This is a genomic window from Xanthomonas sp. NCPPB 2864 (assembly GCF_056675615.1).
Map to the genome: position 1 here is coordinate 514,891 of NZ_JBWWVS010000001.1, position 114,029 is coordinate 628,919.

At 67.0% G+C, this 114,029-nt stretch carries 96 protein-coding genes, 1 other RNA gene and 2 pseudogenes (2 of these 99 only partly in view); 53 read left to right on the plus strand and 46 right to left on the minus strand.

Going from position 1 to position 114,029, the window contains the following annotated elements; genetic code table 11:
• Both AC1KVE_RS02115 and AC1KVE_RS02120 read left to right on the plus strand, forming a co-directional pair.
• Nucleotides 1-459: the end of an MFS transporter gene (locus AC1KVE_RS02115; protein ID WP_102251656.1), read on the plus strand. It extends 753 nt beyond the left edge of the window; the window shows 459 of its 1,212 coding nt (coding positions 754-1,212); its start codon lies off the left edge, out of view; its stop codon occupies nt 457-459.
• 153 nt (nt 460-612) lie between these two features.
• On the plus strand, nt 613-1,644 hold the full coding sequence (locus tag AC1KVE_RS02120) for an aldo/keto reductase (RefSeq protein WP_046343518.1): 1,032 nt from the start codon (nt 613-615) through the stop codon (nt 1,642-1,644).
• A 330-nt stretch (nt 1,645-1,974) separates the two neighbouring features.
• Here AC1KVE_RS02120 and AC1KVE_RS02125 read toward each other — a convergent pair whose 3' ends face one another.
• The 4 genes from AC1KVE_RS02125 to AC1KVE_RS02140 form a co-directional block, all read right to left on the minus strand.
• Entirely contained in the window at nt 1,975-4,350 is a 2,376-nt protein-coding gene (locus tag AC1KVE_RS02125; protein WP_481091974.1) for a TonB-dependent receptor, read from the minus strand.
• 411 nt (nt 4,351-4,761) lie between these two features.
• A complete protein-coding gene (locus AC1KVE_RS02130; RefSeq protein WP_481091973.1) occupies nt 4,762-5,985 on the minus strand; it encodes an MFS transporter in 1,224 nt (407 codons plus the stop codon).
• The gene (locus tag AC1KVE_RS02135) at nt 5,982-6,410 is read right to left on the minus strand and encodes a MarR family winged helix-turn-helix transcriptional regulator (RefSeq protein ID WP_104553997.1); all 429 of its coding nucleotides are present in this window, start codon (nt 6,408-6,410) and stop codon (nt 5,982-5,984) included. Before AC1KVE_RS02135 ends, AC1KVE_RS02130 begins: the two co-directional genes overlap by 4 nt.
• A gap of 416 nt (nt 6,411-6,826) precedes the next feature.
• Complete coding sequence (locus AC1KVE_RS02140; RefSeq protein WP_481091972.1) at nt 6,827-8,893, minus strand: TonB-dependent receptor; 2,067 nt, start codon at nt 8,891-8,893, stop codon at nt 6,827-6,829.
• 163 nt (nt 8,894-9,056) lie between these two features.
• Between AC1KVE_RS02140 and AC1KVE_RS02145 the strand changes: the two genes are divergently transcribed.
• Together AC1KVE_RS02145 and AC1KVE_RS02150 are read left to right on the plus strand one after the other, a co-directional pair.
• The gene (locus AC1KVE_RS02145) at nt 9,057-9,473 is read left to right on the plus strand and encodes a MerC domain-containing protein (protein ID WP_024939915.1); all 417 of its coding nucleotides are present in this window, start codon (nt 9,057-9,059) and stop codon (nt 9,471-9,473) included.
• 135 nt (nt 9,474-9,608) lie between these two features.
• Entirely contained in the window at nt 9,609-9,791 is a 183-nt protein-coding gene (locus AC1KVE_RS02150; RefSeq protein ID WP_016904806.1) for a 30S ribosomal protein THX, read from the plus strand.
• A gap of 256 nt (nt 9,792-10,047) precedes the next feature.
• Here the strand turns inward: AC1KVE_RS02150 and AC1KVE_RS02155 are convergent, their stop codons facing one another.
• The 4 genes from AC1KVE_RS02155 to AC1KVE_RS02170 are packed head-to-tail and all read right to left on the minus strand — an operon-like array spanning nt 10,048 to nt 14,754.
• Nucleotides 10,048-11,391, minus strand: a complete 1,344-nt coding sequence (locus tag AC1KVE_RS02155) for a chloride channel protein (RefSeq protein WP_481091971.1) — start codon at nt 11,389-11,391, stop codon at nt 10,048-10,050.
• Nucleotides 11,392-11,434: 43 nt separating this feature from the next.
• A complete protein-coding gene (locus AC1KVE_RS02160; protein ID WP_481091970.1) occupies nt 11,435-12,715 on the minus strand; it encodes an alkaline phosphatase family protein in 1,281 nt (426 codons plus the stop codon).
• Nucleotides 12,716-12,751: 36 nt separating this feature from the next.
• Nucleotides 12,752-13,294: a methylated-DNA--[protein]-cysteine S-methyltransferase gene (locus tag AC1KVE_RS02165; protein ID WP_024939918.1), complete on the minus strand. Its 543-nt coding sequence runs from the start codon at nt 13,292-13,294 to the stop codon at nt 12,752-12,754.
• Nucleotides 13,291-14,754, minus strand: coding sequence for an AlkA N-terminal domain-containing protein (locus tag AC1KVE_RS02170; protein WP_481091969.1), 1,464 nt, complete (start codon nt 14,752-14,754; stop codon nt 13,291-13,293). Before AC1KVE_RS02170 ends, AC1KVE_RS02165 begins: the two co-directional genes overlap by 4 nt.
• A 148-nt stretch (nt 14,755-14,902) precedes the next feature.
• On the opposite strand from AC1KVE_RS02170, the gene AC1KVE_RS02175 reads away from it, so the two are divergent.
• The 6 genes from AC1KVE_RS02175 to ubiM all read left to right on the plus strand — a co-directional run bounded on the left by AC1KVE_RS02175 (nt 14,903) and on the right by ubiM (nt 18,962).
• On the plus strand, nt 14,903-16,075 hold the full coding sequence (locus AC1KVE_RS02175; protein ID WP_481091968.1) for a COG3904 family protein: 1,173 nt from the start codon (nt 14,903-14,905) through the stop codon (nt 16,073-16,075).
• A 64-nt stretch (nt 16,076-16,139) separates the two neighbouring features.
• Nucleotides 16,140-16,388, plus strand: coding sequence for a hypothetical protein (locus AC1KVE_RS02180; RefSeq protein ID WP_054591543.1), 249 nt, complete (start codon nt 16,140-16,142; stop codon nt 16,386-16,388).
• A gap of 150 nt (nt 16,389-16,538) precedes the next feature.
• Nucleotides 16,539-17,048: a DUF4019 domain-containing protein gene (locus tag AC1KVE_RS02185; protein WP_047126840.1), complete on the plus strand. Its 510-nt coding sequence runs from the start codon at nt 16,539-16,541 to the stop codon at nt 17,046-17,048.
• A gap of 25 nt (nt 17,049-17,073) precedes the next feature.
• On the plus strand, nt 17,074-17,475 hold the full coding sequence (locus tag AC1KVE_RS02190; protein ID WP_065049842.1) for an MAPEG family protein: 402 nt from the start codon (nt 17,074-17,076) through the stop codon (nt 17,473-17,475).
• 201 nt (nt 17,476-17,676) lie between these two features.
• A non-coding RNA gene (locus AC1KVE_RS02195) (sX9 sRNA) lies at nt 17,677-17,752 on the plus strand.
• A gap of 31 nt (nt 17,753-17,783) precedes the next feature.
• Entirely contained in the window at nt 17,784-18,962 is a 1,179-nt protein-coding gene (gene ubiM, locus AC1KVE_RS02200; RefSeq protein WP_481091967.1) for a 5-demethoxyubiquinol-8 5-hydroxylase UbiM, read from the plus strand.
• Between the two features lie 211 nt (nt 18,963-19,173).
• Here the strand turns inward: ubiM and AC1KVE_RS02205 are convergent, their stop codons facing one another.
• From AC1KVE_RS02205 to AC1KVE_RS02220, 4 genes are all read right to left on the minus strand, one after another.
• Entirely contained in the window at nt 19,174-19,494 is a 321-nt protein-coding gene (locus AC1KVE_RS02205; protein WP_047126839.1) for a hypothetical protein, read from the minus strand.
• The gene (locus tag AC1KVE_RS02210) at nt 19,491-19,733 is read right to left on the minus strand and encodes an RNA-binding S4 domain-containing protein (RefSeq protein ID WP_024939760.1); all 243 of its coding nucleotides are present in this window, start codon (nt 19,731-19,733) and stop codon (nt 19,491-19,493) included. The genes AC1KVE_RS02205 and AC1KVE_RS02210 overlap by 4 nt, the downstream gene beginning before the upstream one ends.
• 152 nt (nt 19,734-19,885) lie before the next feature.
• Entirely contained in the window at nt 19,886-20,533 is a 648-nt protein-coding gene (locus AC1KVE_RS02215) for a hypothetical protein (RefSeq protein ID WP_167763978.1), read from the minus strand.
• A 27-nt stretch (nt 20,534-20,560) separates the two neighbouring features.
• Nucleotides 20,561-21,061, minus strand: a complete 501-nt coding sequence (locus tag AC1KVE_RS02220; RefSeq protein WP_167763979.1) for an RNA polymerase sigma factor — start codon at nt 21,059-21,061, stop codon at nt 20,561-20,563.
• Between the two features lie 172 nt (nt 21,062-21,233).
• Between AC1KVE_RS02220 and AC1KVE_RS02225 the strand changes: the two genes are divergently transcribed.
• The 4 genes from AC1KVE_RS02225 to AC1KVE_RS02240 all read left to right on the plus strand — a co-directional run bounded on the left by AC1KVE_RS02225 (nt 21,234) and on the right by AC1KVE_RS02240 (nt 27,835).
• Nucleotides 21,234-23,186: a DEAD/DEAH box helicase gene (locus AC1KVE_RS02225; protein ID WP_481091966.1), complete on the plus strand. Its 1,953-nt coding sequence runs from the start codon at nt 21,234-21,236 to the stop codon at nt 23,184-23,186.
• Nucleotides 23,187-23,459: 273 nt separating this feature from the next.
• Nucleotides 23,460-25,865 carry a putative bifunctional diguanylate cyclase/phosphodiesterase gene (locus tag AC1KVE_RS02230; RefSeq protein ID WP_024939756.1) on the plus strand — a complete coding sequence of 802 codons (2,406 nt, stop codon included), beginning with the start codon at nt 23,460-23,462 and terminating at the stop codon, nt 25,863-25,865.
• 48 nt (nt 25,866-25,913) lie between these two features.
• Nucleotides 25,914-26,636 carry a pseudouridine synthase gene (locus AC1KVE_RS02235; RefSeq protein WP_016903964.1) on the plus strand — a complete coding sequence of 241 codons (723 nt, stop codon included), beginning with the start codon at nt 25,914-25,916 and terminating at the stop codon, nt 26,634-26,636.
• Nucleotides 26,637-26,710: 74 nt separating this feature from the next.
• Nucleotides 26,711-27,835, plus strand: coding sequence for a GGDEF domain-containing protein (locus AC1KVE_RS02240; RefSeq protein ID WP_481091965.1), 1,125 nt, complete (start codon nt 26,711-26,713; stop codon nt 27,833-27,835).
• A gap of 87 nt (nt 27,836-27,922) precedes the next feature.
• On the opposite strand, the gene AC1KVE_RS02245 is transcribed toward AC1KVE_RS02240, so the two are convergent.
• Together AC1KVE_RS02245 and AC1KVE_RS02250 are read right to left on the minus strand one after the other, a co-directional pair.
• Nucleotides 27,923-28,870: a DMT family transporter gene (locus AC1KVE_RS02245; RefSeq protein WP_016903967.1), complete on the minus strand. Its 948-nt coding sequence runs from the start codon at nt 28,868-28,870 to the stop codon at nt 27,923-27,925.
• 37 nt (nt 28,871-28,907) lie between these two features.
• Complete coding sequence (locus AC1KVE_RS02250; RefSeq protein WP_046343492.1) at nt 28,908-29,741, minus strand: DUF72 domain-containing protein; 834 nt, start codon at nt 29,739-29,741, stop codon at nt 28,908-28,910.
• Nucleotides 29,742-30,021: 280 nt separating this feature from the next.
• On the opposite strand from AC1KVE_RS02250, the gene rraA reads away from it, so the two are divergent.
• From rraA to AC1KVE_RS02265, 3 genes are all read left to right on the plus strand, one after another.
• Nucleotides 30,022-30,522, plus strand: a complete 501-nt coding sequence (gene rraA / locus AC1KVE_RS02255; protein ID WP_024939752.1) for a ribonuclease E activity regulator RraA — start codon at nt 30,022-30,024, stop codon at nt 30,520-30,522.
• A 22-nt stretch (nt 30,523-30,544) separates the two neighbouring features.
• A complete protein-coding gene (locus AC1KVE_RS02260) occupies nt 30,545-32,137 on the plus strand; it encodes a serine hydrolase (RefSeq protein ID WP_481091964.1) in 1,593 nt (530 codons plus the stop codon).
• A 329-nt stretch (nt 32,138-32,466) separates the two neighbouring features.
• The gene (locus AC1KVE_RS02265; protein ID WP_481091963.1) at nt 32,467-33,732 is read left to right on the plus strand and encodes a cation:proton antiporter; all 1,266 of its coding nucleotides are present in this window, start codon (nt 32,467-32,469) and stop codon (nt 33,730-33,732) included.
• Nucleotides 33,733-33,794: 62 nt separating this feature from the next.
• Here AC1KVE_RS02265 and AC1KVE_RS02270 read toward each other — a convergent pair whose 3' ends face one another.
• Entirely contained in the window at nt 33,795-34,988 is a 1,194-nt protein-coding gene (locus tag AC1KVE_RS02270; RefSeq protein ID WP_481091962.1) for a sensor histidine kinase, read from the minus strand.
• Nucleotides 34,985-35,674: a response regulator gene (locus tag AC1KVE_RS02275; RefSeq protein WP_046343487.1), complete on the minus strand. Its 690-nt coding sequence runs from the start codon at nt 35,672-35,674 to the stop codon at nt 34,985-34,987. Before AC1KVE_RS02275 ends, AC1KVE_RS02270 begins: the two co-directional genes overlap by 4 nt.
• 106 nt (nt 35,675-35,780) lie before the next feature.
• Here AC1KVE_RS02275 and AC1KVE_RS02280 point away from each other — a divergent pair, with 106 nt between their 5' ends.
• The 6 genes from AC1KVE_RS02280 to AC1KVE_RS02305 all read left to right on the plus strand — a co-directional run bounded on the left by AC1KVE_RS02280 (nt 35,781) and on the right by AC1KVE_RS02305 (nt 45,083).
• Nucleotides 35,781-37,235: an efflux transporter outer membrane subunit gene (locus tag AC1KVE_RS02280; RefSeq protein WP_481091961.1), complete on the plus strand. Its 1,455-nt coding sequence runs from the start codon at nt 35,781-35,783 to the stop codon at nt 37,233-37,235.
• Between the two features lie 36 nt (nt 37,236-37,271).
• On the plus strand, nt 37,272-38,090 hold the full coding sequence (locus tag AC1KVE_RS02285; RefSeq protein ID WP_152971589.1) for a MipA/OmpV family protein: 819 nt from the start codon (nt 37,272-37,274) through the stop codon (nt 38,088-38,090).
• A gap of 28 nt (nt 38,091-38,118) precedes the next feature.
• Complete coding sequence (locus tag AC1KVE_RS02290; protein ID WP_481091960.1) at nt 38,119-39,219, plus strand: efflux RND transporter periplasmic adaptor subunit; 1,101 nt, start codon at nt 38,119-38,121, stop codon at nt 39,217-39,219.
• Nucleotides 39,216-42,287, plus strand: a complete 3,072-nt coding sequence (locus AC1KVE_RS02295) for an efflux RND transporter permease subunit (protein WP_481091959.1) — start codon at nt 39,216-39,218, stop codon at nt 42,285-42,287. The genes AC1KVE_RS02290 and AC1KVE_RS02295 overlap by 4 nt, the downstream gene beginning before the upstream one ends.
• A 189-nt stretch (nt 42,288-42,476) precedes the next feature.
• Nucleotides 42,477-43,073 carry a plasmid pRiA4b ORF-3 family protein gene (locus AC1KVE_RS02300; protein ID WP_481091958.1) on the plus strand — a complete coding sequence of 199 codons (597 nt, stop codon included), beginning with the start codon at nt 42,477-42,479 and terminating at the stop codon, nt 43,071-43,073.
• A 177-nt stretch (nt 43,074-43,250) separates the two neighbouring features.
• The gene (locus tag AC1KVE_RS02305; RefSeq protein WP_102253798.1) at nt 43,251-45,083 is read left to right on the plus strand and encodes an ABC transporter ATP-binding protein; all 1,833 of its coding nucleotides are present in this window, start codon (nt 43,251-43,253) and stop codon (nt 45,081-45,083) included.
• 304 nt (nt 45,084-45,387) lie between these two features.
• Here the strand turns inward: AC1KVE_RS02305 and AC1KVE_RS02310 are convergent, their stop codons facing one another.
• Nucleotides 45,388-47,193, minus strand: coding sequence for a DUF885 domain-containing protein (locus tag AC1KVE_RS02310; RefSeq protein WP_167705634.1), 1,806 nt, complete (start codon nt 47,191-47,193; stop codon nt 45,388-45,390).
• A gap of 97 nt (nt 47,194-47,290) precedes the next feature.
• Between AC1KVE_RS02310 and AC1KVE_RS02315 the strand changes: the two genes are divergently transcribed.
• Both AC1KVE_RS02315 and AC1KVE_RS02320 read left to right on the plus strand, forming a co-directional pair.
• On the plus strand, nt 47,291-47,647 hold the full coding sequence (locus AC1KVE_RS02315) for a hypothetical protein (RefSeq protein WP_054591533.1): 357 nt from the start codon (nt 47,291-47,293) through the stop codon (nt 47,645-47,647).
• Nucleotides 47,644-48,453, plus strand: a complete 810-nt coding sequence (locus AC1KVE_RS02320) for a DUF4349 domain-containing protein (RefSeq protein ID WP_481091957.1) — start codon at nt 47,644-47,646, stop codon at nt 48,451-48,453. Before AC1KVE_RS02315 ends, AC1KVE_RS02320 begins: the two co-directional genes overlap by 4 nt.
• Before the next feature lie 206 nt (nt 48,454-48,659).
• Here the strand turns inward: AC1KVE_RS02320 and AC1KVE_RS02325 are convergent, their stop codons facing one another.
• From AC1KVE_RS02325 to AC1KVE_RS02340, 4 genes are all read right to left on the minus strand, one after another.
• Nucleotides 48,660-48,953 carry a hypothetical protein gene (locus AC1KVE_RS02325; protein ID WP_046964921.1) on the minus strand — a complete coding sequence of 98 codons (294 nt, stop codon included), beginning with the start codon at nt 48,951-48,953 and terminating at the stop codon, nt 48,660-48,662.
• An 81-nt stretch (nt 48,954-49,034) separates the two neighbouring features.
• Entirely contained in the window at nt 49,035-50,468 is a 1,434-nt protein-coding gene (locus AC1KVE_RS02330) for a DUF2867 domain-containing protein (RefSeq protein WP_481091956.1), read from the minus strand.
• Nucleotides 50,469-50,498: 30 nt separating this feature from the next.
• Nucleotides 50,499-50,813, minus strand: coding sequence for a metalloregulator ArsR/SmtB family transcription factor (locus AC1KVE_RS02335; RefSeq protein WP_024939743.1), 315 nt, complete (start codon nt 50,811-50,813; stop codon nt 50,499-50,501).
• A 331-nt stretch (nt 50,814-51,144) separates the two neighbouring features.
• Nucleotides 51,145-52,080, minus strand: coding sequence for a LysR substrate-binding domain-containing protein (locus tag AC1KVE_RS02340; protein WP_481091955.1), 936 nt, complete (start codon nt 52,078-52,080; stop codon nt 51,145-51,147).
• Nucleotides 52,081-52,250: 170 nt separating this feature from the next.
• Between AC1KVE_RS02340 and AC1KVE_RS02345 the strand changes: the two genes are divergently transcribed.
• Nucleotides 52,251-53,138 carry a DMT family transporter gene (locus AC1KVE_RS02345; RefSeq protein ID WP_039522286.1) on the plus strand — a complete coding sequence of 296 codons (888 nt, stop codon included), beginning with the start codon at nt 52,251-52,253 and terminating at the stop codon, nt 53,136-53,138.
• 44 nt (nt 53,139-53,182) lie between these two features.
• Here the strand turns inward: AC1KVE_RS02345 and AC1KVE_RS02350 are convergent, their stop codons facing one another.
• The 4 genes from AC1KVE_RS02350 to trxA all read right to left on the minus strand — a co-directional run bounded on the left by AC1KVE_RS02350 (nt 53,183) and on the right by trxA (nt 56,076).
• Complete coding sequence (locus AC1KVE_RS02350; RefSeq protein ID WP_104577158.1) at nt 53,183-54,088, minus strand: peptidylprolyl isomerase; 906 nt, start codon at nt 54,086-54,088, stop codon at nt 53,183-53,185.
• 151 nt (nt 54,089-54,239) lie between these two features.
• Nucleotides 54,240-54,482 carry a DUF378 domain-containing protein gene (locus AC1KVE_RS02355; protein ID WP_054591530.1) on the minus strand — a complete coding sequence of 81 codons (243 nt, stop codon included), beginning with the start codon at nt 54,480-54,482 and terminating at the stop codon, nt 54,240-54,242.
• A 170-nt stretch (nt 54,483-54,652) separates the two neighbouring features.
• The gene (locus AC1KVE_RS02360; protein ID WP_349782779.1) at nt 54,653-55,102 is read right to left on the minus strand and encodes a DUF4442 domain-containing protein; all 450 of its coding nucleotides are present in this window, start codon (nt 55,100-55,102) and stop codon (nt 54,653-54,655) included.
• Between the two features lie 116 nt (nt 55,103-55,218).
• Nucleotides 55,219-56,076, minus strand: coding sequence for a thioredoxin (trxA, locus tag AC1KVE_RS02365; protein ID WP_039522282.1), 858 nt, complete (start codon nt 56,074-56,076; stop codon nt 55,219-55,221).
• A 189-nt stretch (nt 56,077-56,265) separates the two neighbouring features.
• On the opposite strand from trxA, the gene AC1KVE_RS02370 reads away from it, so the two are divergent.
• From AC1KVE_RS02370 to AC1KVE_RS02400, 7 genes are all read left to right on the plus strand, one after another.
• Entirely contained in the window at nt 56,266-56,877 is a 612-nt protein-coding gene (locus AC1KVE_RS02370) for a DUF998 domain-containing protein (protein WP_039522279.1), read from the plus strand.
• 71 nt (nt 56,878-56,948) lie between these two features.
• Complete coding sequence (gene leuS / locus AC1KVE_RS02375) at nt 56,949-59,591, plus strand: leucine--tRNA ligase (RefSeq protein ID WP_104590048.1); 2,643 nt, start codon at nt 56,949-56,951, stop codon at nt 59,589-59,591.
• Nucleotides 59,592-59,813: 222 nt separating this feature from the next.
• Nucleotides 59,814-60,455 carry an LPS-assembly lipoprotein LptE gene (locus tag AC1KVE_RS02380; RefSeq protein WP_024939734.1) on the plus strand — a complete coding sequence of 214 codons (642 nt, stop codon included), beginning with the start codon at nt 59,814-59,816 and terminating at the stop codon, nt 60,453-60,455.
• Between the two features lie 185 nt (nt 60,456-60,640).
• Complete coding sequence (holA, locus tag AC1KVE_RS02385) at nt 60,641-61,669, plus strand: DNA polymerase III subunit delta (protein WP_047126816.1); 1,029 nt, start codon at nt 60,641-60,643, stop codon at nt 61,667-61,669.
• The gene (gene nadD, locus AC1KVE_RS02390; protein ID WP_184456358.1) at nt 61,666-62,532 is read left to right on the plus strand and encodes a nicotinate-nucleotide adenylyltransferase; all 867 of its coding nucleotides are present in this window, start codon (nt 61,666-61,668) and stop codon (nt 62,530-62,532) included. Before holA ends, nadD begins: the two co-directional genes overlap by 4 nt.
• Nucleotides 62,533-62,589: 57 nt before the next feature.
• Nucleotides 62,590-63,000: a ribosome silencing factor gene (gene rsfS, locus AC1KVE_RS02395; RefSeq protein ID WP_016903759.1), complete on the plus strand. Its 411-nt coding sequence runs from the start codon at nt 62,590-62,592 to the stop codon at nt 62,998-63,000.
• A gap of 11 nt (nt 63,001-63,011) precedes the next feature.
• The gene (locus AC1KVE_RS02400) at nt 63,012-64,127 is read left to right on the plus strand and encodes a J domain-containing protein (protein ID WP_184456356.1); all 1,116 of its coding nucleotides are present in this window, start codon (nt 63,012-63,014) and stop codon (nt 64,125-64,127) included.
• A 219-nt stretch (nt 64,128-64,346) separates the two neighbouring features.
• Here AC1KVE_RS02400 and AC1KVE_RS02405 read toward each other — a convergent pair whose 3' ends face one another.
• Complete coding sequence (locus tag AC1KVE_RS02405) at nt 64,347-65,888, minus strand: alkaline phosphatase PhoX (protein WP_104569794.1); 1,542 nt, start codon at nt 65,886-65,888, stop codon at nt 64,347-64,349.
• 121 nt (nt 65,889-66,009) lie between these two features.
• Between AC1KVE_RS02405 and rlmH the strand changes: the two genes are divergently transcribed.
• On the plus strand, nt 66,010-66,480 hold the full coding sequence (gene rlmH / locus AC1KVE_RS02410; RefSeq protein ID WP_016903756.1) for a 23S rRNA (pseudouridine(1915)-N(3))-methyltransferase RlmH: 471 nt from the start codon (nt 66,010-66,012) through the stop codon (nt 66,478-66,480).
• Between the two features lie 237 nt (nt 66,481-66,717).
• On the opposite strand, the gene AC1KVE_RS02415 is transcribed toward rlmH, so the two are convergent.
• Together AC1KVE_RS02415 and AC1KVE_RS02420 are read right to left on the minus strand one after the other, a co-directional pair.
• Nucleotides 66,718-67,389, minus strand: coding sequence for an energy transducer TonB (locus tag AC1KVE_RS02415; protein ID WP_184456354.1), 672 nt, complete (start codon nt 67,387-67,389; stop codon nt 66,718-66,720).
• Between the two features lie 297 nt (nt 67,390-67,686).
• Nucleotides 67,687-68,421, minus strand: a complete 735-nt coding sequence (locus tag AC1KVE_RS02420) for an SIMPL domain-containing protein (RefSeq protein ID WP_065049755.1) — start codon at nt 68,419-68,421, stop codon at nt 67,687-67,689.
• A 122-nt stretch (nt 68,422-68,543) separates the two neighbouring features.
• On the opposite strand from AC1KVE_RS02420, the gene AC1KVE_RS02425 reads away from it, so the two are divergent.
• The 3 genes from AC1KVE_RS02425 (at nt 68,544) to AC1KVE_RS02435 (ending at nt 74,685) form a co-directional block, all read left to right on the plus strand.
• Nucleotides 68,544-69,116, plus strand: a complete 573-nt coding sequence (locus AC1KVE_RS02425; protein ID WP_184456352.1) for a Maf-like protein — start codon at nt 68,544-68,546, stop codon at nt 69,114-69,116.
• Nucleotides 69,116-70,615 carry a ribonuclease G gene (rng, locus tag AC1KVE_RS02430; protein ID WP_016903751.1) on the plus strand — a complete coding sequence of 500 codons (1,500 nt, stop codon included), beginning with the start codon at nt 69,116-69,118 and terminating at the stop codon, nt 70,613-70,615. The genes AC1KVE_RS02425 and rng overlap by 1 nt, the downstream gene beginning before the upstream one ends.
• Before the next feature lie 143 nt (nt 70,616-70,758).
• Complete coding sequence (locus AC1KVE_RS02435; protein WP_481091954.1) at nt 70,759-74,685, plus strand: YhdP family protein; 3,927 nt, start codon at nt 70,759-70,761, stop codon at nt 74,683-74,685.
• Nucleotides 74,686-74,815: 130 nt separating this feature from the next.
• On the opposite strand, the gene AC1KVE_RS02440 is transcribed toward AC1KVE_RS02435, so the two are convergent.
• Complete coding sequence (locus AC1KVE_RS02440; RefSeq protein ID WP_481091953.1) at nt 74,816-75,571, minus strand: DUF6065 family protein; 756 nt, start codon at nt 75,569-75,571, stop codon at nt 74,816-74,818.
• A 97-nt stretch (nt 75,572-75,668) separates the two neighbouring features.
• On the opposite strand from AC1KVE_RS02440, the gene tldD reads away from it, so the two are divergent.
• Nucleotides 75,669-77,114, plus strand: coding sequence for a metalloprotease TldD (gene tldD, locus AC1KVE_RS02445; RefSeq protein WP_481091952.1), 1,446 nt, complete (start codon nt 75,669-75,671; stop codon nt 77,112-77,114).
• A 151-nt stretch (nt 77,115-77,265) separates the two neighbouring features.
• Here the strand turns inward: tldD and yjgA are convergent, their stop codons facing one another.
• Complete coding sequence (yjgA, locus tag AC1KVE_RS02450) at nt 77,266-77,847, minus strand: ribosome biogenesis factor YjgA (protein ID WP_104568237.1); 582 nt, start codon at nt 77,845-77,847, stop codon at nt 77,266-77,268.
• A 52-nt stretch (nt 77,848-77,899) separates the two neighbouring features.
• Here yjgA and pmbA point away from each other — a divergent pair, with 52 nt between their 5' ends.
• Together pmbA and AC1KVE_RS02460 are read left to right on the plus strand one after the other, a co-directional pair.
• A complete protein-coding gene (gene pmbA, locus AC1KVE_RS02455) occupies nt 77,900-79,267 on the plus strand; it encodes a metalloprotease PmbA (protein WP_102251695.1) in 1,368 nt (455 codons plus the stop codon).
• A 98-nt stretch (nt 79,268-79,365) separates the two neighbouring features.
• The gene (locus AC1KVE_RS02460; protein WP_435012670.1) at nt 79,366-79,833 is read left to right on the plus strand and encodes a DUF4870 domain-containing protein; all 468 of its coding nucleotides are present in this window, start codon (nt 79,366-79,368) and stop codon (nt 79,831-79,833) included.
• 70 nt (nt 79,834-79,903) lie between these two features.
• Here AC1KVE_RS02460 and AC1KVE_RS02465 read toward each other — a convergent pair whose 3' ends face one another.
• The 5 genes from AC1KVE_RS02465 to AC1KVE_RS02485 form a co-directional block, all read right to left on the minus strand.
• Nucleotides 79,904-81,001 (minus strand): M35 family metalloendopeptidase, encoded by a 1,098-nt coding sequence (locus tag AC1KVE_RS02465; RefSeq protein ID WP_104650880.1) that lies wholly within the window; start codon nt 80,999-81,001, stop codon nt 79,904-79,906.
• Between the two features lie 504 nt (nt 81,002-81,505).
• On the minus strand, nt 81,506-82,381 hold the full coding sequence (locus AC1KVE_RS02470) for a polyprenyl synthetase family protein (RefSeq protein ID WP_126965946.1): 876 nt from the start codon (nt 82,379-82,381) through the stop codon (nt 81,506-81,508).
• Between the two features lies 1 nt (nt 82,382).
• Nucleotides 82,383-82,646, minus strand: a complete 264-nt coding sequence (locus AC1KVE_RS02475; RefSeq protein WP_016903977.1) for an exodeoxyribonuclease VII small subunit — start codon at nt 82,644-82,646, stop codon at nt 82,383-82,385.
• Nucleotides 82,647-82,677: 31 nt separating this feature from the next.
• A complete protein-coding gene (gene tilS, locus AC1KVE_RS02480; RefSeq protein ID WP_481091951.1) occupies nt 82,678-83,973 on the minus strand; it encodes a tRNA lysidine(34) synthetase TilS in 1,296 nt (431 codons plus the stop codon).
• Between the two features lie 91 nt (nt 83,974-84,064).
• A complete protein-coding gene (locus tag AC1KVE_RS02485; protein WP_481091950.1) occupies nt 84,065-85,771 on the minus strand; it encodes an alkaline phosphatase in 1,707 nt (568 codons plus the stop codon).
• Between the two features lie 143 nt (nt 85,772-85,914).
• On the opposite strand from AC1KVE_RS02485, the gene AC1KVE_RS02490 reads away from it, so the two are divergent.
• From AC1KVE_RS02490 to AC1KVE_RS02500, 3 genes are all read left to right on the plus strand, one after another.
• Nucleotides 85,915-87,255 (plus strand): dicarboxylate/amino acid:cation symporter, encoded by a 1,341-nt coding sequence (locus AC1KVE_RS02490; protein ID WP_481091949.1) that lies wholly within the window; start codon nt 85,915-85,917, stop codon nt 87,253-87,255.
• Between the two features lie 9 nt (nt 87,256-87,264).
• Nucleotides 87,265-88,101: a class I SAM-dependent methyltransferase gene (locus AC1KVE_RS02495; protein WP_065032479.1), complete on the plus strand. Its 837-nt coding sequence runs from the start codon at nt 87,265-87,267 to the stop codon at nt 88,099-88,101.
• Between the two features lie 106 nt (nt 88,102-88,207).
• Nucleotides 88,208-88,699 carry an acyl-CoA thioesterase gene (locus AC1KVE_RS02500; RefSeq protein WP_016903982.1) on the plus strand — a complete coding sequence of 164 codons (492 nt, stop codon included), beginning with the start codon at nt 88,208-88,210 and terminating at the stop codon, nt 88,697-88,699.
• 147 nt (nt 88,700-88,846) lie between these two features.
• On the opposite strand, the gene AC1KVE_RS02505 is transcribed toward AC1KVE_RS02500, so the two are convergent.
• Nucleotides 88,847-89,596: a C40 family peptidase gene (locus AC1KVE_RS02505; RefSeq protein ID WP_016903983.1), complete on the minus strand. Its 750-nt coding sequence runs from the start codon at nt 89,594-89,596 to the stop codon at nt 88,847-88,849.
• A 109-nt stretch (nt 89,597-89,705) separates the two neighbouring features.
• Nucleotides 89,706-90,287 (minus strand): C40 family peptidase, encoded by a 582-nt coding sequence (locus tag AC1KVE_RS02510; protein ID WP_065032491.1) that lies wholly within the window; start codon nt 90,285-90,287, stop codon nt 89,706-89,708.
• Between the two features lie 73 nt (nt 90,288-90,360).
• On the opposite strand from AC1KVE_RS02510, the gene AC1KVE_RS02515 reads away from it, so the two are divergent.
• From AC1KVE_RS02515 to AC1KVE_RS02545, 7 genes and pseudogenes are all read left to right on the plus strand, one after another.
• Nucleotides 90,361-90,840, plus strand: coding sequence for an FKBP-type peptidyl-prolyl cis-trans isomerase (locus AC1KVE_RS02515; protein ID WP_024939526.1), 480 nt, complete (start codon nt 90,361-90,363; stop codon nt 90,838-90,840).
• Nucleotides 90,841-91,047: 207 nt separating this feature from the next.
• Complete coding sequence (locus AC1KVE_RS02520; protein WP_167709172.1) at nt 91,048-92,292, plus strand: DUF418 domain-containing protein; 1,245 nt, start codon at nt 91,048-91,050, stop codon at nt 92,290-92,292.
• A 7-nt stretch (nt 92,293-92,299) separates the two neighbouring features.
• Nucleotides 92,300-93,550 carry an NAD(P)/FAD-dependent oxidoreductase gene (locus AC1KVE_RS02525; protein ID WP_481091948.1) on the plus strand — a complete coding sequence of 417 codons (1,251 nt, stop codon included), beginning with the start codon at nt 92,300-92,302 and terminating at the stop codon, nt 93,548-93,550.
• Entirely contained in the window at nt 93,547-94,917 is a 1,371-nt protein-coding gene (gorA, locus tag AC1KVE_RS02530) for a glutathione-disulfide reductase (protein WP_104607866.1), read from the plus strand. Before AC1KVE_RS02525 ends, gorA begins: the two co-directional genes overlap by 4 nt.
• A 475-nt stretch (nt 94,918-95,392) precedes the next feature.
• Nucleotides 95,393-95,800: an MGMT family protein gene (locus tag AC1KVE_RS02535; protein ID WP_184456335.1), complete on the plus strand. Its 408-nt coding sequence runs from the start codon at nt 95,393-95,395 to the stop codon at nt 95,798-95,800.
• Between the two features lie 40 nt (nt 95,801-95,840).
• Nucleotides 95,841-96,539, plus strand: coding sequence for a rhomboid family intramembrane serine protease (locus tag AC1KVE_RS02540; protein ID WP_054591556.1), 699 nt, complete (start codon nt 95,841-95,843; stop codon nt 96,537-96,539).
• 138 nt (nt 96,540-96,677) lie between these two features.
• Nucleotides 96,678-96,833 (plus strand): annotated as a pseudogene (locus tag AC1KVE_RS02545) (rhomboid family intramembrane serine protease); the annotation flags it as partial.
• A gap of 369 nt (nt 96,834-97,202) precedes the next feature.
• Here AC1KVE_RS02545 and AC1KVE_RS02550 read toward each other — a convergent pair.
• From AC1KVE_RS02550 to AC1KVE_RS02560, 3 genes are read right to left on the minus strand one after another with little or no spacing between them, the layout of a single operon-like run.
• Nucleotides 97,203-99,215, minus strand: coding sequence for a M13 family metallopeptidase (locus AC1KVE_RS02550; RefSeq protein WP_024939531.1), 2,013 nt, complete (start codon nt 99,213-99,215; stop codon nt 97,203-97,205).
• Between the two features lie 36 nt (nt 99,216-99,251).
• Nucleotides 99,252-99,776 carry a M13-type metalloendopeptidase gene (locus AC1KVE_RS02555; protein ID WP_481091947.1) on the minus strand — a complete coding sequence of 175 codons (525 nt, stop codon included), beginning with the start codon at nt 99,774-99,776 and terminating at the stop codon, nt 99,252-99,254.
• Nucleotides 99,777-101,879 (minus strand): M13 family metallopeptidase, encoded by a 2,103-nt coding sequence (locus AC1KVE_RS02560; RefSeq protein WP_184456539.1) that lies wholly within the window; start codon nt 101,877-101,879, stop codon nt 99,777-99,779. It abuts the gene before it with no gap.
• Between the two features lie 339 nt (nt 101,880-102,218).
• Between AC1KVE_RS02560 and AC1KVE_RS02565 the strand changes: the two genes are divergently transcribed.
• Nucleotides 102,219-103,814 carry a phytoene desaturase family protein gene (locus AC1KVE_RS02565; RefSeq protein WP_184456331.1) on the plus strand — a complete coding sequence of 532 codons (1,596 nt, stop codon included), beginning with the start codon at nt 102,219-102,221 and terminating at the stop codon, nt 103,812-103,814.
• Nucleotides 103,815-103,992: 178 nt separating this feature from the next.
• Here AC1KVE_RS02565 and AC1KVE_RS02570 read toward each other — a convergent pair whose 3' ends face one another.
• The 3 genes from AC1KVE_RS02570 to AC1KVE_RS02580 form a co-directional block, all read right to left on the minus strand.
• Nucleotides 103,993-104,358: a DUF6289 family protein gene (locus AC1KVE_RS02570; protein ID WP_146009970.1), complete on the minus strand. Its 366-nt coding sequence runs from the start codon at nt 104,356-104,358 to the stop codon at nt 103,993-103,995.
• A gap of 295 nt (nt 104,359-104,653) precedes the next feature.
• Nucleotides 104,654-107,737 carry a TonB-dependent receptor gene (locus tag AC1KVE_RS02575; protein ID WP_102253842.1) on the minus strand — a complete coding sequence of 1,028 codons (3,084 nt, stop codon included), beginning with the start codon at nt 107,735-107,737 and terminating at the stop codon, nt 104,654-104,656.
• Between the two features lie 380 nt (nt 107,738-108,117).
• Entirely contained in the window at nt 108,118-111,108 is a 2,991-nt protein-coding gene (locus AC1KVE_RS02580) for a TonB-dependent receptor plug domain-containing protein (protein ID WP_481091946.1), read from the minus strand.
• A 339-nt stretch (nt 111,109-111,447) separates the two neighbouring features.
• On the opposite strand from AC1KVE_RS02580, the gene apbC reads away from it, so the two are divergent.
• Together apbC and dcd are read left to right on the plus strand one after the other, a co-directional pair.
• Complete coding sequence (gene apbC / locus AC1KVE_RS02585; protein ID WP_184609127.1) at nt 111,448-112,299, plus strand: iron-sulfur cluster carrier protein ApbC; 852 nt, start codon at nt 111,448-111,450, stop codon at nt 112,297-112,299.
• 96 nt (nt 112,300-112,395) lie between these two features.
• Nucleotides 112,396-112,965: a dCTP deaminase gene (gene dcd / locus AC1KVE_RS02590; protein WP_010366727.1), complete on the plus strand. Its 570-nt coding sequence runs from the start codon at nt 112,396-112,398 to the stop codon at nt 112,963-112,965.
• A gap of 11 nt (nt 112,966-112,976) precedes the next feature.
• Here dcd and AC1KVE_RS02595 read toward each other — a convergent pair.
• The 3 genes and pseudogenes from AC1KVE_RS02595 to AC1KVE_RS02605 form a co-directional block, all read right to left on the minus strand.
• Nucleotides 112,977-113,159 (minus strand): annotated as a pseudogene (locus AC1KVE_RS02595) (LiaI-LiaF-like domain-containing protein); the annotation flags it as partial.
• 475 nt (nt 113,160-113,634) lie between these two features.
• Nucleotides 113,635-113,802 (minus strand): LiaI-LiaF-like domain-containing protein, encoded by a 168-nt coding sequence (locus AC1KVE_RS02600; protein ID WP_006452352.1) that lies wholly within the window; start codon nt 113,800-113,802, stop codon nt 113,635-113,637.
• A gap of 27 nt (nt 113,803-113,829) precedes the next feature.
• Nucleotides 113,830-114,029, minus strand: partial view of an HIT domain-containing protein gene (locus AC1KVE_RS02605; RefSeq protein WP_024939538.1) — the 3' portion only. Its footprint extends 238 nt past the window's final position; only the last 200 of its 438 coding nucleotides appear in the window; its start codon lies beyond the right edge, outside the window — the gene reads right to left on this strand; its stop codon occupies nt 113,830-113,832.

A 114,029-nucleotide genomic window follows, 5' to 3' on the forward strand; every position in this document is an offset into this window, starting at 1 on the left:
TTGGTCTTCGGCGTCGGCATGATCGTGGGCAATCTGCTGGGCGGGCGTCTGGCCGACCGGCGTCCCACCGCTGCGTTGCTGGGCAGCCTGGCGGCATTGGTGGTGGTGCTCGCCGCGATGGGCCTGGTCCTGCACAACAAGACCGCGATGGTGGTGTTCGTCGGGTTGCTGGGCGTGGCCGCCTTCGCCACCGTGGCGCCGCTGCAGTTGCGCGTGCTCGAGCATGCGCGCGGCGCCGGCCAGAACCTGGCTTCCAGTCTCAATATCGCCGCGTTCAATCTGGGCAATGCGCTGGGCGCCTGGCTGGGCGGCGTGGTGATCGCCACCCATGCCGGCCTGGTCGCCACGCCCTGGGTTGCCGCGCTGTTGAGCGCGCTCGGCCTGGGCATCGCGTTGTGGAGCGTGCAACTGCAACGCCGGCGTACCGCCGCGCCGGGCGTGTGTGCGCCGGCAGGTTGATTCGTTTCTTAGGCACGAGCGCAGTGACCGCGCAACCGGCAGCCCTGCGCGATCGCGCGGGTGGTCGGCGAGCGGAGCCTGGCGCCTGGCATCGCGCATGGCCGGATCGACCGGCAGCGCACGGATTTTCTTTCGGTTTCAAGGAGTATTGCGATGGAGACACGTTTTCTCGGCCGTTCCGGCTTCAAGGTCCCGGTGCTCGGTCTGGGGGCCGGTACCTTCGGCGGCAAGGGGCCGCTGTTTTCTGCATGGGGCGATACCGATGTGGCGCAGGCGCAGCGCATGATCGACCTGTGCCTGGAGGCGGGCCTGAACCTGTTCGACACCGCCGATGTGTATTCGGACGGCGCCTCTGAAGAGATCCTCGGCCAGGCGCTGCAGGGCCGCCGCGATCAGGTGATCCTCTCGACCAAGACCGGCCTGCGCCTGGGCGATGGGCCCAACGATGCCGGTGCCTCGCGCTTCCGCCTGTTGCGCGCGGTGGATGCCTCGTTGCGACGCCTGCGCACCGACTATATCGATCTGCTGCAGCTGCATGCCTTCGACGCGATGACGCCGGTGGAAGAAACCCTGTCCACGCTGGACGGGCTGGTCCGCGCCGGCAAGGTGCGCTACCTGGGCGCGTCCAATTACGCCGGCTGGCAGCTGATGAAGTCGTTGGCGGTGGCCGATGCGCAGGGCTGGAGCCGCTTTGTCGCCAACCAGACCTATTACTCGCTGGCCGGGCGCGACTACGAATGGGAGCTGATGCCGCTGGGCATCGACCAGGGCGTGGGCGCGGTGGTGTGGAGTCCGCTGGGCTGGGGGCGTCTGACCGGCAAGCTGCGCCGTGGCCAGGCATTGCCCGAACACAGTCGCCTGCATGCCACTGCGGCCGCCGGCCCGGCGATCAGCGACGAGCGCCTGTTCGACATCGTCGATGTGCTCGACGCGATTGCTGACGAGACCGGCCGCAGCGTGCCGCAGATCGCCATCAACTGGCTGCTGCAACGGCCCACCGTGAGCACGGTGCTGATCGGCGCACGTGACGAAGCGCAGCTGCGCCAGAACCTGGGCGCGGTGGGCTGGTCGCTGACGGACGCGCAACGCGCGCGCCTGGATGCGGTGAGCGCGGTGGAGCCGCCGTATCCGTACTACCCGTACTGGCGCGGGCACTTTGCCGAACGCAGCCCGCTGCCGGTGTGATGCCGCATCGCAATGGCCGTGCCGTGCGCGGAACTACCTCGGGACAGGGCACCTCGATGTCTCGAAAGAGCCGGAAGAGCGCATCCGGGTTGAATGGCGGATGCGACAGGGCGTCGATCGGCTCCCGGTGCGCGGTTGCGCAGCCGATGCCGGCGGTGAGAAAGCGCAGCGGTCGCATGGCCGCGAAGGCGTAGCGGCTGGACCACTGCCACAGGCAGGCATGCGCCGCGCCCGCGTTTCCGCGTTGCGCGTTCAAGGACGTGGCCGCGCGCTCGGACGTGGACCACGCGACAGCCGTGGACTGCCGCGCGGGATGACGTCTTGGCTTGCCTACCAGCGATACGCCACCGACATCTGGTACTGCCGTCCGGCGATCGGCCGGCCCATGAACACGCCGCCGGTCGCTGCACCCGGGACACGCACATTGCCTTCGGTCAGGCCCAGCGTGTCGGTGACGTTGCTGCCGCTGGCGGTCACTTCCCAGTGCTCGCCCACATGCAGGTTGGCGCCGATGTCGAGCATGTCGTAGGACGGCAGCCGCTGGCTGTTGGCCAAGTCCGCAAAGCGGTCGCCGATGTAGGAATAGGTGGCAAACACCTTTAGGTCGCCAAACGGCAGCATCCAGTAATAGCTGGGCGTGATGCGGAACTGCCGCTTGGGCTGGCGCATCACCTGGTTGCCGGTGAACTCGCGGTAGTTGCGGTACTTGGCATCCAGCCACACCCCGGTGCCGGCCAGCTCGAAGCCGCCGAATGGGCGGATGGCACCTTCCACCTCCAGCCCGCGCGCACGCGAGTCGCCAACGGTGGTGAAGTTTTCACCATTGGCCAGGAACGCCTGGAACGGCGAGTTCTTGAAGGTGTTGTAGAACGCGGTCAGGTACAGGTCGTAGCTGCTGGCACCGGACTTGAGCCCGAGTTCGTACTGATCCACTTCCTGCACGCGATTCTGGCCATCGCGCAGATTGTCGAAGCCTGGGAACTTCACCCCCGAGTTGACGCGTGCGAACAGGCTGTTGTGCGTATCGAGCGTGAAGTTCAGGCCCGCCGTCCAGGAGAACGCCTCATCGTCCTGGTCGATGCGGCGCGTGCTGGCCAGGGCGAGCGAGGTGGCGTTGTCGTACAGCGTGTCCGGGTTGCCGTCCAGATCGACGGTGGCGGTGTCGTGCACATCGCCGGTGACGCTCTGGCGTTCGTAGCGGGCGCCCAGGTCCAGGCGCAGCCGCGCGTTGAGCTCCCATTCGTCGGCGACGAAGGCGGCGATGTTCTCGCCATCGTAGTTGGCGCGCAGGTTGAAGAACGCGGTGCTGGTGAAACCCTGGCGCGTGGCCTGCTGGCCGTTGTCCAGCGCCAGATCGATCCGGCGCGCGTTGTTCTGCGCGGTAAGCAGCATGGTGTTGCCCAGGTACCAGGTGTCTGCCGAGGAATATTTGGCGTAGTACGCGCCCACGGTGAGCGTGTTGCCCGTAAACAATTCGCGGCTCAGGCGCAAATCGTTGGTGACCGAATTCAGGCGCTTGTCCACCGACCACCAGCCGGCTTCCAGCACTTGCTGATTCGGATCGACGACGCCGCCGCCATTGGTGAAGCTACCGCTGCCGGTAGTGCCGTAACTGGCGATGAAATCGCTCAATCGCACCGGCGCATCGCCGGTGAACAACGCATAGGTCGGTGCGCTGCCGCTCATCACGTTGAAGCGGTCGGCAATGGTCCAGTCGCCAGTCTCCCAGTTAAGTTCGCCACCGAACACATCGATGTTGACGCCGCGGCCGTCAGCCAGATCGCGGCGGATGGTCTGTCCATCTGGCCCGACCAGCAGGTCGACATTGCGGAAGTCGCGGCCGAGCAGGGTACCGGTTTGAGCATTCAGGCCGGGGAAGCTGGACAGGTCGTTGCCGTTGTTGCGCGACAGCAGCGGAATGGCGGTATAGAAGGCATTGTTGTCGTCGCTATGCCGCGCGTAGAACGACAGTTCGCCGCTGTCCCAGCGCTTGCTCAAGGTGGCGCTGAACTGGCCACCCTTGTCGGCGGAAAACTGCGGGTCGCGCACGCCGTCGGTTTCGCGAAAGAAACCGCCCACACTGTAGTACCAGCCATTGCCCATCGGCCCGCTGTTGAAGACATCGATGCGGCGCAGCGCGTTGTTGCCGCCGGTCAGGCGTACGCTGCCTTCGGGCTCGTCCTGGCCTTTTTTCTGGATGAAGTTGACCGTCAGGCCCGGTTGACCGTTGGAGAAGATCGGGCTGGAGCCGCCACGCAACACCTCCATGCGCTCGACCGTGTCGTCGACGCGAAACAGCGTGGAATTTTCCAGGAACGACAGGGTCGGCGGCGGAAACAGCGGCGAGCCATCCAGTTGCATGGTCACGAACGGCGCATCGCCTTCGGATGGCATGCCGCGCACGAAGATATTGGCGCCGGTGCCGCCACCGCTGGGCTCGGCCCATACGCCGGGCACGATCTTCAGCAGGTCCGCAGTGCTCTGCGGCACGGCCTGCTGGATCTGCTCCGGGCTGGCGGTGGTGATCGAGAAGCTGGCATCGCGCTTGGCCAGGCCCTTGAAGCGCGCGGTGCCGCTGACGATCACTGCATCCAGCGTGGTGGCCTCGCTGCGCGGCTCGGCGGTGGACGTCTGCGCATGCGCGGCAGGCGCAAGCAGGGCGCCGATGGCAAGGGACAGGGCATAGCGGGGCATCGATGCGGTCATGAAAGCTCTCCTGGGATGACGTCGCAGCTGGCGGCAATGCGCGCGTCGTACACGCGCCGCCAAAGGGTGACCGGCAGCACGTCACAGTGGCCGGTCGCGCAACGCAGCGACACACGTCGCGCTGTTGTTCTAACGGAGTTGCCGGCAAAAGCTGTTGTGCGCTGCGGCACTCGGTGCAGGCGATATGCTCGCCATCGATCAATGCGGCAAGGCGCCAGACAGCGCGTGCGCAGTGCACGCGTGGCGCTATCGGATTGCGTGTGGGTCGTTCCAACGCGCACCACAGCGGCAGCTGATGCGAACCATCGTCGCGGCACGATGGCTTTTGCGTATGCGCTGCCAGGCACCGTGCAATGGCGCAGCGATGTCGCTGCATGCAGGCCGATAGGCAGGTGCGCGCTTGGGCCCGTTTTACGCTGCTGCGCGTACCGGCGCGGCTTCGCGGATCGGCAGGTTGATCAGTGCGGCGATGACTGCCAGCAGCATGTCGGCGTACCACATCCAGCTGTAATCGCCGAAGCGCTCCAGCGCCAGCCCGCCCAGCCACGCCCCGAAGAAGCCGCCGATCTGGTGCGACAACAAGGTCAGGCCGAACAAGGTGCCCAGGTAGCGCGGGCCGAACAGTTTGCCGATCAAACCTGCCGTCGGCGGCACCGTGCCCAGCCAGGTAAAGCCCAGTGCCGCGGCGAACAGGTAGAAGGTCAGCGGCGTCGGCGGCGCGATCAGGTACAAGCCGATCAGCACCGCGCGGCTGGCATACAAGGCGCACAGCAGCCACTTCATGCGGATGCGTTCGCCTAGCTTGCCGGCGACCAGGCTGCCGGCCACGTTGAACAGGCCGATCAACGCGATCGACACCGCCGACACGCTGGCGGGCAGGCCGCAGAGCGCGATCTCGCCGGGCAGGTGCGTGACCAGAAACGCGATATGCACGCCGCAAGTGAAAAAGCCCAGATGCAGGCACCAGTAACTGCGATCGCGCACGGCAACCTGCAGTTGCGCACGCAAGCCGATGTCGCCGTTTGCGATCGGCATGTGCATGCCCGGCGGCGGCGATCTGCGTCGCAGCGGCCAGGCCAGCGGCAAGGTCAGCAAGGAGATCATCGCCAGCCCGGTCATCGCCCTGGCCCAACCGGCGGCGCCGATCATCAGCTGCACCAGTGGCGCAAACACGAACTGGCCGAGCGAGCCGCCGGCATTGATCAGCCCGGCCGCGAACGAGCGCCGCTCCGGCGCCAGACGTCCGGCAGTGGCACCGATCAGCACCGAAAAACTGCCGGCGCCCGCACCGGCGGCAGCCAGGATGCCCAGCGAGACGATCAGGCCCCACTCGCTGGCCAGCCACGGGCTCAGTCCCAGGCCCAGCGACAACAGCACGCCGCCGAACAGCAGCACCGGCAGTGGCCCGCGCGCATCGGCGATCGCGCCGAATACCGGCTGCACCGCGCCCCAGACCAGTTGCCCCACCGCCAGCGCGAAGCTGATCGACGCGATGCCAATCCCGGTCTGGCGATGGATCGGCTCCACGAACAGGCCGGTGGTCTGGCGTGCGCCCATCGTCAGCATCAGCATGGCCGAGGCGGTGAGCAGCAATCCCCACTGCGCGCCGGTGCGGGCGCTCGCAGACGTGCTCATGCCGCTGCCTCCGCGTCCAGGGCCGCATCCAGTTGCATCAAGGTGGCGTGCAACTGCGCGGTGGACGCGCTGCCGAACAGCGTTTCCAGCTGCGTCTGTGCGCGTTGCCAATGCGGCAGGGCGCGCACCAGCAGCCCGCGCCCACTGCGGCTCAGTACCACCAGTTTCTGGCGCGCATCCTCGCCGCGACGTGCCTGCACCCAGCCCGCCGCCAGCAGCGGCTTGAGATTGCGGGTCAGCGTGGTGCGATCCATGCCCAGCGAGTGCGCCAACGCGCCCAACGGCTGTGCGCTGACCAGCCGGCGCAGGATCGAGTATTCGTTGAGGCTCAGGCCCACCTGCGCCAGGGCATGGTCGTACAGCTGCGAGGTACGCCGTGCGGCGCGGCGCAGCTGGAAGCAGGTGCAGGGGCCGGTCCCGGACATGGCGATGCTCCACGAGGATGTTCGCACTTTGCGTGCATATGCACCTATTGGCAAGCGCGTGGCGAATGTGGGGCGCCTGTTCGTCGAAGCAGGACCGATCGAGTCTGCAAGGCAATCGCAGGCCGCCCAACGCGCGGCAATGACGGCGCTGGCACATGCGTGGTGCGTACCGGGCAGCGTCGGCTATCGGCCAACGCCGGCAAGCGGCCTCGGTATGATCGGTCAGCGATGCGTCGAGCCAGCCCGTGCAATGCAGCGCAACGGCTCGCCGCTGCGAGTGGCGTTGCAGCGCAGGGCTGTCATCGCCGCGCCAATGCGCGCAGCAGTGCAGAACGCCGAGGCCGGCAACCCCGCCGCCGGACATGACGAGGCCGCCCGAAGGCGGCCTCGCTTATGACGGCGGGAGAGAGGTACCGTCAGAAGAACAGGCGCACGCCGAACGAGGCGCTGCGGCCGGGAAGCATCACGTCGTCCTTGAGGAAGGAGGTGTGCACGCGGGCGTCCTGGTTGGTCAGGTTGTTGCCGTCCAGGAACACTTCCCACGCGTTGCTGCCACGGTCCACGTGGTAGGCCAGATGCGCATCGACGAAGGTATAGCCGTCGGTCGGGGTTTCGTTCACCGCCACCTTGTCCTGCTTCATGGTGCGGGTGGCGCCGAGCGAGGCGCGCCATGCATCGGCGTTCCAGCGCATCTGCGCGCCGACGCGGCCCGGTGCGATGCGCGGCAGGTTGCCGCCATCCTTCAGGCGCGCACGCACGGTGTCGCCGAACACGCGCAGATCCCACGCGCCGGTGTCGTTGTCGGCCAGATGGAAGGTGGCCTCGCCCTCGAAACCGTGGAAGACCGCATCGTTCTGCGTCCACTGGCGGATCGGAAGGAAGTCGTTGTCTTCTTCGTTGAACCACTGGCCGCCGGTATCGACGATGTAGACAAAGTCGTTGTAGCGGTTGTAGTACGCGGCGATCTTGGCATCCACCCATGCGTTCTGGAAGTTCAGGCCCAGCTCGGCCTGGTTGGCCTTTTCGGTCTTCAGATCGGCATCGCCGATCTCGTAGGCGAGGGTGGCGATGTGGGGGCCGTTGGCGAACAGCTCTTCCTCGGCCGGTGCGCGTTCGGCGTGGTCGAGGTTGGCGGTCAGGCGCCATTGTTCGTTGAAACGGAAGCCGCCGCTGGCCGAGAAGCTGGTCGGGGTGAAGTCGCGGTCCACGCCGATGTCGGTGCGGTACTTGACCTTGTCCACGCGCGCGCCGACTTCGGCGGTGACGCGCTCCCAGCTGTTGCGCGCGACGCCGAACACGCCGAGCGAGCGGGTATCGGTCTTGGGCACGAAGGATTCCTCGCCGATCGCCTGGAAGGTGGTGTCGCTGCCCTGCAGGCCGAATGCGGTCTGCCAGCCGCCGCCGAAGGTGAAGGACACTTCCACACGGCCTTCGTTGGCACGCTTGGTGAACACGGTGCCGACTTCGGCGCCTTCGAACTCGGTGTGCGCGTAATCGGTGTGGCCGAAGCTGTAGCGCAGTGCGCTGCCTTCGCCCCAGGGATCGGTCAGCCCGCCCTTGAGGTCGTAGCGGTCCTGCTGCAGCTTCAACGACACCCCGCGCTCGCCGATCGTCGGGTCGCCCGGCTCGCCGGGGTTGCCGTAGTTGTCACGGAAGCGCGAGGCCGACAGGCCGACGAAACCCCAGTCGCCGGACAGCGAGGCGCCGACCGAGCCGACCTTGGAGTCGATCCAGCTGTTGAGCTGGCGCCCCTGCGGGGTGTCGTAATCGTTCTGGTTGCGGTACACGCCGTCGGCATGGATCGACAGGCCGCTGCCATTGCCGGCATCGACGCGGAACATGTCGGTGTTGCCGTCCTTGTCGCCGCCATCGAAGCGCACTTCGGCGCGGCCGCTGAAACCGTCCACCGGGGTTTCGGCAATGCGCCCGTCGACCACGTTGACCACGCCGCCGATCGCGCCGGAGCCGTACAGCAGCGTGGACGGGCCCTTGAGCACCTCGATCTGGTTGGCCAGGAACGGCTCGATCGCCGGCGAGTGGTCCTGGCTGACCGTGGACACGTCCTGGGTCGACAAGCCATCGCGCAGCACCGCCACGCGCGGGCCGTCCAGGCCACGGATGATCGGCCGGCCGACGCCGGGGCCGAAGTTGGAACTCTGCACGCCGGGCAGGCTGGCCACGGTCTCGCCCAGGCTGGAGCTGCGTACCTCGTCCAGACGCTCGCCGGCCAGTACCTCGACCGGGCGGCTCAACTCGCCGGCCGCATCGCGCAACGGGCTGGCGGTGACCACGACCTTGTCCAGGTCCTTGATATGGCGGCCACTGGAAGCGGTGGCGTCGTGGCGCGTGTCCGAGCTGGGCGGGGTCTGCGGGTCGGCGGCTGCCGGTGCGTCCTCGGCCAGGGCCAGGGCGGGCGTCAGCAGGCTGGTCAGCGCCAGCGAGAGCGTGGAGCGGCGGAACGAGAAAGCGAGGCGAGGGTGCATGGCGGGCCGGACTCTGTGATTGTTACTGTATATCAATGATAAGGCGCAGCTTGGCTGCTGTGCCGACGGCAGGACCCGCTCACCTGCGCGATGCAGCGGTGCGGGTCTGGAACAAGGAAGATGTTATATTATTCCACGTCGCCGCGAGCCCCTGCTGGAAGTCATGCCTCTACCGTCCCTTCGCCATGTGCTCGACCGCTTCGGTGCGACCGGTTCGCTGCTGTGCGCCGTGCATTGCGCGGTACTGCCGCTGGTACTGGCCCTGGCCCCGTCGTTGGGCCTGTCGTTCTGGCTGGGCGATGGGGTCGAACTGGCCATCGTGGTGTTCGTGACGCTGCTGGGGTTGTTCAGCCTGGTGCTGGGCTATCGCCGCCACAAGGCGCTGCACGCGCTGGCGCTGTTGCTGCCGGGCTTGCTGTTGCTGTGGGCTGGCCTGCTCTATGACCCCTTGCACCACGCCGTGGTGCCGCATGCGGTGGTGATGACGCTCGGTGGCGCGCTGGTCGGCATCGCCCACCTGGTCAACCTGCGTCTGAACCACGGGCACGCCCACGTCCACGACGCCAGCTGCGCGCACTAGCCCGGGCTGCGCGGGCAGGGCCTACGTGGTAGGCTTGCCGGCCTTGCGCGAGGGCGCCGCCGGCGTAAACCTCGCCAGACCCGTGTTCAGCGCGGGGATTTTGTATTCAGTATTCACATTCAGGAGTCGACGAACATGGGTAAGGGTGACCGCAAGACCGCCAAGGGCAAGCGCTACAATTCCAGCTACGGCAATTCGCGTTCGCACGCGGTGAGCAAGGTTGTCGTGGGTGCAGCTGCCCCGGTTGCCAAGAAGGGCGTGGTCAAGGCTCCGGCCAAGAAGGCTGTCGCCAAGAAGACCGTTGCCAAGGCCGGCTGATCCTTAGCCCGCTTCGCGACACCAGAACGCGGCGCTTGCGCCGCGTTTTTTTATGTCCGGCATCGGCGCAGACGCGCGCTGCAGCGCTCGCCCGAGCAGCAATTAGGCTACCGGCCTGCGTCGAAGCGGCGACCTGCGCGCCGCTGGCGTCGGTTCGCGCATGGCACGGCAGCGCCGGCCGCAGTGCGCGGCGGTCACGGCCGGCAGCTGCACACTGCGGTCGGTCGGCCCTGCGCCGCTCTCCCGCCTGGGATGTTCAGTGCGTCGTTGCCGTAGCCGGCGAGGTGCGGGACGGCGTCGGCGCCAGCAACTGTTCGGCCAGGCCGCGATAGATCGGCGTCTTGCACACCAGCCCGGACATTGCGCGCGCGATCAGCACGGTGGCCAGGATCGGCAGCAGCATCTGGCTGGTGTCGGTCAGTTCCAGCGAGATCACCGCCGAGGTCAACGGCGCCTGGGTCACGCCGGTCAGATACGCGCACATGCCCAGCAGCACGAAGGTGCGCGGGTCCACGCCCGGCATCAGCACCGACAGGTTGTGGCCGATGCCGGCGCCCACCGCCAGCGCCGGCGAGAACAGCCCGCCCGGAATGCCGGCCAGGTAGGAGACCAGATTGGCCACCAGCTTCATCAGCCCGAATTCGTGGCCGACCACTGCATGGCCCTGCACCAGGCTGCGCGCCTGCTCGTAGCCGGTGCCGAACGCGCCTTGCCCGAACACCAGTGCCAGCCCAACCAAGGCCACCCCGCACAGCGCGGCCAGCAGCACCGGGTGGCGCTGGCGCAGCGCTGCCAGCCAGCGCGGTTTGCCGCTGACGCTGGCCAGCACCAGGCGCGCGAAGATGCCGCCGAGCAGGCCGGCCACGCTGCCGCATAGCGCGATCGCCAGCCAGGCCTGGCCCAGCGGCAGGGCCACCGCCACCTTGCCGAAGTAGGTGTAGTTGCCCAGCAGGCCCAGCGACACCACGCCACCGACGATCACCGCGGTCAGCAAGGTGCCGGAGAAGCGGTGCTCGAAGCGCCCGCTCAATTCCTCGATCGCAAACACCACCCCGGCCAGCGGCGTGTTGAACGCCGCGGCGATACCGGCCGCGCCGCCGGCAAGCAGGAAATGCGAGAGCTCGCGCGGATCGCGAAACCCGAACCAGCGCCCGAACACATGCATCAGGCTGGCGCCGACATGCACGGTGGGGCCTTCGCGTCCGACCGAGGCGCCACCGAGCAGCGACAGGGTGGTCAGGGCGAGCTTGCCGATCGACACGCGCAGCGACAGATTGGTCTGGCGGAACGCCGCGTCGTCATGTTCCAGCGCCGCGATGACCTGCGGAATGCCGCTGCCACGCGTCGGCCGCATCGCGCCGGTGGTGAGCCAGGCCAGCAGGGCGAAGATGCCCGGCGTCAGCAGCAGTGCCCACCAGATCGAATGCGCGGTGATGCGCTGGAACAACTGGAAGGCGGCGTCGCTGGCCTTGGCGAACACGATCGCCACCAGTGCTACTGCGATTGCGCCGCCCCAGAGTGCGGCGCGACGACGCCAGCCTTGGCTGGACAACAACGGCCGCAGCCGAAGCCGGCGCGGCGAGGGATCAGGAGCAGACATGGCGCCATTGTCGCATCCGCGCCGCGCGGCCGCGACGCGTCACTCAGCGGGTGACGGCCGGCGGCACGCGCAGGGCCGGCAGCAGCGTGGCGGGATTTCCATCATTGGGCGCGGCGGGAATGCCCAGCAGCCGGGTCATCAGCGCATACACATCGACGTTGTCGAAACCCGGCAAGCGCTTGCCCTGCGCCAGATCCGGGCCCTGCGCCAGGAACACCGCGCGCATCGACGGCAGCGCCGGATCGAAACCGTGCGAGCCGCGCATCTGATCGCGCGGGCGCTTGGCCAGCTTGTCCGGGAACAGTGCATCCCAGCCTTCGTGCATCTGGCACACGATCGGCGGAATGCGCGGATGCGTGCCGTAGTGCCAGCGTGCCGGCAGCTCCGTCTTGCGCCAGCAGTCGTACTGCGCATGCGCACCGAGCAGGCCGGCTTCGGCGCGGGCCTGCTGTCCCGGCAATGGCGCAAAGCCGATCACCTGCCCGTCGGTCACGGCAGTGGCGATGTCCGGGCGCGCCATGTCTTCCACGCTGATCGCATGCCCGGGCGCCACCTCGGCCATGCCGTGGTCGGAGACCACGACGATATTGGTGCGCTCGCGCGTGCCGTCGCGCTGCATGCCGGCCAGCAGCCGGCCGATCGCGCCATCCACCGCACGCACGTTGTCGGCGTATTCGCGCGACTCCGGGCCGTGGTCGTGGCCGGCTTCGTCCACGTGTTCGAAATACAGCGTGACCAGGCGGTTGCGGTCGGCGCCGGAGGCGGCCAGCCAGCCCCGCACTTCGTCCACGCGCGTGTCCAGGCTGGTGCCTTCTTCGTAATGGCGCCAACGCGTGGGGCGCACGCCGCCGATCGCCGCCTCGCTGCCCGGCCACGACCAGGTTGCGGCATGCAGGCCATGGGTTTCCGCACCCACCCACAGCGGCTCGCCACCCCACCAGCGCGCATCGCCGACGGCATCCTGCTTGCTCAGCCAGAAGCCGCCCAGCGTCGCATCGCGCATGCTGTTGTGCACGATGCCGTGGTGGTCCGGGCGCAGGCCGGTGACCAGCGTGTAGTGATTGGGAAAGGTCAGCGACGGGTACGACGGCGTCATCCAGCGCGCACGTACGCCGTCGTGTGCCAGTTGCGACAGAGTCGGTGTGATGCCGCGATCGAGCATGTCCGCGCGCAGCCCATCGATGGAGATCAGCAGCACGCTGTGCGGTACATCGCTGTGTGGTGCGCCGGCCGACGCGGGCGTTGGCGTACTGCGCGAAGGGCCGTGAGAACTGCAGGCCGCGAGCAGTGCGAGCGCGGCAAACACAAAACGTCGATCGATCATCGCGCCAGTTTACGGCCTGGCAATGACGTCGCGAAGTCAGCGCGTGCCGGTGGCGGATGCGGCGAACAGATCGTCGGCCGCTGCGCCCTGGCGCGGCGACCAGCCTTCCAGCTGCAACAAGGCCTGCTTGGTCGGCAGACCGCCGCCGAAGCCGGTCAGCGCACCATTGGCGCCGATCACACGGTGGCAGGGCAGCACGATCGGCAATGGATTTCGCCCATTGGCAGCGCCGACCGCGCGGCTGGCGGCGGGGCGTCCCACCGCATGCGCGAGTTGCGCATAGCTCCAGGTCTGCCCGAACGGAATCTGCGCCAGCGTATGCCAGACCTGCAGTTGGAATGGCGTGCCGGTCGGGGCCAGGGGCAGGTCGAAGCTGCGCCGCCCGCCATACAGATAGTCGAGCAACTGCTCGCGCGCCTCGCGCACCAACGGCGCATCGGGGTCGTGCTGCCAACGCGCGCGTCCGACCGCGTCGTAGCGGTTCTGCGCGAACAGGATGTGGTGCACGCCGGCAGCATCGGCGGCCACGCTGAGCGCGCCGATCGGCGAGGGAAAGGTGTCGTAATACAACGTGCTCATGAGCGGGTGTCCTTGCGATCGACAGCGAGATGCCACAGGTGCAATACGGCGTAGGCGCGCCACGGCTGCCAGGCCTGCGAGCGCACTTCGGTGGCGCGCTCGCTCAGGCGCTCGGGCGTGCCGAGCACCTGCTGCAGGATCAGGTCGCCGGCCGGAAACGCGTCCGGATGCGACAGCGCACGCATGGCGACGTAGTGCGCGGTCCACGGCCCGATGCCGGGCAACGCGGTGCAGGCGGCGACGAACTCGGACAGGCGCTGGCCGGCGCCGAAATGCAGCTGCCCTTGCGCGCAGGCCGAGGCTAATGCACGCAGCGTGGCGGCGCGCGCCCGCGGCAGGCCGAGTTGTTCCAGCGGCGCCTCGGCCAGCTGTGCCGGGGTCGGAAAGATGCGGTCCAGGCCGGGCGGCATCTCCAGATGATGGCCGCCATGCCGGTCGACCAGCCGCGCCGCCAGCGTTGCCGCGCCGGCCACGCTGATCTGCTGGCCCAGCACGGCGCGCACGGCCACCTCGAAGCCGTCCCAGCCACCCGGCACGCGCAGGCCGGGGCGGCGCGCGATCGCCTCGGCCAGCAGCGGCTCGGTCGCTAGCGTGGCGTGCACCGCCTGCAGGTCTGCATCCAGATCGAACAGCCGGCGCACCCGCCGCACGATCTGCGGAATCTGGCGCGGGTCGGTGGCGCCGATGCGCAGCAGCAACTCCGCACGCTGCGGCGCCGCGCTGACCTCGATCAGCGTTGCGTTGCCCGGCGTGCCGATCACGCGCCGGTAGCCGCTGGCGTCGACCTGCTCGATGCCGGGAATCGCGCGGCGTTGCAGGAATGCCAGCATCGCCGGCAGATCCAGCGGCGGGCGGTAGCCCAGGCGCAGGGTCAACTCGCCACCCGGGACCTCGGCACGCTGCTTGCGCAGCGCCGATGGCGGCATCCCGCAGCCTTCCAGGAATGCGGCATTGAAGCGACGCAGGCTGTTGAAGCCGGCCGCCAGCGCGACCTCGGTGACCGGCAATGCGGTCTCGGTCAGCAGTTGCTTGGCCAGCAGCAGCCGGCGCGTGCCGTGCACCTGGATCGGGGTGGCACCGAGCTGCTGCACGAACTGCCGCTGCAGCTGGCGTGCGCTCAGGCCCACTGCGTCGGCCAGGGTCTGCACCGGCTGCTCCTGCAGGGCACCGTCGGCAATCATCGCCAGTGCGCGTTGCACGCTCTCTTCGCCCAGATGCTGCTGCGCCTGCGGCGACAGCTCGGGGCGGCAGCGCAGGCAGGGCCGGTAGCCGGCGGCACTGGCTGCCGCCGCGCTGGGGTAATAGCTGATGTTGCCCGGCTTGGGCGGCGGCGCCGGACAGACCGGGCGGCAGTAGATGCCGGTGCTGCGCACCGCGGTGAAGAACAGCCCGTCGAAGCGTGCATCGCGCGCCAGGCGGGCGCGGTCGCATTGGAGTCGGTCGGGCGTGGCGGTCTGCATGGCGCCAGTCTATGCGCTCGCCCCGACCCCGGCTGGCCGTTTTCGGACAGGGTTACACCAGGCCGCTGCGTTCATGGCAGGGTCAAACGCTTCGCCCATTCAGCCATAGACTGAGGGTGATCTCCGTCGCGGTCCGTTGCCTGACATCATGCTGAAACTGCTCTGCCTGTCCCTTTCATGCGTGCTGGCGCTGGCGGCCTGCGACCGCACCAGTACCTCGGCCGATGCCGCCGCGACGCAGCAGAGCGGCGCGGGGCAGGGCGATGGCGACCATATGGTGTCGGTGGATACACCCGAGCCGGTGGCGCCGCCGCCGCGGCCGCGGGCACAGGCCGGCGAAGCCGGCTGGCCGCAGGCGGAGCTGGACGCGGGCAAGGCCTGGATCAGTTGCGCCACCGATTACAGCAGCGAAGCCGGCGACGGCACGCTGCTGCCTGCGCTGGACCGCGCCAGCGTGGAGGCGGCGCTGGCGCCGTGTCGCGACACCGGCCTGCTGCGGGTGCGCTACGCCGGCAAGATCAACGCCGGCTTCTCTGCGTTGGTGTGGCGGCTGGCCGCGGTGGCCGAGCAACTGCGGCTGCCGCATCGCATCCTGGACCTGGACTCCAGCGGCGGGCAGGTGGAAGCGGCGATTCGCGCCGGCGATGTCATCGGCGAATCCAATTGGACCATCTGGGTGCGCGAAGGCTCGATCTGCCACAGCGCCTGCGTGTTCGTGCTGGCCGCCGGCGACAACCGGCTGGTGGCCGGCAAGGTCGGCATCCATCGCATGATGCGGATCAGTTCCAAGGCCACCTCGCGCGCGGAACTCAATCGCGAATTGCGCGAGGTCTACGGCAACGTCAAGGATTATCTGGAGCGCAACGGCGTGGCGGTGGCGGTGGCCGACCTGATGATGACCGTGCCCAACCGCAGCCTGCGCCTGCTGACGATGGACGAGCTGCGCGAGTACGGGCTGGATGGCACCAACGCGGTGCAGGACGACCTGGAGCGCATCCGCCAGATGCGCAAGTGCGGCGACGCCTTCGTGCGCCGCAAGGACGCGTTTCTGGTTGCCTTCGACCAGAAGTGCAAGGGCGAGGGCGCCGATCTGGAGGCGGTCAACGCCTGCGGCCTGGCCTTGAAGCAGCGCTTCGGCTTCCCGGATGCGGCCTGCCCGGAAGAAAGCCCGCTGGCCGAAACCGATGCCGCCGCGCTGCCGGCCACCGCCGCAGCGCAGGCCGCGCCGGCGGCCGACGCGGAGGCAGGAGCGCCAACTGCGGCACCGGCCGCAGAGTCGGCTGCCGAGCCCGCAACGGACCCCACCCAGGGCGAGGGCTGAGCTTCACACCCACCGCACTGCCGGCTGCCTATGGTCGCGGCATACCACGGAGCCGGGGGGCGACATGCTCGGAAAGACGAAAGGCGTTGCGCTGGCATACCTGCCATCGGCGCTGCTGGTGCTGGCCGGGTTTGGCGTGGCCGAACTGCTGCAGGTGATCGCTGCGGCCAGCCATGTGCAGTGGCCGGCGACGCTGGCGGTGTGGCTGAGCCTGGCGGCCCTGATCGCTGCCATCGCGCGCGCACTGTGGGTCAGTTGGCGACTGTGGCGGCCACGCGGCGTCGCGGCGGTTCCGCCGGGCGGCGACATCTGATTTTTGAGTCAAGGCGTGCGTTCCCGGCACCCGGCTCGCGCGTCGCTTGCACACTCACCTCACCATGCAGCGCAGGTCTTAAACTGCCGCACCCGTCGCAAACTCTGCGGCGGTTCCCATCCGTTTGCTACGCACAAGGTCATCTGCCCCATGTTCCGTCCTCGTCTGCTTGCCGCACTGCTGTTGGCTCCCTCGCTGGTCCTGGCACAACAGCCGCAGACCGCTGCACGTCCGGCCGCCGCTCCCCAGGCGGCGCCCACGGCCAGCCCGGCGCAGCAGGCGCAGCTGACCAAACAGAACACCGAGATGACCCAAGCGGCATTGCGGGTGGCGCAGATGGTCGACGCCAACCAGGTGGCCTCGCTGTGGGATGGCGCCTCCAGCGTCGCCAAGACCGCGGTCAAGCGCGATGTCTTCGTGAGCCAGATCGGCGCCGAACGTGCGCGCCTGGGGGCGGTGGTCGGACGCGGGCAGGGCTCGGTGACACGGGTCAAATACGCTGCCGGCGCGCAGGTGCCCGAAGGCCTGTACGTCAACGTCAGCTTCCCGACCCGGTTTGCCAAGGCCCAGCAGCCGGTGCGCGAGCTGGTGTCGTTCCGCCTGGACGAGGACAAGACCTGGCGTCTCGCCGGTTACAGCCTGCGCGCGTCGATCAAGTGATCTTGCAGCTCATCCGGAGACCCGTGTGGAACTGACCATCGAACTACAGATGCTGGGCTGGGCCATGGTGCTCGGTCTGGTGCAACTGCTGGCCGCCTCGGCCAGCATGACCGCCCAGCGCGGGACCAAATGGAATGCCAGCGCCCGCGATGGCGACCCCAAGCCCCTGACCGGCGTCGCGGCGCGGCTGGATCGCGCCTTCCGCAATTATCAGGAGACGTTCCCGATCTTCGCTGCTGCGGTACTGGCGGTGAGCGTTGCCGGACGTACCAATGCAGACACCGCACTGGGCGTGCAGCTGTACCTGTGGGCGCGCGTGGCTTACGTGCCGGCGTATGCGGCAGGCATTCCTTACCTGCGCAGCGCAATCTGGGTGGTGTCGTTCTGGGGCATCGTCAAGCTGGTGCGGGCGTTGCTGGGCTGGTGACGCAGGCTGGGCTGCGTGCGCGTAGCCGGTGGGCAGTGGCTGCGAAAACGCAGCGACAAGCCGCACGCCCGTGACTGCGGTGGTCCGCCTGCTCGGTCGCTGCTTGATCCTGATCAAGGCCGGCCAGCACCACTGCCGTTAAACTGAGAGCCGCTACCAAGACGGCTGCGCTTACCGCCATGCGTGCGTGCCCGATGCGGCAGGTGCCACGCGGACATGCCGGTTGCTCTGCGCCGACCGCATCCAGCTGACCATTGCATGCGAGGTCTTGTTAGCTCCTATGGGTCTTGGTGGTGAAGGAGCGTGGCATGCAATCGGTGGATGTCGCAGTCATTGGTGCCGGGCCGGTCGGCCTGAGTTTTGCGCGGTCGTTGGCCGGCAGTGGCCTGTCGGTGCTGGTGGTCGACCAGCAGCCACGCGCGCAGCTGGCCGAGCCGGCCTTCGACGGACGCGAAATCGCGCTGACCCATGCCTCGCGTGCATTGCTGGAGCAACTGGGCATCTGGCCGCAATTTCCCGCCGATGCGATCTCGCCGCTGCGCGACGCCCGCGTCATGGACGGACATTCGCACTTCGCGCTGACCTTCGCCGCCTCCGCGCGTGGTGCCGGCGATCTGGGCTGGCTGGTGCCCAATCATCTGATCCGTCGCGCGGCCTGGCAGGCGGTGCAGGCGCAAGCTGCGTTGGAGATGCGCTGTGCGTGCACGCTGCAGGCCGTGCAGCAGCAGCGCGACCGCGTGGTGCTGCAGTTATCCGATGGGGAAACGGTATCGGCGCGCCTGCTGGTGGCGGCCGACAGTCGCTTTTCCAGCACCCGGCGCCTGCTCGGCATCGGTGCGCAGCTGCGTGATTTCGGCAAGACCATGCTGGTGTGCCGGATGCGGCATGCGTTGCCGCACGGGCATGCCGCCTGGGAGTGGTTTGGCTACGGCAAGACGCTGGCGTTGTTGCCGCTGCAGGGCAATCGCGCCGGTGCGGTGCTGACCCTGCCGCCGCGACAGGTGGAGGCCTTGCTGGCGATGGAGGCGGCGGACTTCAGTGCGGCAGTGACCGAGGCATTCGAGCATCGGCTCGGGCCGATGCAGCAGGACGGCAGCCGGCATGCCTATCCGCTGGTGGCGGCCTATGCGCAACGCTTTATCGCCGAGCGTGCCGCGTTGATCGGTGATGCGGCGGTGGGCATGCACCCGGTCACCGCGCACGGCTTCAATTTTGGATTGCAGAGCCAGGCGCGCCTGGCCGAGCGTGTGCGCGCCGCTGCCGCCGCCGGGCGCGACATCGGGGCTGCGGCCCTGCTGCAGGGGTATGAGCGGGCTCACCGGCTGGCGACGCGGCCGCTGTATGAAGCGACCAATGCATTGGCCGCGCTGTATACCGACGACCGTGCGCCGGCCCGCCTGCTGCGACGTGGTGCCTTGCGTGCGGCGCATGCGGTGGCGCCGTTCAAGCAGGCGATTGCGGCGCATCTGACCCAGCGCAGCGTTTGACGTATCGAAGTGGGAGCAGGGAGGCACAGTGCGTGCAGCGCTGCGCTGTGGTCCTCACGCGCAGTGGCCTGCAACGGTGTTCGACGCGCGGGGGGGCAATGCGGTCATCCGCTCGCTCGCAGGTGCTCTTGCGGCAATCGGATGGGCTCGATCAGGCCGGATTTGCATGAGGTCGGCTTTCGTCACGCGCGCCGCATCGGGCACGCAGCCATCAGGCCGGCGTGTTGACCCGCGCAAGAATCGCATCGATCGCGGTGCGCGCATCGCCGCTGCGCAAGGCGTCTTCCAACAGTGGAATGACCCAGGCGCAGCCGGCCTTGGTCACGTCTGCGCGCCAGCCGCCGGGCCAGGCTTCCAGCTCGTGCAAGGCCAGCATGCTGCAACCGCCACGCTCGGCGTGACCGCCACGGATCGACTGCTCGAACCAGAACGGCGTGGGTGAATCGACGTCGATCGAGAAAATATAGACATCGTGGTCCGGGTCTTCAGCCGAGGGCGCGTTGTTGCGCCAGCTGACCTGCACCACGCTCATTCTGCCGGCTCCGCATCGGGGTCCAGCGCCAGCACGCGGATCTCCACATCGTCCAGTTGCACGCACTGGCCGGGGCGGATCTTGGCGGTCTTGCGCAGTTCCTGCACGCCATCGACGCTGACCGCGCCGCTGGCGACGATCGCCTTGCCCTGGCCGCCGCTGTCGGCGATGCCGGCCAGCTTGAGCAACTGGTTGAGTTCGATGTACTCGCCGTCCAGGTCGAATTCCAGAAATTGCATGGTGCGCTCGGTGACAGGAAGACGGCGATTATCCGCCTGTCGCAGCCGGCAACACCACCGTGCCGAACGCAGCCCCGGCAGGTGGAGTCGTGCGCGACGCATGCGCGCCAGCGGCGGACACGACGCCGGAGGCGCGGTGCGGGGCGGCACGCTTATTCGCGTCGAAAGCGTGCAATCTCGTCCAGCATGCTTTCGGCGCGCACGACGCCGGGCCCAGCATGCGCGTTGTCGATGCGCTCCAGCCACGGATGGCGTTTGCGCTGCAGCCGTCGATAGCCGAGCCAGGTGCCGATACCGCCGAATACACCCACCAACAGATTGAGCAGCAGCCAGTCGTGCGGCAAGGTCAGGCCGGTCAGCCCGCGCCAGCCGGCGTCGGCCACGGCCACCCACAGCACCCAGAACGCCACGCCCAGCCACGGGGCCACCCGCGTGCGCCAGCGCCGCAGCTGCGCGAGCGCGCGCTGCGTCGGCAGCAGCGGTCCGGCAAAGTCCAGTTGCGCCAGCAGCTGCAGCTGTCGTAGTGCGGAGATCGCCAGTGCAATGCTCCACAGCTGCAGCAGCACGCCGCCGATGATGGCTGCAGCCTGATCGGTGTGGGCAAGCCAGCTGCGCGCGATCACGATGTGCAGCACCACTGCGCACAGCAATTGCGCGGATTGGCTCAGCCACAGCGGGCGCAGGCTGGTGCGCGCCGCGTGGCCTCGCACCTGGCCGACGATGTGGCCGATCTGCGTGCCGTGCTGATCCAGGCGGTGTTCCATCGCGTGCCAGGCGCGTTGCATGTCGTCGAGTTCCATCGAATGTTCCTTGGGCGAAGTGGGTGGTCAGAGTTCGGCGCGGATGCGCGCCTTGAGGCGGCTGAGTTTCGTGGCGACATTGGTCTCGCTGATGCCGAGCACCTCGCCGATCTCGCGGTAGCTGTGCGCGTCCAGGTACAGCAGCATCAAGGCGCGTTCCAGCGGCGGCAGTTGGGCGATGAAGCCGTGGAGCGCGGCGACCTGCTGCGCGTGTGCCGGGTCGCGCGCCAGCGGGTCGGCGATGCTGTCGGCCACCGCCTCCAGTGGGAGCGGGTCCTGCGGCGCGCGGCTGCGGCCGCGCAGATCGCTGATCGCCACGTTCAAGGCGATGCGGTACATCCAGGTGGAAAAGCGCCGGCCGGCGTCGTAGCCGGGGAACGCGCGCCATAACTGCACGGTGATGTCTTGCGCCAGCTCGGCGCGGTCGTCCGGGTTCCAGCAATAGCTGGTCGCGACCTTCAGGACGATGCCGCGGTGCTGCTGCAGCAGAGCGTTGAAGCGAGTGTGCAGGTCTGTTTCCAGGGACATGGCTCCGGCCGGGTGGGTGGATGACAAGGGTCGAGGAGATGATTCGCCGCAGCGGGCAAATCCTCACAAGCTGAACGGACTGTCACGGAAATTTCGACAGCAGGGGGGCTGAGGGCGCACACTATGCTGCTTTGCGCCTGCCGGCTCCGTGCGGCGCCTCCGGAGTTACCCAATGACCCAAGAATCTCCCGCGCCGCTGCTGTTTGCAGACCTCGGCCTCTCAGACGCTGTGATGAAGGCGGTTGCCGCCGTCGGCTACGAGTCGCCGTCGCCGATCCAGGCTGCCACCATCCCCGCGCTGCTGGCCGGCCGCGACGTGCTCGGCCAGGCGCAGACCGGCACCGGCAAGACCGCCGCGTTCGCGCTGCCGGTGCTGTCCAATGCCGACCTCAACCAGCTCAAGCCGCAGGCGCTGGTGCTGGCCCCGACCCGCGAGCTGGCCATCCAGGTCGCCGAGGCGTTCCAGAAATATGCCGAAGCCATTCCCGGTTTCCGCGTGCTGCCGGTCTACGGCGGCCAGCCCTACGCGCAGCAGCTGAGCGCGCTCAAGCGCGGCGTGCATGTGGTGGTCGGCACCCCCGGCCGCGTGATCGATCACCTGGACCGCGGCACGCTGGACCTGTCCCAGCTCAAGACGCTGGTGCTGGACGAAGCCGACGAAATGCTGCGCATGGGCTTCATCGACGACGTCGAAGCGGTGCTGAAGAAGTTGCCGGAGAAGCGCCAGGTGGCGCTGTTCTCGGCGACCATGCCGCCGGCGATCCGCCGCATCGCGCAGACCTATCTGAAGGACCCGGCCGAAGTCACCATCGCGGCCAAGACCACCACCTCGGCCAATATCCGCCAGCGCTACTGGTGGGTGAGCGGCCTGCACAAGCTGGACGCACTGACCCGCATTCTCGAGGTCGAGCCGTTCGACGGCATGATCATCTTCGCGCGCACCAAGGCTGCCACCGAAGAGCTGGCGCAGAAGCTGCAGGCACGCGGCATGGCCGCGGCGGCCATCAACGGCGACATGCAGCAGGCCGCCCGCGAGAAGACCATTGCCCAGCTCAAGGACGGCAAGCTCGACATCCTGGTCGCCACCGACGTGGCCGCGCGCGGCCTGGACGTGGAGCGCGTCAGCCATGTGCTGAACTACGACATCCCGTACGACACCGAGAGCTACGTGCACCGCATCGGCCGTACCGGCCGTGCCGGCCGCAACGGCGATGCGATCCTGTTCGTCACCCCGCGCGAGAAGGGCATGCTGCGCGCGATCGAGCGCGCCACCCGCCAGCCGATCGAAGAAATGCAGTTGCCGAGCGTGGATGCGGTCAACGACACCCGCGTGGCACGTTTCATGACCCGCATCACCGAGACCCTGGCCGGCGGCCAGATCGAGATGTATCGCGATCTGCTGCAGCGCTACGAGAGCGAGAACAACGTACCGGCGATCGATATCGCTGCAGCATTGGCCAAGTTGCTGCAGGGCGATGCGCCGTTCCTGCTGACCCCGCCGGTGCGCGGTGCACGCGAGGAATTTGCACCGCGCGAGCGCAACGATCGCGGCGACCGCAACGATCGCGGCGACCGCAACGATCGCGGCGAGCGTCCGCGCTTCGAGCCGAAGTTCGAGCGTGGCCCGCGTGCCGATGGCGAGCGCGCGGCACGCCCGCCGCGTGCGGAACGTCCGGCGTTCGCCAGCGATGGCGCGGGCGCCGAGCGTCCGCGTCGCGATCCGGTTGCCCCGCGCGGCGAGCCGGAGTTCGGCATGGAGAGCTACCGCATCGAAGTGGGCCACACCCACGGCGTGAAGCCGGCCAACATCGTCGGCGCGATCGCCAACGAAGCCGGCCTGGAAAGCCGCTACATCGGCCGTATCGACATCCAGGACGATTATTCGATCCTGGACCTGCCGGCCGACATGCCGCGCGAGCTGCTGACGCACCTGAAGAAGGTCTGGGTGTCCGGCCAGCAGCTCAACATGCGCAAGCTGGAAGAAGGCGAGGCGGCCGCATCGCCGTCCAAGCCGCGCTTCCCGCGCGGCGGCAAGCCGTCCGGTCGCCCGAATGGCCCGAACCGTCCGATGGACCGCGCCGGCGCGCCGCATCGCAAGGGCCCGCCCAAGCCCCGCGGCGAGTAAGCACCGCTGACAACCCGGCGGCCTGCGGCTGCCCGGCCGATCCGGCCGGTCGCCGCAGTCGCTATGCTTATCGATGCATAGCGGTGTACGCGCGTCATGCGTCGGTACCGCAGCGATTGTCGGCAGTACCCTGTTAGCCATGCTAAGTTCCGCGCCGACCGTGGCCGGGCGGGCGCAGCCATACAGACTGCGCCGTTGCGGCCGCTACTGCCTTCAGGCGCCCACTGGGCGCCTGAATCGCATTGGGCAGCGGCAGTGGGGGCGAGGATGACAATGGCGCAGATGGCGGGCGGCACGAGCGGTGGGCGGACCATGCACCTGATGCGCGGCTGGCTGACGCTTCCCTTGGCCTTGTTGATCGGCATGGCCGTCAGCATGGCGGTGCTCTCGGCGCTGGTGATCGAGATTCAGTCCGGGGCAATGGCCTGGATCGTCGGCCAGAGCCACTGGTCCAATGCCCAGCAGGAGTCGGTGTACTGGCTGGAGCGCTACCTGGGCAGCGGCGATCCGGCCGACCTGCAGGCCGCCTGTCGGGCGCTGGAAGTGCCGCTCGGCGACCGCGCGGCACGCGAGGCGGTCGAGCAGCCGGTGATCGACTGGGCTGCGGTCCATGCCGGGCTGGCCGCCGGCCGCAATGCCCGTGAGGACATGCCGCAAATGGTGCGGCTGTATCGCTACGGCCATGTCTTTCCGTATCTGGGCGACGCCATCGCGATGTGGAAACACACCGACGCCGACCTGCTGCAGCTGAGCACCCTGGCCGACCGGGCCGCCTCCGTGCAGGCCGCCAGCCGCCCGGATCCGCGCGCGCTGCAGGCCTTGCGCGACGAGCTGCACCTGCTCGACGGCCGCATGCGCGGCGATACCGCGCAGTTCCAGGCGCTGCTGGTCCGCTGTGCGCGGCTGCTGCACGATGTGATGGTGGTCTGCAGCCTGGCGACCCTGTTGCTGGTGCTGATCACCTGCGTGCTGGCGATGCGCCGCATCCGCAATTATCTGCTCTCGCACGAAGGCCGCTTCCGCACCGCGTTTCAGCAAGCGGCGCTGGGCATGGTCAAGTTCGACCTGCGCGGCCGCGTGCTCGATGCCAATGCCGCGATGGCCAACATCCTGCGCTATCGGCCGGAGGAGCTGCAGGCCTGCACACTGGCCGAGGTGCTGCATCCGGACCATATCGCGCTGGACAGCCGCGGCCTGATCGACTGGCCGACGCTGCTGCAGTCCGGCGAGCGGCGCTTGCTGCGCGCCGACGGCGGGGTGATGTGGGGGCGTTGGAGCGCGTCGCTGGTGGAGCCCGGCCCGGAGGAGCCGACCCTGGTGCTGGCAGTGATCGAAGACGTCTCGCATGCGCACGAGCTGGCCGACGAAGTCGCCTTCCATGCGCGCCACGATGCCTTGACCGGCCTGATCAACCGCCGCGAGATCGAACGCCGGCTGCTGCGCCTGATCGAGCCGCCGCAATCGCCGCAGCTCTGCCATGCGCTGTGCTTCGTCGACCTGGATCACTTCAAGCTGGTCAACGACACCTTCGGGCATGCGGTGGGCGACAAGTTCCTGTGCCACTTCGCCGACGTGATCACCATGCAGTTGCGCCCCGGCGACTGGCTGGGGCGGCTGGGCGGCGACGAGTTCGCGATCCTGCTGGCCAATACCGATCTGGCGCAGGCGCAGTCCTTGCTGGAGCGCATGCATGCGGTGCTGGGTCAGCCGTGGAGCCATCAAGGCGGACGGCCGCTGACGCCGAGCTGCAGCTTCGGCGTGGTGGAAATCCGCCAGGGCGCCAGCGACGTCAATGCCTTGATGACCGCCGCCGATCTGGCCTGCCATGCGGCCAAGGAAGAGGGCCGCAACCGCATTCGCTGCTTCGGCGAAAACGATCTGGCGCTGGCGCGGCGGCGCCACGACGGCGGCTGGATCAGCGCGGTGCAGCAGGCGATCGCCGAGGACCGACTGCTGTTGTATGCGCAGAAGATCCAGGTGTTGAGCGATCCGGAACGCCTGCAGTACGAGGTGCTGGTGCGCATGCGCGCGCGCGACGGGCGGGTGCTGAGTCCGGGCGAATTCCTGCCTGCGGTGGAGCGCTACGGCCTGGGGCGCATGGTCGACGTGCATGTGCTGGAAACGCTGTGCGCGCAGCTGGCGGCCAATCCGATGCATGTGGCCACGCTGGACCTGTGCCACGTCAATCTGTCCGCACAGTCGATCGCGCAGCCGGATTTTCTCGATTTCGTGTGGTCCTTGTTCGAGCGCTACCCGAGCCTGGTGCCCAAGCTGTGCATGGAGATCACCGAGACCGCCGTCATCGGCGATCTGGAGCACGCGCAGCGCTTCGTGCAGAGCGTGCGTGCGCGCGGCTGCCATGTGGCGCTGGACGATTTCGGCAACGGCCTGGCCTCGTTCGGCTATCTCAAGCAGTTCACCGTGGACGTCCTCAAGATCGATTGCGGCTTCGTGCGCAACTACGCGCACGACGCGGTGGACCGCGCGGCAGTGCACTCGATCGCGCAGGTGGGCCTGGCGTTGGGGATCGAAGTGGTGGCCGAGGGCGTGGAGTCGGAGGCGGACATTCCCGGCCTGCGCGAGGCCGGTGTCGGCCAAGTGCAGGGTTTCAGCCTGCATCGTCCATGCCCGCTGGATGAGCTGCTGCATGCCGGGCAGCCGCTGCTGGCGCTGTCCTGATCGCAGATTGGTGCACGCGCGCCGCTCCAAATCGCCGATAATCGGCCGATGACGACCCGACTCAACAAATACATCGCCGAAACCGGCTTCTGCTCCCGCCGCGAGGCCGATCGCCTGATCGGCGAACGCCGGGTCACCGTCAATGGCGTGGCTGCCGGCACCGGTGCGGTGGTGGGTGAGGACGACACCGTACTGGTGGACGGCCAGCCGCTGCGCACGCGCGCCGCCAGCAAGCCCGGTGGCCGCAAGCATGTCTACATCGCGCTCAACAAGCCGGTGGGCATCACCTGCACCACCGAAAGTTCGGTCAAGGGCAACATCGTCGAATTCGTCGGCCACGAGCAGCGCATCTTCCCGGTCGGCCGGCTCGACAAGGAGTCAGAAGGTCTGATCCTGATGACCAGCAACGGCAACATCGTCAACGAGATCCTGCGCGCGGAAAATCGCCACCAGAAGGAATATCTGGTGGCGGTCAACAAGCCGGTCACCGACGAATTCCTGCGAGGTATGGCGCGCGGCGTGCGCATCCACAACGAGACCACGTTGCCGTGCCGCACCGCGCGCATCGCCAAGTTCGGCTTCCGCATCGTGCTGGAGCAGGGCTTGAACCGGCAGATCCGCCTGATGTCTGCCGAATTCGGCTACCGCGTGACCCAGCTGCGCCGGGTGCGCATCGACAACATCAAATTGGCCGCGCTCAAGCCCGGGCAGTGGCGCAATCTCAGCGATGCAGAATTGCGCGGACTGCTGCCGCAACGCACCGACTGGTGAGCTTTTCTCGCGCGTTGGACTGAACCGCAACAGCGCGGTGCATCGGCTGCGCAGGCGCAACCCGATGGCCGCGCATGACCGGCTCGGTCATACTTCCGCCGCCGACAGCCAGCTGGGGAGCGGGCAGAGTGATCAAACCGACATTGCCGGACAACGAAGCCGAGCGGCTTGCAGCGCTGCGTCAGTACGAGGTGCTGGACTCGCCGCCCGAGCGTGCCTTCGACGACCTCACCATGATTGCGTCCACGCTGTGCGAGACGCAGATGGCGGCCGTGGTGCTGGTCGACGAACAGCGGCAATGGTTCAAGTCCGCGCATGGCGCGCCGCGCAGCGAAGCATCGCGCGACATCTCGTTCTGCGCGCATGCGATCCTGCGCCCGGACGAAGTGATGATGGTCGACGACACCTTGCTCGACCCGCGCTTCCACGACAATCCGATGGTGACCGGCAGCTCTGCGGTGCGCTTCTATGCCGGCGCGCCGTTGGTGACCAGCGAGGGCATGGCGCTGGGCTCGCTCTGCGTCTTCGACCAGACCCCGGCGCATCTGCGCGAAGAACAGCGCGCCGCCTTGCAGGCATTGTCGCGGCAGGCCGCGCATCTGCTGGAGCTGCGTCTGGCCGGCAAGCGCCTGCGCCAGCAACTGCATGAGCGCGAATGGTACGAGCAGCAACTGGCCGGCTATTACGCGCAAATGGATGCGCTGAATGCCGATCTGGTCGAGCAGACCCGCACCGATCCGCTGACCGGCTTGCCCAATCGACGCGCGTTTTCAGTGGCCTTGGCCGCGGCCATGGAACAGACGCGTGCGGCAGGCCAGCCGTTGTCGGTGGCGTTGCTGGACGTGGACCACTTCAAGACCGTCAACGACGTGCATGGGCACGACCAGGGCGACGTGGTGCTGCGCGAACTGTCGGCGTTGCTGCGCGCGCATGTGGCCGGTGCCGGCACCATTGCGCGTTATGGCGGCGAGGAGTTCGTGCTGCTGCTGCCCAACGTGGATCTGCTGCAGGCGCGCGTGCAGTGCGAATACCTGCGCCAGAGCGTGGCGGTGATGACGATCGCGCTGCCGGTGACGGTGAGTATCGGCGTGGCCACGCTGCATCCGCAGGAAAGCGTGGACGCGGTGATCAAGCGCGCCGACCAGGCCCTGTATGCGGCCAAGCGTGGCGGGCGCGACCAGGTGGTGGCGTTGGGGTAGGGGCATGCGCACGCGGGTGCGTCATCGATAAGGTCGGTCGCGGCCTGGGCCGCTGCGACGGTGGCGTTTGTTGGTTGCGCCGTGCAGTCAGTCGACGATGTTCTTCGCCTCGGCAGTGCCGAGCAGCTCCGGATGCACGATCTTGCGCCGGCGTTCCAGCACCGGATGCAGGAACACCGCGCCGAGAATGATCGCCACGCCGAGATAGAACTGCACGGTCAGCTCGCGTTGCTCGCCGAGCAGGGCGATCGCCAGCACGATGGCGTAGACCGGTTCCAGGTTGGTCACCAGCTGCACCGAGTAGGCGCTGAGATGGCGCAGTGCCACCAGGGCCAGCGCAAACGGCAGCAGCGTACAGGCCAGCGACAGCACCAGCAGCAGGACGCCGTCGTGCAGGCTGGGGATGATCATCAGGTCGCCATGCAGCGACGGCAGCAACAGCGGCATGGCCGGCGCCAGCACCGTCAGGGTCAAGGTGCCGGCGCCAAGCTCAAGTGCGGTGACGGTGAGCGGGTCGGCATGCGCGACCATGCGCTTGTTGAGCGAACCGAACAGGCCGACGAACACCGCCGAAATCGCGCCGACCACCACGCCGGCGCGCATGCCATCCGGCACCCCGCCGACCACCAGCGCCACGCCGGGCAGCACTGCCAGGCCGAACAGCAATTCGCGCGGGCGGAAGGGGCGTTGCGTCACCCATGGCTCGATCACGGCGGTGAACACCGGCGCCAGTGCAATGCAGGTCGCCGCCACCGAGGCATTGGCCAGCTTGATTGCGCCGTAGAAGGTCAGCCAGTGCAGGGCCACCAGGGCGCCGATGCCGCAATAGCCCAGCACCACGCGGCCGGACAACCCGCGCAATCCGCGCCACACCCGCGGCAATAGCGCCAGCGCCACCACCACGATCAACATGCGCCACCACACCAACGGCAACGCGGGCAGCGTGATCAGCTTGCCCAGGATCGCGGTGATGCCCCAGAGCAGGACGCAGAAATGGATTTGCAGTTGCGCCTTGCGCAGGTCGGTCGTGGGCATGCGCCATTGTCGCCGAAGACGCGACGCAACGCCCCTGTCAGCGCGCCCCCAACGCCTGCAGCAACGCCATTGCCGCCGCCGGATTGCGCTCCTTGGCGGCACTGATGAAAAACACGAACACCTCGCGCGGCGTGGCTGCGGCGTGCATCGATGCGTCGACATGCGGCAGGTCCGCCACATCGTCGCCGCGCCGCCAGGCCTGGATGCGCTCGGCCCAGCGCGCCAGTGCCGGCGCCGGGTAGCCCGCATGCAGGCGCGCCTGGCTGCGCATCAGCCGCGCATAGACAAAGTCGGTGGACAGATCGGCAAAGGACGGATGCTCGTCCGAATCGGTGAACACCGTGGCCACCCCATGCCGGCGCACCAATGCCAGCAGCGCGGCATCCACCGCGTCGTGGTCGCGGATTTCCAGCACATGGCGCAGCACGCGCTTGCCGGCGCGTTTGGGCAGCAACGACAGGAAGGCGTCCAGGTCGTCGGCCTGCAGCCGATGCCCTTGTTCGAACTGCCACACCAGCGGCCCCAGCGTATCGCCGAGCTCGACAATGCCGCCGATGAAGTCGTCCACCTGCGCCTGGGTGCCGGCCAGTCTGCGCGACTGGGTGATGCGGCGCGGTGCCTTGGCCGAGAAGACGAACCCGGGCGGCACCTGGTCGCGCCACTTCGCGTAGGTGGCCGGTTTCTGCGTCCCGTAATACGTGCCGTTGATCTCGATGGCGGTGACGTGGCGGCTTGCGTATTCCAGCTCGCGGCGCTGCACCAGCCCTTGCGGATAGAACATCCCCGCCCGCCATGGCGCATACACCCAGCCGCCGATACCGACGTGGATGCCATCGAGCGCGGGCGGGGTGGCGGCGAACAGATCGGTCATGACAGATTCCACGTTGGCGTGAGCGCGCGCCTGGCATGTTCGCAGACGCACAGATGTGGCAAGCCGCCCAGATGATAGCCCCGCCGGCTCCGCGGCGAAGCAGCGCGGCCCCAAACGCTTGCGCGCACTGCCAGGCAGGCGCGGCCGTTGGCGCGCGGCGGCATGCAGGCGTTGTGCACTCGATGCAGGCACCGCCCGGCCAGCCGGCGGGGCGATCGGCGGCTTACGCGGACGCGGCCATGCCGCTACCATCGCAGATCGCCACTTTCGGACCGCAGCGATGACCTGGACCACGCCCGATCTGTGTGACCGCTTTCCCGAGGTGAGCATCGCCGAACCGTTGTTCCGCTCCTATGGCGGACGTGCGGCATTTTCCGGGCCGATCGTTACCGTGCGCTGTTTCGAGGACAACTCGCGGGTGCGCGAGCTGGCCTCCACGCCTGGCGACGGCCGCGTGCTGGTGGTGGACGGGCAGGGCTCGTTGAAGCACGCGCTGCTGGGCGACCAGATCGCGATGCAGGCGGTCGCCAACGGCTGGGCCGGCGTGTTGATCCACGGCTGCGTGCGCGATGTGGAGATCCTGGCCACGCTGCCGCTAGGCGTGCTGGCGCTGGGCGCCTGCCCCCGCCGCACCGAGCGCCGCGATCTGGGTGATGTGGATGTGCCGGTGAATTTTGCCGGCGTGGCCTTCGTGCCCGGCCATTGGCTGTATGCCGATGGCAACGGCGTGTTGGTGGCACCGCTGCCGCTGTCGCTGGACAGTGCCGGCGGATCGACCTGAGCGAATGAGAGGACGTGCGACAGTGACCGTGAACCGATGGCTGAGTGGAGGCATGCTGATGCTGGCAAGCTTGGTGACGACGCAGGCGGCCGAGCTTCCCGCCGGCATGCAGCAGTTCGACGCGCAGATGGAACGCGTGCGCAAGCAGTTCGATGTGCCCGGCATTGCGGTGGCCATCGTCAAGGATGGGCAGGTGGTGCTGGAGCGTGGCTACGGCGTGCGCGAGATCGGCAAGCCTGCGCCGGTGCAGGCCGACACGCTGTTTGCGATCGCCTCCAACACCAAGGCCTTCACTGCCGCATCGCTGTCGATCCTGGCCGACGAGGGCAAGCTCTCGCTCGACGACAAGGTCATCGACCACCTGCCATGGTTCCGCATGTCCGACCCGTACGTCAGCGGCGAGATGCGTGTGCGCGATCTGCTCGCGCACCGCAGCGGCCTGAGCCTGGGCGCGGGCGATCTGTTGTTCTGGCCGACCACCAGCTACAGCACCGACGAAGTGGTGCAGCGCCTGTCCAAGGTGCCGCTGAAGGGCGGTTTCCGCGATCGCTACGCCTACGACAATATCCTGTATGCGGTGGCGCAGAAGGTGATCGAGCAGGTCTCCGGGCAGACCTATGCGGCGTTTCTGCAGCAACGCATCTTCGCCCCGGTGGGCATGCGCGGTACGCGCTTCAATGCCGACCATCTGCAGCCGGGCGACAACGCGGCCGTGGGCCATGCCAAGTACGACTTCACCGAGCTGCGCACGGTCGCGCCGCTGACCTGGTCCAACAACTCCGGTGCCGGCGGCATCTATTCCAGCGCGCACGACATGGCGTTGTGGATGAAGGTGCAACTGGCCGGCGGCGTCCTGCCCGATGGCACGCCGCTGTTCAGTGCCAAACGGCAGCAGGAGATGTGGTCGATGATCACACCGATCGCGATTGCCGACCCAGCCGTGCCGGAGCTGGCGGCAGCACGCCCCAATTTTTCCGGCTACGGTGAGGGCTGGAGCCTGAGCGATTACCGCGGCCATCGGCTGGTGTGGCACACCGGCGGCTGGCCGGGCATGGTGTCGCGGCTGACGCTGGTGCCCGACCAGCAACTGGGCGTGGTGGTGCTGACCAATCAGGAGATCGGTGCGGCCTTCAATGCGGTGACCCTGCAGGTGCTGGATGCATTCTTGCAGGTGCCGGCCACCGATTGGATCGCCGCCTATGCCAAGGCGGTGGCCAAGGCCGACGGCGATGCGGACACCAGCTGGAAGAAACATCAGGACGCACGCGCAGCGCGCTCCACGCCGTCGCTGCCGCTGCGCAGCTATGCGGCGACCTATCGCGACCCGTGGTATGGCGACGTGGTGATCCGTCAGGACGGCAAGCGCCTGCGCCTGCAGTTTTCCAAGACCGCGCAATTGATCGGCACGCTGGAGCATTGGCAGCACGACAGCTTCATCGTGCGCTGGGACGATCGCAGCCTGAATGCCGATGCCTTCGTCAATTTCGCGCTGACCCCGGATGGTGCGGTGCGCGAGATGCGGATGGAGGCGATCTCGCCGCTGACCGATTTCAGCTTCGATTTCCAGGACCTGGTGTTGACGCCGGTGGCAGCGGAGCAAACGGGACACAAGTGACACATCCCTCGTCCTGCAAGCGGGGCACGGTCACTGCACGGAGCGTCTAGTGGCCGGCGGCCAATGCAGTATCGGTGTGGCGTCCACGCCATCCCCAACCGGTTGCAGGGCTTTCGGATGCCATCTGCGCCGCAATGCGCGCTGCAGGAGGATTGATCACGGCGGGTGCCGGCAACCGGGCTCGGCGCGCATGCGTCACGTGGTCGGGCCTGCCGGTGCAGGCAGACGTGCCGACGCCCGACGGCGCGTTGGCGCCAGCTGCACGATGCTATCGCCGGCCGGCACGGCTCGTTATGATCCGCGCACTTCTCAGGGATGTTGCCCAACGCATGACCACTCCGCAGATGTCGGTGTATTTCTTCTTGCAGGCTGCGGTGATCCTGCTGATCTGTCGTCTGGTGGGATTGCTGGCCAAGCGGGTGGGGCAGCCGCAGGTGGTGGGCGAGATGATTGCCGGCGTGGCGTTGGGTCCGTCGCTGTTCGGCATATTACTGCCGGATATGCAGGCGGCGCTGTTTCCCAAGCAGACGCTGGACGTGCTGTATGTGCTGGCCCAGTTCGGCGTGGGCCTGTACATGTTCCTGGTCGGCACCGACTTCCGCAGCGATCATTTCCGCGCACGCTATCGCAGCGCGATGAGCGTGTCGCTGGCCGGGATCGCGGTGCCGTTCGCATTGGCCTTTGCGATGTGTCCGTGGCTGATCAACGTGGACGGCTTGTTCTCGGAAAAAGCCAAGTTGATGGAGGCCTCGCTGTTCCTGGGCGCGGCCATTGCCATTACCGCCTTCCCGATGCTGGCGCGCATCATCCACGAGCGCGGGCTGACCAATAGCCCGTTGGGCACGCTCGCGCTCACTGCAGGTGCGTTCGACGATGCGGCGGCCTGGTGCATTCTTGCCGTGGTGCTGGCCAGCTTCGGCGGCAGCTGGGGCAGCGCCTATCTGGCCATCGGCGGCGGCGTTGCGTATGCGGCGTTCATGATCTTTGTCGGCCGGCATCTGCTGCGTCGTCTCGAGCGTTACGTGGTGCAGGACCAACCGCTGAGCAATGGCGTGTTGGCGGTCATCCTGATGCTGTTCTGCCTCAGCGCCTGGGCGATGGATGCGATCGGCATCCATGCAGTCTTCGGTGGCTTCCTGCTCGGCGTTTGCCTGCCCAGGGGCGCGTTGACCGAAAAATTGCGCGAGATGATGCAGCCGTTCGTGGTGGTGTTCCTGCTGCCGATGTTCTTCACCTATTCCGGCTTGAAGACACAGCTGAGCGTGTTGCTGCAGCCGCAGATCATGCTGGCCGGCGTGGCGATTCTGGCCGCATCGTTCATCGGCAAGGGACTGGCCTGCTGGGCCGCCGCACGCATCACCGGCGAGAACAACCGCGATGCGATGGCGATCGGCTCGCTGATGAATGCACGCGGTTTGATGGAACTGATCATCATCAACATCGGGTTGCAGGCCGGCGTGATCGAACAAGGCCTGTTCTCGGTGCTGGTGCTGATGGCGATCCTCTCCACGTTGATGGCCACGCCGCTGTTCAACTGGATCATGCGTCGCCATGCCGACGTGACCGCTGCGATGCCGAGCCTGCAGCAACGTTGATGCTCGCAGCTGCCCGGCATGCCAGGCAGCCGCAAGCGCGGCGGCGCAACCGCGCCAACGCCTCAGCGTGACAACGGCAGTTGCACGCTGGCCAGCAACCCGCCGCCGACGCGATTGCCCAGGATCAAGCGGCCATCGTGCGCCTGGCAGATGGCCGAGGCGATCGCCAGGCCCAGGCCGCTGCCACCGGAATGGCGCGCGCGTGAACTGTCCGCGCGCCAGAAGCGGTCCAGTAGGTGCGGCAGCTGCGCAGGCTCCACGCCGGGGCCGCGGTCGCCGAGCGTGACCAGCACATGCGCACCATCGCGGCGCAGCTCGATATCCAGCACCTTGCCTGCGGCGGCGTAGCGCAGTGCGTTGTCGATCAGGATGGAAAACACCTGGCCCAGGCGATGGCGGTCGGCGCAGACGCGTAGCCCGGAAGGTGCCGGCGCGGTGACCGTCGTCTGCAACGCGCGGATTGTCGGGCCTGCCCATTCCACCCGCTCGGCAATCAGCTCATGCAGATCGAAACTGTCCGGCTCCAGCACCAGCTGGCCGGCACGCGCCAGCGACACCAGATGCAGGTCGCCGATCAGCCGGTTGATCTGTTCCAGCTGGCGATGGACCAGGCGCAACTGCTCGGGATCGCGCGGGAAGACCTCGTCCAGCATGCCCTGTACGCGGCCCATCGCTGCGTTGAGCGGGGTGCGCAGTTCGTGTGCCAGCATTGCGCTGGACTCGCGCAGTTCGCGTTCGTACTGCTGCAGTTTGCCGCTCATGGCGTTGAAGTCGTCGGCCAGCGCCGTGAGCTCGTCCGGTGCGCCTGCCACCACCTGCGCGCGTGCGCCGAAGTCGCCATCGCTGACCCGATGCGCGGCCCTCGCCACCTGGGAAAATTGCCGCGACAACGGACGCGATGCAAGCAGCCCGCAGACCAGGATCACCGGGATGGAGAGGGCGACCATGGCCCCCAGCGTCCACCAGTCAGGGTTGGCCAGCCCGGGCAGAAAATTTTCCACATCGTAGTACTGCTGCAGCAGTTGCCACAGGCGTGCCTCGTTGGCGACCGGCTGTTCGCGCAGTTGTTCGATTTCGGTGCGGGCCGCCGCCGGCAGCTTGCCCAGGATCAGGCTGTCGCGCAGGTTGAAGTAGCACCACATGCCGAAGGCGATCACCACCACGGTCACCACTGCCAGTGCGCTCATCCGCACGCCCACCCACATCCACAGCGGCGCTTGCCGGCGCCAGGCGTTGAAGCGCCGCAGGGCATTCATTGGAAGCGGTATCCCACCGCGCGCACGGTGACCAGCACGCCGGTGATGCCGTGTACCTCCAGCTTGCGGCGCAGGTTGTGGATGTGCGAATCCACCACCCGTTCCAGTGCATCGCTGTCGGGCAGGCAGGCATCGAGCAGTTCGCTGCGGGTGAATGCCTTGAACGGCGTCTTGAGCAGGATGGCGAGCAGGTTGAATTCGGTCGGGGTCAGGTCCAGTGCCAGCTGAGCCCCGGCCGGGTCGTGCACGGTGGCCACCACCGCAGCCAGGTCCACACTCAGGCGGCCATGCCGCAGCGGCTCGCCCGGCGCACGCACCGCCACGCTTCGGCGCAGCACTGCATGGACGCGCGCCACCACTTCCTTGGGGCTGTACGGCTTGACCACGTAGTCGTCGGCACCATAGCGCAGTGCGCCCAGCTTCTCCGGCTCGTCGCCGATGGCGGTGACCATGATGACCGGCGTATCGCTGGCGCGGCGGATCGCCGACAGCACTTCGATACCGCTGAGCCTGGGCAGCATCACGTCCAGCAGCACCAAATCCGGCGCCCACTGACGATGCAGGTGAATCGCCCGCTCGCCGTCTCCGGCGATGGCAACGTCGAAGCCGTCGCGACGCAGATAGGCGTCCAGGATGCTGGCGCTGTCTGCATCGTCTTCCACCAGCAGAACCTTTTTGCCTGTCATGGCGTGGTGCCCTGTCGTCTCGATCAAATCTGGATAATTCCCGAAAACAACCTGGACGCTGCAGGTCGAGGATGTCGGTCGAGATTGGCTCGTGTGCTCCGACATCATGATTCCACAAATGACCGCGCCTCGTTGTTTCCGCGCCCTGCGTAATGCGGCAATCGCCATGTTGCTGGGCGGCTGTTCATTGACGCCGACTTACCAGCGACCGGCGGTGACCGTGCCGGGCACCTTCGGCAGCCAGCAGGCGGTGGCCGCTGTGGAACCGAGCGAGTCGGTGGGGATCGAGCTGAATCTGCAGGAACGCGCGTTTGTGCAGGCGTTCGCACCGGATCGCGATCTGCGGCCGTTGCTGCAACGCGCGCTTGCGCACAACAGCGACTTCCGTCGCGCCGCCTTGCAGGTGGAGCAGGCACGGGCGCAGTACCGCATCGAGCGCGCCGCGCGCGTGCCAAGCATCGGCGTGGGTGCACAACAGGTGCGGCAGCGCTTCGACGATCCGGCCCTGGACGCGCGCTACGGGCAGGATCTGGTCGTTGCCAACGCCGGCATCGGCAATCTCGAGCTGGACTTCTTCGGCAAGCTGCAGGCCATGTCCGAGGCGGCGCGGCAGCGCTATCTGGCCAGCACCCATGGGCGCGATGCGGCCCGGGGCGCGCTGGTTGCCGAGGTGCTGCGCGCCTACACCACCGAACGCGCAAGCAGCCAGGCGCTGCAGCAGCTGCAAGCAGCCGATGCCGACAGTGCTGCGCTGCTGGCGATCGCACAGCGGCAGTACCGGATTGGGCTGATCGCGCGCGACCAGCGCGATGGGCAGCAGCATCAGGCCGATCAGGCCCATGCTGCGGCCTTGCAGGGCGCCGACGACCACGCTGCGGCATTGCGCGCGCTGCAACTGCTGGTTGGCTACGACAGCTTGCCGGTGCCGGGCGACCTGCAGCGCCTGATTGCCGCAGATACACCCAGCACGGCGTGGCGTGCGCTGGATTCCTCGTTGTTGCTGCAACGCCCGGACATCCAGCAGGCGGAGCTGGAACTGCGCGCGGCAAACGCCGACATCGGCGCAGCACGCGCCGCGTTCTTTCCATCGATCACTCTGAGCAGCAGCGTGGGCACCGCCAGCGATGGCTTGAACGGGCTGTTTTCCGCCGGCCACGGCATGTGGAGCTTCAGCCCGCAATTGAACCTGCCGTTGTTCGACGGCGGCCGCAACCGCGCCAATCTCGCGCTGGCGCAGCTGCGCCAGCGGGCCGATGTCGCGGCCTACGAACAGGCGATCCAGTCCGCCTTCCGCGAGGTCGCCGATGCGCTCGACGCGCACGCCACCATGGCCGACTCCGAACCGCGTGCACGTGCGCAGGCCGAGCGTGAGCAATCGCGCATGACACGGCTCAGCAGGCGCGTGGAGGCAGGCCTGGAAGATCGCACCACGCTGCTGACCGAGCGCCTGCGCGCCACGCAGGTGCAACTGGATTACCTGACCACCGCACGCCAACGCTTGTTGAGCCGGATTGCCCTGTTTCAGGCGTTCTACGGCGTTTGCCTGCCATCCCTTTCCTGATCGCTGACGGAGATTTTCATGGCCATCCTGTTTTTCATGCAGCTGCCTCGTGACACCACACTGCGTGCCTGGCCGTTCGTTGCCAGCCTGCTGCTGCCATGCCTCGCGCACGCGCAGACCGATCTGACCGGCAGCTCGCGGCTGTTGGGCGACCACACCGATCTCACCGCGGGCGCGGCAGCGGTTGCGGCACCGCGGTATGCCGGCGCCGAGCGCGCGCGCGTGCAGGCCAACCCGGTGCTGGTGGTCCAGCGCGGCATGCTGTTCTTCGACACCGCGCGTGGCGCGGGTCTGCAGTTCCAGAGCGATTCCGGCTTCTATCTGTCGCAGTCGCTGTATTACGACCTGGGCCGCCTGCAACGCGACAGCGACTGGCGTCCGGGTTCGCGCGTGCTGGCCGGCATGGGCGATGTACCGGGGTCGGTCACCGCACGCACACTGGTGATGCAGCGGATCACGCCGTACATGAACGTCAACGCGGAAGCCGAATTCGCGCTCAAGCAGGACGCACGGCGCAACCGCTATCGCGCCGGCGTGGAGTTCACCCTGCTGCATGGCGCCAGCGACACGGTGACGCTGGATCTGGATGTGCATGCCGGCGATCGTCGCTTCAACCAGGCCTACTTCGGGGTCACCGACGCGCAGGCGGCGCGGACGCGCTGGCAGGCCTTCCATACCGGTTCCGGCGTGTATGCCGCCGCGGTGGGCAGCAGCTGGACGCATGCGCTGGGCGATCACTGGGCCACCACCGTGAGCGTGACCGGCACCCGCTATGCGGACAACGCCACGGACAGCCCGCTGGTTGCACGCCGCAGTTTTGTCGGCGGCACGGTTGCAGTGACCTACAGCCGCTGAGCGGCACATGGCAGGGGATAGCGTGATGATGGATGTTCTTCGCACCATGGTGTGTTGCGGTCTGTTGCTGGTGCTGGCCGGCTGCAGCCGGCCGGATGCGCCGGCGGCCGAGACCCCTCGGGCGGTCAAGCTGGAGCGCTTCGGCTCCGGCCGCGACGGGTGGCTGCAGGTGCCGGCAATGGCGCGTCAGCAACAACGGGCCGAGTTGGCGTTCGAGAGCGGCGGACGCATCGCCGCCGTGCTGGTGGATGTGGGCGACCGCGTACAGAAAGGGCAGGTGCTGGCACGCCTGGATGCCGAGCCGCTGCAATTGCGTCAGCAGCAGGCCGACGCGAACCTGCGCGCGGCGATGGCGCAGTCCGGCGAGCGGCAGCTGCAACTGCACCAGCAGCACGCCATGTTCGACGATGGTGCCAGCTCCGCGGCGACGCTGACCGCCGCCCGCGCGGCGGCGGATGCGGCAACCGCGCAACTGCAGGTGGCAAAGGCCGACCTGGCGCTGGCGCGGCGTGCATCGCGTCTTGGCGAGCTGCGCGCACCCTTCGATGGCGCCGTGGTCGCACGCCTGCAGCAACCGCATGCCGATGTGGGGGCGGGGCAGGGAGTGTTGCAGCTGGAAGGGCAGGCGCATCTGCAATTGCTCGCCAATCTGCCGCCTGTTGCTGCCGCAGGGCTGACGCCTGGGCAGACCGTGCAGGCCACGCTGGCCGACGAGCCTGCGGTGCCGCTGACATTACGCCTGCGCAGCCTGTCCAGCCGGCTGGATAACGGTGCCACTGCGCTGGCGATTCTGGAGGTAGTGCGCGCGCCACACGCGATGCGCAGTGGCGACAGTGTGCTGTTGCAGTTGCCCACGCAGGCTGCGAGCACGCCCAGCGTGCCGCTGTCTGCAGTACTGCCCAGGCTCAATCGCCAACGGGCCAGCGTGTTCGTGTATCAGCCGGCACAGCGGATCGTGCGCGAGCGCGCAGTCGAGCTCGGGTCGATCGTCGGCGGCCGCATCCAGGTCCGGCGCGGGCTGCAGGCCGGCGATCAGGTGGTCAGCGCAGGCGTGGGCTTCTTGATCGATGGCCAGCCGGTGGCGCCGTTGCAGATGCAGACGCAGCTGAGCGGAGGGCAGGCGCCATGATGCTGACCCGGATGGCGATGAGGTCGAGCCGGCTGACCTTGTTCGCGGCAGTGATGATCCTGCTCGGCGGCATCGTGGCGTTCGTCGGTTTTCCCTCGCAGGAAGAACCCTCGGTCACCGTGCGCGACACCATTGTGTCGGTGGCGTTTCCGGGCATGCCCAGCGAGCAGGTGGAAATCCTGTTGGCGCGCCCCCTCGAGGAGCGCCTGCGCGAACTGGCCGGCATCAAGCGCATCGTGAGCACGGTGCGGCCAGGCAGCGCGATCGTGCAGCTGACCGCTTACGACGATGTGCAGGATCTGCCGGCGTTATGGCAGCGCGTGCGGGCCAAGGCCGCCGAGGCGGGTGCGCAACTGCCTGCGGGCACGCAGGGACCGTTGGTCGACGATGACTTCGGACGGGTGTCGGTGGCCTCGATCGCAGTCACCGCACCAGGCTATTCGATGAGCGAGATGCGTGGGCCGCTGCGGCGCCTGCGCGAGCAGCTGTATACCCTGCCTGGCGTGGAGCAGGTGGCGTTGTACGGGCTGCAGGACGAGCGCGTGTATGTGGCGTTCGATCGCGCGCGGCTACTGGCGACCGGACTGAGCCCTGCCAGCGTAATGGCGCAGTTGCGCTCGCAGAATGTGGTGGCCTCCGGCGGGCTGGCGACGGTGTCCGGGCTGGCGATGACGGTTGCGACTTCCGGGGAGATACGCTCGCCTGCGCAGTTGCGGAACCTGTTGCTGACCTTGCCGACACCCAATGCCAATGGTGTGCGTGAAGTGACGTTGGGCGAGCTGGCGCAGGTACAGGTGATGCCTGCCGATCCGCCGGAAAGCGCTGCCGTCTACCAGGGCCAGCCGGCGGTGGTGGTGTCGGTCTCGATGAAGCCCGGCAGCAATATCGCCGACTTCGGCAAAACGCTGCGCGCCAAGCTGGACCAGACCGCGCAGGAATTGCCCGCAGGTTTTGCGCAGCACGTGGTCACCTTCCAGGCCGACGTGGTCGAGCGCGAGATGGGCAAGATGCACCACGTCATGGGCGAGACCATCATCATCGTCATGGCGGTGGTGATGCTGTTCCTGGGCTGGCGCACCGGCCTGATCGTCGGCGCGATCGTGCCGTTGACCATCTTCGCCTCACTGATCGTCATGCGCGTGCTGAGCGTGGAGCTGCAGACGGTGTCGATCGCGGCGATCATCCTGGCGCTCGGCCTGCTGGTGGACAACGGCATTGTCATTGCCGAAGACATCGAACGCCGCCTGGTTGCCGGAGAACAGCGCCGTCAGGCCTGCATCGACGCCGGCCGCTCCCTGGCCACCCCGTTGCTGACCTCGTCGTTGGTGATCGTGCTGGCGTTCTCGCCGTTCTTCTTCGGCCAGACCAGCACCAACGAATATCTGCGCTCGCTGGCTACCGTGCTCGGGGTGACCTTGCTGGGCTCGTGGCTGCTCAGCATCACGGTGACGCCGCTGTTGTGCATGTATTTCGCCAAGGCACATGTCGCACTCGGCAGCGAACAGGAACCGTCGCGCTTTTATCGTGGCTACCGCCGCCTCATCGAGCGCGTGCTGATGCACAAGGCGCTGTTTATCGCCGGCATGGTGGCGATGCTGGCGGTGGCGGTCGCGGTGCTGGTGTCGATCCCCTACGACTTTCTGCCCAAGTCCGATCGTCTGCAGTTCCAGATGCCGGTGACCTTGCAGGCAGGCAGCGATACGCGCGAAACCCTGCGCACGGTGCGTGCGCTGAGCCGCTGGTTGGCCGATCGGCGCGCCAACCCGGAGGTGGTGGACAGCATCGGCTATGTCGCCGATGGCGGCCCGCGCATCGTGCTGGGCCTCAATCCCCCGCTGCCGGCGGCCAACATGGCGTACTTCACCGTGAGCGTGCGCCCGGGCACCGATCTCGATGCAGTGATAGCGCGGGCACGTGCGCATGTCCGCAGCCACTTCCCCACCGTGCGCGCCGAGCCGAAGCGGTTTTCACTGGGCGCGACCGAAGCCGGGATGGCGGTGTATCGCGTGGTCGGCCCCGACGAGACAGTACTGCGCAGCAGCGCCGCTGCGATTGCAAAGGCGCTGCGCGCGTTGCCGGGCACCGTGGATGTGCAGGACGACTGGCAGGCGCGCATTCCGCGCTACGTGGTGCAGGTGGACCAGCTCAGGGCGCGGCGTGCCGGGGTGAGCAGCGAGGACATTGCGCAGGCGCTACAGGCGCGCTACAGCGGCGTGGATGCCTCGTTGATGCGCGACGATGGCAGCTCGGTGGCCGTGGTGTGGCGTGGCAGTGCGCAGGAACGCGCCGCCGACGGCACACCTGGCGACACCCTGGTGTACCCGCAAGCCGGCGGTGCGCCGGTGCCGCTGGCGGCGGTCGCCACGGTGCTGCACGACAGCGAGCCGTCGGCGATCCAGCGGCGCAACCTGAGCCGTGCGATCACCGTGACCGCACGCAACCCGCAGTTGACCGCGACCGAGATCGTCGAGCGCCTGTCGGTGCGGATGGCCGCGCTCAAGCTGCCACCCGGTTATCGGCTGGAGATCGGTGGCGAGCTGGAGGATTCTGCCGAGGCCAACCAGGCCCTGCTCCAATACATGCCGCACGCACTGGGCGCGATCCTGCTGCTGTTCGTGTGGCAGTTCAACTCGTTCCGCAAGCTGCTGATCGTGCTGTCGGCAGTCCCGTTCGTGCTGATCGGTGCGGCACTGGCCCTGGTGATCACCGGCTATCCGTTCGGTTTCATGGCGACCTTCGGCTTGCTGGCGCTGGCCGGCATCATCGTCAACAACGCGGTGCTGCTGCTGGAACGCATCGAAGCCGAGCTTGCCGATGGCCTGCCACGCCGCGAGGCGGTGATCGCCGCAGCGGTCAAGCGGCTGCGCCCGATCGTGATGACCAAGCTCACCTGCATCGTCGGCTTGATTCCGCTGATGCTGTTTGCCGGGCCGCTGTGGACCGGAATGGCCATCACCATGATCGGTGGCCTGGCGCTGGGCACGCTGGTGACGCTGGGCTTGATCCCGATCCTGTATGACCTGTTGTTCGGCCTGCGACTGCCGGCGCGTGCAGCGGGTGTGGCGTAAATCCGGGCGGGCGAGGGCGGCGGCGCAATGATGCTGGCGTGACGGTGGGCGGCATCGTCGATGCGTGATCGCGCGACATGCTGCACATCGCACATCGCACACTGCATGGTGCAGCGCTGACTGGGCGGTGCCATGCAGGCGCGGGCCGCTGCCGCCATACTGGCGACTGAGACACACGACCAAGACCCGATGACCAAGGCCAAGAAGAAAGCTGCACAGCAGGTGGCGCTCGCGCCTGAGCCGGTGTATCAGCTGCATGTTTCGCTGGTGGATAGCGCGCCGTTGATCTGGCGCCGCGTGCTGGTGGCCGGAGCGCTGCGCCTGGCCACGCTGCATCGTGTGCTGCAACCGGTGATGGGCTGGAGTGGTGCGCATCCGTACGAATTCGACCTGGGCGGCGGCCGCTACGGCGAGTCCGGGCTGGATGTGCCGGAGCGGCCACGGCTCAAGCATGCTGCCCGGGTCAGCATCGAAAGCGCGGTGGGCGAGCTGGAGCGGTTCGACTATTTCTACGGTGCCGGCGCGGGTTGGCAGCACCGCGTCCAGGTCGAGGCGATCCTGCCGCCGGACGCGAGCCTGCGCGCGGCCCGTTGCGTGGACGGCGCCAATGCCTGCCCGCCGGAAAGCAGCGAAGGAATCGACAGCTACCAGGCCTTGCTGCGGATCATCGCCGACCCGGAGCATGCGCAACATGTGCAGGAGCTGGCCACCCTGGGCGGGCGCTTCGATCCGGGCCATTTCGATCTGGTCGAGGTCAACCGCCTGCTCGCACGTGTCCGCGAATGAGCGCGACCGACGCCGCATGACCCGGGCAACCGGAACCGATGCGACGGGCCGGTTGCCTGCCGCGCACAGCGCAGCCTGCCGTGCGGGTGATGCTGCAGCAACCCGACGCCAGCGCCACTGCAGCTTGACGCGCGATCAGCTAGCCTGATCTCCCGGTTTTTCCCGAAAGTGTCTGCGATGTTCCGCTGGTTCGAATCCCTGATCGATGTCTTCCCGCCGATCGAGCGGGAAATGCCGCCGCGTAGCGTGTGGCGGTTCTATCTGCATTATCTGCGGCCGTTGTGGCCGATCCTGTTGGCCACGCTGATCGCCGGGCTGCTGCTGGCCCTGGTGGAAGTGGCGATGTTCGACTTCCTCGGGCGCATCGTCGACATGCTGGCCGAGCGGCCGGGAGCGGACTTCTTCCGCCGGCATGCCGGCGAATTGCTCTGGATGGCGGCGATCACACTGGTGGCGCGCCCGCTGTTCACCGGGCTGCACAATCTGCTGGTCAACCAGGCGATCGTTCCGGGCCTGAGCAACCGCTCGCGCTGGCTGATGCACAACTACGTGGTACGGCAGAGCCTGGGCTTCTTCAACAACGATTTCGCCGGCCGCATCGCCAACCGGGTGATGCAGACCGGGACCTCGCTGCGCGAATCGGCGGTGCAGATGGTCGATGCGCTCTGGTACATCGTGGTCTATACCGGCAGCGCACTGTGGCTGTTTGCGCAGGCCGACCCCTGGCTGATGCTGCCGCTACTGATCTGGCTGGTGGTATATGTCGCGCTGATGGCGTTCTTCGTGCCGCGCATGAAGGCGCGCGCGTGGATCGCGTCGGATGCACGCTCCAAGGCCACCGGGCGCATCGTCGACGGCTACACCAATATCTCCACGCTCAAGCTGTTCGCCCATGCCGGCCGCGAACAGGCCTATGTGCGCGATGCGATCGACGAGCTGGCGGTGAAGCATCGCGGGCAGACGCGCGTGACCACCACGATGGATACCGCCATTGCGGTGGCCAACGGCTTCCTGATCGTGGGCACCTGCGGGCTGGCGTTGTGGCTGTGGAGCCGCGGCCAGATCAGCGTCGGCGCGATCACGCTGGCCACCGGCCTGGTGATCCGCATCCACAACATGTCCGGCTGGATCATGTGGACGGTCAACGGCATCTTCGAAGACATCGGCAGCGTGCAGGACGGCATGCAGACCATCTCGCAGCCGGTGCTGGTGCAGGACGCGCCCGACGCCGTGCCGTTGCAGGTGACGCACGGCCAGGTGCAGTTCGAGCACATCCATTTCCATTACGGCAAGCGCGGCGGGGTGATCGCCGGGCTGGACCTGCAGGTGCGTGCCGGCGAGAAGATCGGCCTGGTCGGGCCGTCGGGCGCGGGCAAGTCGACCCTGGTCAACGTGCTGCTGCGGCTGTACGACCTGGAGCAGGGGCGCATCCTCATCGACGGGCAGGACATCGCCCAGGTCACCCAGGAAAGCCTGCGCGGGCAGATCGGCCTGGTCACCCAGGACACCTCGCTCCTGCATCGTTCGATCCGCGACAACCTGCTGTATGGCAGGCCGCAGGCCAGCGACGCGCAGATGCTGGAAGCGGTGCGCAAGGCACGCGCGGAAGGTTTCATCGACACGCTGGTCGATGGCGAAGGCCGGCGCGGATTCGATGCCTATGTGGGCGAACGCGGGGTCAAGCTGTCGGGCGGTCAGCGGCAGCGCATCGCCATTGCGCGCGTGCTGCTGAAGGATGCGCCGATCCTGATCCTGGACGAGGCTACCTCGGCGTTGGACTCGGAAGTGGAAGCGGCGATCCAGGACAGCCTGGATGCGTTGATGGGCAACAAGACGGTGATTGCGATTGCGCACCGCCTCTCCACCATCGCGCGCATGGACCGGCTGGTGGTGATGGATGCCGGACGCATCGTCGAGACCGGCACGCATGCGCAACTGATCGCGCAAGGCGGGCTGTATGCACGCCTGTGGGCGCGGCAGACCGGCGGGTTTGTTGCAGCGGATGGCTGAGGTCGCTGTTTAGTGGGCTGCGCAAATTAGTGGGCTGCACAAACGTGCAACCACCGCAGCAATACGCCCCTCTCCTGCCGGGACGCCAAGGCACGGCTTGCGCGCCACTGGCGCGCGTGCCTTGGAGCGCCCGCGCCGCAAGCGCGGGCCGGGGCGCTGAGCGGGGGTTGGGGTGAGGGTACGGGGCGAAGCCACTCGCTAGTTCCGGCCACACCAGGCTTCGCCCGCACCCTCATCCGCCCCTGCGGGACACCTTCTCCCGAGGGGCGAAGAGTGCTTGTTCTCCCGGTAGGAGAAGGATCAATCACTCGATCGGCTGGTCCAGCATCAACTCGCGTGCAAAGCGCACCGGCGGGGCGCCGTAGGACAGCATCTGGTCGTGGTACGCCTTCAGGTTGAAGTCCTTGCCCAGCTTGTCCTGCACCGCCTTGCGCGTGTCCAGATGTTCCTGCACGCCGACGAAGTAGGTCGGCAGCTGCGCGGACGACAGCTGCGCACGCACCCACTTGCCCGCCGCTTCGCTTTCCTGCTGGAAGGTGTCGTGGGTCATCAGGTGCATCGCCTTGTCGCGTTCCCAGCCATCCACATGCACGCCCTGATCGAGGATGGCGTTGGCGATGGTACGCAGGTAGAACTTGAGCTGCACCAGGTGGAACAGCGGGTCGTTATCCAGATAGCCCTGTTCCTGCATCATGCGTTCGGTGTAGACCGCCCAGCCTTCGGCGAACATGCCCGAGCGCAGCACCGCGCGCAGCGTGGAGGGGAACTTGGCCGAATGCCAGCCTTCCAGGTAATGGCCCGGGGTGCCTTCGTGGATGCTGAGCAGGTGGATCATGCGGCTGTTGTACTCGCGCAGGAACGAATCGACCTGCTTGTCGTTCCAGTCGTCGGGAATCGGCGAGACCGCATAGAAGGTCTTGAGATTCTTGTCGAGCGGGCCCGGCGAATCGCAGTACGCCACCGCCACGCCGCGCTGAAATTCCGGCATCAGGATGATGTCCACCGGCGAATCGGGCAGCGTCATCAGATCCTTCTGGCGCACGAACTCGGTGGACTGCGCCAGTGCGGCCTTGGCGTCGTCGACCACCTTGTCGCGTGCCGGCTTGTCGGCATAGGCCAGTTCCAGCGCCGCCTCGATCGCGGCCTGCTGCTGGTCGTCGTTGGGCGTCTCGGGCAGTTTGGGTGCGCCGGGCTTGTCCTTGAGTACCGTGCGGGCAATGCCGTACATCTCGCTGCGGACGCGCTTGAGCTCGGACTCGGCGCGCTGCTTGATCTCGGCACGCGACAGCGAAGACAGCAGCGCGAATTTCAGCTTCTGGTCGTAGATCTGCGCACCGACGCGGAAATCGCCTTTGGCATTGGGCACCAGCACGGTATCCAGCCAGGTCTGCTGCTCGGCCACGGCCTTGCGCAGGTCGTCGATGGCGGCCTGCGCGCGGGCCGCTTCGATCGGGCCGAGCTGGCCGATATTGGGTGCGATGAAGGTATCGACGATGCTGAGGATGCCCTTGTTCTGCTTGGCCACCGTTTCGGCATGGATCTTCGGCACGCGAGCCGGGTCCAGGTTGGCGCGCGCCTGCGCAAAGATGCCGGGAATCTTCTCCATGCGCTGCGTGGCGGAGCTCAGGCGCTCGGACAGCGGCGCGAAGTCGCGCGCCATCAGGCCATACAGCGCGCTGCCGGCCAGGCCGTTGTAGACCTGCGGGTCCCAGGCCCAGCTCTGCAGCACCTCGGTGTTCCAGATCTCCGATTGCAGCTGGTTGCGCAAAATGGCCGCATCGACCTGGTTCTCGCGCGACAGCTTGGCCACCTCGATGGCATCCAGCTCACTCAATAGCTTCTTGCCGGCCTCCAGGCTGCGCTGGCGGCCGGCGCTGCTCAGATCGTCGATCTGCGTGTCGAAGCGGTGATCGCCGGTCTGAGTGGCGGTAACCGGCGACAGCTGCATCCAGGTGTCGAGCGCGCGCTTGGACAGCGCCGCAAAGCGCGCATCCGGCGTCTGCGCAGCCTGCGTCGCGGCATCGGGGGTGCCGGCGCGCGGCGATTCGGGCTGCTGCTGGCAGGCGCTCAGGCCGGCGAGCAGGGCGAGGACAAGCAGACGTTGACGCATGGTGGATTCCAATGGAAGCAATCCGCCAGCATAGGCATGTGCGCGCTTGTCCGCATCCGCCATTGGTTTAGAGTGGCCGCTTTCAAGGAGGATCACCATGCACGACGCCGATAACTGTCATTGCGGACGCATCGCGTTCGACCCGCACACCGATGCGCCGAACCCCGATGCGTGCGAGCGCACGTGTGCGTCATGCCGTCGCCGTGGTGGCCTGCTGCGGCCCGGCATGCGCGCGCCATTGCGCCTGCAGGCGGCGCCCGAGATGCCGGGAATCCATCGCTTCAACCGGCAGCATGCCAATCACCACCACTTCCCGCAGCGCGGCAGTGCGCGCTCCAGCACGGGCGTGCGTTGCAGGACTGGCGAGGCCAGTGTGGCGGTCAAGCTGCGCGGTGCGTCCGCGCCGGGTCTGGCCGCGCAGAGCATGCACGCGGCCGATGGAGCCAGCCGATGAGGCGCCGGATGCAGTGGTACGCGGTCGGCTTGCTGCTGGGCTGGGCGCTGAGCGGGTGTGCCAGGCCGTCGGGCGAGATGGCGGCAGACGGCGGCGCGCCGGCGCCGGCACCGGCACCGCCCGCCGCGCAAGGCAATGCGCTGGCGTATGAGCACGATGTACGCATCGAACTGCCGGCCGATCAGATCGATCAACGCATCGCCGCGGTACGCACCGCCTGCCAGTCGGCGCAGTTCGGCGACTGCGCGCTGCTGGCGGTGGAACAAACCGGTGGGCGCGACCCCAGCGGCAGCGTCAGCGTGCGGTTAGCTCCGGACGGCATCGAGCCGATGGTGCAACTGGCCGGCCAGCATGGCGATGTCGCCGCCCGCAGCACGCGTGCCGAGGATCTGGCGCAGCAGATCGCCGATACCGGGCTGGCACAGGCGCGCCTGCAAAAGGAACATGCGCGCCTGCTCGAACTGCAGCAACGCCGCGACCTGGCCGTGACCGATCTGCTGGCCCTGTCCAAGCGGCTTGCCGAGATCGAGGCCGAAGCGCAGCAGACCCAGCAGGACGCCGCGCAGCAGCAACGGCGCGTGCGTACGCAGTTGCTGACGCTCAATTTCCGCGGCACCGGTGGCGAGCAGGGCAGGGGCGAGATTGCCGAGGCGGCAGCCGAGTTCGGCCAGGTCTTCGCATCCAGCGTGGCCTTCGTGATCCGTGCAGTGGCGGCGTTGCTGCCGGTGGTGGTGCTGGGGGGGATCGTCGGCTGGCTGCTACTGCAGGCATGGCGTTGGCGTGCGCGGCGACGCCGGATGTCCTGATCCACTGCGTAGCTGGTCGGCGATGCCGCATTAGCTGCGCATGTTTTTAGGAAGGGCGATTACTTCACGCAGCTACTCGACGCGTTGCGCGGTAGCACGTCGATCCTGATTGCGCTGCTTGCACGCGATCGCGGTACAGCACGTGGTGTGCAACATCTCCAGACACCGACTGCGCGCAAGTTCAGCGCAGTCGGTACGCAGCCGGCTCAGCCTTCGTCGAATTCGTACTCGACAAACACGTCCAGCTGCAGGGCCAGTTCCTGCACGGCGTCGCGCACCTTTTGCGCAGTGGCTTCATTGCCGGCTTCCACTTCGAACTCGTGGCTGCCCGGACCTTCGTCGTCGGACAGGCCGGCCGAGCTGGAATCGTCGTCATCCAGGTGCGGCATCAGGTCGTCGACTTCTTCCACGTGCTCGATGCCTTCGATGCTCTGCAGCAGGTTGGCGATGGCACGCGCGTCGTCGTCGGTGCCGGTGATACGCATGCGAAGAGTCGGCATGGGAAAGCTTCCTTGGATTGGGGACCCAAAGACTAGGCAGCCGTCAGGCAAGATCGGGTGATGGCCGGGTGCGCTGGCCGCTCACGGGCGCCGCGCGGTTGCCTGTGCTGCGGTGGTCTCCAGTACCGGCACCAGCAGGGCCTGGGCGGCAGTGCGCAGTAGCGCCGGTGCGATGTAGCGATGGTGCACGCCGTCCACCAGGGCCATGTAAACGCGGCCAAACCTGTTGCGGCAGGCCACGCGCGTCTCCAGGCTGAGCTCCACGCTGCCATCCTCCAGCACTTCCACGCCCACGCTGCTGCGAAAGACCAGGTGGCGGTCGTCGGCGCCCAGCAATACCTGCACGCGTCGATCCAGTGGCGCGTTGTCTTGCGCAAGTACCGGGAATCGCCCTGCGAACAGGCAGTCGCGCTGTGCCGACAGCAACGAAGACACCGGGCAGCCCAGCGGAGAAGTTCGCAACTGCAGCGGCGCCACCAGCGCATTGCGCAGCCGCATCAACCAGGTCACGCCGCGCGGCGCGCGCTCGGTGAACCCCTCCAGCAGCAACGCCATCAAGGTGTGCGCACCGCGTTGACGCAACTCATGCGGCTGCAGGCGCAGACGTACGCTGTCCTGATGATCGAAGCCCTGCAGGTGCCGGGTCAGCAGCGAGCCGGGCTTGGGCTCGGCATGCACGCGGACCTGCGCCAGCTGCGGTGCCATTGCAACGAACCCCACCGGTCGACGCAGCCGGCTCACTGCCTGGCGCAGCCTGCCGCTGAGCGCGCGCAGCCGGCCGCACCATGCAGACCTGCTGCTGCCTGGCGATGCGGCCAACGACAGGCGTACGGTGGGGATCTGCAGCGCGCGTGCCTGCGCCGAGGCCAGTAGCCCGATCACCGCCTCCGGCAGCGTTTCGGTGAGCGTGGCGATATCGGCGGTGCCGGACAGCACGCGTGCGCGCACCGCATCGCTCAACGCGCCGCCGGCCTCGTCGCTGTGGCAGGACAATGCGAAAAATGCCGGGTGTGCGGCTTGCGCTTTGAGCGGTGCGAACTGATGCCAGGTGCCGCCGCCAAAGCGCACGGTGAATAGGCAGTCGGCCGGTAGATCGATATGCCGCAACGCCGCCAGAAAGTGCTGTGGATCCTGTTCGATCTGCTCCATCGAGGCGGTGCAGAAGCGCAGTTGCGCGCCGCTGCTGCCGGTGATGGCAGTGAACATGCGATGGCCGGCGTGGCGATGGAACGGGTGGCCGTTGGCGCCCACCGCAAACGAGAACAGGGCAGTCGATTCGCCGTGCGCAAAGTCAGTGCCGGCCAGGCGTGCCGATGGCTCGTCCAGCGCATCGTGAAAACTGGGATGCGCGCGCTGGCGGCGGCAGGCCTGTTCGATCAACGGGTTGCCTGCGCCCACGCCCAGCTGTGCGATCAGCGTGACCTCCACCGGCAGACCGCCGCTGTAGGACTCCAGACGGACTGACGGAAAACCTGCCTGTGCATCGGCAGGGCGTTGCTGGGGCGTGCTGAACATCGGCATGAGTCCTTTGCGGCCGGAGGAGGGTCAGGAGGTCTTCTTGGTCAAGGCGCGCGCCTTGCGCTTGAGCGGCGCCGAGGCCGGGCAGACTTCGAAGGCAAAGCTGCTGAGCGTGTTGACCATGTTGTCCGGGGTGAGCCGGTAGACCACGAACTGGCCGCGCCGTTCGCTGGATACCAGCCCGGCGCTTTCCAGCACCGACAGATGCCGCGAGATGGCTGGCGCGCTCATTTCGAACAACTGCCCGATCTGGCCGGCGGTGAGTTCCTGGTCTGCCAGGCACGCCAGCATCTTGCGGCGGGGCTGGGAGGCAAGGGCTTCGAAGATGCGGTCGATGGACATAAGGAATTAGGCAATTAACGAATTAGCTAATTAATTGATTTTATGGCGGCCGATGTCAAGCGTCTTTTCGGCGCGGCACTGCCCGGCGGTGGTCCGGCGCGGCTGGCGGCTGTCGCCAACGTTGCCGTGATGGGGGATGCCCAGGCCTCTGGCGCGTGGGATCTGCCCGCGGGGCAGGTCGCAGCCGATCGGTGCTGAAGGTTTTTGCGGTTGGCGGCCTGCAGCCCAGGCATGCCAGATCAGTCCGGCAGCATCGGCTCAGGCACCGCGCTCAAGTTCTCAAGGCAGGCAGGGCCCGGCATGCAAGGTTGCAGCGATGCAAGCAGCCACCTCAGGCTGCAGGCAGTGCCAGCAGCTCTGCCGGCAAGGCAGGCATCGGGGTGCGTTCGTCCAGCGCCTCGCGCTTGAGCCAATCGATAAACGCCATTGCCGCAGGGCCGGGGACGCGGTGACTGGGGTGCACGATGTAGTAGGCGTAGCGTGCCTTGAGGGTGGGGCCGGGCAGGCGCACCAGCTCGTAACGCTGCAGGTACGGTTGGGCGATGTGCTTGCGCGCCAGGACCGCGCCCAGGCCATAGACGGCAGCGCGCATCGCGTCAGTGCTGTCGTTGAAGGTGTGCATCGGCGGCAGCGTGGTGCCGCGCACCTGGGCGGCACGGAACCAGTCGCGCCAGCCCTGCGGCGACATGTCGGTGAGCAGCGGCAATTGCGCGATCTGCGCCGCCGTGCGTAGCGCGGCGACCTCCGGCAGTGACGGCGAGGCCACCGGAAACAGTTCGTCGTCCATCAGATGATGCGAGGTCAACCCGGGCCAGGCGCCCTGGCCGTAGCGGATGCCGAGATCCGGGCCGCCTTCTTCGAAGCGCGAAAACGCCGCGTCCGATTGCAGATCCATGCGGATATGCGGATGCGCGCGACAGAAGCGCGGCAGCCGCGGCAACAGCCAGCAGTACGACAGCGAGCGCAAGGTGGTCACGCGCAGCGGGATGGCATCTTCGCGCGGATGCAGGTTGCCGGCCACCGAGGCGATCTCGGCCAATGCAGCGGTGGCGGCGTCGGCCAGCTGGCGGCCCTCGGCGGTGAGCTTGACCCCGCGCGGCAGGCGCTGGAACAGGGTCACGCCGAGCAGCGCTTCGAGCTTGCGCACATGGTGGCTGACCGCGCTGGCGGTCAGATGCAGTTCTTCGGCGGCATGCGCGAAGTTCTGGTGGCGCGCGGCGGCGGCGAACACGCCCAGCGCGGGCAGCAGGGTGGGGCGCAGGTTCATCGAGGCATGAGTGAGATTTGTGGCTCGCCTCGATACTACGCGCTTGTCGCGCCTGCGGTTGCAACCGATGCTGCAGTACCCCATCGCGATGATCGTGCCATGCCCGTTTGCTTGCCTGATGTTGTCTCTTGCGGTTTCAGCACATCACGGCAGCGTGCGCAGGTGCGGCCATGAGCGCGCAGCCGGCGACGCAGCCAGCGGTTGCGGCACGCGAATGGCGCACCCCGCTGGAGCTGGGGTTTCTCGGCATCGTCTGGGGTTGCTCGTTCCTGTTCATGCGCGTGGCCGCACCCAGGTTCGGCACCGTGGCGCTGGTGGAAATCCGCCTGGCGCTCGGTGCATTGGTGCTGTTGCCGTTCCTGTGGCTGGCGCGCGAACGCTTCCCGCTGCGTCGCTGGCCGATGCTGGCGGCGATCGGCGTGCTCAACTCCGCGTTGCCGTTCCTGCTGTTCGCCTGGGGCGCGCAACACGCACCGGCCGCGATCGGTGCGATCTGCAATGCGATGACGGTGCTGTTCACCGCATTGATCGCCTTCCTGTTCTTCGGCGAGAAGATCGGCACGCGTCGCGCGCTGGCCTTGCTGATCGGTTTCATCGGCGTGCTGGTGCTGGCCACCGGCAAGTCGGCCGGGTTGAGCGTGGGGCCGGCGGCACTGGCGGGCGCCACCGCGTCGCTGCTGTACGGCATCGGCTACAACCTGGTGAAGCGCCACATGGGCGATTTGCCGCCGGCCGCATCGGCAGCGTCCACGTTGGGTTGCAGCGCGCTGCTGCTGGCACCGCTGGCCTGGTTGCAGTGGCCGACCACGCCGGTGCCGGCAGTGGCCTGGGCCTGCGCCACCGCGCTGGGCGTGGTGTGCACCGGGTTGGCGTTCCTGATGTATTACCGCCTGATCCAGCGCATCGGCCCGGCACGCGCCTCCACGGTGACCTATCTGGTGCCGGTGTTCGGCGCACTGCTGGCATGGTCGCTGCTGGGCGAGCCGCTGACCTGGACCATGCTGGTGGCCGCGGTGCTGATCCTGGGCAGCGTCGCCTTCAGCCAGCGCGCCCGCTAGTCACGCGCGCGCCGCTTTACGATTCCCGATTCCCGATTCCCGACTCAGCCAGCCGGCGGCGTCCGCACCGGCAACGGCACGTTGCACAGATCGATATGCCCGGCCGGGCGCTTGTAGAAATCGTCCTTGCGATTGCGGCGCGCCTCGGCCACATCGCGGAAGGTCTGGCTGTCGGTGCGCAGCAACTGCAGTGGCGTGCGTTCGGGCATGGGCACCTCGCTGGCCAGGCGAATGGCGCGGATCGGCGAGCGCTGCGCGGGGTCTTTGTAGAAACCCATCGGGTCCGGTCCGCGCGGGATCACGCTGAGCAACTCCATGCCCTTGACCACGCGGCCGACCACGGTGATGTTGCGGTCGAGCTGGCGCGGCGATTGCCCGGTGACCACATACAGCTCGGCGCCGATGCTGCTGTCTTCGTCGTTGTTGCGGCCGGCGCCCAGGGTGCCGTAGCAATGCGCCAGCCAGGTCTTGCCGCTGGCACTGTCGCGCCCGACCGGGAAGCCGTCGACAAAGCCCACCTGCGCCGCCCAGCCATCGCTGTCGGGCAGGCGCTGGAAATCCAGGCCCTGCGACGGGCGTTCGAATTCGGCCGGCAGGTGCGTCTTCGCCGAGCCCAGCGACTTGGCCTTGGCCGGCGTCTCGCCATCCGGGTCGCCGAACTGCACCACGAAGTTGTCCTGCGAACGGTAGATGCTGAGCCCGTCCCAGAAGCGCTCGTGCGCCAGGGTGCGGATGTTGCCCACGTGCGCGGGCGCAAATTGCGGCGCCAGCTCGATGATCACCCGTCCGCCATCCAGCTCCAGGTACAGCGTGCGCTCGGGGTCGAGCACGCGCCAGGCGCTGGCCGGCGAGGCATCCAGGATCTGCTGCGGGCTGCGATAGGCCGCGTTGGCGGCAGCGGGTAACACCAGGGCAAGCAGGCAGGCGGAAGCAACAGTGCGCAGAAGCATGAAGGCAGCCAGCGGGAGGGATGCCCGATTCTTGCCGACCACGCGCCCGGACGCAAAGCGCCTGGACGCAACGTGCATAAACGCATAGCAGGACGCCGGCGAAATGCGCCGGCGTCGTGCTGTCACGCGCATGCCTGCTTCAGCTGTGCGCTTACGGGGTGTTGCGCACGTGCGGGCTGGTGTGGTGAACGTTGGCGTCATGGTCGTTACGGAACAGCGGGACCAGCTGCCACAACGCAGAGATGCCGACCAGCGTGTAGACCACACGCGACAGCAGGGCATCCTGGCCGCCGAACAGCGTGGCGACCAGATCGAACTGGAACAGACCGACCAGGCCCCAGTTCAAGCCGCCGACGATAAGAAGCACCAGGGTGATGACGTTGAGCGTTTTCATGAAGACAGTCCGTGTGGGTTGGAAGACCCCAGAGTCCGCATGCCGCGCGCAACACCTCGTGAGCGTGCGCGAGGGCATGACGGGCTTGCGCACGCCACGATCACGTCCAGCCGACGCGCATGAAACCGATGCAGTGTGTTGGCCATCAGCAGCGCGCCGACGGCGCAGTGTCAGCGTGCCGGTTTGCGCCTGACGTACAACTGCTTGCGCACCCGCGCCACCACCTCGCCCTGGCGGTTGTGCACCACGTTTTCGAACCAGCGCAGATGTTTTTCGCCATTGGCGGTGGCGGCGCGCAACTCGGCCAGCACGCTGTCGTCGATGACGAACTCCGCGCTCACCGTGCCGCGCCCGGGTTTGACGAACTCGATGCTGCCGGCCTTGTCCCACACGTAGTAGTCGCGCCCCAGGTTCTGCATGGTCAGCAGCATCCAGAACGGGTCGGTCATCGCGAACAGGCTGCCGCCGAAATGGGTGCCGACGTAATTGCGATTCCACGGCCGCTGGCGCAGCTCCACGCGTGCGTAGCGGTAATCGGCCGACAACTCGGTGACGTGGATGCCGGCGAACAGGTACGGCGGCCACAGGTTGATACCGAGCTTGAACAGTGAAGCACGCATGCGGCCAGGGTCCATGGCGGGGCGGGCCTGCAGCATACCATTCGCATGCGTATGGAACTTGCGGCGGTGACGGCAGCGCCCGGCCAGCAAACCGGGCGCCATGGTGCCGGCGGCGCTTAGAACACCAGCGACGACATCTTGCGGCGGTAGCGGCCTACCAGGTCTTCGTCCTCGATCACCCGGAACGCATCGATCAGGCTACGCCGCGGCAGGTTGTCGTCGAAGGCGCGGTCCTGCCGCAGCATTTCCAGGAACTGCTCCAGCGCGGCCTCGTCGTGGCCGTCGAGCAGGTGGCGCACGCCAAGCAGATGGCGTGCACGCAGGTCGGCGCCGTTGGCGGCAACGGCGGCCTGCAGCGCGTCGGCGTCAGGCGCATCCTTGAGCACATTGGCAAAGCTCAGCCGGGCCTTGGCGCGCACCGCACGGTCGTCGGTGGCCAGGTTGGCGGGCAGGGCGTCGATCAACTGCTCGGCCTCGGCGGTGTCGCCGGTCTTGAGCAGCGCCAGTGCCAGGTCCAGCTTGAGCTCGTCCTTGTCCGGCTCGGCGGCGATCGCCTCACGCAGCGCGGCGACCTGGTCCTGCGGCTCGAGCGGGGCCGGCGGCAGTGCTTCGGCGACCTGCGGCTCGGCCGGCAGCACGCCGTGCTGGGTCAGGAATTCGCGCACCTGGCCTTCCGGCATCGCGCCCGGGAAGCCGTCGACCAGCTCGCCGCCCTTGACCAGGAACACCGTCGGCACCGAGCGGATCTGGAACGCGGCGGCGATCTGCTGCTCCTTGTCCACATCGACCTTGGCCAGCTCGAAGGCACCGTTGTAGTCGGCGGCGAGCTTTTCCAGGATCGGCGTCAACGACTTGCAGGGGCCGCACCAGGTGGCCCAGAAGTCCACCAGCACCGGTGTCGTCAACGATTTCTGCAGGACCTCGGTCTCGAAGGTGTCGGTGGTGGCATCGAATACGTGCGGCTTGTCGGACATGGGCTTCCAGAAGTGATTGCGGCAACAGTGGGAGGTAATGGTGGCAAACCGGGCCGACACAAGGCTGGCCGGCCCGGGCGCATGGCGCGTGGCCGGCCGTCACGCCGGCAGGGGTTCACGCCACGCGCGCCCGGCACGACAATGCCGCGTCCTGGTGGCGCAGCCTGCGCCCCGCGTTGGAGCAAGGCAATGACACGCATCGATGGCACCCAGCGCTACCTGGGCCTGGTCGCCGCAACCGTCTTCGTGCTGGCGGTGGCCGGCTTCGGCGTGGCACTGCCCGGTTACCTGCAGGCCAGTCACCCGGTGGCATTGCTCGGTGCCAACGGGGTGCCGCATGCGCTGGGCTTCAACCTGCTGGCGTTCGTGCTGGTCGGTGCGCTCGGCATGGCCACCGGGGTCAGCCTGCTGGCGCGCATGCCGGCCAGGTCCAGCTGGAGCCTGCGCGTGGGCGGGCAGTTGATCGTACTGGCCGGGCTGGCCTTTCTCGGCATGGGCGCCTTGCCCCTGGACCCCACCGATCTGGACGGGCGCGCCAGCCAGGCCCATGCCACCGCCTGGCTGCTGTGGGCGGTGGCCTTCGTGCCGGGCATGTTGCTGCTCGCCGCCGCGCTGCTCAACCAGCCCGGCACCCGCGCACTGGCATGGCTGAGCCTGGGCGCGGGGCTGCTGGTGGCGGTGCTGGCGTTCGGCCCGCCGGGCCTGCTGCGGCAGGCGATCGCCCAGCGCCTGGCGTTCCTGGCCTGGGTCGGCTGGCTCGCGGTGGCGGCCTGGCGCTGGCCGGCCAGACCCGCCACCTGAGACAGCGTTTGGAGCACCTGCTGCACTGCGGTACCCTGTGCCGCTTTGCACCGCCCGAGCATCCGCTCCCAATGTCCACCGTCGAACCGAACGCCTACGACCCGCAGCAGGTCGAAACCTCCGCCCAGCAGTTCTGGGATGCCACCCACGCCTTTCAGGTCGACGAAACTTCGGACAAGCCGAAGTTCTATTGTCTGTCGATGCTGCCGTACCCATCCGGTGCGCTGCACATGGGCCATGTGCGCAACTACACCATCTCCGATGTGGTCAGCCGCTACAAGCGCATGACCGGCCACAACGTGATGCAGCCGATGGGCTGGGATGCGTTCGGATTGCCGGCGGAAAACGCGGCGATCAAGAACAAGACCGCGCCGGCCAAGTGGACCTACGCCAACATCGACCACATGCGCGGCCAGCTCAAATCGCTGGGCTATGCGATCGACTGGTCGCGCGAGTTCGCCACCTGCACGCCCGAGTACTACGTGCACGAGCAGCGCATGTTCACCCGCCTGATGCGCAAGGGCCTGGCCTATCGCCGCAACGCGGTGGTGAACTGGGACCCGATCGATCAGACCGTGCTGGCCAACGAGCAGGTCATCGATGGCCGCGGCTGGCGCTCCGGTGCGCTGGTGGAAAAACGCGAGATCCCGCAGTGGTTCCTGCGCATCACCGACTACGCGCAGGAACTGCTCGACGGCCTGGACCAGCTGGACGGCTGGCCGGATTCGGTCAAGACCATGCAGCGCAACTGGATCGGCCGCTCGGAAGGGCTGGAGATCCAGTTCGACGTGCGCGACACCGACGGCGCACCGCTGGACCCGCTGCGCGTGTTCACCACCCGCCCGGACACGCTGATGGGCGTGACCTTCGTGTCGATCGCCGCCGAGCATCCGCTGGCGCTGCATGCGGCCAAATCCAATCCGGAGCTGGCCGCGCTGCTGGAAACGCTCAAGCACGGCGGCGTCTCCGAAGCCGAGCTGGAAACCCAGGAAAAACGCGGCATGGCCACCGGCCTGACCGCGGTGCATCCGATCAGCGGCGAGCAGGTGCCGGTGTGGGTGGCCAACTTCGTGCTGATGGGCTACGGCACCGGCGCGGTGATGGCGGTGCCCGGCCACGACCAGCGCGATTTCGAGTTCGCCAACAAGTACAAGCTGCCGATCGTGCAGGTGGTCAAGCTGCGCGAGCCGCGCAACGACGACGAGCAGAGCTGGGACGCCAGCCAGTGGCGCGACTGGTACACCGACAAGAGCCGCCCGCTGGAGCTGATCAATTCGGCCGAGTTCGACGGGCTGGATTTCGGCGGCGCCTTCGAGGCACTGGCCGAGCGTTTCGAGCGCAAGGGCCAGGGCCAGCGCCGGGTCAATTACCGCCTGCGCGACTGGGGCGTGAGCCGCCAGCGCTATTGGGGCTGCCCGATCCCGGTGATCTATTGCGCCAAGTGCGGCGCGGTGCCGGTGCCGGAAGACCAGTTGCCGGTGGTGCTGCCGGAGAACGTGGAATTTGCCGGCACCGGTTCGCCGATCAAGACCGACCCGACCTGGCGCCAGACCACCTGCCCGGATTGCGGCGGCCCGGCCGAGCGCGAGACCGACACCTTCGACACCTTCATGGAGTCGAGCTGGTACGTGGCGCGTTACACCAGCCCCAACGCACGCGACATGGTCGACCGCCGCGCCAACTACTGGATGCCGGCCGACCTGTACGTGGGCGGCATCGAGCACGCGATCCTGCACCTGATGTACTTCCGCTTCTATCACAAGCTCATGCGCGACGCGCGGCTGGTGGACAGCGACGAGCCGGTGACCAACCTGCTCACCCAGGGCATGGTGATCGCCGACACCTTCTATCGCGATGCCGATAACGGCGGCAAGGACTGGATCAATCCGGCCGACGTGGAGATCCAGCGCGACGAGCGCGGCCGCGTCACCGGCGCGGTGCTGATTGCCGACGGCCAGCCGGTGCACATCGGCGGCACCGAGAAGATGTCCAAGTCCAAGAACAACGGGGTGGACCCGCAGTCGATGGTGGCCAAGTACGGCGCCGATACGGTGCGGCTGTTCTCGATGTTTGCCGCCCCGCCGGAGCAGTCGCTGGAATGGAACGAGGCCGGCGTCGATGGCATGGCGCGCTTCATGCGCCGGCTATGGGTGCAGGTGCACAAGCATGTGGGCGAGGGCGCTGCCGTTGCACTGGACGCCGCCGCGCTGAGCGCCGAGCAGAAGGCAATTCGCCGCAAGACCCACGAAACCATCGGCAAGGTCAGCGACGACTACGGCCGCCGCCACAGCTTCAACACCGCGATCGCCGCGGTGATGGAACTGTCCAACGCGTTGGCCAAGTTCGACGACGCCAGTGCGCAGGGCCGTGCGGTGCGCCAGGAAGCCCTGGAAGCGATGGTGCTGCTGCTCAACCCGATCACCCCGCACGCCAGCCACACCCTGTGGCAGGTGCTGGGCCACGGCGAGACGCTGCTGGAAGATGTCGCGTTTCCGCAGGTCGATGCCGCCGCGCTGGTGCGCGACGCGCTGACCCTGGCGGTGCAGGTCAACGGCAAGTTGCGCGGCACCATCGAGGTGGCCGCCGATGTTGGACGCGAGCAGATCGAAGCGCTGGCCCAGGCCGAGCCGAACGCGGCCAAGTTCCTGGAAGGGCTGAGCGTGCGCAAGATCATCATCGTGCCCGGCAAGATCGTGAATATCGTGGCGGGCTGATCGTTGCCACGCCGGTCCGTGCAGTGTCGCGGACCGGCGTGGCGACGCGCAGGTGAGATTGCCGCAGTGGCGTGTGGTCATTCATTTCACCGGCGCGTGGCGACGCGTTTGTCATTCCCGGGCGCCGCGTTTTTCGCGGTGCCCTCTCAAGCCCCGTTCACGCGGTGTCGGGCAGGCTAGCCGCCTGTTGCCGCCGCCGGGGCGCTCATCCAGACTGTGCCCATGATTCGATTTCCTACTGCCTTCGCTGCGTCCCTCGTGCTGGTCTCGAGCCTCACCGCCTGCGGCTTCCATCTGCGCAACTCGCTGGCGCTGCCGCCGGACACGCCCGCGGTGAAGGTGCAGTCCGCGGTGCAGTACAGCGAGCTGGCCAAGTTGCTGCGGCGTGGCCTCAAGGCCGCCGGCGCCACCCTGGCCGACGAAGATGCCAAGACCGGCTTTGCGCAGGTGCAGGTGTTGTCCGAGCGTTGGGGCGATCTGCCGATCGCCATCGACAGCCAGGGCCGCGCGCAGGAATACAGCCTGCGCTATGCGGCCATCTTCACCGTCACCACCGCCAACGGCTCGGTGCTGGTGCCGCAGCAGGTGATCGAGCTGTCGCGCGACTACGTGTCGCCACCGGTGGATGCCACCGGCACCGCGACTGAGCGCGAGATCCTCGCCAACGAACTGCGCAAGGACATGTCGGCCTCGATCCTGCGTCGCATCGACAGCGTCGTGCGCGCGCGTGTGGAGCGCGGCGAGACGCTGGAAAGCACGCCCAGCGCGCCGCTGCAGCCAGCCACCACACCGCCGGTGCAGCCGTCCACGCCGGAATCGAGCGTGCCGGCTTCGCTGCCGCCCGCGTCTTCGTCGAATAACTGAGCAACTGGTGATCGTCCCGTCCGCGCATCTGCCGGGCAACCGCGCACGCTGTGCGGAGTTGGCGTGCGCCAGGCGCATGTCGCGCTTGCTGCGCGGTGACCGTGCCCAGACGATCGCTGCCGACGCTGTCTTGTGCGTGACGGTGCAGTGGCGTGTGCCTTCGTAGTGATGGAACTTACCTAGTCATGGAACTTCGCCCAGAACAGCTCGCAGGCCAGTCCAATCAGCCGCTGCAGCCGGTCTACCTGATCGCCGGTCCGGAGACCTTGCGCGTGCTGGAGGCAGCCGATGCGGTGCGCGCACGCGCGCGCGCCGAAGGCATCAGCGAACGCGAAGTCTTCGACGCCGATGGCCGGGAGTTCGACTGGAACCAGCTGGATGCGACCTTCAACGCGCCCAGCCTGTTCAGTCCGCGCCGGCTGGTGGAAGTGCGCCTGCCCAGCGGCAAGCCGGGCAAGGACGGCGCCGAGGTCATCACCCGCTTCTGCGCCAACCCGCCGCCGGATGTGGTGCTGTTGATCACCGCCAACGACTGGAGCAAGGCGCACCAGGGCAAATGGGCCGATGCGATCGGCCGCATCGGCACCATTTCGGTGGCCTGGGCGATCAAGCCGCACGAGCTGTCCGACTGGATCGAGCGCCGCCTGCGCAGTCACGGCCTGCGTGCCGACGCCGCGGCGGTGCAGCGCCTGAGCGAGCGGGTGGAAGGCAACCTGCTGGCCGCCGCGCAGGAAATCGACAAGCTGGTGCTGCTGGCCGATGGCAAGGTGCTGGACCTGGAGGCGATGGAGTCGCTGGTCGCCGATGCCGCGCGCTACGACGTGTTCCGCCTGGCCGAAACCACGTTCTCCGGGCAGCCGGCCGCAGCGATCCGCATGCTCGCCGGCCTGCGCGCCGAAGGCGAGGCGGTGGCCGCGCTGATGCCGATCCTGATCAAGGAACTGCTGCGCACTGCGTCCTTGGCCAAGGTGCAGGCCAACGGCGGCAACCTCGCTGCCGAAATGAAGGCGCAGGGCCTGTGGGAATCACGCCAGGCGCCGTTCAAGCGCGCGCTGCAACGGCACCCCGAACCACGCCGCTGGGAGCGCTTCGTCGCCGAAGCCTCGCGGGTCGACCGCATGGCCAAGGGCCGCGCCGACGGCGACCCCTGGGTCGGCCTGGAACGCCTGCTGGTGGCCGTGGCCGAATCCCGCGCGGTGAGATTGCTGGCGTGAAGGCCGGCGATGCCGCCGACGGCGACGCGCGCCCCGCCTCCCCAAGCAGCGCAACCCCCGACCAGACCGCAGCTGCGACCCCCTCTAGCAGCGCAGCCCATACCTCGCCGCCCACCAACTCCCACCCGGCAGCGCCGAACCCACGCTCTTCCGATTCCCGAATCCCGATTCCCGAATCCCGGCTCCATCCCGAATCCCAGCTCCACCTCTACTACGGCGGCACCTTCGATCCGGTCCACCTGGGCCACCTCGCCATCGCCTGCGCCGCGCGCGACGAACTGGGCGCGCTGGTGCACCTGGTACCGGCCGCCGATCCGCCGCACCGTCCCGCACCCGGCGCCACCGCAGCGCAGCGCGCGCGCATGCTGGAGCTGGCGCTGGCCGACACCCCCGGGCTGGCGCTGGACACCCGCGAGCTGCAACGCGCCAGCCGCGACCATGCGCCGTCCTACACCGTCGACACCTTGCGCGCGCTGCGCGCCGAGCTCGGCCCCACGACACCGATCGCCTGGCTGCTCGGTGCCGATGCCTTCGTCGGAATGAGCAGCTGGCATCAGTGGGGAGATTTGTTCGAACTGGCGCATTTCGTCATTGCCGCGCGTCCGGGCACGCCGCTGGACCTGGCCGCCGCGCCGCAGCTCGCCGCGGCAGTGCAGGGCCGCTGGGCCGCCAGGGCGGGCGAGCTGGGCACCTCGCCCGCAGGCCGCCTGTGGTCGCTGCAGCAGCCGTTGCGCGGTGAATCGGCCAGCGCGGTGCGCTCGCGCATCACCGCCGGCGGCGACTGGCAGGCGCTGCTGCCGGCATCGGTGGCGGCATTTATCGCGCACGAAGGCCTCTACGGCTGCGCCCCGCCGACTAGCTGAACACGCAGCCGGCCGGACCGGCCTATAATTCGCGCCAATTCCATCGAGTTGCCCGCTTTGACCACCCAAGCCCAAGTCATCAAGACCTCCATCCCGAATCCGCCGCCGTCCGTGCCGGCCCTGCTGGCCACCGTGCGCGAGGCCGTGGAGGAGCTGAAAGCCAAGGACGTGGTCGAGATCGATGTGCGCGGCAAGTCCAGCGTCTGCGATTACATGGTGGTCGCCTCAGGTACCTCGACCCGCCACGTGAAGTCGATCGCCGAAGAAGTGGTCAAGTTCGCCAAGCGCCTGGACGTGATGCCGCTGGGCGTGGAAGGCGAGCGCGAGGCGGAGTGGGTGCTGGTGGACCTGGGCGACGTGGTGGTGCATGTGATGCTGCCGCGCGTGCGCGAGTTCTACGCGCTAGAGCGTCTGTGGACGGTGGGCGACCAGCGTCCGGACGATGCGGAAGCCGATCCCGAAGAGTGAGTGAGCCGGGCATGCCGCGCAATGCCCGACCCCCGACCGATGCGCCTGCCTCGCAGGCGCTGCAACAGCTGCGCAGCCAGGGCGCGCACGCCCCCGGCGCGCCGCTGTCGCCGGCACGCAAGCGCTTCGACCGATTGCTGCGCGACCTGGAACGGCATCGTGCCGACCTGCAGGCCTGGCAGCTTGCACTCGCGCAATGGCGCGAGCGTTACCACGCCGAATTGCAGCCCTTGCTCGACCACCGCCGCGCGGCCGACATCGCCCTGGTCGAAGAGCTCGACCGTGCGTATGCCACGGTCAAACTGGGTAAGGCCGACCGCGCCTTCCTGTCCGAGTTGCTGTGCGATATCGCCGCCCCGCTGATCGAGGCCGGCCACGCGTCACTGCGCCCGATCTACGATCGCCACAGCGCAGCCGGTTACGACCAGGAAGTCGCCGAATCCGATGCGCTGATGAAGCAGATCCTCGGCCAGGCCTACGGGCTGGATGCCGACGAGCTGGATGGCATCGATTCGCCCGAACAGCTCTACGAGCGCGTCAGCGAGCGCCTGCAGCAGGAGCGTGCGCAGCAACAGCAACGCCACACGCAACGGCGCAAGCGTGCCGAGCACAAGGCAGTTGGGGAGAATGCCGAGCCGCCTCCGTTGCGCGAGCTGTATCGCAAGCTGGCCGGCAATCTGCATCCGGACCGCGCCAAGGGCGCCGACGACCACGCCGCGCGCACCATCCTGATGCAGCGGCTCAACGCGGCCTACAAGGCCGGTGATCTGCTGGGTCTGCTCGAACTGCAGGCCGAGATCGGCCTGATGGACGCCCAAGGCGTGGATGCGATGAGCGCCGCGCGCCTGCAGGACTACAACCGCGAACTGGATCGGCAGTGCAGGCTGCTGCAACAGCAGGTGCAGCAGCAGTCGGACGACTTTTGCGCCGAATACGGGCTGGAGCTGCCGTCGCGCCCCAAGCCGGAGCGACTGGGCCGCTTGATGGCCCAACTCAAGCGCGAAGTCGAAGACGACCTGCTGGACGCGCGCCGTGGCCTGCGCGAGCTGGAAGACCCGCAATCGTTCAAGCGCTGGTTGAAGCGACAGCGTGCCATGGCGGGCGCGCCCGACGCGCCCTGGTTCTGATCCCGGTCTTTATGGTGGTTGGCGGCTTGCACACCCGCCATCGCGCGCGCGCGTGCGGCGCGCAGCCTTGGCTGGACACGCTGCCAGCCCTGCAATCGGGACGCGTGCATGCCTGGCGTTGTGCCGGCGGCCGGAGCGACGCTGCCGAACGGAGGCCGGTCCGTTCGGCAGCGCTGGCCGTTGCCCTATGCCTAAGACAGCCAGCTCAGGGCCGCAGGCTCACAACGGCCCGCGTTCCCACGGCCCGGTGATCGCCAGCGTGATGCCCGGGGTCTGGATGTTGACGAACAAGGTGCGCGCCAGCGGATCCCAACAGGCGCCGCAGAACTCGGTATCGCGGTAGTCGCCCTCGGCAATGGTCTTGCCGGCATCGGCGATCTGCTGCGAGGTGAGCTGCACATTGTTCTTGGCCAGATAGAACGATTCGCCGCCGCGGGTCAGCCCGAGCAGCCGCGCGCCGGGGCCGTATTCGTCCGGGCTTTCGCCGCCGTCTTCGCACAGCACCACGCCGCCGCGCGCGCTGACGGTGACATTGTCCGGGTTGTGCGCGGCCAGCTGATTGCCGCTGACGAACAGGGCGCTCAGGCGCTGGGTGAACAGGTCCAGCACCCACACCGCGCCGTTGCCGTAGCCGCGCCGGCCCTGCGCATCCACGCCGGTGCTGGTGTCGACGATGAAGAGCTTGCCGTAGCTGTACCAGATGCCTTCGCCACGGCTCATGCGCAGCGCACCGTCTGCCCAGGCCTGCGCAAACGGCCCGCTCAGGGTGTCGTTGGCGCCGATGTCGGCAAAGCCGGCCGGCGCGGCGATGCTGTCCAGATCCGGCTCTTCGATGTCCACCCATTCCAGCTGGAACTGCTGGCCGATGCTGGCGACGGTGAGATCGGCATTGCGCCGCCCGCGCACGCGTGCGGCCTGCAGCCGGCCACCGTTTTCCAGCGAGCCATTGCGCCCACGGCGGTCGTTGGGAATGAAGCGGTACAGCCCGGCCTTGTTGCGGTCGTCCTCGGTGAGATAGACGATGCCGGTGCGCGGATCGATCGCCACCGCCTCGTGGCTGAAGCGGCCCAGCCCGACCAGCGGGCGGCCGGTGGTGCGCTGGCTGTCCGGGTCCACTTCGAACACATAGCCGTGCTTGCGGCCGGTGCTGGATACCGCGTTGGTCTTGATCTCCTCGCAGCTCAGCCAGGTGCCCCACGGGGTCGGGCCGCCGGCGCAGTTGACCAGCGTGCCGCCCAGGCTGGGCTCCAGGCTGCCCCAGCCGCGGCGGCCATAACTCAGCGTGGTGGTGCCGCCACCGGCGGATTGGGTGCCGCTGACGATGCCGGTGTCGTACATCGCCGGCGCGCGGAACGGCGTGGTCGCACCGCGTTCGTGGTTGCGGATCAGCACGTATTCCAGGCCGCGCAGCGGATCGCTGCCCGGACGCCAGTCGGGCCGACGCAGGCCGACCACGGCCATGCCGTCATGGCGGTCGGGGCAGGGCTGGCCATCGTCCATGCGGTCGCCGCTCCAGCCGAACGAGCGGTAGCTGAAACCGCGCGGCAGCTGCAGCAGCGGCAGTCCGGTGCTCTGGTCGGCGACCGGCGCGAGCGGGCCGTACCGGCTGGGCACCGGGGCAAGTTGCAGCGGCGGCGAGGAACTGTTGGCGGCCTGGGCCTGGCGCGACTGCAGCGCACTCAAACTGCCTAGCGCACCGGCGGCCATCACGGCAGCGCTGCCCTTGAGCACCTGGCGGCGGGCGGGATCGAAAATCGGCATCGAACGACTCCTGCGGGCTGGGTAGTGCGCCGACCCTAGAAGCTCGCTGTAACCGCACCATGACACCGCTGTGATCGCCCCGGTTCCGATGCCCAAGCTGTGACGCGGATATCATGTGGTCATGAAATGCCGACTTATCGCTACCGGCGAGCGCGCACCGGCCTGGGTGGCGCAGGGCTTTGCCGAATATCAGAAACGTCTCTCGCACTGGATGCCGCTGGAGCTGGTCGAGATCGAACCCGGCCTGCGTGGCAAGGGCCGCGATGCACAACGCGCCATCGACGACGAAGGCCGCCGTGTGCTCGCCGCGCTGCCCAAGAACGCCTACGTGGTTGCGCTGGATATCCCGGGCCGCCCGCTCAGTTCGGAACAGCTGGCACAGCGCATGGAGCACTGGCGCGGGCAGGGCCGCGATCTGGCGTTCCTGATCGGCGGCCCCGAAGGTCACGCCGCCGAGGTGCTGAAAACCGCCAGCGAAAGCTGGTCGATCGGCCCGCTGACCCTGCCGCACATGCTGGTGCGCCTGATCGTCGCCGAGCAGCTGTACCGCGCTGCGGCGATGCTGGCCAATCACCCGTACCACCGCGCCTAAGCGGCATCGCGACGGCAGTATGCCGCGCGTCGCCGCTGCGCTTTCGAGATGGGTGTGCGGGCGAGTAGACGCGCGCATCCTCAACCCGATCCGCGAGACCGCACGTCGTCGCGTGCACGCAAGGCGCACTGCAACGATGCGCATGCAACAGCTGAAACCGTGGTCTTGCAGCAGCCGGCTGCGCAACGCCAGACCATGCGGCGACCGGGCATCCGGGTCGCCGCAGGTGATGACGCATCAGTTCAACGAAAAACTCACCGGCACCAGGCCGTAGGCCTGCACGGCCTGGCCGTTCTGCATCGCCGGCTGGAAGCGCCAGTTGCGCAGCACCTGGCTACGTGCCGCCAGATCGAGCGCGCGATGACCGCTGCTGGTCTGCACGCTGACTTCGGCCGGGCGCCCATCGGTGCCGACCAACACGCGCAGCAGCACCGTGCCCTGCTGCCCGGCACGCAGTGCCGCCACCGGGTAACTCGGCGCCGGTGAGCTCAGGTACTGCAACTGGCCTGCCTCGACCGGGCCGCTGGGCGCGGCAATCGCCGGCGCGCTGTCAGACACCGCCTCCGAGACCGCAGGTAAGGCGAACGTTGCGTTGTCGACCACCGCGGGCTCACTGATCACCGGGGTCTGCACCTGCACCGGCACCGTGGTCGGCGGTGTGTGCGTTGCCTTCGGCTTGAACTTCACCTCGATCGGAAACACCGGTGGCGGAGGTGTCTCGATGGTGATGGGCATGACCCAGCGTTCTTTCGGTGCGGGCTGCTGCGGAACCGCCCGGTACGAGAGCGGTATCAACAACAACCCGCCGGCCAGCAGATGCAAGGCCACCGCCGTGCTCATCGCCAGAACGCGCGAGGTGTCGATGCCGGTGGATCGGGAAGAAACCTGCGATTGCGTGCGAACCATCATCCACCTCCTCAACGGAACTGCGGAAAGGACCAGCGCGACCCGGACGCACTACACCATCCGGTAGCGTAGGTTTACCGCGAGCCTTGCGCGGGCACAAGCGATTTCGACGCGCTGGAGGTCGGCTGGTCGATTCGCCCCGGTCCCATCAATCCGCACACATTTGGCACGTCTGACTCGTGTCGGAAGCGGGGCAGGTGTCATCGCAAGGCGAGGCAACACAACTTTTGGCGTGCCCAATAAAAAACTGCCCTCGGGGAGGGCAGTCTGGAAAGCAAACCGAACGCGGTTGCGGTCAGGTCAACGACCCAACTCGAACGTCACGTCCAGGTTGATCGACAAGGTGCTCTCGCCCGGGGCGACCTGGGTGTCCATCTCGGCCTTGGCCGAGCGCATCGAGGCGGCCATCATCATCGGACGCACGCCGCCGCCGCTGCGGCCTTCGGAGATGCTGACGATGCGGCGCACCTTCAGGCCGAGCGACTTGGCATAGGTGTCGGCGCGGGCCTGGGCCTTCTTCAGCGCGGCCACGCGGGCCTCGTCGTAGGCCGGTTCGGGCTGGTCGACCGAGAAGCTGGGGCCGTTGATGTCGTTGGCGCCCTGGGCGACCAGCGCATCCAGCACCTTGCCCAGGCGCGAGATGTCGCGGACCTTGAGGCTGACCGTGTTGCTGGCCTGGTAGCCGTTGATCTTGGGCGCTTCGTTTTCCTTGTAGGTGTACTGCGGGCTGAGGTTGATGCCGGTGGTCTGCACGTCCTTGTCGGCGATGCCGGCGGCCTTGATCGCGGCCATGACCTTGCTCATCTGTTCGGCGTTCTGGCGCATGGCGGCGTTGCCGTCGGCGGCCTGGGTGACCACGCCGGCCGACAGCGTGGCGATGTCCGGTATGCGCTTGGCCTCCGCCTCGGCCGACACGTTGAGCAGGGTGCCGTCGTTGGGAATGGTGTAGCTCGGAGCGGTCTGGGCGTGGGCGGTCATGGCGGTTCCGGCAGCGATGGACAGGGCCAGCAACAACGGTTTGAGGGTGGTACGCATGAGATCTCCTTGTCTGTAGGGGAAGCGTGTTGCCGGTTCGATGAACATGTTGTGAGTCGAACGCGACCACTGCCGCCCGGATCGGCAAGCGGGCGGGGAGGGGCAACAGGTATGCTGGACGGATGCTCTATCTCGCCTCCCGGTCGCCGCGCCGGCAAGAACTGCTGCAACGCTTGGATGTGCCTTTCCAGACCCTGCAACTGGACGTGCCCGAACTGCGCGCGCCCGACGAATCGCCTGCGCAATACGTGCAGCGCGTGGCGCTGGACAAGGCGCGTGCCGGCCTGGCGCAGGTGCAGGCCAGCGACCCCGATGCGATCGTGCTCGGCTCCGATACCGAGGTGGTGCTGGGCGAGCGGGTGTTCGGCAAGCCGGCCGATTCGGACGATGCGATCGCCATGCTGAGCCTGCTGTCCGGGCGTACCCACCAGGTGCTCACGGCCGTGGTTCTAGTCTGCGCGCAACGCGCCCCGGTGCAGACGCTGGTGGTGTCGGAGGTGACCTTCGCGCCACTCGATGCTGCGCAGATCGCCGCGTACGTTGCGTGCGGCGAGCCGATGGGCAAGGCCGGCGCGTATGCGATCCAAGGCCGCGCCGAACGTTTTATCAGCCATCTGGCCGGCAGCTATTCCGGCGTGATGGGATTGCCGCTGTTTCACACCTCGCAGTTGCTCACAGCCCTCGGAGCGCATTGATGTCGGAAGAGATCTTGGTCAACGTCACCCCGCGCGAAACCCGCGTCGCGGTGATCGAGAACGGCATGCTGCAGGAGCTGCATATCGAGCGCGGCTGGCGCCGGGGCGTGGTCGGCAATATCTACAAGGGCAAGGTGCAACGGGTGATGCCGGGCATGCAGGCGGCATTTGTCGAGCTGGGCCTGGAGCGCGCCGCGTTCCTGCACGCCAACGACGTGGTGCGCCCGGCGCCGGCACCGGCCAGCGTGGTCGATACCGAGGAGACCCCGATCCCGCCGCCGCCGGCGGCTGCGGTGCCGATCGTGGAACTGCTGCGCGACGGCCAGGAGATCGTGGTGCAGGTGGTCAAGGACCCGATCGGCACCAAGGGCGCGCGGCTGACCACGCAGATCAGTATTCCTTCGCGCTACCTGGTGCTGCTGCCGCAATCCAAGATCGTCGGGGTGTCGGCGCGGATCGAGGACGAGGCCGAGCGGTTGCGCCTGAAGACCATCGTCAGCGAGGTCTCGGCCCAGCACGGCGGCTTTGGCTACATCATCCGCACCAACGCCGAAGGCCAGCCGGCCGAGGCGCTGGCCGAGGACATCGCCTACCTGTCGCGGGTCTGGAACGTGGTCGAGCGGCGCGGCCGCGAGGCGCCGCCGTGCAGCATCATCTACGAAGACCTGAGCCTGCCGTTGCGTGCGGTGCGCGATCTGATCCGCCGCGATGTGGAAAAGGTCAAGGTCGACTCCAACGAGACCTTCGTGCAGTTGCAGGCCTTCGTGGCCAAGTACATGCCGGTGCTGGCCGAGCGACTGGAGCTGTATACCGGCGACCGGCCGATCTTCGACCTGTACGGGGTCGAGGACGAGATCGGGCGCGCGCTGAACAAGCAGGTGCCGCTCAAGTCCGGCGGCTACCTGGTGATCGACCAGACCGAGGCGATGACCACCATCGACGTCAACACCGGTTCGTTCGTCGGCCAGCGCAATCTCGAGGAAACCGTATTCCGCACCAACCTGGAGGCCGCGCAGGCAGTGGCGCGGCAACTGCGGCTGCGCAACCTGGGCGGCATCATCATCATCGACTTCATCGACATGGACGATGCCGAGCACCGCCGCCAGGTGCTGCGCACGCTGGAGAAAGCGCTGGCGCGCGATCACGCCAAGACCACCGTGTACGAATTCTCGCCGCTGGGCCTGGTCGAGATGACCCGCAAGCGCACCGTCGAAAGCCTGGAGCGGCAGCTGTCGGAAACCTGCGGCCAGTGCAGCGGGCGCGGCACCATCAAGACCGCCGAAACGGTGACCTACGAGATCTTCCGCGAGATCACCCGCGCGGTACGCCAGTTCGATGCGGCGCGGCTGCTGGTGATCGCCTCGTCGAAGGTGGTCGCCCGCATCACCGACGAAGAGTCGGCCGCGGTGGCCGAGCTGGAGGAATTCCTCGGCAAGAGCATCCGCTTCCAGTCCGACGACCAGTATCTGCAGGAGCAGTTCGATGTGGTGCTGCTGTGAGTCCGGGATTGGGGAGTCGGGATTCGGGATTGGTCAACGCCGGCTCTGGTAGCGTGGCTTGGTCCGATAATGGCGCTTGACGGCACCGTGCGCGGCTTTGCTTTGACCAATCCCCAATCTCCAATGCCCAATCCCCGCCCCTGATGCCCACCCCGCTGCGCCGCCGTCTCCGTCTGTTTCGCCGCTATGCGATCACTGCCACCGCGCTTGCGCTGGTGGCGATCGCGTTGCTGGTGGGCGCGGCCAGCCAGGCGTTGCCGTTGGCCGAGCAGCGGCCGCAGCAGATCGCCGCATGGCTGAGCGAGCGCGCCGGCCAGCCGATCGCGTTCGATCGCCTGCAGACCGAATGGACCCGGCGCGGGCCGTTGCTGCGACTGGATGGCCTGCGGATCGGCCCGCATGGCGAGGTGCGTGTGGGCCAAGCCGAAATCCTGCTGGCGATGTACGCCGGCCTGTTGCCCGGCCACTCGCTGACCGAGGTGCGTCTGCGTGGCCTGGCGCTGACGCTGCAACGTAGCGACGATGGCGTGTGGTCGGTGCAGGGCCTGCCGGCCGGGCGGCGTTCGGACCCGTTGGAAGCGCTGCGCCGGCTCGGCGAGATCCAGGTGGCCGAGGCGCGCCTGCGCGTGGCCGCGCCGTCGATCGGCGTGGATACCACGCTGCCGCGCATCGACCTGCGCCTGCGCGTCAACGGCTCGACGGTGAAGGTCGGCAGCCGCGCCTGGATCGACCTGCAGCGCGCACCGCTGACCACGGTGATCGCGTTCGATCGCGACAGCGGTGACGGCAGCGCCTATGCACAAGCCGACCCGGCCGATCTGGCCGCCTGGGCGGCGTTGCTGCAGTTCGGCGGCATGCGCGTGGACGGCGGCGGCGGACGCCTGCAGGCCTGGGCGCAGTTGCGCGCGCGCCGGATCACTGCAGTCACCGTGGATGCCGATCTGCAGCAACTGCGATTGTCCGGGGCGGCATTGCCCGAGCAGACCGCACGCCGCACGTTGGTGTGGGAGCGGCTGCAGGCGCGCGCGCGCTGGCAGACCATCGACGGCGGCTGGCGCATGGATGCGCCGCTGCTGCGCTTGGGCCAGGCGGCCAGGCTGCAGCGGCTGGACGGGCTGAGCGTTGCCGGCGGGCGCCGTTATGCGGTGGTGGGCAACCACCTCGATGTCTCGGGCCTGATCGCGGCGGCCGCCTTGAGCGAGCAACTGTCGCCTGGCCTGCGGCGCTGGCTGAGCCTGTCACGGCCGCAGTTGCGCCTGGCCGATCTGCAGATCGCCGGCGAGCAGGGCGGAGCGGTGCGCGCGCAGGGCCGGATCGAGGAACTGGGCTTTTTGCCGGTGGGCAACGCGCCGGGCATCAGCGGCCTGCGCGGCCGGATCGATGGCGATGCGCAGGCAATCCAGCTCGACCCCGCAGCGGATGCCACGCTGCGCTTCGACTGGCCGACCGGTTTCGGGGTGGTGCACGAGTTGCAGCTGGCCGGCAGCATCGTGGGCTGGCGCGACGGCGCCGGCTGGCAGGTCGCCACGCCGGCGTTGCGCGTGCAGGCCAAGGACTATGGCGCCAGCGTGCGCGGCGGGCTGTGGTTCCAGAACGATGGCAGCCGCCCGCGCATCCAGCTGGCCACGCAACTGGACGATGTCGCCCTGCCAGTGGCGCGCAAGTTCTGGATCCGCTCCAAGATGAGCAAGGCGGCCATCGACTGGCTGGACACGGCGGTTGCCGGTGGCGTGATCACCGGCGGCACCGGCCTGGTCAGCGGCGACCTGGACGACTGGCCGTTCGACAACAACGACGGCCGGTTCGAGGCCTTAGGCCAGATCCGCGACGGCGTGATCCCGTTCAATCCGGACTGGCCGGCGATGGAGCAGGTGCAGGCCGATCTGCGCTTCATCGGCAACGGATTTTCCCTGCAGGGCAAGGGCGAGCTGGCCGGTGCGCCGATCGCGTCGCTGGAGGCGGGCATTCCCAGCTTCGCCACCTCCGAGCTGTACGTGCGCGCCTCCACCCGGGCTGATGCCGCGCAGCTGCTGGGCATGTTGCGCAAGAGCCCGCTGGAGCAGCGCTACGGCGATACCTTGCGCAACCTCACGGTGTCCGGCCCGGCAGCGGTGAGCTTCGACCTGCTGCGTCCCCTGCGCACCGGCGGTGTAGGCGGCCATCTACAGGGCACGGTCGCGCTGCAGGGGGCCAGGCTGGGCGATGCGCGCTGGAACCTGGCCTTCGACCAGGTCAGTGGACAGGCCGAGTACCGCGACAGCGGCTTTGCCGCCGAGCGCCTGAGCGTGCAGCACCAGGGCCGCATCGGCGAGTTGTCGTTGCGTGCCGGTGGCTTCGTGCAGGACCCCAAGCAGGCCTTCGAGGCGCGCTTTGGCGCTACCCTGGATGCGAAAGAGCTGTTCGACCGCGCGCCGCAGATGGAATGGTTGCGCCCCTACGTGCATGGCAGCGCACCGTGGCAGGTGGGCGTGGACGTGCCGCTGACCTCGCCGGGGCAGGCCGACGCGCAGGCGTTGCTGACGCTGCGCTCGCAGTTGGTCGGCATCACTTTGGATTTGCCCGCACCCTTGGACAAGGCGGCCACGCAGCCGCTGGACACGCAGGTCAGGGTGGCCTTGCCGGTGGGCGATGGCGACATCGACGTGGCCTTCGGCAAGCTGGTTGCGCTCAAGGCCAGCAGCCAGGGCAACCAGACCGGCGTGCGCGTGGTCATGGGCACCGACACGGTCACCGAGCGGCCGCCCGCCAACGGCCTGGTGGTCACCGGCCGCACTGCCTCGCTGGATGCGATTGACTGGATCAGCCTGGCGCGCGGCAGCAGCGAGCCGGACATGCCGCCACTGCCGGGCCAGCCGGCAGCACCGAAACAGGACGCCGTGCCATTGCAGCAGGTCGATGTGCAGGCCGACCGGTTGCTGATGATCGGTGGCGTGTTCCCGCAGACGCGCCTGCGCCTGCGGCCGACCCGCGACGCGGTGGCGGTGACCCTGGACGGCCCGTCGCTGGCCGGCCAGCTTAGCGTGCCCAATGCCGATGGCGCCGCCGTGCAGGGCAAGCTGAGCACGGTGCACTGGCAGCCGGTGGCTGCACCGGCCGAGCCGGCCGTGCCCGAGCCGGGCGATCCGCTGGCCGGTGCCTTGCCGGAACCGGCGCGCCGCGCGGTGGCCGAGTTCGACCCGGTCTCGATCCCGCCGCTGTCGCTGGACATCGACGACCTGCAGGTCGGCAAGATGACCCTGGGCGCGGCCACCCTGCGCAGCAGCCGGCTGACCGACGGCATGCAGGTGGACCAGCTGCAACTGCGCTCCAACGACCAGAACATCGGCCTGACCGGCGCCTGGCGCGGCAAGGGCGATTCCGCCAGCACCCGGCTGTCGGCACGGGTGGACAGCCGCAACCTCGGCAACCTGCTGCAGAACCTCACCCTGGGCGGCCAGCTGCGCGGCGGCGAAGGCCAGCTGGAACTCAATGCCGGCTGGCAGGGCTCGCCGACCGGGTTTGCGCTCGGTTCGCTGGATGGCGACCTCAAGATCGACGTGCGCAACGGCCAACTGCTGGAAGTGGACCCCGGCGCCGGTCGCGTGCTCGGCCTGCTCAGCGTGGCGCAGTTGCCGCGCCGGCTGATGTTCGACTTCCGCGATTTCTTCTCCAAGGGGCTGGCCTTCAACAAGCTGGACGGCCAGGTGCGCTTCGGCGAGGGCTTCGCGCGCACCGATGCGATCCGCATCGAAGGCCCGGCCGCCGACATCGCCATCCGGGGGCAGACCGACCTGCGCGCGCAGACCTTCGACCAGACCGTGGACGTGAACCCCAAGGCCGGCAATCTGCTCACCGTGGTTGGCGCGGTGGCCGGCGGCCCGGTCGGGGCGGCGGTGGGCGCGGCCGCCAATGCGGTGCTCGGCAAACCGCTCGGGGCGATCGGCGCCAAGACCTATCACGTCACCGGGCCGTGGAAGGATCCGCAGGTGGACGTGGTGGAGCGCGAAGTGCGCGAGCGGGCGCCCGGCAAGCCGCCTGCAGAAGGCGCGCCCACCGCAACGCCAGGCACGCCCGGTCGGTCGCCACGCTGACGCGTCCGGTTGCGGGCGCGTTGGCGTGTGCTGGTGCTGAGTTGTCGCGGGCACTCAGGCCTTGCGGCAAGTTGATCGAACGCGGCATGCGCGCCAGCGGCACGTCCCGTGCGCCGATGCAGCGATGCACTCAGTCGAGCGGGCTGTCGCCCTCGCAATCGACGCGTACGAACATCGGCAGACGCAGGCGCGAACGGTGGCCCTGCACCGGCGCCTGATCGGCACCGGCGACGCCACGGAAGTACCCGCGTTGCCATTTCTCGCGCGCGGCGGCCGACTGCGCATCCGGCAGTTCCTGCAGAAACTGCGTGCGGCTGCGGGTCCAGTCGGCATGCTGTTGCGCCAGTTGCGGCGCCTCGGACAAGGGCTTCCACTGCGGCTGCACCTGTTCGATCAGTTGGCGCGGCAGCGGGAACAGATGGCAGAACGGCTCGCCGGCCTCGAAGCGCACTTGCCCGGGCCGGGTGAACTTCCAGTTCATGGTGAAGGTGTACGGGCTCCAGTCGGTTTCGACCATGCCGCTCAGCGCGCCGATGCCGTCCTTGGGCCGGTTCAATGGCCCGGTGACAAACAGATCCATGTCGGCATCGGTGCGAAACAGGCAGGGCACGTGGAAGGTCAGCACGCCGTAGCCGAAGTGACTGATGGCCGGTGAGGCGGCGCCGGCATCGGCGCTGATCCGGATCGCATCCAGGCTGTCGCGCCCGTCCCAACTCGCTTCGAAACCGGCCTGGCACAGCAGCTCCCAGCCATGCGCATTGGCGATCGCCAGCGGCAGGCAGCGGTAGGCATAGCGCTGGTCGGTGGCGTCCATCCAGTCGCGCTCGTGCGGGGCGGGGCGGATGTCCAGCGTATGGCCATCCAGGACGTGGGCAGTGAGCTTCATGCGCGGGCGTCGGCGTGGCGATGGGCGCGATGATAGCCGTGCCGCATGTTCAGCCGAACGACTTGTCTCCCTGGCGCGCGGGCCCCATCCTGACTGCATGACCGATAACGCTCTCACTCTGGCCGAAACCCGGCTGCTGCTTCCTTCCGGCCTGGACACCGGCCATCTCGACCGCACCTTCGGCGCCCTGCTGGGCCCGGGCATCGACTTCGGCGACCTGTACTTCCAGCATTCGCGACGCGAGAGCTGGAGCGTGGAAGACGGCATCGTCAAGGACGGTGCGCATTCCATCGAACAGGGCGTGGGTGTACGCGCGATTGCCGGCGAGAAGACCGGCTTCGCCTATTCCGATGACATCCAGCGCGAGGCCTTGCTGGAGGCGGCGCAGTCCGCGCGCGCAATCTCGCGCGAGGGCGGTGCGCAATCCACCCGCTCGCTGGTGCGCGGCAACGGGCGTGCGCTGTACCCGGCCACCGACCCGATCGACGACATGGACAGCGCGACCAAGGTCGATCTGCTGCGCCGTATCGATCAGTACGTGCGCGCCGCCGACCCGCGCGTCAAGCAGGTGATGGTGAGCCTGTCCGGCGGGGTGGACACGGTGCTGATCGCGCGCAGCGACGGCGTACTCGCCGCCGACGTGCGCCCGCTGGTGCGCCTGAACGTGCAGGTGATCGTCGAGCAGGGCGGGCGGCGCGAGTCCGGTTACTCCGGCGGCGGTGGCCGTTACGGCTATGCCGAACTGTTCGCAGATGGCCGCCCCGAAGGCTTCGCCCGCGAAGCGTTGCGTCAGGCGCTGGTCAACCTGGATGCGATTCCGGCTCCGGCCGGCGTGATGCCGGTGGTGCTGGGCCCGGGCTGGCCCGGCGTGCTGCTGCACGAGGCGGTGGGGCATGGCCTGGAAGGCGACTTCAACCGCAAGGGCACCAGCGTCTACGCCGGCCGCGTCGGCGAGCGTGTGGCTTCGCCGGGCGTGACCATCGTCGATGACGGCACCCTGGATGGCCGCCGCGGCTCGCTCAATATCGACGACGAGGGCACGTCCACCCAGTGCACCACGTTGATCGAAGATGGCGTGCTGGTCGGTTACATGCAGGACACCCACAACGCGCGCCTGATGGGCGTGGCGCCGACCGGCAACGGCCGGCGCGAATCGTTCGCGCACCTGACCATGCCGCGCATGACCAACACCTACATGCGCGCCGGCCAGCACGATCCGCAGGAAATGATCCGCTCGGTGAAAAAGGGCATCTACGCGGTCAACTTCGGCGGCGGCCAGGTCGACATCACCAGCGGCAAATACGTGTTCTCGGCCACCGAGGCCTACCTGATCGAAGACGGCAAGGTCACCGCGCCGGTCAAGGGCGCCACGCTGATCGGCAACGGCCCGGAAACCATGCAGAAGGTGCGCATGATCGGCAACGACCTGGCGCTGGACGAAGGCGTGGGCGTGTGCGGCAAGGACGGGCAGAGCGTGCCGGTCGGCGTCGGCCAGCCGTCGCTGCTGATCGACGGCATCACCGTTGGTGGAACGCAGGCCTGAGATGCGGGGATTTGGGAATCGGGATTCGGGATTCGCAACAGCGGGGACTGCGGGGTGTGGTGGGTTCCGCTTGGGTGGATCCGGGAGCCGGGATCTGGGATTGGCAACGGCCGGGATGGCCGTTGCGGGGCTGGATGGATCGGGCGGAGCCTTATTCGTCGGCGTCCGATGCCGATTCGTCGTCTTCCAATCCCGAATCCCCACTCTCCAATCCCGGCTCCTGAGACAACTCGCGCAGCACCTGGAACAGCTCGCGGTAGGCGCGCGGCGGTTTGTTCTTGGCCCGCTCGTGGATGGCGTTGCGCACCAGCTGGCGCAGTTGTTGACGGTCGGCGGCCGGGTAGGTTTCCAGCAGTTCGGCCAGCGCCACGTCGCCTTCGGCGAGCAGGCGCTCGCGCCAGCGCTCGACGCGGTGGATCGCGGCCACTTCGCGGCGCGCGGTATCGCTGTTGGCATCCAGCGCATCGCGGATCGCGGCCAGCGTTTCGTCGTCCTCGCGGCGCATGTGCTTGGCCAGAAACGCCAGCTGGCGCTTGTGCGCGATATGCGAGGTGATGCGCTTGCTCTCCTCGATATGCGGGATCAGCGATTCGGGCACCGGCAACTTGGCCAGCTGCGCCGGAGTGAGCGCCACCAGCTTTTCGCCCAGGTCGAAGATTTCCAGCGCCTCGCGCCGCTGCTGGCTGCGGCTGGCGCCGCGGAATTCACCGGTGTCTTCGTCGCGTCCGCGCATTGCCATCCATCCGAAACAAGAAGTTATTCATCATTGAGACTAGGATAAAGCATTGAACGCACTCTCCTCCGAAACACGTGTCCAGGACGACAGCCTGCAGCGCCTGGATGCGCTCACCGACATCGCGCAGCGCCTGCTCGAGCGCGCCCGTGCCGCCGGCGCCACCCAGGCCGAAGTGAGCTGCAGCGAAGAGCGCGGCCTGGACGTCAACGTGCGCCTGGGCGATGTGGAAACGGTGGAATCCACCCGCGACCGCGGCATTGCGGTCACCGTGTACTTCGGCAAGCGCAAGGGCAGCGCCAGCACCGCCGATCTGCAGGATTCCAGCCTGGAATCGACCGTTGCCCAGGCCTGCGCGATCGCCCGTTACACCGAGGACGATGTCGCTGCCGGCCTGGCCGACCCGGAGCTGATGGCGCGCGACTTCCCCGAGCTGGACAGCTGGCACCCGTGGGCACTGGACGCCGACACCGCGGTGGACCTGGCGCTGGCCTGCGAGAGCGCCGGGCGCAATGCCGATGCGCGGATCAGCAACTCCGACGGCGCCTCGGCCAGCACCGGGCTCAGCCTGTCGGTCTACGCCAACTCGCATGGTTTCATCGGCCGCGAGCGCGGCACCCATCATTCGATCAGCTGTGCGCTGATTGCCGGCCAGGGCGACGGCATGCAGCGCGATGGCTGGTACAGCAGCGCGCTGGCGCGCGAAGACCTGGAGGCGCCGGAAGCGATCGGCCGCCACGCCGCCGAACGCACCCTGGCGCGGCTGCAGCCACGCTCGTTGCCGACCGGCCAGTTGCCGGTGCTGTTCGCGCCGGAAGTGGCGCGCTCGCTGGTCGGGCATCTGCTCGGCGCGGTCTCCGGCGGCGCGCTGTATCGCCGCGCCAGCTTCCTGCTCGACAGTGTCGGCAGCAAACTGTTCCCGGACTGGTTCAACATCGAAGAACTGCCGCACCTGCGCCGCGGCCTGCGCTCGGCCGCCTTCGATGGCGAAGGCGTGGCGACGCGGCGTTCGGCATTAATCAGTGACGGCGTGCTGCAGCGCTATGTGCTGGGCAGCTACTCCGCACGCAAGCTGGGCCTGCAGACCACCGCCAACGCCGGCGGCGTGCACAACCTGCAGGTCACCGCCAACGCCGGCGACCTGGCTTCGCTGGTTGCCGGCATGTCGCGCGGCCTGCTCGTCACCGAGCTGATGGGCAACGGCGTCAATCCGGTGACCGGCGATTATTCGCGCGGCGCCGGTGGCTTCTGGATCGAGAACGGCGTGATCGCCTATCCGGTCGACGGGCTGACCATCGCCGGCAATCTGCGCGAGATGTTCGCCGGCATCGAGGCGGTCGGCAGCGATGTCGATCCGCGCTCGCACGTCAAGATCGGCTCGGTGCTGGTCAACCGCATGACGGTGGCAGGCGATAGCTGAGCGCGGCTGAGCAGGGCTGCTGCGCCAACTGCACAGCGCCCGGCGCGCGCGCGTCGGGCCGCTCTGCCTGGCGGCAACCGCCGTGCAGAGCCGAGACCATGTCTTCCCGCACTGGTAGCTGGCTGAATCGTTGTTATAGTCCGCCGCACCACAACCATGCATGGGGAGACATGATGAGCGAATTCGAGTCGCACGCCGTACCGCCGCCGCCGCCGCCGATCGGGACCAGCACACCGTCGGAGGAGCGCACCCTGGCGCTGGCCGCGCACCTGCTCGGTATCCTGACGTCCTTCATCGGCGCGCTGGTGATCTGGCTGATCAGCAAGGACGCCAGTCCGTCCAAGCCGTTCGCTACCGATCAGGCCAAGGAGGCGTTGAACTTCCAGATCACCGTGATCATTGCCTACGTGGCTGCGGTGATCCTGACCATCGTGTCGTTCGGCATCCTGTTCTTCGTGCCGACGCTGGTGTGGATCGCCAACCTGGTGCTGTGCATCCTGGCCGCGGTCAAGGCCAACAACGGCGAACACTACCGTTACCCGTTCACGCTGCGCCTGATCAAGTAATCCGGCGCGGTGCAAATGACAAAGGCCCGGCAGCGATGCCGGGCCTTTGTCGTTTCAGACGATGACGCGATCAGTTCTGCGCCGGAGTGTTCTCGGCGAAGTACTCGTGGCTGTCGGCATTGGTGATTGCCTGGGCCGGGTTGCTGATCGCCAGGCTGCGCGCGCCGGACTGGCCGTAGACACGGTCCTGGGTGCCGGCGACGACCGTGAAGTGGCTGGTCTCGTGCACCAGCGTGCCGGCCTTGGAGTCGGTGCCGGTTGTCGACGCACTCCAGAACGCATTGCAGACATGGATCTCGTACGGCTGGTTCGGATAGACGTAGGCGAAGGCGTCCGCCAGATCCGCTTCGCAGCTGCAATTGATCGTCAGCTGGCCGTTGTTCTGGTCCAGCGCGTTGTCGATGTTGACGAAGTTCGAGCTGACCCGGCTGTAGCGCGAGGCGTTGTAGGCGCCGAACCAGGTGGTGTAGCGCGCACCGGTGCTGCCGGCATTGAGGTAGTTGCGCGCGTTCTGCGAGTAAGTACGCGCGGCAGTGACGGCACTGGCGGCCTGATTGGTGCGGGTGGTGCTGCAGTTGAGGTAGTTGATGCCATTAACCACGGCGGTCGGACCGATTGCGAGCTGGCGCTGCACGCCGCGACGCGCGCCGTCCAGCCAGACCGTGAGCGGCGTACTGGTGGCCACGGCCGGCTGGCCGTTGGCCGCCTTCATCAGACTGCCGTCGGACAGCGAGGCATATTGCAGCGACGAACGGACCTGGATGGTGTAGTTGCCACTGGTCGACAGATCGTAGGCGCCGGCCAGATCGACCTCGCCCTTGACGCTCTGGCCCGGCTTGAGGATGGTGAAGTCCGCCGCCTTGGGCAGGCCACGCTTGACCAGGCGTCCGGTGTAGCTCACCGGCACACCATCGCGGCTCACTTCCAGGATGCCGTTGTCCAGCGTCTGCAGCGGCAGTTGATAGGTCGGCACGCGTGCGATCTGGCTGCCGTTGTTGGTGACGGTCACCGCGATCTTGCCCTGGTGTCGCCCGGCCTGATCGGCGACCGGCGCCAGTTCGATGGTCAACGGGACCGGGCCGCGCACGGACTGCGCCTGCGCCGAACCGAGCACGCCAACAACGGCCAGCGTGCCTGCTGCAAACGATGCGAGAAAAACGTTCTTCACCAGTGACTCTCCATGTGGTCGGGGGATGTCCGCGAACGCGGGCAGGTCAACCTAGGCAGAGCGAGCAGACGCAACAAGAGAACCGATTGATGCGGTTTTTGGCCTTCCGGTAGTCAGGCAATGACAAATGCGGACACCGATGGCGACAATTCAGCCTGGAAGTGTGAATTAGCCCGCACTTCATTGCCGCCCTGCCGAAGTTTTCATGTGAAAAATGTATGGAAGGAGAAGTTACGTTCTGTGACGCAGCGCAGCGCTTGCAGGGCGGTGTGCTGCAGCCGCGCCGTGCGCTGGCGCACGGTATGCGCAAAGGCCGGTGCGAGCGCCTGATCGCTGCGGGCTGCTGAAGTCGAACGCGCTGCCGTAGTCGCCGTGCGTGGTGGCGTTGAAGCCGGCTGCGCGGCCGCTCGCCCTTGCGCATCGGCGGAGCCTGCGCATGTCGCCAGGCATCGGCGCACGAGGCGCCCGGCGCGCCTGTGCGGCAGCTCAAACGAACGCGGAGCGCTAGTGCGCGCGGTCCACCGCAAACCGGCCCAGCGTCGCCAGCGTGTCGCCGGGCGCACCGTAGGGCTGCAGGATGTCGTGCATGCGGGCGGCCAGTTCGGCCAGCTTGGCCTTGGCGCCGTCCATTCCGAGCAGGGCCGGATAGGTGGACTTGGCCTGCGCGGCGTCCTTGCCGGCGGTCTTGCCCAGCTGCGCCGAGCTCGATTCCACATCCAGGATGTCGTCGCGGACCTGGAACGCCAGGCCCAGTGCATCGGCAAATGCATCCAGGCGTTGCTGGTCGTCGGCTGCGGCAGCGCCGGTCAGCGCGCCCATGCGCACTGCGGCGCGGATCAGTGCGCCGGTCTTGAGGGCGTGCATGCGCTCGAGATCGCGCAGCGATTGCAACTGGCCGGTGGCATCGATATCCAGCGCCTGGCCGCCGCACATGCCGGCAGCGCCTGCGGCGGTGGCCAGACTCTGCAGCCAGCCGACCCGCAGCTCCGCGCTGACCGGGGCCGCAGCCAGCAGCTCGAAGGCGCGCGTCTGCAGCGCGTCGCCGGCCAGGATCGCCGTGGCTTCGTCGAAGGCGATGTGCACGGTGGGCTGGCCACGGCGCAAGGCGTCGTCGTCCATTGCCGGCAAGTCGTCGTGCACCAGCGAATAGGCGTGGATCAGCTCCACCGCCACCGCGGGCGTGTCCAGGCGGTCCTCGTCGGCGCCGAACAGTGCGCCGGTCGCATACACCAGCAGCGGGCGCATGCGCTTGCCGCCGCCCAGCACCGCGTGCCGCATCGCGGCGTGCAGTCGCTGCGGCGCCAGGGTGGGGCTGGGCAGACTGGCCTCCAGGCTGCGTTCGGTGCGGCCGATCCAGTGCTCGAACAACGCCGAACTCACCTCAGCCGCCGTCCTGCGACGGCGCCTGGAAGTCTTCGGCCAGATCGGGGCGCGCGGGGTCGGTCAGCATGCGCACGCGCAGTTCGGCCTGTTCCAGTGCCTGCTGGCAGTCGCGGTACAGGCCGATGCCGCGCTCGTAGGCGGTGAGCGACTGCTCCAGGCTCTGGTCGCCGACTTCCATCTTCTGCACCAGTTGCTCGAGTTCTTCCAGCGACTGTTCGAAGCGGGCGACCGGGGATGTTTCGTTCAAGGATTTTTTGACCATCGTCAAAGTGTGCGGCGCGCAGGCAGGCGGGTCAATTCGCAGTGGCGTGGTCGCGCCATCGCAAGGATGCGCCATGCGCGCGCAGCCAGTCGCTCAATGCTGCCGAGACGATGCAGTCGCCGGCTGCCAGCACCCGGCCGTCGGCCCACAGGATCGGCAGGCGCGCGCGTTGCCAGGGCGGTAGATCCAGCGCCTGCAGCAGGTGCTTGAGCCGGTGCGAATGCGCGCGCTGCGGCAGCACGATGCGTTCGCCACCCTGGCGTGCGCGCACCAGCAGCGGTTGCGCGAAGCGCAGGCCGGGTGCGCCGTGCAACTGCAGCTGCGCGCCATCCGGCAGTGGCAGCGGGGACGTGCCATCCCAGCGGGCCTGCCATGACGCCGGCCACGCGCTGTGCGGACGCAGCAGGTACAGGCACTGGCGCCAGCGCCGCACCTGCACCTGTTGCCAGGCAAAGCAGGCCTGCCGATCCGGTGCGTCGTCGTCGACTTCCTGCTCCAGGGCGGCAACGCCGTGCGCAGGCAGCGGTGGCGCCTGCGCTGCCGCTACCCAGGCGCGCAGCAGCCGCGGCCGACGTGTTGCCGGCTGCGCACGCAAGGCCTGCAGATCCAGTGCGCCGGCGGCGGTCAGCAAGCCGGGCAGCAGCGCGGTGTCCTCCTGCAGCAGCAGGTCGCTGGCATCGGCGCTCAGCTGCGCGCTGCGCGCCAGTGCCTCGGCGGCCTGCGGCCAGCGCTGCTGCAATACGGGCATCAGCTGGGTACGCAGGAAGTTGCGGTCGTGGCGGGTATCGGCATTGCTGGGGTCTTCGATCCAGTGCAGGCGATGTGCCTGCGCATACGCCAGCACCTCGGTGCGCGCATGCGCCAGCAGGGGGCGCCACAGCATGCCGGCGGCGAAGGGACGCTGCGCGCGCATCGCCGCCAAGCCGTCCGGGCCGGAAGCGCGCAATGCGCGCAGCAGGAAGGTTTCGGCTTGATCGTCGCGATGGTGCGCCAGCGCCAGCCATTCGCCGGGCGCCAGTGCCGCGGCAAACGCGGCATGGCGTGCATGGCGTGCCGCCGCTTCCAGCCCCAGGCCGCTGTCGCGCGCGACCTGCACGTGCGCAATTTGCAGGGGGACTTGCAAGGCATCGCACTGGCGCTGGCAATGCGCGGCCCAGGCGTCGGCATCGGCATGCAGGCCGTGATGCACATGCACCGCACGCAGCCCCGTGTCGCGACAACGCGGCGTCGCTGCCAGCAGGTGCAGCAAGACGCTCGAATCCACGCCGCCGCTGTAGGCGACCAGCACCGGGCCGGGCGGCGCCGCGGGTGGCAGCAATCCGGTCATCGATGCAGATGGCGTGCTGCGACGCTGCATCCGCACGCCGGCGGCGGGGCATGCCGCGCCGCCACCGTCCGCGCTGCGCGCAGCCAGCCCATCAGCGTTTGGCCGCAGTCTCGAACGTGGCCGACTGCGGCAACTCCACCGGCACGCCGGTGCTGTCGCAGGTACCGGCCTTGCACAGGCGCTCGCGCAGGCGCGGGGTGGCCTGCACGATGACGTGGTAGATCACGTTCTCTTCCAGCGTGCCTCGGAAGGCCGCGCTGCCCGGGCCGGTGGCCCAGATGCCGACGTCTTCGCCGCCATGGCTTTCGGACTTGGTCGGCACCAGCGATTCCTGCATGTAGCTGGGCGCCTCGGTATCGACGTGGGTCAGGTCCGGGCGGCCGGCGGCCGGCTCGCTGGTGCTGGGTTCGTGCGGGTATTTCTTGGGGCCGGCCGGCTGCGCGTTGCTGGCGCCGGTGTAGCCGGGGCCGTTGGCGTAGCTCAGCGTGGTGTAGGGCTGGCCGGCCAGGTCGGTGGCCAGCTGGCTGCGGTCGCCTTCTTCGCCGCCGGTGCCGCGCACCTTGCCCAGGATCGGGTTGCCGCGCACCGGGTAGCCGACGAAGTTGAGCGTATGCGAATGGTCGGCGGTGACGATGATCAGCGTGTCCGGCGGCGCGGTCTGCACGGCGGTGCGTACTGCATCGGACAGCGAGACGGTTTCGTCGAGCGCGCGGTAGGCATTGCCGGCGTGGTTGGCGTGATCGATGCGGCCGCCTTCGACCATCAGCACGAAGCCGTTCGGGTCGCGCGACAGCGACTTGATCGCGGTACGGGTCATCTCGGTCAGGCTGGGCTCGCCCTGCGCGGTGCGATTGCGGTCGTGGTCGAACTGCATGTGATCCGGCTCGAACAGGCCAAGCAATGCGGGCGCGCCGGCGGCCGCCTGCAACTGTTGTTCGTTCCAGACGTAGGCGCCCTGCGGGTGCGCCTGCTTCCACTCGGCGACCAGATCGCGGCCGTCCAGGCGCAGGCCGACCTTGTCGTCGTATTCCGGATCGCGCTCCTGCACGGTCTGGAACTGACTGCGTCCGCCGCCCAGCACCACCTGCGGGCCACGCCCGAAGCGCGCGCTGGACAGCAGTTGCTGGGCGATGTCCTGGCAGCCGGCAGTGCGGGCGGACCCGGGCAGGTCGGTATCGTTTTCCCAGTTGCGGTCCGGCGAATGCGCATAGGTCGCCGCCGGGGTGGCGTGGGTGAGGCGGGTGGTGGTGACGATGCCGGTGGCCATGCCGGCGCTGTCGGCCAGCTGCAGCCAGCTCAACAGGCCCTTGCCCAGGCTGTCGGCGCAATCGCTGCGGTTGCCGCTGCTGACGCCGATCGCACCCATATGCGTTTTCACCCCGGTGGTGATCGCGGTCATGGTGCCGGCCGAATCCGGCGTCTGCGAATCGGTGTTGTAGGTCTTGCTGAAGGCGGTGGCCGGGAACTGCTCCCACGACAGCAGGTTCTCCTCACCCGGCCCGCCCTTGCGCTGGCCATCCAAAATGCGTGCTGCCGCGACCGTGGTCAGGCTCATGCCATCGCCCAGGAACAGGATCACGTTGCGCGCGCGCCCGGCCATCGCGCCGTTGCCGGCTGCGCGCGCGGCGCCCGAGCGGTACCACCATTGCGGCGTCTCGCCGGCGGGATGCGTCACCTGCGGCACCTCCACGCGCACGGCGGCGGGCGCGGATGCGCTGGTGCCGGCGCTGGACGCGCAGGCGGCGACACACACGGTGGTCAGGGCGGCGAGGGCAGGCAGGCGGTAACGCATCGGCATCGAACTCGTGACTGAATCAGCGCGCATTATGCCGGGATGCCTGGTGTCACACAGATGACACGCCGCTGTTCCAGTCGTGGCCTCGCGGGCGACGCGGGCCTGGGCTATGGTGCATGCACTCTCCCCCCCGGATGATTCGACGCATGACATTGGTCTCGGCCTGGTTGCGCATTCCGTTCTGGCAACGCGTGGTGGCCGGCTTCGTGCTCGGCGCGCTGGCCGGCTGGGCCATGGGTCCGGCTGCCGATGTGTGGTTTGGCCCGCTCGGCGATCTGTACGTCACGCTGATCAAGATGATCGCGATCCCGCTGGTGTTCTTTGCGGTGATCAATGCGATCTCCTCGCTGCACGGGCAAAAATCCGTCGCCGCGCTCGGTGGGCGCACATTCCTGTGGTTCGTCATCACCGCCGCGCTGGCGGTGGGCGTGGGCCTGGCGGTGGGCACGTTGATGCAACCCGGCGCCGGCCATTTCAGCCTGAGCGTGGATTCGGCCTGGAAACCGCGCGATGTGCCCAGCCCGATCAAGGTGCTGCTGGACGTGGTGCCCTCCAACCCGTTCTACGCATTGACCGGCATCGGCACCAAGACCAATGCGGCCGGCGAAACGGTGCTGGCGGCCGGGCGCGGATCGATCCTGCCGGTGATCTTCTTCGCCGCGCTGCTGGGCTTTGCGATGGTCAAGCTCGGCGAGCGCGTGGCCGAGGCACGCAAGCTCACCGCGCAGTTGAGCGACATCATGATCCAGGTCACCCGCTTCGTGCTGGAGATGACCCCGCTCGGCACCTTCGGGCTGATCGCCAGCCTGGTCGGCAGCTATGGCTTCGAGAAACTGCTGCCGTTCGGCAACTTCGTGCTGGCGCTGTATGTGGCCTGCGCGATCCACATCGTGGTGGTCTACAGCAGCCTGTTGTTGCTGCATGGATTGAATCCGTGGAAGTTCTTCCGCGGCGCGGCGCCGGGCATGCAGGTGGCCTTCGTCAGTTCATCGAGTTTTGCCGCGATGCCGGTGGCGATGCGCTCGATCACGCATAACCTGGGCGTCAGCAAGGACTACGCCGCGTTCGCGGTGCCGCTGGGTGCCAGCATCAAGATGGATGGCTGCGGTGCGATCTTCCCGGCCCTGTGCGCGGTGTTCATCGCGCAATACACCGGCGTGCCGCTGACCGCCAACCAGTACTTCGTGGTGTTGATCGCCTCGGTGCTGGGCAGCTTCGGCACCGCCGGCGTGCCCGGCACCGCGGTGATCATGGCCACGGTGGTGTTGAGCGCGGCCAATCTGCCGCTGGAAGTGATCGGCTACCTGTACGCGATCGACCGCATTCTCGACATGATGCGCACCTTGACCAACGTGACCGGGCAGATGCTGGTGCCGGTGCTGGTGGCCAAGGAAACCGGCCTGCTCGACAAGGCCGTTTACGAGTCGGCCTCGACCAACGTGGGCCTGGAAGATCCGCTGACCGATCGCGCGCCGACGCAGCGCTGACCGCCGCCGATGCGCGCTGGATTTCCCACGCTGCGCGACCGCCTGCAGCAGTTGCCCGAGTTGCACAGCGTCGACGGCGTGTTGGTGCAGCGGTCGTTGGCCGACGACCCGTTCGAGCAGCAGTATCTGCAGGTTCGGCGCAAGGAAGGCCGGCTCTACACCGATGCACAGGTGCGCAGCCTGCCGCGTCCCGGCGGCAAGCTCGGCGCCAGTCTGGAATGGCAGGTGCGTGCGCTGTCCAGCGCCTTGCTGGTCCAACATCTGCGCGCGCAGGCAGGCGAGGGCGCCATTGCCGAACTGGGCTGCGGCAACGGCTGGCTGTCGCAGCTGCTGGCGCAGTCGCTGCAGCGTGACGTCTGCGGCATCGACGTCAACCGCACCGAGCTGACCCAGGCCGCGCGCGTGTTCGGCCATGACCAGCGCCTGAGCTTTATCGCCGCCGACATCCAGACCCTGGCACTGCCACGCGATCTGTTCGACGTCATCGTGGTCCCGGCCTGCATCCAATATTTCGCCGACCCTGCGGAACTGGTCGTGCGCCTGCTCGCCCAACTACGCGACGGCGGCGAGCTGCACATCCTCGACAGCCCGCTGTATGCGGATGCGCAAGCCGCCAACGCAAGCGCCGCGCGCAGCCTGCGTTACTTCACCGAACTGGGCGCTCCGGCGCTGGCCGCGCACTACCACCAGCATACTTACGCCAGCTTCGACCGCTTTGTGGTGCAGCGACTGTTCGACCCGCGACGCCCGGGGGCGCGCCTACGAAGAATGCTCAGGATGAAACAACCCCACTTTCCGTGGCTGTGCCTGCGCAGGCAGGACAACCTGGATGCGCTGCGTTCCTGAGTGAAGCATCGGCATTGCCGGACCCGGTGTCAGGCGTTTGCCTCGGGCGCGCTGACGTCCCACCCGCATGGCACACTGCCAGCTCATCCATTGACGGGGGCGGGCGGTGATTGGCCAACAGCGTGATCTGACATTTCGTTTTCTGGCCGAGCCCAGCGACGTCAACTTCGGCGGCAAGGTGCATGGCGGCGTGGTGATGAAGTGGATCGACCAGGTCGGCTTTGCCGCGGCCAGTGGCTGGAGCGGGCATTACTGCGTCACCGTGGCGGTGGGCGGCATCCGCTTCGTGGCGCCGGTGCGGATCGGCGATCTGGTCGCGGTGTCGGCCAAGCTGGTCTACACCGGACGCACCAGCATGCACTTCGCCATCGATGTACGGGCGCGCAGCCCGATGGGCGGCGACTCGCGGCTCTGCACGCATTGCATCATCGTGTTCGTGGCGATGGACCCGGATGGTGTCACGCCGGTGGAAGTGCCTTCCTGGCGGCCAGACACGCCTGAGGATCAGCGCCTGGCCGAATACGCGCTCAAGGTGATGGAACTGAGCAAGGGCATCGAGGACACCATGGCGCATTACCAGGCCGATGCCGCGCGCTGATCGGGGTGGCGAGGTGTGTGGTGCTGCGTACGTGATCTAGATGCGTGCGCGGCGACGGTAGGGAGCTTCCGCGCAAAGACCGTCCACAACGCAAAAGGCCGCGGAATCCGCGGCCCCTCTGTCATGCAGTGGATCAGCTGCTCGGGATCACAGCACCCGGCGTGCCTGGATGAACTTCTCGCTCCAGTAACCGCTGGCCAGCGAATCCACCCGCACGTCCTTGCCGCGGCTGGGCGCGTGCAGGAACTTGCCATCGCCGACCACCAGACCCACGTGGTCGATGCGGCCGCGCCTGCCGAAGAACACCAGATCGCCTGCCTTGAGCGCGTTGGGGTCCTTGATCAGTTCAGCAGACTCGTCACGCGCGATGTCGCGCGACACGCGCGGCAGGTCAATACCCAGGGCGGTCTTGAACACATAGCCGACCAGGCCGCTGCAGTCGAAACCTTCGGTGGACTCGCCGCCCCAGACGTACGGGGTGCCGAGCAGGGCCATGGCGCGTTGCAGGATCACCTGCACACGGCTGTCGGCCACGGCGTTCTGGGCAGCATTGGCCGCGCTCTGGGAGACGTCGTAATTGGCCAGCAGGCGGCTGAGGTCACCGGCGAACATCGCCGAGCGGTCCATCAGCGGAATGGCGTCGTTGGCGGCCAGGTGCGGAAGCAGGGCGGCCAGTGTTGCGGTGGCAGCGGCGTCGGCGCGGCTGCGGGTTGCGGCTTTCTCGGCGGCGACGGCGCTGTCTGGCGTGGTCGTCTGCGGAGCGGATGCGGTGCCGTTGGCGGTCTGGGCCAGGGCGGGTAGGGCTGCGAGCCAAAGAGCGGTGGCGCATAGCAGGCGGAGCGGTTTCCGGGGCGGAAGCGGGGCGGCGCCAGTGTTGATCTGTTCGTCGTTCGTCACGCGGGAATCACAATTCTGCTGTCGATGCGGGATGATGCCTTGGTGAAAGAATCGTTACGTTCAAAAAAGGTTAAATTTCCGTTTTATGAAATGTGATGCGCATCACATATCAGGGCAAAACCCGCTTTGAACCTGAATAATGGTCACGCCAGTAGGCGCCATCCAGGAAATCCAAGCGGACGGTACCGCCAGTATTCGGAGCATGTACGAAGCGGCCTTCACCGACATAAATGCCGACATGGGTCACGTTGCCGCTGGAGCCGAAGAACACCAGGTCGCCGGTGGTGAGTTGCTCCGGCGGGATGCGCGGGCCCTGTACCGCGGCCAGCTCCCGCGAGGTGCGTGGCAGCGACAGCGCCAGCACATCCTTGTAGACATAGGTGACCAGCCCGCTGCAGTCGAAGCCGGTTTCCGGCGTATTGCCGCCGAAGCGGTACGGCGTGCCGACCAGGCCCAGCGCACGCATCAGGATGTTGTTGGCGGCGGCCGGGTTGGACGGCGGCACCTGCGGCCAGACACGCGGTGCCGGTGGCGGGTTGGCGGCCGGTCGACGGACCGGCGCCTGTGCGCAACCGCCCAGCAGCACGAGCAGGCCCAGCAACGAACTGGCCGCGGCGCGGCGGGCGCGGGCGGCGAAAACTGGCGTGATATGCATGGAGCCGGGATAATGGGCGGTTCGAAAGGTCGCCATGATGGCGGCGCACCCGGCGGCCGACAAGCCGTCCTCCACCGTCTGCCACCGGGCAGCCTATCCAGAGCCAGGCATGAAGATCGAAAAAGACAGCGTCGTCCGCTTCCACTACACCGTTTCCGAGCTCGGCCAGGAGCCGATCGAGAGCTCCAAGGAGCGTGACCCGTTGGCGATCATGATCGGCCACGGCAACATCATTCCGGGCCTGGAAGCGGCCATGATGGACAAGGAAGCCGGCGACAGCTTCGGCGTGGACGTCAAGGCCACCGAAGCGTACGGCGAATACCGCGAAGGCCTGAGCCAGCGCGTGCCCAAGAAGCACTTCGGCGCCACCAAGCTGGTCCCGGGCACCCAGGTGGTGCTGCAGACCAACTTCGGCCCGCGCGCAGTGACGGTGCAGAAGGTCGGCATGAGCGTGGTCGACGTCGATCTCAATCACCCGATGGCCGGCAAGGACCTGCACTTCGACGTGGAGATCATCGAGGTGCGTGAAGCCACCCAGGAAGAGCGCGATCACGGGCATGTGCATGGCGAAGGCGGCCATCACCACTGAGCGCAGTCGTCACGCGGCCTGTGCGGCAGACGGACTGATGCGGTCTATCTGCAGGATCGGCATGCACCGCACGGTGATGCCGGCTTGCACGCGCCGATCGTGTCCGTGTGACCAGCGTTGGCTGGATGTGTTTCCGCGGCCCGCCATCTCGGCGGGCTGTTTGCATGTTGCGCGCCGCGATCGCCGCGCCGCGCTGCCCGAGCCGAGATGACTCCGCGCGATCCTTTGCTGCCCATCGCAATCAGCGAGCGAATCGCGGTGCTCGACGTGCTGCGCGGTTTTGCGCTGCTGGGCATCCTGCTGATGAATATCGAAGCCTTCGTCGGTCCGCTCGATCTGGCGGTCACCGGCGTGGAGCCGCATTGGCACGGCACCGACCGGGTTGCCGATGCGCTGGTGTACCTGCTGGTGCAGGGCAAGTTCTATACGCTGTTCTCGCTGCTGTTCGGCATGGGCTTTGCGGTGATGGCGCAACGTGCCGCGCAGGCCGGGCGTGGGTTGTTCGGCACCTATCTGCGCCGTACCGTCGGGCTGCTAGTGATCGGCCTACTGCATGCGCTGCTGCTGTGGTCCGGCGATGTGCTGGTGACCTACGCGTTGCTGGCCTTGTTGCTGCTGGCCACGCGCTCGGTGCCGACGGTGACGCTGCCGTGGTTTGCCGCGCTGGTCTACTGTTGCGCGCCCGCGCTGACGCTGCTGTACGGCGTCGCAGGCACCTTGACGCAGCTCGATCCGGCGGCTGCCGTGGAATGGAAGGTCGCGATGGCCGATGCGGCGCAACAGGCGGCAGCAAACGTGCAGGCGCAGCGCGCCGCCTTCGGGGGCGGCAGCTATGCGCAGGCCACGCTGGAGCGCTGGCACGACCTGCAGCACGCGATGACCGGGCTGAGCATCAATGGCCCGGCGATGCTCGGCATGTTCCTGCTGGGCAGCTGGTTTGTGCGCAGTGGCGCGATCGCCGCGCCCGAGCGCTTCCCGCGCCTGTTTCGGGCCCTGCGCTACTTGGTGCTGCCGCTCGGGCTGGGCGTGATGGGGGTGAGTTACGCGCTGGAGCCGTGGATCGATCCGGCGCGGCTGGATCTGCGCTTGTCGGGTGCGTTCGCGTTGTCGCTGATTGCCGGCCCGCTGATGAGCCTGGGCTATGCGGCCTGGGTGGTGCGCCTGGCGCCGCGCCTGGCCTGGCTTGCGCCTGCCGGACGCATGGCGCTGAGCAACTACCTGCTGCAGTCGCTGGTGTGCACGTGGATCTTCTACGGTTACGGGCTGGGCTATTTCGAGCAGCTGCCGCGCGTATGGCAGCTGCCGTTCGCGCTGGCGCTGTTTGCGTTGCAGGTGGTGCTGAGCCAATGGTGGTTGCGCTGGTTCCGCTTCGGGCCGATGGAATGGCTATGGCGCAGCGTGACCTATCTGCGTGTGCCGCCGATGCGCCGCAGCGACGCGCGCGTGGGGTAGTGCGCACATGAGCGCCGCGCCTGTCGATGTGGTGGTGGTCGGTGCCGGCGCCATTGGGCTGGCGACTGCGCTGGCACTGGTCGAAGCGGGCCGGCAGGTGCACGTGCTCGACGCCGGCGCGGTGGGTGCGGCGACGTCGTACGGCAACTGCGGCACCATCACGCCGAGCCATGCGCCGCCGCTGGCATCGCCGGGCATGATCGCGCAGGCGCTGAAGTGGATGCTGACGCCGGACGCGCCGCTGTATATCCGGCCACGTCTGGACCCGGCGCTGTGGCGCTGGTTGCTGCAGTTCGCGCAGCGCTGCAATACGCGTCACTGGCAGGCCAGCGCGCAGGCGCGCGCGGCGTTGCTGGGCGATGCGCGGCAACGCTTCGACGACTGGGTCGAGCGCTATGCGCTGGACTGCGAATTTCGCAGCGATGGGCTGGACTACGTGTTTGCCGATCCGCGCCGCTTTGCGCACTATCGCCACGAGTGCAACGTGCTTGCGCAGTGGGGTATCCAGGCCGAGATGATCGAGGGTGCCGACTACGTGCGCCAGGATCCGGCATTCCGCGCGGGCATTGCCGGTGCGATCCATTTCCCCGGAGATGCGCATCTGCGCCCGGAGCGTTACACCGCAGAACTGGCAAGAGTGCTGCGCGCGCGCGGTGCGGTGATCCAGGCGCAGTGCTGCGTCGATGCGGTGGTGCCGGACGCACGTGGCGCGTGCGTGCACACCGCGCGTGGGCGACTGCAGGCGCGCGAGGTGGTCATCGCAACCGGCCCGTGGTCGCCGCTGCTGGCGGCGCAACTGGGATTGCGTCTACCGGTGCAGGCCGGCAAGGGTTATTCGATCACCTATACCGCCCCGGCGCTGATGCCGCGTCGCCCGGTGGTGCTGAAGGACCGTTGGGTGTTCGTGGTGCCATGGCGCGATCGTCTGCGTATCGGGAGCACGATGGAATTCTCCGGGCACGACACCCACCTCAACCCCACGCGCCTGGCGGCACTGGAGCGCGCAGCGGCCGATTATCTGCATGCGCCGGCCGGCCCGGCCGTGATCGAGCGCTGGTATGGATGGCGGCCGATGACCTGGGACGACGTGCCGGTGCTGGGCGCGGTGCCGGGCCGTCCTCACGTCTGGCTCGCAGCCGGACATGGCATGCTCGGTATCAGCATGAGCACTGCAAGCGGACAACTGATGGCCGACCTGATCACGGGCCGCGCACCTGCGCTGGACCCGCACCCCTACCGGGCGGAGCGCTTCGCATGAGTGCCCGGTACGACTACGACGTGGTGATCCTGGGAGGCGGCTCCGGTGGACTGGCCGCTGCGTTTCGCGCGGCCAAGTATGGCGCGCGCGTGGCGATGATGGAGCCGAACGAATTGGGCGGCACCTGCGTCAATCTCGGCTGCGTGCCGAAGAAGGCGATGTGGCTGGCGGCCGATCTGGCCGGCAAGATCGAGCTGGCCGGGGCGCTGGGTTTCGATGTGCCGCGACCGACCCTGGCGTGGCAGGAACTGGTCACCCACCGGCAGGGCTACATCGGCAACATCCACGCCAGTTATCGGCGCCGCCTCGACGAAGATGGCGTGGTCATGATTCCGCAGCGCGGTGTGTTGCAGGATCGCCATACCATCATGGGCGGCGACGGCGTGCCGGTGACCGCCGAGCACATCGTGATCGCCACCGGTGCGCATCCGCTGCGCCCGGACATCGAAGGTGCCGAGCACGGTGAGGTGTCCGACGATTTCTTCAATCTCTGTCATGCGCCCGCGCAGGTGGCGATCATCGGCGGCGGCTATATCGCGGTGGAGATCGCCGGCCTGCTGCAGGCGCTGGGCAGCCGGGTGCATCTGTTCGTGCAGGGCGAGCGGTTGCTGGAGCGCTTCGATGCCGAGCTGACCCTGCAACTGGCCGACAACCTGCGGCACCTGGGCGTGCGCCTGCATTTCGGGTTTTCCACCACCGGCCTGGAGCGCGATGCAGAAGGCAGGCTGCGTGTGCATGGTCATCCCGCGCACCCCAGCGAGCAGGGCAACGACGTCTTCGACAAGGTGTTTTTCGCCACCGGCCGGCGCGCCAACACGGCGGGGCTGGGTCTGGAAGAGGTCGGGGTGCGCCTGGGCGACAAGGGCGAGGTGGTGGTGGACGAAGGCCAGACCACCAGCGTGCCGAACATCCATGCCATCGGCGATGTCGGCGGCAAGGTCGGACTGACGCCAGTGGCAATCGCGGCGGGACGCAAGTTGATGGATCGCCTGTTCGGCAAGCAGCCGGATGCGCGCATGGACTACGAAGGCGTGCCGAGCGTGGTGTTCTCGCATCCGCCGCTCGGGCAGGTCGGACTGACCGAGGAGCAGGCGCGCGCGCGGCACGGCAGCGCGGTGCGTGTCTACCGCAGCAACTTCCGCCCGATGTTGCACGCGCTGGCCGACGCGCCGCAGCGCAGCCTGTTCAAGCTGGTCTGTGTGGGCGAACAGGAGCGCGTGGTCGGCGTGCATCTGCTGGGCGAGAGCGCCGACGAAATGCTGCAGGGCTTTGCGGTGGCAGTGAAGATGGGTGCGACCAAGCGCGACTTCGACGAGACCGTGGCGATCCATCCCACCTCGTCGGAAGAGATCGTGTTGATGCACTGATGCACTGATGCATTGGTGCGGCAGTTGTGACCGGGCCGACGAGGGCATCAGCGCCCTGCCGGATGCAGGGACTGGCGTCGGCCCCTGCGTTTCATAACTTGCTGCAGCCCCGCGCAACAGGGCACACCACTCCGGCACCGACGTAAGTGCGCTTGACGCAGGCCAGGCCCCCGCAAGCAAGCGGATCAAAGCCCCTCTCCCCTCGGGAGAGGGGTTGGGGTGAGGGTTCGGTAAAGTCGATGCATCAATCAACTGCCGATCCGACGTTCACGGCCGGCCATGCCTCATCGGCCCTGCATGGAAGTTGGCCGCGCTGCTTGTCCGCCGAGCCTCGTGCCGCCCGAACCCTCACCTCAATCCCGCTTCGCGCTGTCGGCCAAGGCGCGTCAAGACACGCGCACCGAGAGCGCGCAAACACTGCCTCCTCGCTCGGACGGAAGAGGGATTTCAATCCCATAGCTGGCATCCTTGCGCGATGTCCAAGCCCCGCAAACCAACGACGCGTCGATCCGCCAATCCATCTGCGCGTGCCGCCTCCAACGCCGAGCCGCTCTCCGGCGAACAGGCGCGGCTGCGCATTCTTGCGGCGATTCGGGCAATACCTTCCGGCCAGGTTGCCGGCTATGGCGAGGTCGCACTACGCGCCGGCCTGCCCGGGCGGGCGCGGCTGGTGGCGCGCGTGCTCAGCGGCAATGATGATCCGCAGCTGCCGTGGCACCGGGTGCTGCGCAGCGATGGCCGGATCGCGTTGCCGGAAGGCTCGTCCGGCTACCGTGAGCAATGCCGGCGGCTGCGTGCCGAAGGCGTGGTGGTCGAGCAGGGCCGGGTGCGCCGTGCCAGCGCCGCGCAGCGGTTGGATGCCGCCGTGTGGGGACCTTCATAAGCCTGCCGTTATGATGGTTGGCATTCCGAAGGATGCCGTCATGCCCCAACTGCCGCCCGTCACCAAAGCGTTGTTGATCGCCAATATTGGCTTGTTCCTGCTGCAATGGGCACTGGGCGACCTGGGCGCCGGCGTGCTGCCCTCCGATGCGGCGCTGTCCTCGTTGATGCTATGGCCGATTTCCAATGGCTTCGATGCGTTCTCGCCCGGCGCCAGCTTCATGCCATGGCAGTTGTTGACCTATGCGTTCCTGCATGGCGGTTTCAACCATCTGTTCTTCAACATGCTGGCGCTTTTCATGTTCGGCGCGGCGCTGGAGCAGACCTGGGGGCAGAAGCGCTTTCTGACCTATTACCTGGTGTGCGTAGCCGGTGCCGGCGTGTGCCAGTTGCTGATGGCCTGGTTCACCCAGAGCGGGGCGCCGGTGGTGGGGGCGTCGGGCGGGGTGTTCGGTCTGTTGCTGGCCTACGGCATGCTGTTCCCCAATCAGCGGGTGATGCTGCTGTTTCCGCCGATCCCGATGAAGGCGCGCACCTTCGTGATCGTGTTCGGTGCGATCGAACTGTTCCTGGGTGCGACCGGCTGGCAGCCGGGCGTGGCCCACTTTGCGCATCTGGGCGGCATGCTGTTTGGCTGGCTGATGATCCGCTACTGGCGCGGGCAGTCGCCGTTTGGCGGCAGCGGCGGCGGGAAGGGTGGTGGCAAGGGGCGCAAGCCGCCGCTGCGTGTGGTGCGTTGAGGTAGTCGCGGCGTGGCAGATCCACGCTGATCCGTAGGAGCGGCCATGGCCGCGATGGGGCGTTACCGGTAAGGCTTCATCGCGGCCGGGGCCGCTCCTACCAAGCGTGCGTTGTCAGGCAAGCAACGGATGGATGACTGGCAGCCGGGCGTGGCCTACTTTGCGCATCTGGGCGGCATGCTGTTCGGTTGGCTGATGATCCGTTACTGGCGCGGGCAGCCGCCGTTTGGCGGCAGCGGCGGCAGGAAGAGTGGTGGCAAGGGGCGCAAGCCGCCGCTGCGTGTGGTGCGTTGAATGCGTGTGATGCGTTGAAATAGTCGCGGCGTGGCGGATCCACACTGATCCGTAGGAGCGGCCCTGGCCGCGATAGGGCGTTACCGGTAAGGCTTCATCGCGGCCGGGGCCGCTCCTACCGAGCGTGCGTTTTCAGGCAAGCAGCGGATGGATGACGGGCAGCCGGGCGTGGCAGATCCACGCTGATCCGTAGGAGCGGCCCTGGCCGCGATGGGGCGTTACCGGTAAGGCTTCATCGCGGCCGGGGCCGCTCCTACCAAGCGTTGGGATGGATGGACTGCCAGACACAAAAAAAGAGCGCGGAGTCCGCGCTCTTTTTTTATTGCCTGCCACTGCGTGTTGATTGCCAGTGACTTCCTGGCGCTTGACTCAGCGCCAGATCTTCAATTGCTCGGCATCCACGCGCTGCATCGGCTGGCCGGCCTTGCAGCTGAATGCCGCACCGAACTCCGGCAGGTTGGACAGCGGGCCGTTGGTGCGCCACTGGCCCGGCGCCCGGATGTCGGCGCTGGCACGCTGCACCGCTTCGTTCGGCGACAGCTGTTGGGCCCACAAACCGGCCCAGGCGGTGAAGAACGCCTGCTTGTCGGCCTCGGTGGCCGCTGGCTGTGCCTTGCTGAAGGCCTGCCAGGCCAGTTCGACGCCGGCCAGGTCGGCCAGGTTTTCTTCGGCGGTCTGCGCACCGTTGACCTTGACGTTGGGCACGCCCGGGTAGGGGTAGGCACCAAACTGGCTGGCCACCTTGCCGGTCAGCATGGTCCAGCTGCTCTTCTCGGCCGGCGTCCACCAGCTGCGCAACTCGCCCTTGGCATCCACCAGCGAGCCCTTGGCGTCGATGGCACGGGTCATTTCGTGGGCGACCAGCGCGCCGTAAGCGCCGTACTGCGCGGCCGGGGTGCTGCCGGCGGTGAGCACCGGTGCCTGCAGCACGGCGGCGGTGATGATCAGGCGGTTCTGCGCAATGTCGTAGGCCACTGCCGGCTGCTGCGGCAACACGTCCCAGCGACGGTCGGCGTTGCCCTTGCCGATGCGCTTCATCTCCTCGCGGTGACGCCAGGTCGAGGCGATCAGCATGTTGCCGCCGAAGCTGCCGCGGCCCATCGGCTGCACGGTGTAATCCAGATCGCGACGCGGTGCGCCGACTTCGATCTTCATCGCCGCCAGCTTGGCCTTGGCTTCGGCGATCACTTCACCGTTGCCCCAGCCGGTGCGCTCCAGCGCGGCCAGCTGCGCGTCGCGTACCTGGTCGGCGATCGCTTCGGCCTGGCGGCGCGTGTCGCTGCTCAGGTAACGCGCCACGTATTCGCGGCCGAGCATTGGGCCGGCGGCGATATTGATCGCGTCCAGCACCTGCTGCCAGCGCTGCGGCGGCAGCGCATCGCCACGCAGCAGACGGCCGCGGAACTGGTACTCGGCATCGTGGAAGCTCTTGGACAGGTACGGCGCCATCGCATCGCCTACGCGCCAGCGCAGATAGGCCTTCCACTGGTCCGGCTTGATGCTGACGATCATGCTGTCGAGCTGCTTGAACATGGCCGGGTCGGCCATCGACACCAGGTCGTCCTTGACGCCCTGCGCCTCCAGGAAGTCGGCCAGACGCAGATTCTTGTACTGCTTGGTCAGCTCCTTGGTGGCAATCGGGGCGTAGTTGTTGAACGGGTTGTTGATGCCCTGCACCGACTGCGCACTGCGCGCCAGCGCGGTCTCGATCTGCAGCACCGAGGCGGCATCGGCGTCGAGCCTGTCGGCCGGGGTGCCGGTCAGCGCCAGGATCTGCTTGACGTAGGCGCGGTAGCGGCCCATCAGCGCCTGGGTGTCGGCGTCGGTGCGGGTGTAGAACGCCGGGTCCGGCAGGCCCATGCCGCCCTGCATGAAATACCCGATGTGGCGATCCAGCGCCTTCAGGTCCACGTCCGGGCCGAAGTTGAAGCCGACCGGGATGCCGACCTGATGCAGTGCTGCGATGGAAGCGGGCACATCCTTGGCCTTCTTGATCGCGTCGATGCGCGACAGCAAGGGGGCGATGGGATTGGAGCCATCCTTTTCGACGGAGGCCTCGTCCAGGCCGCTGGCCCAGAAGTCGCCGAGCAATTTCTGCACGTTGCCCTGCGGCGCCTTCATCGACGCATCCAGCAACTCGCGCTGCTGCTGCAGTGCGCGCTCGGACAGCTGGCCCAGCGCGGTGACGGCACCGGCCTGCGGCACCGGGTTGGCCTTGAGCCAGCCGGCATTGGCGTAATCGTAGAAATCGGTGCAGGCCGCCGACACGGCCGGGGCCTTGGGAGCGGCCTTCTTCTTGCGAGCGGCGTCGGCGTCGGGGGCGGACAGCAGCGTGATCAGGCTGAAGCCAAGAGCGAGGGCAAGCGGACGAATGGTGGGCATCGAGAAGAAGGGTGGCCAGATTGAAGTCGGCGGAGTTTAGCAAGGCTGCGCCCCGTACAGGCGGGCGCGAGCTGCTGCCGGTCTTCGGTGTCGGCCGCTTGCATGAATGCGACAGGCCCGCAAGCGCGGGCCTGTGCATGTTGCGATCGAGCTGAAAGCGCTTGCAGCCGCATACCAGATCACCACGCGGTCTCTTTCGGCACGCACCATCGGAGCACCTGCCTTGCATGCGAAGGCCTGTGCGAAGGACGGAATGTCCGAGGGGACGGCATTGGCGCGCAGGCTGCCGGGCGCATGCGGGCCCGGGGCCAGATAGGCCAGTTGCTGCTGCTCGCGGATCTGTTCGCGCCAGTTGCGCGCAAAGCCCGGGAAGAAGCGTCGTTCCGGGCGGTACCCATCGATCGTCAGCGCGTGTTCGGGGTGGGGGCTGGATGCAGTGACGGCGATGGCGATGCATGTGGCCGGCCGTGATTTCCCCGCGGACGCAACAGAAAAACCGAAGCAAAAAAAACGGGCGACGATCTTCGATCGCCGCCCGCCCGAACTACCGCACTTGCGCAATTACCAGATCACGACCTGCTGATCGCCCTGACGCACCATCGCATCGCCGGCCTTGCACGAGAACGCGGCGGCAAACGCCGGCATGTTCGACGGCGCGCCGATGGCGCGGAAGTTGGCCGGCGCGTGCGGATCGGTCTTCAGGCGCACCACCAGTTCTTCCGGAGTGAAGTTGCGGCGCCACACCGTGGCCCAGTTGAGGAAGAAGCGCTGGTCACGGGTGATGCCGTCGGTCTTGGGGTCGTCCTTGCCGGCGGTGGCGGTCTTCATCGCGTCGTAGGCGGTGTTGAGGCCGCCCAGGTCGGCGATGTTTTCGCCCAGGGTCAGATCGCCCTTGACCTTGTCGCCGGCCGGGGTGCGATAGCCGTCGAACTGCGCGACCAGCTTGCCGGTGCGTGCCTTGAAGGCGTCCAGATCCTTCTGCGTCCACCAACCCGGATCGGCGATGAAGTTGCCATCGGCACCGAAGCGGCTGCCCTGGTCGTCGTAGCCGTGGGTCATCTCATGCCCGATCACCGCACCGATGCCGCCGTAGTTCATTTCCTCCGGCGCATTCGGGTCGAAGAACGGCGGCTGCAGGATCGCGGCCGGGAACACGATCTCGTTCTGCAACGGGTTGTAGTAGGCGTTGACCGTCTGCGGGCTCATGCCCCATTCGGTCTTGTCCACCGGCTTGCCGATCTTGGACAGGTTCCACTTGTAGTTGTACTCGGACGCGGCCATCACGTTGCCCAGGTAGCTGTCGCGACTGGTGTTCAAGCCGTTCCACTCGCGCCACTTTTCCGGGTAGCCGATCTTGGGCGTGAAGCTTTCCCACTTGGCGATCGCCTTGGTCTTGGTCTCCGGGCTCATCCAGTCCAGCTTTTCGATGCGGGCCTTCAGCGCGGTGCGCAGGTTGGTCACCAGGGTTTCCATCTTGGCCTTGGAGTCGGCCGGGAAGGCAACCTGGACGTACATCTGGCCCAGCGCTTCGCCGGTCTGGCCATTGATGGTCGCCAGCACACGCTTCCAGCGTGGCTTGATCTGCTTCTGCCCGCGCAGGGTCTGGTTGTAGAACGCGAAGTTCTCATCGACGAACGGCTGGCTGAGGAACGGCGAGGCACCATCGACGGTGTGGAAGCGCAGGTAGGCGCGCCAGATCGCCGGATCGGTGTCGGCGATCATCTTGCTCACTTCCTGGTGGAAGGCCGGTATCGCCAGCGAGAACATCTCCGGCGTGGCCACGCCCTGCGACTTGAAGAACTCGGTCCACGACCAGTTGGGGGTCAGCTTGTCGGCATCGGCCGGCGAGATCGGGTTGTAGGCCAGCGAGGCATCGCGCGACATCTGGGTGCTGGTCTTGGAGACCTTGGCCAGACGGGTCTCGAACGCGACCACCTGCTTGGCCTGCGCGGCGGCATCGGCCGCGGCCACGCCGGACAGTTCCAGCACCTTGGCCACGTGCGCCTGGTAGGCCTCCAGCTTGGCCTTGTTGGCGGCGCTGGTGTAGTACTCCGGATCCGGCAGGCCCAGGCCGCCCTGCATGGCATAGGCGATGTTCTGGCTGGATTTCTTGAAGTCGGCCTCGGCGCCGAAGCTGAAGAGCTCGTTGTTGCCCTTGGCGGCGCTGCTGCGCAGATAGTCGACCAGCTTGGCCTGGTCGTTGATGGCGTCGATCGCGGCCAGTTCCGGCTTCAGCGGCTCGATGCCCTGGGCGTTGATCTTGGCCTCGTCCATGCCGGTGGACCACAGGTCGCCGACGATCTTTTCCACGCCGGTGGCGCTGGTGTCGGCCGCGGCCTGTTCGACCAACTGCTGCTGGATCGCATTGGAACGCTCGTCGAGCATCTCGAACGCGCCCCAGCTGGTGCGATCGCTCGGCACCGGGTTGGCGGCCAGGAACTTGGCGTTGGCGTACGCATTCAAATCCGTGCAGGCGTTGCCGTTGGTATCCAGGTCGGCGGCGGTGAACTGGTTCACGGCCGGCAGCTTGCTCTGGTCCAGGGTCAGCGCCTTGGGAGCCGCCGGGGTGGTTGTGGCGGTATCGGCAGCGGGCGCGGCCGGCGCGGCGTCTTCGGATTTCTTGCAACCGCTCAGCGCGGCGGCCACGGCCAGGGACAGGGTCAACAAATGAGGTGTACGAATCACAAAGGGCTCCAGGAGCAGATGTGGGAAGCCCCGTCGCGGGGGCTGTGGCCGGCACTCTACGCCTCGCCAGCCGGATGGCATGGTGTCGAAGGTCATGGGTGCGGCATGTGTAGGTGAACCGGCCCGACGGTGTCCGGATGGGCGGCAGTCCTGCGCAGGGCACCAGCGCAGTGGCGGCCCGGTGTTTTCGCATCCTGTGCGCTGTGGCTTGAGGCTGTGCCTACCTGGTCCGGCAGTCTGTGTCGTTGCGCGGGCGGCAGTCGAGAGGGGCGAGTACCTGAATGCTCCTGCTGTGCAAGCAGTGCTATATACAAGCGCATGCCTACCGCCTCCGAACCGTTGGATGCCCTGATCATCGGCGCTGGCCATAATGGCCTGGTCTGCGCCGCCTACCTGGCCAAAGCCGGCAAGCGGGTAGTGGTGCTGGAAGCGCGCGACGTCGTCGGCGGCGCAGCGGTCACCGAAGAGTTCCATCCGGGGTTTCGCAACTCGGTGGCGGCGTACACGGTGTCGTTGCTGCAACCCAAGGTCATCGCCGATCTTGACCTGGAGCGACATGGCCTGCGCGTGGTGGCGCGCCGCATCAACAACTTTCTGCCATTGCCCACTGGCGAGTACCTGCTGGCCGGCGCGGGGCGTACTGCCTTGGAAGTCGGCAAGTTCTCCGCGCGCGATGCCGCTGCATTGCCTGCCTATGAAGCGCGCCTAGAGCAACTGGCCGATGTCTTGCGTGCGCTGGCATTGCAGCCACCGCCGGATGTCAGCGATGGTGGATGGCTGCGCGCGTTGCCGCAGCTATGGCGCGCGGGCAAGCTGGGGCTGCAGCTGCAGGAGCTACCGCTCGCGTTGCGGCAGGAGCTGCTCGACCTGTTCACGATTTCGGCCGCCGAGTATCTGGATCGCTGGTTCGAAAGCGCACCGATCAAGGCGCTATTCGGCTTCGACGGCATCGTCGGCAATTACGCCAGCCCCTACACGCCGGGCACCGCCTACGTGTTGCTGCATCACGTTTTCGGGCAAAGCAATGGCGTCAAAGGCGCCTGGGGGCACGCCATCGGCGGCATGGGCGCGATCACCCAGGCGATGGCCGCCAGTGCGCGCGACTCTGGCGTGACGATTCGCACCGGCTGCGCAGTGGCGCGCGTGCTGGTGGAGCAGGGGCGTGCGGTCGGTGTCATCACCGCTCAAGGAGAGACGCTGCGTGCGCGTGCAGTGGTGGCCAATGTCAATCCGAAGCTGCTGTATCAGCGCTTGATGCAGCCGGACGATGTCCCCGCGGCGACACGCGAGCGCATGGCGCATTACCGCTGCGGATCGGGCACCTTCCGCATGAATGTCGCGCTCTCGCGGCTGCCGGATTTCACCGCCTTGCCGGGCACGGGCGATCATCTGACTGCCGGCATCATCCTGGCGCCCAGCCTGGATTACATGGACCGTGCCTGGCAGGACGCGCGCGCTTCGGGATGGTCACGCGAACCGGTGGTCGAGTTGCTGATTCCCAGCACGCTGGACGACACGCTGGCACCGCCCGGGCAACACGTGGCCAGCCTGTTCTGCCAGCACGTGGCACCGCAGCTGCCGGATGGCCGGCATTGGGACGATCATCGTGAGCAAGTCGCCGAGTTGATGATCGCGACGGTCGAGCGCTACGCTCCCGGATTCGCGGCCTCGGTACTGGGCCGGCAGATCCTCAGCCCGCTCGATCTGGAACGCATCTTCGGGCTGACCGGCGGCGATATCTTCCACGGCGCCCTCAGCCTCAATCAACTTTTCAGCGCACGCCCGATGCTTGGGCAGGGCGCCTATCGCGGCGCGATTGCCGGGCTGTATCTGTGTGGATCCGGCACGCATCCGGGCGGCGGAGTGACCGGAGCGCCTGGGCATAATGCAGCGCGGGTGATTTTGGGTGATTGACATCTATCTTCAAGGCGCACTCTGCCCCTGCAAACAGATAAGGAGGCCCTGGAGAACCAGGGCCTTGGAGCAATGCACTAACTGATTGGCTGACTTAGGGAAGGCGCGGAATTCCTGCAACTAACCGTCAGGGCTAATCAAATGAAAGCAAGGCCGGCCTCAGTCAGATCTTCGATTATCAGTTGTACAAACCGCGCTGCCACGGGCTGGTCAAGTAGCCGTTAGGCCATGGGCCGTCTTCACACATTCCCTGTCCCCACGTATCGCAAAAGTCAGCGCGTAACTGCTGCGACACCTCGGTGTAGGCGATCGAGTTCACGTTGCGCGTATCGCATGCATAGCTGATGACGACGCGCTTGACGGTCGACGTCGTGCCCTGATGCTCAGTCTGATTACTGCAATACAGGATGCTTTGGCCAACTAGGTTTTCGTTAGCGTCGAACCACATCCAGGTACGGCCGTACTGCGTCGCTGCGTTTGCTTCAGTGGTGACAGCAAGTGCGCTTATTGCCAAAGAGACTGCCGCCAAAAGTACCGTTTTCATTCAACTGGCTCCTTGTTGTGCCTCAAATCCCTTGAGGCGTAGGTCGTACCCTTTTCCTGACTAGTCCTGACGAATAGCTTGTAGTTTTGCAGATGGGGCCATTTCCCCTTGCGTTTCTAGCATGTCCAACCCCGGTGTCGCTCAGTCCACGTTTTTCAGTCGGAAATTTATGGGCAAAGCGAGGTGGGATAGTTTAAAGAGCAAGAGGTACAGAGTCGCTGTGATTAAGAGTCGGGACTAATCAAGATCCATTAATTCACCGGAAGCGTCAAAGCGACGCTTCCGGTGGTTGCGATCAGAAGTCGTAGGATGCAGACAGGCGCACATAGCGCGGAGTGTTGTAGCTATAGTTTTCTAGGCCAATTCCATATGTATTTGAAACCAGGCCGGGATCTGTTTCATAAACTCCGTCGATGCGAGTGACAGCGCGATCATTAAGGACGTTGAATACCTGGAGCCCCAGAGCAAACTTGTGTTCGGCGAACGAAGGACGATATGTCACGCCCAGGTCGACGTTCTTAATCCAGGGGGTCCGGCCAGCATCACCGGGTCGCGAAGGCTGGCCGCCGCAATAGTGATAAGCCGATCCGTAGCTGATCGGATCCGGGTTTTCTGGATCGTTGAAATAGCCCAGGCAGGAAACGGGTGTGCCTGACATGACACGCAGGGTAGCTGATGCCATCCATTCTGGCGTGATCTGATAGGCGCCGAACGCTTTCAGTTGATGGCGACGATCATTTGCCAAGCTGCCGCCTGCATAGTACATCAACGCCGCCGCATCCCAGTCCTGCGTTTTAGAAACGTCAGATTGCCCGATATCGGACTTGACTTGGCCTTCGGTATTACCATAGCTATGTGACCAGGTGTAATCGATGCGGCCGTACCACTTCTCATCGAACGGGTGTTCCAAAAAGAGGTCAACCGCAATGTAACTGCGCTTGGCCTTATCGGTGAAGCCCCAGTCCGATTGGGACATTTGCAGCTGGGTAAAGCCCGATCCATCGCGATTTGCGAGATTATAGGTGTTGGTCTTGCCCGGATTGAAAATAACGCAATACGGAGTGTCGATGGTCCTGGGATCAATTCCTTGCGATGCAAGTTTCAGGTCGCCACGTGCGGTGTAGTCATCGTTATGCATGTCGCAGACGTCGTCGATTGCCGCTTCCAGCTTCCGATACGTTGCCTTGGCGCCGGAGTTCCAACTTTCACCAATCGTCTTTTCAAAGCCAAGAATCAACTCATCCTGGTACTGCGACTTCAAGTCGCTTGGAGCAAATGCTCCTGGATTGGGTGCTTGGCCAAATTCGCCGTTGGCTGAAACCGGTCCCGGCCCGAACGGCGTCAAGCCAGTTGGTTCGCCGTTGGCGTCGATGCCGGTATAGGTGAAATATTGATCGGTGTAGGTCGATGCCGACGCGCCACGGATGGCAACGCTATTAGGAAGCGCCAGGTAGTAACGGCCGAGATTAGCGAATATCTTCAAAGATGAGTCGCCAAAAACATCCCAGCTCGCTCCGAGACGCGGAGCCCACTGGTCACCGCTATCCACGTAGGCGACATGATCACTGTTGAAGTTGGTGAACTGGTCATTGCGGATGCCCAGCGTCAGCAGCCAGTTGTCGTTAACCTGCCAGCGATCTTCCAAGTAATACGCTTTTTGCTCCACTGCCATGCTTGTGGTGGTGGTGAAAATACGTTGTTGGGCGTAGAACCCGTTGGAGCCAGCTCCGGGAGCACCGACGCCCAGTCCTGGACGTACTGGTGTCTGCTCTGTGAGAGCGCGTCCATAGATCCATTGGTAGCCGGGGCCGGTGGTGCGTACGCCCTCGTCATAGGCATTGAAGTACATGTTGTCCACGCCGGCGGTGATGTCGTGGTCACCCAATCGATAGTTCAACTCCAGACGCAGGCTGCGAGTCTTGTTGATCGGATCCTCTGCCTTCGCGCGGTTGGTCGTCTGATTGTTGCGGATCGGCGTACCGCCGTTCAGTGCAGGGTTCTGGCTAGTGACGCTCCCAAGGAACGGCAGGTCGGAAACAAATGGGTTGAATTGCTGATTATGCTGGTTGCTGCGTCCCCATGTAGCGTTCAAGGTCAGATCGTCCGTCAAGTAGCTTGTGTACTTGAAGATGTCGTAGCTGTCTTTGATCTTGAATGTATCTGGATAGGTTCCGGTGCGATCGCCACTCACTAGGCCATCGTAATCAAACGAGGTGTAGTAGCCACTACGGCGATCAGTATTTTGAACGCGCGTGTATTCAAGGATGTTGCTGTCGTTGATATTCCAGTCGACTTTTCCGTAAAACTTTGGAGTGCTGTATTCGTAATTATTACGGGCCTGGATGCTTGCATTGCTGGCGTTCGTGCCTACTCCGTCAACTTTTTCACTTTCACCAGCCACAAAAATGAAAAGTTTATCCTCGATCAGCGGGCCGCCAGCGTATGCACTGTAGACAGTGCGCGTTTGCTTGTTGTCCTTGCCGGCGCGGTACAAGGTGCCCGGTTGGTCTGGCGTATCGTATTCGTACCCATCTGGGAGCGCTGCATTGGGGTACCACACGTCACCACGCGAGCTCGCCAGAGAATCTGGCTCCCAAACGGTCTGCACACCAAAATGCCATTCATTGGTGCCGCGCTTGCCGAGCTGGTTGATCACGCCGCCTGTGGAGCGGCCGTACTTGGCGCTATAGCCGCCGGTATAGGTTTCCTGCTGGTCGATGGCGCCATAGGGCAGGCTGACGCCGCCCAGGTTGCTCAGCGGATTGCTGACGTTGAAGCCGTTGATGTAATACGCGTTTTCGGTAACGCCCGAGCCGCCGAAAGACACGACGGAGCGCGAACCGTTGTTGAATGCGCCGGCACCCGAGACAGCACCGGGAGCAAGCAGCGCAATCGCTTCTGCACTGCGTCCCAGCGGCAGGGTTGCCAGCTGTTCGGACGTGATCACCGATCGCGAGCTGGTGGAGCTGACGTCGATCTTCGGTGCATTGGCGGCAGTGACCGTGATCGCGCCGAGCGTGGTTGCATCGGTGCTGCCGCTGGCAGCTGCGCCAGCAAACGACACCTCGGTGCCGGATCCCACGCGCAGCTGCACGTTCTTGCGGGTGTCGACGACCTGATCGCCACGCTTCAAGGTGACGGTGTAAGCACCGACCGGCAACGAGCCGAGGTTGTAACGGCCGTTGGCGTCGATGGTGATCGTCCGGCTGAGGCCGGTGTCGCTTTGAACGACGATGGTGCTGCCGGCTTCCGAGGGAGCGCTACCGTAGATGCTGCCGGTGGTGCTTTGTGCGTAGACCGCGCCATTGGCGAGACAGGCGCCGAGCACAACAGCCAGAGCGGTGCGCTTGAGGGCATGGCGACGAATTTGATTGCTCATTCCTAACCTTTCAGCTGGGTATCGGGAGAAGTGGCGGTCACCGGAGAGTCAGATGGCCTTAACCCGAACGTAATGAATGTGTGGTCTGGGTCGCAAGCGGTTTGAATGATTGGTTAATGAAAAGGGCGAGATCCGCATCAAATATGCGGATCTGCGCACAAATTGCAGGGCATGCGAACAATCGCTGACGTGTTCGTCACGAGTATTCATTTTTGTCAGTGCGTGCGATGCGGCATGACATTGCGCCGACTAACCGAACGCTACATGGCGCCGCGTTCATCTTGAGAGTGTCGCGTCCGGAGTTACTGGTTTCATATGAAACATGAAGTCAAAAAAAGACCCCGTCGAACGGGGTCTTTTCGATGCATCGTCAACAGCGCTCAGAACCTGACAGTCGTACCCAGGTAGAAGAACCGGCCGATGTTGTCGTACAGCGCGGAGGTGAAGTCCGAGCCGAAGTAGTTGCGCGGCGGGTCCTTGTCGAAGGCATTGTCGATGCCGAGGTAGACGTCGATCTTCGAGCCGGGGAACTGATAGCCGAACTGGAAGTTGTGGTAGGTGTACGAGCCGTTCTTGATCGGGCTGGCCGAGCCCGGATTGCTGTTGTAGCTTTCCGGCGTCACGCGCAGGTTGCCGTCCACATAGTTCATGTCCCACGAGGCACGCCATTCGTTCCAGTTGTACTTGGTCTGGAACTGCGCGCGCCAGCGCGGGTCGGTCACGTATGTCACGTACTCGTCGTACTCTGCCGGGAAGTCCTGGAACACCCATTCGCGCGACTGGATCAGGCGCGTACCGACAAGGCGCAGCACGGTGTTGCCTTCGCCGAGCTGGAAGCGGTAGTCCATTTCCAGATCCACGCCCACACGCCGCGAGCGTGACAGGTTTTCGTTGAGCGCCTGCCAGCCGATGATGCTGTGCTCGGGGTAGATGCGGCCCTGCGGGTCGGTGAATCCACCCAGCGGGGCGCGCTGCACGAAGCCGCAGAAGCTGTTGTTGATGCCGCCTGGGTTGTCCACGCAGCGCGTGGCATTGGTCTCTGCGGTCACGGTGCCGATCGCGTCCTGCAGGTCGATGCGCCAGTAGTCGATCGACATGCCGAAGCCGTCGAAGAACTCCGGCTGCCACACCAAGCCATAGGACAGGCTGCGCGCGCGCTCCGGCTTCAGTTCCGGGTTGCCGCCGCTCACGCCGGGGCGGGTGGAGGTGAAGGTATCGATCCAGCCCACCGGCACACCCAGCGCACTGCAGTTGGCCTGGCGCAATGCCGCATCGCCTGCGGTGCCGGGGCGGTTGGTGTTGGTCGGCAGGTAGTTGCAGGGGTCGTTGATGGTCGCGAAGTTTTCGCTCTGCGAGTCGTACAGCTCACCGATGCTGGGCGCACGCACTGCCTGTGCCACGGTGCCGCGCAGACGCAGCGACGGGATGATGGTCCAGTCCAGGCCCACGTTCCAGGTCTTGGTCGAGCCGATGCTGTCGTAGTCCGAATAGCGTCCTGCCACATCCAGCGCCAACCGGTCCACGCCCGGCAGGCCGGCAAGCAACGGAATGGTGCTCTCGACGAAGACTTCCTTGACGGTATATTCGCCACCGCTGTTGGGGATGGCGTTGAGGAAGGTCGCGCCCGAGGCCGCCAGCGGATCGGTGATTTCCTCGCTCTGCTCCTTGCGGTATTCCACGCCACCGGCAAATCCGATGTCGCCGGCCGGCAGCGACAGCAGGTTGCTGTTGGCCACCGATGCGCTGAACACGGTCTGCTGGATCTTGGCCTGCGAGCGCGCGGTGGTGTTGAACCATGCGGCTGCTTGCGGGGTCACCGCGCCGTTGCCGAACACGCTGAACGGCACGCAGCCTTCGCGTGCCAGCGCCGAATAGACGCGATTGGTGTGCGGATTGATCGCGTTCGGATCCAGCGTAGTGCGGCAGACGATGTTGCCGCTGGCATCACGTGCGGCATCGATACCGGCCTGCCAGCGCTCGTTGATGCGGTTGTTGAGGTTCAGGCGGTCGACCGTGGTCTTGCCGTAGTTGGCGGATACGTCATAGCTCCAGTTATCGGTGAAGTTGCCCTCGGCACCGAGCACTGCGCGATAGGTCTTGCGTTCGATGTTCTCGCCGCGACGGCCGGCATCGACGTTGAAGCGGTTCATCAGGATCTGCGTGGCACCGCGCGAATCCATCAGCGCACCGAGTTCGGGGCTGACATACGGATTCTGGCGGCGCACGCGCAGCGAACTGTCGAAGGCCGGCTGGCCGAAGAATTCCGAATCGGTCTCGCTGTACTTGCCTTCGAAGAACAGGCGATGGTTCTCGCTGACCTCGAAGTTGATCATGGTATTGACGCTCTTGCGATCGAAGCCGGGCTGCAGGTCGGCGACCGCATTCAGATCGACGAAATCGCAGTCCACGCACGAGGTGTTGCTGACCACCGTGCCGTTGTAGCGGTTGCGGCGGAAGCTGCCGTCCTGGTTGAACAGGTAGCGGTTGCCATAGCTGGCCGGGTTGCGGAAATCGAAGGTACCCAGGTTGAAGGTGCCGCCGTAGGACGTGGAATGATTGCCGCCCGGGCCGCTGAGCACGTTCTGCGGATTGCGCTCGCTCGGCGGTTGGCTCGGATCGAACGCGGGGTTCTGAACCGACACCAGGTACTCGCGGCCGATGGCGCGGTTGCCGCGACCGAAGCGGTCCTGCTTGCTGTATTCGCCCGACACCGCGATGTTGCCACGGCCGTCCGCAAAGTCGCTGCCTGCCGAGAAGCTGGCGAAGGAGCGGTTGTAATTGCCCTCATCGGCCAGACCGGTCTGCGCGCGCGTCTCGAATCCGGTGAAGGTCTTCTTGAGGATGAAGTTGACCACGCCGGCCACTGCGTCGGCACCGTAGACGGCCGAGGCACCACCGGTGATGACTTCGACGCGTTCCACCCATTCCACCGGAATCGTGTTGACGTCCACCGCAGTCGAGCCCGGGCTGGAACCCACGTGGCGGCGGCCGTTGACCAGGACCAGGGTGCGGTCCACGCCCATGCCGCGCAGGTCGAGCAGGCCAAGGCCGGCGGTGCCGATGAAGCGGGTGGAATTGCCCAGTGTGTAGCTCGGTGCCAGCGCCGGCATGCGCGCCATCAGGTCGCTGATGGTGGTCGCGCCGGTGGCGCGGATTTCCTCGGCACTGATTGCGGTGACCGGCGAGGGCGTGACAAAGCCGGTACGCGCAATGCGCGAGCCGGTGACAGTGACCTTGTCCAGATCGGTGGTGCCGGGTGCGAGCCCGTTTTCTGACTGCGCGGCAGCGTGGCCGGCAGAAGCGGCCAGCACCGCAAACAACGCGGTGCTCAAACGATGACGCGGGGTGTGTTGCGGAAGACGGCTCGACATGACCTTGCGGATTCCTCGCTGGGATTTTGCGAAACAGCTGTGCTCGCTGAGCGCTGGCTGAACTGAATCTCGAACGTAACAATTCCTTAATCATGTGTCCACATTTGTGAAATTTGTCGCCATTTGACACATAAGTAAGCGAGCAGCGCCGATGTCTGGTGGCAGCTTGAAACGCATCTGCCTGTGGCCGAGCCGGTAAACTGCCGGTCTTCCCATGCGCTGCGCCTGGCGATGCAGCCATCGCTGTGTTGGCAGCGCACGACGAATCAGGCAGGCAATGACGACGATGGTGCAATACGCTTCAAGCAAGGCGATCGACCCCTCCCGGAGCGCACGCGCATGAGCGGCGAGCGCAGAATCCCCGCGCATGCGGTGCAGGGGGCGCTGGCGCCGCATCCACGCATCCGCAATGTGATCGCGGTGGGCTCCGGCAAGGGTGGGGTGGGCAAGTCCACCACCGCGGTGAACCTGGCGCTGGCCTTGCGTCAGCAGGGCGCGCGCGTCGGCGTACTGGACGCGGACATCTACGGGCCGAGCGTGCCGGCGATGCTGGGCCTGAGCGGGCGGCCGGACAGCCCGGACAACAAGTCGATCGAGCCCTTGCGCGCGTTCGGAATCGAAGCGATGTCGATCGGCTTGCTGGTCGATCAGGACACGCCGATGATCTGGCGCGGGCCGATGGCGACCTCGGCATTGACCCAACTGTTCAACGACACCTTGTGGGACGACCTGGATTACCTGCTGATCGACCTGCCGCCGGGCACCGGCGACATCCAGCTGACCTTGTCCCAGAAGATCCCGGTGGCCGGCGCGGTCATCGTCACCACGCCGCAGGACATCGCCACGCTGGATGCGCGCAAGGCCTTGAAGATGTTCGAAAAGGTCGAGGTGCCGGTGCTCGGGATTGTCGAGAACATGGCGGTGCACACCTGCAGCCAGTGCGGCCACCGCGAGCACCTGTTCGGCGAAGGCGGCGGCGAGCGCATGGCCGCCCAGTACGGCGTGCCCTTGCTGGGGTCGTTGCCGCTGGCGATCGCGATCCGCGAGCAGGGCGATGTCGGCCAGCCGATCGTGGTGGCCGCGCCGGAGTCTGCGGCAGCGCAGGCCTACCTGGCCGCTGCCGCGCGCCTGTCCGAGGAGCTGGGCAAGCGGCCGCGCGCCAGCATCCCGATTTCGGCGTCGCTGCTGTAGCGCGCAGGCCGGCGCTGGTGCCGGCCGCTTGCTAGAATTCGTTGCCTTTCGCGCGGGCCGCTCGGCCTGCCGCCTTCCGTCTTCAAGGAACACCGCATGAGCATCAAGAGCGACCGCTGGATCAAGCGCATGGCCGAACAGCACGCGATGATCGAGCCGTTCGAACCCGGCCAGATCAAGCACGATGCCGCCGGCCAGCGCATCGTCAGCTTCGGCACTTCCAGCTACGGGTACGACGTGCGCTGCTCGCGCGAGTTCAAGATCTTCACCAACATCAACTCGACCATCGTCGACCCGAAGCACTTCGATCCGGGCAGCTTTGTCGATATCGAATCGGATGTGTGCATCATCCCGCCCAACAGCTTCGCGCTGGCACGCACGGTGGAATACTTCCGCATCCCGCGCGACACCCTGGTGGTGTGCCTGGGCAAGAGCACCTATGCGCGCTGCGGCATCATCGTCAACGTGACCCCGCTGGAGCCGGAGTGGGAAGGCCACGTCACGCTGGAATTCAGCAACACCACGCCGCTGCCGGCGCGCATCTACGCCAACGAAGGCGTGGCGCAGATGCTGTTCTTCCAGTCCGACGAAGTCTGCGAGACCTCGTACAAGGACCGCGGCGGCAAGTACCAGGGCCAGACCGGCGTGACCCTGCCGCGCACCTGATGCAGTGGAGCAGCCGCGGCCTTCAGCAGGTCGCGGTGGCGCAGCAGTTGGCGCACGCCGGCGGCGATCAGCAACGCCGGCCACCAGGTCGACACCAGGTTGCCCAGGTCGATACGGGCCAGCCCGAGGTTGTCCAGCAGAAACAGCGTGCCCAGCGTGATCAGGAACAGGGCGGGAATCAGGCGATAGTGCATGGCGATGTCCTCGGTAGGTGTGCGCCCATGCTGCGCGCAACACGCCGGCCGATCAGGTGCCGGAAGTCAACACTTGCAGATGACAAACGTCATGTCGGCAAGGTCATGGCTGTATTGGGGGCCGTGTCGTGTTCGCTGGCAGTTCCGGGGATACAGGAGTCCTGCCTCTCTACGGGTGCAGTCGGCTAGCGCATGAGGCTTCGCGCGTCCCCTGATCCGCCCTTCGGGGCACCTTCTCCTGCTGGGAGAAGGGATGTCGGCGCTCTGACCAGGCGCTGGGGCTGACTGCTGGAATCGCTCCATTCCATATTTTTGGGCGCTAACGCCCATCATGCGCACAGGCAAGAGCCGCGCCTCAAGGCGCATTGCCGCATCCAATCAGTGACAGATCAGCAGCTACAGCCGGACAGTTCGGGGACCAACAGCGCCAGAAGCACGTTCTTACGATTCCCCAATCCCGATTCCCGATTCCCGACTATTTGCCCCGCCCAAACAACATCCCCACACCGCAGGCGACCAACGCCGCCGGCCACCACGTGGCGATCAGCCGGCCAAGACTGACATTGGTCCAGCCCAGGTTGTTGGCCAGGAACAGCAGGCCGACGAGGATCAGGATCAGCGCGGCGACGACATTGGATTTCATGCGGACAGGTGGTTGTGAGACGGGCGCCTATCGTAGCCGCTGCGCCCACGCAGCGACATGCTGGTGCAGCGCGTCGGCCTCGAAGCGCTGCGCGCTGCCGCTGCCCCAGACCGGGCCAGGCCAGGCCGCATCGCCCGGATGCCGGCCGACCAGATGCACGTGCAGCTGCCGCACGATGTTGCCCAGCGCGCCGATATTGAGCTTGGCGACCCCGGGCTCGACCCGCA

Bases quoted from the DNA above. Each gene is read 5' to 3' on its own strand.
- AC1KVE_RS02380 (WP_024939734.1), top strand. From the start codon at position 59,814: ATGATTCGATTTCCTACTGCCTTCGCTGCGTCCCTCGTGCTGGTCTCG.
- AC1KVE_RS02435 (WP_481091954.1), top strand. From the start codon at position 70,759: ATGCCCACCCCGCTGCGCCGCCGTCTCCGTCTGTTTCGCCGCTATGCG.
- AC1KVE_RS02265 (WP_481091963.1), top strand. From the start codon at position 32,467: ATGACCACTCCGCAGATGTCGGTGTATTTCTTCTTGCAGGCTGCGGTG.
- AC1KVE_RS02120 (WP_046343518.1), top strand. From the start codon at position 613: ATGGAGACACGTTTTCTCGGCCGTTCCGGCTTCAAGGTCCCGGTGCTC.
- AC1KVE_RS02335 (WP_024939743.1), bottom strand. From the start codon at position 50,813: ATGTCCATCGACCGCATCTTCGAAGCCCTTGCCTCCCAGCCCCGCCGC.
- AC1KVE_RS02510 (WP_065032491.1), bottom strand. From the start codon at position 90,287: ATGGCGACCTTTCGAACCGCCCATTATCCCGGCTCCATGCATATCACG.
- AC1KVE_RS02340 (WP_481091955.1), bottom strand. From the start codon at position 52,080: ATGAACCTGCGCCCCACCCTGCTGCCCGCGCTGGGCGTGTTCGCCGCC.
- AC1KVE_RS02315 (WP_054591533.1), top strand. From the start codon at position 47,291: ATGCACGACGCCGATAACTGTCATTGCGGACGCATCGCGTTCGACCCG.
- AC1KVE_RS02415 (WP_184456354.1), bottom strand. From the start codon at position 67,389: ATGATGGTTCGCACGCAATCGCAGGTTTCTTCCCGATCCACCGGCATC.
- AC1KVE_RS02175 (WP_481091968.1), top strand. From the start codon at position 14,903: ATGCTGAAACTGCTCTGCCTGTCCCTTTCATGCGTGCTGGCGCTGGCG.
- tilS (WP_481091951.1), bottom strand. From the start codon at position 83,973: ATGACCGGATTGCTGCCACCCGCGGCGCCGCCCGGCCCGGTGCTGGTC.
- AC1KVE_RS02305 (WP_102253798.1), top strand. From the start codon at position 43,251: ATGTTCCGCTGGTTCGAATCCCTGATCGATGTCTTCCCGCCGATCGAG.
- AC1KVE_RS02460 (WP_435012670.1), top strand. From the start codon at position 79,366: ATGTCTTCCCGCACTGGTAGCTGGCTGAATCGTTGTTATAGTCCGCCG.
- AC1KVE_RS02280 (WP_481091961.1), top strand. From the start codon at position 35,781: ATGATTCCACAAATGACCGCGCCTCGTTGTTTCCGCGCCCTGCGTAAT.
- AC1KVE_RS02495 (WP_065032479.1), top strand. From the start codon at position 87,265: ATGCGCGCTGGATTTCCCACGCTGCGCGACCGCCTGCAGCAGTTGCCC.
- AC1KVE_RS02185 (WP_047126840.1), top strand. From the start codon at position 16,539: ATGTTCCGTCCTCGTCTGCTTGCCGCACTGCTGTTGGCTCCCTCGCTG.
- AC1KVE_RS02220 (WP_167763979.1), bottom strand. From the start codon at position 21,061: ATGTCCCTGGAAACAGACCTGCACACTCGCTTCAACGCTCTGCTGCAG.
- AC1KVE_RS02370 (WP_039522279.1), top strand. From the start codon at position 56,266: ATGACACGCATCGATGGCACCCAGCGCTACCTGGGCCTGGTCGCCGCA.
- AC1KVE_RS02210 (WP_024939760.1), bottom strand. From the start codon at position 19,733: ATGCAATTTCTGGAATTCGACCTGGACGGCGAGTACATCGAACTCAAC.
- AC1KVE_RS02125 (WP_481091974.1), bottom strand. From the start codon at position 4,350: ATGACCGCATCGATGCCCCGCTATGCCCTGTCCCTTGCCATCGGCGCC.
- rraA (WP_024939752.1), top strand. From the start codon at position 30,022: ATGACCTGGACCACGCCCGATCTGTGTGACCGCTTTCCCGAGGTGAGC.
- AC1KVE_RS02345 (WP_039522286.1), top strand. From the start codon at position 52,251: ATGAGCGCGCAGCCGGCGACGCAGCCAGCGGTTGCGGCACGCGAATGG.
- AC1KVE_RS02540 (WP_054591556.1), top strand. From the start codon at position 95,841: ATGCCCCAACTGCCGCCCGTCACCAAAGCGTTGTTGATCGCCAATATT.
- AC1KVE_RS02420 (WP_065049755.1), bottom strand. From the start codon at position 68,421: ATGCGTACCACCCTCAAACCGTTGTTGCTGGCCCTGTCCATCGCTGCC.
- AC1KVE_RS02235 (WP_016903964.1), top strand. From the start codon at position 25,914: ATGACGACCCGACTCAACAAATACATCGCCGAAACCGGCTTCTGCTCC.
- AC1KVE_RS02475 (WP_016903977.1), bottom strand. From the start codon at position 82,646: ATGGTCAAAAAATCCTTGAACGAAACATCCCCGGTCGCCCGCTTCGAA.
- AC1KVE_RS02525 (WP_481091948.1), top strand. From the start codon at position 92,300: ATGAGCGCCGCGCCTGTCGATGTGGTGGTGGTCGGTGCCGGCGCCATT.
- AC1KVE_RS02320 (WP_481091957.1), top strand. From the start codon at position 47,644: ATGAGGCGCCGGATGCAGTGGTACGCGGTCGGCTTGCTGCTGGGCTGG.
- rng (WP_016903751.1), top strand. From the start codon at position 69,116: ATGTCGGAAGAGATCTTGGTCAACGTCACCCCGCGCGAAACCCGCGTC.
- AC1KVE_RS02570 (WP_146009970.1), bottom strand. From the start codon at position 104,358: ATGAAAACGGTACTTTTGGCGGCAGTCTCTTTGGCAATAAGCGCACTT.
- leuS (WP_104590048.1), top strand. From the start codon at position 56,949: ATGTCCACCGTCGAACCGAACGCCTACGACCCGCAGCAGGTCGAAACC.
- AC1KVE_RS02520 (WP_167709172.1), top strand. From the start codon at position 91,048: ATGACTCCGCGCGATCCTTTGCTGCCCATCGCAATCAGCGAGCGAATC.
- rlmH (WP_016903756.1), top strand. From the start codon at position 66,010: ATGAAATGCCGACTTATCGCTACCGGCGAGCGCGCACCGGCCTGGGTG.
- AC1KVE_RS02575 (WP_102253842.1), bottom strand. From the start codon at position 107,737: ATGAGCAATCAAATTCGTCGCCATGCCCTCAAGCGCACCGCTCTGGCT.
- AC1KVE_RS02485 (WP_481091950.1), bottom strand. From the start codon at position 85,771: ATGCCGATGCGTTACCGCCTGCCTGCCCTCGCCGCCCTGACCACCGTG.
- AC1KVE_RS02440 (WP_481091953.1), bottom strand. From the start codon at position 75,571: ATGAAGCTCACTGCCCACGTCCTGGATGGCCATACGCTGGACATCCGC.
- AC1KVE_RS02150 (WP_016904806.1), top strand. From the start codon at position 9,609: ATGGGTAAGGGTGACCGCAAGACCGCCAAGGGCAAGCGCTACAATTCC.
- AC1KVE_RS02425 (WP_184456352.1), top strand. From the start codon at position 68,544: ATGCTCTATCTCGCCTCCCGGTCGCCGCGCCGGCAAGAACTGCTGCAA.
- AC1KVE_RS02325 (WP_046964921.1), bottom strand. From the start codon at position 48,953: ATGCCGACTCTTCGCATGCGTATCACCGGCACCGACGACGACGCGCGT.
- AC1KVE_RS02330 (WP_481091956.1), bottom strand. From the start codon at position 50,468: ATGTTCAGCACGCCCCAGCAACGCCCTGCCGATGCACAGGCAGGTTTT.
- yjgA (WP_104568237.1), bottom strand. From the start codon at position 77,847: ATGCGCGGACGCGACGAAGACACCGGTGAATTCCGCGGCGCCAGCCGC.
- AC1KVE_RS02240 (WP_481091965.1), top strand. From the start codon at position 26,711: ATGACCGGCTCGGTCATACTTCCGCCGCCGACAGCCAGCTGGGGAGCG.
- tldD (WP_481091952.1), top strand. From the start codon at position 75,669: ATGACCGATAACGCTCTCACTCTGGCCGAAACCCGGCTGCTGCTTCCT.
- ubiM (WP_481091967.1), top strand. From the start codon at position 17,784: ATGCAATCGGTGGATGTCGCAGTCATTGGTGCCGGGCCGGTCGGCCTG.
- AC1KVE_RS02360 (WP_349782779.1), bottom strand. From the start codon at position 55,102: ATGCGTGCTTCACTGTTCAAGCTCGGTATCAACCTGTGGCCGCCGTAC.
- AC1KVE_RS02230 (WP_024939756.1), top strand. From the start codon at position 23,460: ATGGCGCAGATGGCGGGCGGCACGAGCGGTGGGCGGACCATGCACCTG.
- AC1KVE_RS02310 (WP_167705634.1), bottom strand. From the start codon at position 47,193: ATGCGTCAACGTCTGCTTGTCCTCGCCCTGCTCGCCGGCCTGAGCGCC.
- AC1KVE_RS02155 (WP_481091971.1), bottom strand. From the start codon at position 11,391: ATGTCTGCTCCTGATCCCTCGCCGCGCCGGCTTCGGCTGCGGCCGTTG.
- AC1KVE_RS02160 (WP_481091970.1), bottom strand. From the start codon at position 12,715: ATGATCGATCGACGTTTTGTGTTTGCCGCGCTCGCACTGCTCGCGGCC.
- AC1KVE_RS02270 (WP_481091962.1), bottom strand. From the start codon at position 34,988: ATGAATGCCCTGCGGCGCTTCAACGCCTGGCGCCGGCAAGCGCCGCTG.
- AC1KVE_RS02350 (WP_104577158.1), bottom strand. From the start codon at position 54,088: ATGCTTCTGCGCACTGTTGCTTCCGCCTGCCTGCTTGCCCTGGTGTTA.
- AC1KVE_RS02180 (WP_054591543.1), top strand. From the start codon at position 16,140: ATGCTCGGAAAGACGAAAGGCGTTGCGCTGGCATACCTGCCATCGGCG.
- gorA (WP_104607866.1), top strand. From the start codon at position 93,547: ATGAGTGCCCGGTACGACTACGACGTGGTGATCCTGGGAGGCGGCTCC.
- AC1KVE_RS02580 (WP_481091946.1), bottom strand. From the start codon at position 111,108: ATGTCGAGCCGTCTTCCGCAACACACCCCGCGTCATCGTTTGAGCACC.
- trxA (WP_039522282.1), bottom strand. From the start codon at position 56,076: ATGTCCGACAAGCCGCACGTATTCGATGCCACCACCGACACCTTCGAG.
- AC1KVE_RS02565 (WP_184456331.1), top strand. From the start codon at position 102,219: ATGCCTACCGCCTCCGAACCGTTGGATGCCCTGATCATCGGCGCTGGC.
- AC1KVE_RS02490 (WP_481091949.1), top strand. From the start codon at position 85,915: ATGACATTGGTCTCGGCCTGGTTGCGCATTCCGTTCTGGCAACGCGTG.
- apbC (WP_184609127.1), top strand. From the start codon at position 111,448: ATGAGCGGCGAGCGCAGAATCCCCGCGCATGCGGTGCAGGGGGCGCTG.
- AC1KVE_RS02355 (WP_054591530.1), bottom strand. From the start codon at position 54,482: ATGAAAACGCTCAACGTCATCACCCTGGTGCTTCTTATCGTCGGCGGC.
- AC1KVE_RS02205 (WP_047126839.1), bottom strand. From the start codon at position 19,494: ATGAGCGTGGTGCAGGTCAGCTGGCGCAACAACGCGCCCTCGGCTGAA.
- AC1KVE_RS02405 (WP_104569794.1), bottom strand. From the start codon at position 65,888: ATGCCGATTTTCGATCCCGCCCGCCGCCAGGTGCTCAAGGGCAGCGCT.
- AC1KVE_RS02515 (WP_024939526.1), top strand. From the start codon at position 90,361: ATGAAGATCGAAAAAGACAGCGTCGTCCGCTTCCACTACACCGTTTCC.
- AC1KVE_RS02130 (WP_481091973.1), bottom strand. From the start codon at position 5,985: ATGAGCACGTCTGCGAGCGCCCGCACCGGCGCGCAGTGGGGATTGCTG.
- AC1KVE_RS02140 (WP_481091972.1), bottom strand. From the start codon at position 8,893: ATGCACCCTCGCCTCGCTTTCTCGTTCCGCCGCTCCACGCTCTCGCTG.
- dcd (WP_010366727.1), top strand. From the start codon at position 112,396: ATGAGCATCAAGAGCGACCGCTGGATCAAGCGCATGGCCGAACAGCAC.
- holA (WP_047126816.1), top strand. From the start codon at position 60,641: ATGGAACTTCGCCCAGAACAGCTCGCAGGCCAGTCCAATCAGCCGCTG.
- AC1KVE_RS02215 (WP_167763978.1), bottom strand. From the start codon at position 20,533: ATGGAACTCGACGACATGCAACGCGCCTGGCACGCGATGGAACACCGC.
- AC1KVE_RS02295 (WP_481091959.1), top strand. From the start codon at position 39,216: ATGATGCTGACCCGGATGGCGATGAGGTCGAGCCGGCTGACCTTGTTC.
- AC1KVE_RS02145 (WP_024939915.1), top strand. From the start codon at position 9,057: ATGCCTCTACCGTCCCTTCGCCATGTGCTCGACCGCTTCGGTGCGACC.
- AC1KVE_RS02300 (WP_481091958.1), top strand. From the start codon at position 42,477: ATGACCAAGGCCAAGAAGAAAGCTGCACAGCAGGTGGCGCTCGCGCCT.
- AC1KVE_RS02245 (WP_016903967.1), bottom strand. From the start codon at position 28,870: ATGCCCACGACCGACCTGCGCAAGGCGCAACTGCAAATCCATTTCTGC.
- AC1KVE_RS02285 (WP_152971589.1), top strand. From the start codon at position 37,272: ATGCAGCTGCCTCGTGACACCACACTGCGTGCCTGGCCGTTCGTTGCC.
- AC1KVE_RS02600 (WP_006452352.1), bottom strand. From the start codon at position 113,802: ATGAAATCCAATGTCGTCGCCGCGCTGATCCTGATCCTCGTCGGCCTG.
- AC1KVE_RS02275 (WP_046343487.1), bottom strand. From the start codon at position 35,674: ATGACAGGCAAAAAGGTTCTGCTGGTGGAAGACGATGCAGACAGCGCC.
- AC1KVE_RS02550 (WP_024939531.1), bottom strand. From the start codon at position 99,215: ATGCCCACCATTCGTCCGCTTGCCCTCGCTCTTGGCTTCAGCCTGATC.
- AC1KVE_RS02225 (WP_481091966.1), top strand. From the start codon at position 21,234: ATGACCCAAGAATCTCCCGCGCCGCTGCTGTTTGCAGACCTCGGCCTC.
- AC1KVE_RS02400 (WP_184456356.1), top strand. From the start codon at position 63,012: ATGCCGCGCAATGCCCGACCCCCGACCGATGCGCCTGCCTCGCAGGCG.
- AC1KVE_RS02165 (WP_024939918.1), bottom strand. From the start codon at position 13,294: ATGAGCACGTTGTATTACGACACCTTTCCCTCGCCGATCGGCGCGCTC.
- AC1KVE_RS02135 (WP_104553997.1), bottom strand. From the start codon at position 6,410: ATGTCCGGGACCGGCCCCTGCACCTGCTTCCAGCTGCGCCGCGCCGCA.
- AC1KVE_RS02290 (WP_481091960.1), top strand. From the start codon at position 38,119: ATGGATGTTCTTCGCACCATGGTGTGTTGCGGTCTGTTGCTGGTGCTG.
- AC1KVE_RS02535 (WP_184456335.1), top strand. From the start codon at position 95,393: ATGTCCAAGCCCCGCAAACCAACGACGCGTCGATCCGCCAATCCATCT.
- AC1KVE_RS02170 (WP_481091969.1), bottom strand. From the start codon at position 14,754: ATGCAGACCGCCACGCCCGACCGACTCCAATGCGACCGCGCCCGCCTG.
- AC1KVE_RS02250 (WP_046343492.1), bottom strand. From the start codon at position 29,741: ATGACCGATCTGTTCGCCGCCACCCCGCCCGCGCTCGATGGCATCCAC.